Origin of the sequence: Microbacterium sp. KKR3/1 (assembly GCF_021272365.1) — a bacterium.
Classification (GTDB): Bacteria; Actinomycetota; Actinomycetes; order Actinomycetales; family Microbacteriaceae; genus Microbacterium; species Microbacterium aurugineum.
The window spans coordinates 2,161,853-2,276,211 of the sequence record NZ_JAJSDW010000001.1; the positions used below are offsets into that span (position 1 = coordinate 2,161,853).

103 protein-coding genes (1 of these 103 cut by a window edge) are annotated in these 114,359 nt (G+C 68.4%); 48 read left to right on the top strand and 55 right to left on the bottom strand.

The genetic code is table 11. The features are described 5' to 3' along the window. Positions 1 to 33: 33 nt before the first annotated feature. Positions 34 to 2,550, top strand: coding sequence for a LuxR C-terminal-related transcriptional regulator (locus tag LVJ59_RS10320; RefSeq protein WP_232762940.1), 2,517 nt, complete (start codon positions 34 to 36; stop codon positions 2,548 to 2,550). Between the two features lie 58 nt (positions 2,551 to 2,608). Here the strand turns inward: LVJ59_RS10320 and LVJ59_RS10325 are convergent, their stop codons facing one another. After that, positions 2,609 to 7,807: an isopeptide-forming domain-containing fimbrial protein gene (locus LVJ59_RS10325; protein WP_232762941.1), complete on the bottom strand. Its 5,199-nt coding sequence runs from the start codon at positions 7,805 to 7,807 to the stop codon at positions 2,609 to 2,611. A gap of 247 nt (positions 7,808 to 8,054) precedes the next feature. On the opposite strand from LVJ59_RS10325, the gene LVJ59_RS10330 reads away from it, so the two are divergent. The 5 genes from LVJ59_RS10330 to LVJ59_RS10350 all read left to right on the top strand — a co-directional run bounded on the left by LVJ59_RS10330 (position 8,055) and on the right by LVJ59_RS10350 (position 11,234). Continuing rightward, positions 8,055 to 8,816: a LysM domain-containing protein gene (locus tag LVJ59_RS10330; RefSeq protein WP_232762942.1), complete on the top strand. Its 762-nt coding sequence runs from the start codon at positions 8,055 to 8,057 to the stop codon at positions 8,814 to 8,816. 171 nt (positions 8,817 to 8,987) lie between these two features. Next, positions 8,988 to 9,323, top strand: coding sequence for a PadR family transcriptional regulator (locus tag LVJ59_RS10335; protein ID WP_232762943.1), 336 nt, complete (start codon positions 8,988 to 8,990; stop codon positions 9,321 to 9,323). A 2-nt stretch (positions 9,324 to 9,325) separates the two neighbouring features. Continuing rightward, on the top strand, positions 9,326 to 9,697 hold the full coding sequence (locus tag LVJ59_RS10340; RefSeq protein WP_153243303.1) for a DUF1048 domain-containing protein: 372 nt from the start codon (positions 9,326 to 9,328) through the stop codon (positions 9,695 to 9,697). Continuing rightward, positions 9,694 to 10,470 carry an ABC transporter ATP-binding protein gene (locus LVJ59_RS10345; RefSeq protein WP_232762944.1) on the top strand — a complete coding sequence of 259 codons (777 nt, stop codon included), beginning with the start codon at positions 9,694 to 9,696 and terminating at the stop codon, positions 10,468 to 10,470. Before LVJ59_RS10340 ends, LVJ59_RS10345 begins: the two co-directional genes overlap by 4 nt. Beyond that, positions 10,467 to 11,234: an ABC transporter permease gene (locus tag LVJ59_RS10350; RefSeq protein WP_232762945.1), complete on the top strand. Its 768-nt coding sequence runs from the start codon at positions 10,467 to 10,469 to the stop codon at positions 11,232 to 11,234. Before LVJ59_RS10345 ends, LVJ59_RS10350 begins: the two co-directional genes overlap by 4 nt. 137 nt (positions 11,235 to 11,371) lie before the next feature. On the opposite strand, the gene LVJ59_RS10355 is transcribed toward LVJ59_RS10350, so the two are convergent. From LVJ59_RS10355 to LVJ59_RS10405, 11 genes are all read right to left on the bottom strand, one after another. Then, positions 11,372 to 12,580: an ABC transporter permease gene (locus LVJ59_RS10355; protein ID WP_232762946.1), complete on the bottom strand. Its 1,209-nt coding sequence runs from the start codon at positions 12,578 to 12,580 to the stop codon at positions 11,372 to 11,374. Next, a complete protein-coding gene (locus tag LVJ59_RS10360; protein ID WP_232762947.1) occupies positions 12,577 to 13,287 on the bottom strand; it encodes an ABC transporter ATP-binding protein in 711 nt (236 codons plus the stop codon). Before LVJ59_RS10360 ends, LVJ59_RS10355 begins: the two co-directional genes overlap by 4 nt. Then, positions 13,284 to 14,339: an efflux RND transporter periplasmic adaptor subunit gene (locus LVJ59_RS10365; protein ID WP_232762948.1), complete on the bottom strand. Its 1,056-nt coding sequence runs from the start codon at positions 14,337 to 14,339 to the stop codon at positions 13,284 to 13,286. The genes LVJ59_RS10360 and LVJ59_RS10365 overlap by 4 nt, the downstream gene beginning before the upstream one ends. After that, complete coding sequence (locus LVJ59_RS10370; protein ID WP_232762949.1) at positions 14,336 to 15,088, bottom strand: hypothetical protein; 753 nt, start codon at positions 15,086 to 15,088, stop codon at positions 14,336 to 14,338. The genes LVJ59_RS10365 and LVJ59_RS10370 overlap by 4 nt, the downstream gene beginning before the upstream one ends. An 86-nt stretch (positions 15,089 to 15,174) precedes the next feature. Next, positions 15,175 to 16,069 (bottom strand): IS5 family transposase gene (locus tag LVJ59_RS10375; RefSeq protein ID WP_156145918.1). Its coding sequence is split into 2 segments (ribosomal slippage): positions 15,175 to 15,717 and positions 15,719 to 16,069, totalling 894 coding nucleotides; the frame shifts between segments, so codons are not numbered across the junction. 46 nt (positions 16,070 to 16,115) lie between these two features. Beyond that, positions 16,116 to 16,970, bottom strand: a complete 855-nt coding sequence (locus LVJ59_RS10380) for an ABC transporter ATP-binding protein (protein WP_232762950.1) — start codon at positions 16,968 to 16,970, stop codon at positions 16,116 to 16,118. Beyond that, positions 16,967 to 17,761: an ABC transporter ATP-binding protein gene (locus tag LVJ59_RS10385; RefSeq protein ID WP_232762951.1), complete on the bottom strand. Its 795-nt coding sequence runs from the start codon at positions 17,759 to 17,761 to the stop codon at positions 16,967 to 16,969. Before LVJ59_RS10385 ends, LVJ59_RS10380 begins: the two co-directional genes overlap by 4 nt. A gap of 3 nt (positions 17,762 to 17,764) precedes the next feature. After that, positions 17,765 to 18,613: an ABC transporter permease gene (locus tag LVJ59_RS10390; RefSeq protein WP_232762952.1), complete on the bottom strand. Its 849-nt coding sequence runs from the start codon at positions 18,611 to 18,613 to the stop codon at positions 17,765 to 17,767. After that, positions 18,610 to 19,563: an ABC transporter permease gene (locus tag LVJ59_RS10395; protein ID WP_232762953.1), complete on the bottom strand. Its 954-nt coding sequence runs from the start codon at positions 19,561 to 19,563 to the stop codon at positions 18,610 to 18,612. The genes LVJ59_RS10390 and LVJ59_RS10395 overlap by 4 nt, the downstream gene beginning before the upstream one ends. A 2-nt stretch (positions 19,564 to 19,565) precedes the next feature. After that, complete coding sequence (locus tag LVJ59_RS10400) at positions 19,566 to 21,212, bottom strand: ABC transporter substrate-binding protein (protein WP_153243300.1); 1,647 nt, start codon at positions 21,210 to 21,212, stop codon at positions 19,566 to 19,568. Positions 21,213 to 21,241: 29 nt separating this feature from the next. Beyond that, positions 21,242 to 22,405, bottom strand: a complete 1,164-nt coding sequence (locus LVJ59_RS10405; protein ID WP_232762954.1) for a C45 family peptidase — start codon at positions 22,403 to 22,405, stop codon at positions 21,242 to 21,244. 103 nt (positions 22,406 to 22,508) lie between these two features. Here LVJ59_RS10405 and LVJ59_RS10410 point away from each other — a divergent pair, with 103 nt between their 5' ends. Next, on the top strand, positions 22,509 to 23,396 hold the full coding sequence (locus tag LVJ59_RS10410) for a MurR/RpiR family transcriptional regulator (protein WP_153244674.1): 888 nt from the start codon (positions 22,509 to 22,511) through the stop codon (positions 23,394 to 23,396). A 113-nt stretch (positions 23,397 to 23,509) separates the two neighbouring features. On the opposite strand, the gene LVJ59_RS10415 is transcribed toward LVJ59_RS10410, so the two are convergent. From LVJ59_RS10415 to LVJ59_RS10430, 4 genes are all read right to left on the bottom strand, one after another. Beyond that, on the bottom strand, positions 23,510 to 24,415 hold the full coding sequence (locus LVJ59_RS10415) for a glycine betaine ABC transporter substrate-binding protein (protein ID WP_232762955.1): 906 nt from the start codon (positions 24,413 to 24,415) through the stop codon (positions 23,510 to 23,512). Positions 24,416 to 24,466: 51 nt separating this feature from the next. Beyond that, positions 24,467 to 25,465: a proline/glycine betaine ABC transporter permease gene (locus LVJ59_RS10420; RefSeq protein ID WP_232762956.1), complete on the bottom strand. Its 999-nt coding sequence runs from the start codon at positions 25,463 to 25,465 to the stop codon at positions 24,467 to 24,469. After that, the gene (locus LVJ59_RS10425; protein WP_232762957.1) at positions 25,465 to 26,766 is read right to left on the bottom strand and encodes a glycine betaine/L-proline ABC transporter ATP-binding protein; all 1,302 of its coding nucleotides are present in this window, start codon (positions 26,764 to 26,766) and stop codon (positions 25,465 to 25,467) included. Before LVJ59_RS10425 ends, LVJ59_RS10420 begins: the two co-directional genes overlap by 1 nt. Positions 26,767 to 27,119: 353 nt before the next feature. Next, positions 27,120 to 28,319, bottom strand: coding sequence for a class I SAM-dependent methyltransferase (locus LVJ59_RS10430; RefSeq protein ID WP_232762958.1), 1,200 nt, complete (start codon positions 28,317 to 28,319; stop codon positions 27,120 to 27,122). Between the two features lie 104 nt (positions 28,320 to 28,423). Here LVJ59_RS10430 and LVJ59_RS10435 point away from each other — a divergent pair, with 104 nt between their 5' ends. The 4 genes from LVJ59_RS10435 (at position 28,424) to LVJ59_RS10450 (ending at position 31,668) form a co-directional block, all read left to right on the top strand. Then, entirely contained in the window at positions 28,424 to 28,813 is a 390-nt protein-coding gene (locus LVJ59_RS10435; RefSeq protein ID WP_047523878.1) for a GntR family transcriptional regulator, read from the top strand. Next, a complete protein-coding gene (locus LVJ59_RS10440; RefSeq protein ID WP_232762959.1) occupies positions 28,810 to 29,724 on the top strand; it encodes an ABC transporter ATP-binding protein in 915 nt (304 codons plus the stop codon). The genes LVJ59_RS10435 and LVJ59_RS10440 overlap by 4 nt, the downstream gene beginning before the upstream one ends. Next, positions 29,724 to 30,410 (top strand): hypothetical protein, encoded by a 687-nt coding sequence (locus LVJ59_RS10445; RefSeq protein ID WP_232762960.1) that lies wholly within the window; start codon positions 29,724 to 29,726, stop codon positions 30,408 to 30,410. The genes LVJ59_RS10440 and LVJ59_RS10445 overlap by 1 nt, the downstream gene beginning before the upstream one ends. Before the next feature lie 148 nt (positions 30,411 to 30,558). Further along, positions 30,559 to 31,668, top strand: coding sequence for an aromatic acid exporter family protein (locus tag LVJ59_RS10450; RefSeq protein WP_232762961.1), 1,110 nt, complete (start codon positions 30,559 to 30,561; stop codon positions 31,666 to 31,668). A 5-nt stretch (positions 31,669 to 31,673) separates the two neighbouring features. On the opposite strand, the gene LVJ59_RS10455 is transcribed toward LVJ59_RS10450, so the two are convergent. Next, on the bottom strand, positions 31,674 to 32,267 hold the full coding sequence (locus LVJ59_RS10455; RefSeq protein ID WP_131492866.1) for a helix-turn-helix domain-containing protein: 594 nt from the start codon (positions 32,265 to 32,267) through the stop codon (positions 31,674 to 31,676). Between the two features lie 74 nt (positions 32,268 to 32,341). Here LVJ59_RS10455 and LVJ59_RS10460 point away from each other — a divergent pair, with 74 nt between their 5' ends. Beyond that, positions 32,342 to 33,631 (top strand): MFS transporter, encoded by a 1,290-nt coding sequence (locus LVJ59_RS10460; protein WP_232762962.1) that lies wholly within the window; start codon positions 32,342 to 32,344, stop codon positions 33,629 to 33,631. Positions 33,632 to 33,676: 45 nt separating this feature from the next. On the opposite strand, the gene LVJ59_RS10465 is transcribed toward LVJ59_RS10460, so the two are convergent. After that, positions 33,677 to 33,895, bottom strand: coding sequence for an SCO4848 family membrane protein (locus tag LVJ59_RS10465; RefSeq protein ID WP_131492870.1), 219 nt, complete (start codon positions 33,893 to 33,895; stop codon positions 33,677 to 33,679). A gap of 66 nt (positions 33,896 to 33,961) precedes the next feature. Between LVJ59_RS10465 and LVJ59_RS10470 the strand changes: the two genes are divergently transcribed. From LVJ59_RS10470 to LVJ59_RS10485, 4 genes are all read left to right on the top strand, one after another. Continuing rightward, positions 33,962 to 34,642, top strand: a complete 681-nt coding sequence (locus tag LVJ59_RS10470; protein ID WP_232762963.1) for an RNA polymerase sigma factor — start codon at positions 33,962 to 33,964, stop codon at positions 34,640 to 34,642. Further along, on the top strand, positions 34,639 to 35,094 hold the full coding sequence (locus tag LVJ59_RS10475) for a hypothetical protein (RefSeq protein ID WP_232762964.1): 456 nt from the start codon (positions 34,639 to 34,641) through the stop codon (positions 35,092 to 35,094). The genes LVJ59_RS10470 and LVJ59_RS10475 overlap by 4 nt, the downstream gene beginning before the upstream one ends. A 56-nt stretch (positions 35,095 to 35,150) precedes the next feature. Next, positions 35,151 to 36,719: a S8/S53 family peptidase gene (locus LVJ59_RS10480; RefSeq protein WP_232762965.1), complete on the top strand. Its 1,569-nt coding sequence runs from the start codon at positions 35,151 to 35,153 to the stop codon at positions 36,717 to 36,719. A 227-nt stretch (positions 36,720 to 36,946) separates the two neighbouring features. Further along, complete coding sequence (locus tag LVJ59_RS10485) at positions 36,947 to 39,397, top strand: CHAT domain-containing protein (RefSeq protein ID WP_232762966.1); 2,451 nt, start codon at positions 36,947 to 36,949, stop codon at positions 39,395 to 39,397. Between the two features lie 247 nt (positions 39,398 to 39,644). Here LVJ59_RS10485 and LVJ59_RS10490 read toward each other — a convergent pair whose 3' ends face one another. Genes LVJ59_RS10490 through LVJ59_RS10510 form a run of 5 tightly spaced genes read right to left on the bottom strand, consistent with a single transcriptional unit; the run spans position 39,645 to position 44,123 of the window. Further along, entirely contained in the window at positions 39,645 to 40,421 is a 777-nt protein-coding gene (locus LVJ59_RS10490; RefSeq protein WP_232762967.1) for a DeoR/GlpR family DNA-binding transcription regulator, read from the bottom strand. After that, the gene (locus LVJ59_RS10495; RefSeq protein WP_232762968.1) at positions 40,421 to 41,275 is read right to left on the bottom strand and encodes a class II fructose-bisphosphate aldolase; all 855 of its coding nucleotides are present in this window, start codon (positions 41,273 to 41,275) and stop codon (positions 40,421 to 40,423) included. Before LVJ59_RS10495 ends, LVJ59_RS10490 begins: the two co-directional genes overlap by 1 nt. Beyond that, positions 41,272 to 42,216, bottom strand: coding sequence for a 1-phosphofructokinase family hexose kinase (locus tag LVJ59_RS10500; RefSeq protein ID WP_232762969.1), 945 nt, complete (start codon positions 42,214 to 42,216; stop codon positions 41,272 to 41,274). Before LVJ59_RS10500 ends, LVJ59_RS10495 begins: the two co-directional genes overlap by 4 nt. Continuing rightward, a complete protein-coding gene (locus LVJ59_RS10505; RefSeq protein WP_232762970.1) occupies positions 42,213 to 43,205 on the bottom strand; it encodes an ROK family protein in 993 nt (330 codons plus the stop codon). The genes LVJ59_RS10500 and LVJ59_RS10505 overlap by 4 nt, the downstream gene beginning before the upstream one ends. Positions 43,206 to 43,226: 21 nt before the next feature. Beyond that, positions 43,227 to 44,123, bottom strand: coding sequence for a sugar isomerase (locus LVJ59_RS10510; RefSeq protein ID WP_232762971.1), 897 nt, complete (start codon positions 44,121 to 44,123; stop codon positions 43,227 to 43,229). 322 nt (positions 44,124 to 44,445) lie between these two features. Between LVJ59_RS10510 and LVJ59_RS10515 the strand changes: the two genes are divergently transcribed. The 4 genes from LVJ59_RS10515 to LVJ59_RS10530 all read left to right on the top strand — a co-directional run bounded on the left by LVJ59_RS10515 (position 44,446) and on the right by LVJ59_RS10530 (position 48,097). Then, the gene (locus LVJ59_RS10515) at positions 44,446 to 45,690 is read left to right on the top strand and encodes an extracellular solute-binding protein (protein WP_047521759.1); all 1,245 of its coding nucleotides are present in this window, start codon (positions 44,446 to 44,448) and stop codon (positions 45,688 to 45,690) included. Between the two features lie 31 nt (positions 45,691 to 45,721). After that, the gene (locus LVJ59_RS10520) at positions 45,722 to 46,693 is read left to right on the top strand and encodes a carbohydrate ABC transporter permease (RefSeq protein ID WP_232762972.1); all 972 of its coding nucleotides are present in this window, start codon (positions 45,722 to 45,724) and stop codon (positions 46,691 to 46,693) included. Positions 46,694 to 46,695: 2 nt separating this feature from the next. Continuing rightward, the gene (locus LVJ59_RS10525; protein WP_194239318.1) at positions 46,696 to 47,616 is read left to right on the top strand and encodes a carbohydrate ABC transporter permease; all 921 of its coding nucleotides are present in this window, start codon (positions 46,696 to 46,698) and stop codon (positions 47,614 to 47,616) included. Between the two features lie 277 nt (positions 47,617 to 47,893). Next, positions 47,894 to 48,097 (top strand): hypothetical protein, encoded by a 204-nt coding sequence (locus LVJ59_RS10530; RefSeq protein ID WP_232762973.1) that lies wholly within the window; start codon positions 47,894 to 47,896, stop codon positions 48,095 to 48,097. A gap of 13 nt (positions 48,098 to 48,110) precedes the next feature. Here the strand turns inward: LVJ59_RS10530 and LVJ59_RS10535 are convergent, their stop codons facing one another. Both LVJ59_RS10535 and LVJ59_RS10540 read right to left on the bottom strand, forming a co-directional pair. Continuing rightward, on the bottom strand, positions 48,111 to 49,277 hold the full coding sequence (locus tag LVJ59_RS10535) for an ROK family protein (protein ID WP_232762974.1): 1,167 nt from the start codon (positions 49,275 to 49,277) through the stop codon (positions 48,111 to 48,113). Positions 49,278 to 49,440: 163 nt separating this feature from the next. Continuing rightward, positions 49,441 to 49,740: a chorismate mutase gene (locus LVJ59_RS10540; RefSeq protein WP_047521753.1), complete on the bottom strand. Its 300-nt coding sequence runs from the start codon at positions 49,738 to 49,740 to the stop codon at positions 49,441 to 49,443. Between the two features lie 62 nt (positions 49,741 to 49,802). Here LVJ59_RS10540 and LVJ59_RS10545 point away from each other — a divergent pair, with 62 nt between their 5' ends. Beyond that, positions 49,803 to 51,023, top strand: coding sequence for an AI-2E family transporter (locus LVJ59_RS10545; RefSeq protein WP_232762975.1), 1,221 nt, complete (start codon positions 49,803 to 49,805; stop codon positions 51,021 to 51,023). A 60-nt stretch (positions 51,024 to 51,083) separates the two neighbouring features. On the opposite strand, the gene LVJ59_RS10550 is transcribed toward LVJ59_RS10545, so the two are convergent. The 13 genes from LVJ59_RS10550 to LVJ59_RS10610 form a co-directional block, all read right to left on the bottom strand. Beyond that, positions 51,084 to 51,998 carry an ABC transporter substrate-binding protein gene (locus LVJ59_RS10550; RefSeq protein ID WP_232762976.1) on the bottom strand — a complete coding sequence of 305 codons (915 nt, stop codon included), beginning with the start codon at positions 51,996 to 51,998 and terminating at the stop codon, positions 51,084 to 51,086. Between the two features lie 65 nt (positions 51,999 to 52,063). Further along, positions 52,064 to 52,789, bottom strand: a complete 726-nt coding sequence (locus LVJ59_RS10555) for an ABC transporter permease (protein ID WP_134352645.1) — start codon at positions 52,787 to 52,789, stop codon at positions 52,064 to 52,066. Beyond that, the gene (locus LVJ59_RS10560; protein WP_232762977.1) at positions 52,786 to 53,469 is read right to left on the bottom strand and encodes an ABC transporter permease; all 684 of its coding nucleotides are present in this window, start codon (positions 53,467 to 53,469) and stop codon (positions 52,786 to 52,788) included. Before LVJ59_RS10560 ends, LVJ59_RS10555 begins: the two co-directional genes overlap by 4 nt. After that, positions 53,466 to 54,338, bottom strand: coding sequence for an ABC transporter ATP-binding protein (locus LVJ59_RS10565; RefSeq protein ID WP_047521744.1), 873 nt, complete (start codon positions 54,336 to 54,338; stop codon positions 53,466 to 53,468). The genes LVJ59_RS10560 and LVJ59_RS10565 overlap by 4 nt, the downstream gene beginning before the upstream one ends. Before the next feature lie 60 nt (positions 54,339 to 54,398). After that, a complete protein-coding gene (locus LVJ59_RS10570; protein ID WP_046748074.1) occupies positions 54,399 to 54,701 on the bottom strand; it encodes a DUF427 domain-containing protein in 303 nt (100 codons plus the stop codon). 148 nt (positions 54,702 to 54,849) lie between these two features. Then, a complete protein-coding gene (locus tag LVJ59_RS10575; protein ID WP_232762978.1) occupies positions 54,850 to 56,286 on the bottom strand; it encodes an NAD(P)/FAD-dependent oxidoreductase in 1,437 nt (478 codons plus the stop codon). A gap of 115 nt (positions 56,287 to 56,401) precedes the next feature. After that, positions 56,402 to 56,983: a biotin transporter BioY gene (locus LVJ59_RS10580; RefSeq protein ID WP_232762979.1), complete on the bottom strand. Its 582-nt coding sequence runs from the start codon at positions 56,981 to 56,983 to the stop codon at positions 56,402 to 56,404. A 179-nt stretch (positions 56,984 to 57,162) separates the two neighbouring features. Then, entirely contained in the window at positions 57,163 to 58,563 is a 1,401-nt protein-coding gene (locus tag LVJ59_RS10585; RefSeq protein WP_232762980.1) for an MFS transporter, read from the bottom strand. 80 nt (positions 58,564 to 58,643) lie between these two features. Continuing rightward, a complete protein-coding gene (locus LVJ59_RS10590) occupies positions 58,644 to 59,753 on the bottom strand; it encodes a beta-propeller fold lactonase family protein (RefSeq protein ID WP_232762981.1) in 1,110 nt (369 codons plus the stop codon). Between the two features lie 11 nt (positions 59,754 to 59,764). Continuing rightward, positions 59,765 to 61,051, bottom strand: a complete 1,287-nt coding sequence (locus LVJ59_RS10595; protein WP_232762982.1) for an adenylosuccinate synthase — start codon at positions 61,049 to 61,051, stop codon at positions 59,765 to 59,767. Positions 61,052 to 61,342: 291 nt separating this feature from the next. Continuing rightward, positions 61,343 to 63,736, bottom strand: a complete 2,394-nt coding sequence (locus LVJ59_RS10600) for an FG-GAP-like repeat-containing protein (RefSeq protein ID WP_232762983.1) — start codon at positions 63,734 to 63,736, stop codon at positions 61,343 to 61,345. Positions 63,737 to 63,849: 113 nt separating this feature from the next. After that, a complete protein-coding gene (locus LVJ59_RS10605) occupies positions 63,850 to 64,992 on the bottom strand; it encodes a hypothetical protein (protein ID WP_232762984.1) in 1,143 nt (380 codons plus the stop codon). Between the two features lie 6 nt (positions 64,993 to 64,998). Beyond that, positions 64,999 to 69,009 carry a hypothetical protein gene (locus tag LVJ59_RS10610; protein WP_232762985.1) on the bottom strand — a complete coding sequence of 1,337 codons (4,011 nt, stop codon included), beginning with the start codon at positions 69,007 to 69,009 and terminating at the stop codon, positions 64,999 to 65,001. Between the two features lie 416 nt (positions 69,010 to 69,425). Between LVJ59_RS10610 and LVJ59_RS10615 the strand changes: the two genes are divergently transcribed. Together LVJ59_RS10615 and LVJ59_RS10620 are read left to right on the top strand one after the other, a co-directional pair. Continuing rightward, complete coding sequence (locus LVJ59_RS10615; RefSeq protein WP_232762986.1) at positions 69,426 to 70,358, top strand: DMT family transporter; 933 nt, start codon at positions 69,426 to 69,428, stop codon at positions 70,356 to 70,358. Between the two features lie 49 nt (positions 70,359 to 70,407). Further along, positions 70,408 to 71,109 (top strand): Pr6Pr family membrane protein, encoded by a 702-nt coding sequence (locus LVJ59_RS10620; protein WP_232762987.1) that lies wholly within the window; start codon positions 70,408 to 70,410, stop codon positions 71,107 to 71,109. A gap of 66 nt (positions 71,110 to 71,175) precedes the next feature. On the opposite strand, the gene LVJ59_RS10625 is transcribed toward LVJ59_RS10620, so the two are convergent. Then, positions 71,176 to 72,600, bottom strand: a complete 1,425-nt coding sequence (locus LVJ59_RS10625) for an NAD(P)/FAD-dependent oxidoreductase (RefSeq protein WP_308191505.1) — start codon at positions 72,598 to 72,600, stop codon at positions 71,176 to 71,178. A 308-nt stretch (positions 72,601 to 72,908) separates the two neighbouring features. Between LVJ59_RS10625 and LVJ59_RS10630 the strand changes: the two genes are divergently transcribed. The 7 genes from LVJ59_RS10630 to LVJ59_RS10660 are packed head-to-tail and all read left to right on the top strand — an operon-like array spanning position 72,909 to position 79,290. Beyond that, entirely contained in the window at positions 72,909 to 74,054 is a 1,146-nt protein-coding gene (locus LVJ59_RS10630) for an AAA family ATPase (RefSeq protein ID WP_232762988.1), read from the top strand. 7 nt (positions 74,055 to 74,061) lie between these two features. Next, positions 74,062 to 74,949: a DUF58 domain-containing protein gene (locus tag LVJ59_RS10635; protein WP_232762989.1), complete on the top strand. Its 888-nt coding sequence runs from the start codon at positions 74,062 to 74,064 to the stop codon at positions 74,947 to 74,949. Next, entirely contained in the window at positions 74,936 to 75,427 is a 492-nt protein-coding gene (locus tag LVJ59_RS10640) for a hypothetical protein (protein WP_232762990.1), read from the top strand. The genes LVJ59_RS10635 and LVJ59_RS10640 overlap by 14 nt, the downstream gene beginning before the upstream one ends. Then, positions 75,418 to 76,404 (top strand): VWA domain-containing protein, encoded by a 987-nt coding sequence (locus tag LVJ59_RS10645; RefSeq protein WP_232762991.1) that lies wholly within the window; start codon positions 75,418 to 75,420, stop codon positions 76,402 to 76,404. Before LVJ59_RS10640 ends, LVJ59_RS10645 begins: the two co-directional genes overlap by 10 nt. Further along, positions 76,401 to 77,453 (top strand): VWA domain-containing protein, encoded by a 1,053-nt coding sequence (locus tag LVJ59_RS10650; protein ID WP_232762992.1) that lies wholly within the window; start codon positions 76,401 to 76,403, stop codon positions 77,451 to 77,453. Before LVJ59_RS10645 ends, LVJ59_RS10650 begins: the two co-directional genes overlap by 4 nt. A gap of 2 nt (positions 77,454 to 77,455) precedes the next feature. Beyond that, positions 77,456 to 78,193: a hypothetical protein gene (locus tag LVJ59_RS10655; protein ID WP_232763177.1), complete on the top strand. Its 738-nt coding sequence runs from the start codon at positions 77,456 to 77,458 to the stop codon at positions 78,191 to 78,193. Beyond that, the gene (locus LVJ59_RS10660; protein ID WP_232762993.1) at positions 78,193 to 79,290 is read left to right on the top strand and encodes a hypothetical protein; all 1,098 of its coding nucleotides are present in this window, start codon (positions 78,193 to 78,195) and stop codon (positions 79,288 to 79,290) included. Before LVJ59_RS10655 ends, LVJ59_RS10660 begins: the two co-directional genes overlap by 1 nt. Before the next feature lie 16 nt (positions 79,291 to 79,306). Here LVJ59_RS10660 and LVJ59_RS10665 read toward each other — a convergent pair whose 3' ends face one another. Both LVJ59_RS10665 and LVJ59_RS10670 read right to left on the bottom strand, forming a co-directional pair. Further along, a complete protein-coding gene (locus LVJ59_RS10665; RefSeq protein WP_232762994.1) occupies positions 79,307 to 80,302 on the bottom strand; it encodes a hypothetical protein in 996 nt (331 codons plus the stop codon). A gap of 132 nt (positions 80,303 to 80,434) precedes the next feature. Next, positions 80,435 to 81,406, bottom strand: coding sequence for an alpha/beta hydrolase (locus LVJ59_RS10670; protein WP_232762995.1), 972 nt, complete (start codon positions 81,404 to 81,406; stop codon positions 80,435 to 80,437). Positions 81,407 to 81,610: 204 nt separating this feature from the next. Between LVJ59_RS10670 and LVJ59_RS10675 the strand changes: the two genes are divergently transcribed. Next, on the top strand, positions 81,611 to 82,018 hold the full coding sequence (locus tag LVJ59_RS10675; protein WP_153243276.1) for a pyridoxamine 5'-phosphate oxidase family protein: 408 nt from the start codon (positions 81,611 to 81,613) through the stop codon (positions 82,016 to 82,018). A gap of 31 nt (positions 82,019 to 82,049) precedes the next feature. Here the strand turns inward: LVJ59_RS10675 and LVJ59_RS10680 are convergent, their stop codons facing one another. Next, the gene (locus tag LVJ59_RS10680) at positions 82,050 to 82,757 is read right to left on the bottom strand and encodes a hypothetical protein (protein WP_232762996.1); all 708 of its coding nucleotides are present in this window, start codon (positions 82,755 to 82,757) and stop codon (positions 82,050 to 82,052) included. A gap of 174 nt (positions 82,758 to 82,931) precedes the next feature. Next, positions 82,932 to 83,417 (bottom strand): hypothetical protein, encoded by a 486-nt coding sequence (locus tag LVJ59_RS10685; protein ID WP_232762997.1) that lies wholly within the window; start codon positions 83,415 to 83,417, stop codon positions 82,932 to 82,934. An 84-nt stretch (positions 83,418 to 83,501) separates the two neighbouring features. Between LVJ59_RS10685 and LVJ59_RS10690 the strand changes: the two genes are divergently transcribed. The 8 genes from LVJ59_RS10690 (at position 83,502) to LVJ59_RS10725 (ending at position 92,977) form a co-directional block, all read left to right on the top strand. Then, on the top strand, positions 83,502 to 83,732 hold the full coding sequence (locus tag LVJ59_RS10690) for an AbrB/MazE/SpoVT family DNA-binding domain-containing protein (RefSeq protein ID WP_226533466.1): 231 nt from the start codon (positions 83,502 to 83,504) through the stop codon (positions 83,730 to 83,732). Beyond that, a complete protein-coding gene (locus tag LVJ59_RS10695; protein ID WP_232762998.1) occupies positions 83,716 to 84,132 on the top strand; it encodes a PIN domain-containing protein in 417 nt (138 codons plus the stop codon). The genes LVJ59_RS10690 and LVJ59_RS10695 overlap by 17 nt, the downstream gene beginning before the upstream one ends. Positions 84,133 to 84,195: 63 nt before the next feature. Then, positions 84,196 to 85,641: an argininosuccinate synthase gene (gene argG / locus LVJ59_RS10700; RefSeq protein ID WP_232762999.1), complete on the top strand. Its 1,446-nt coding sequence runs from the start codon at positions 84,196 to 84,198 to the stop codon at positions 85,639 to 85,641. Between the two features lie 421 nt (positions 85,642 to 86,062). Then, a complete protein-coding gene (locus tag LVJ59_RS10705) occupies positions 86,063 to 86,698 on the top strand; it encodes a TetR/AcrR family transcriptional regulator (protein WP_232763000.1) in 636 nt (211 codons plus the stop codon). Then, complete coding sequence (locus tag LVJ59_RS10710) at positions 86,695 to 87,537, top strand: hypothetical protein (RefSeq protein WP_232763001.1); 843 nt, start codon at positions 86,695 to 86,697, stop codon at positions 87,535 to 87,537. The genes LVJ59_RS10705 and LVJ59_RS10710 overlap by 4 nt, the downstream gene beginning before the upstream one ends. After that, positions 87,534 to 89,369, top strand: a complete 1,836-nt coding sequence (locus tag LVJ59_RS10715; RefSeq protein WP_232763002.1) for a YhgE/Pip domain-containing protein — start codon at positions 87,534 to 87,536, stop codon at positions 89,367 to 89,369. Before LVJ59_RS10710 ends, LVJ59_RS10715 begins: the two co-directional genes overlap by 4 nt. Before the next feature lie 135 nt (positions 89,370 to 89,504). Next, entirely contained in the window at positions 89,505 to 92,156 is a 2,652-nt protein-coding gene (locus tag LVJ59_RS10720) for a penicillin acylase family protein (protein ID WP_232763003.1), read from the top strand. 59 nt (positions 92,157 to 92,215) lie between these two features. Continuing rightward, positions 92,216 to 92,977, top strand: a complete 762-nt coding sequence (locus LVJ59_RS10725) for an alpha/beta fold hydrolase (protein ID WP_134352617.1) — start codon at positions 92,216 to 92,218, stop codon at positions 92,975 to 92,977. An 82-nt stretch (positions 92,978 to 93,059) separates the two neighbouring features. Here the strand turns inward: LVJ59_RS10725 and LVJ59_RS10730 are convergent, their stop codons facing one another. The 7 genes from LVJ59_RS10730 to LVJ59_RS10760 all read right to left on the bottom strand — a co-directional run bounded on the left by LVJ59_RS10730 (position 93,060) and on the right by LVJ59_RS10760 (position 100,541). Continuing rightward, complete coding sequence (locus LVJ59_RS10730) at positions 93,060 to 93,941, bottom strand: endonuclease domain-containing protein (protein ID WP_232763004.1); 882 nt, start codon at positions 93,939 to 93,941, stop codon at positions 93,060 to 93,062. A 275-nt stretch (positions 93,942 to 94,216) separates the two neighbouring features. Then, positions 94,217 to 94,606 carry a monovalent cation/H(+) antiporter subunit G gene (gene mnhG, locus LVJ59_RS10735; protein WP_134352615.1) on the bottom strand — a complete coding sequence of 130 codons (390 nt, stop codon included), beginning with the start codon at positions 94,604 to 94,606 and terminating at the stop codon, positions 94,217 to 94,219. Continuing rightward, on the bottom strand, positions 94,603 to 94,872 hold the full coding sequence (locus LVJ59_RS10740; protein ID WP_047523448.1) for a monovalent cation/H+ antiporter complex subunit F: 270 nt from the start codon (positions 94,870 to 94,872) through the stop codon (positions 94,603 to 94,605). Before LVJ59_RS10740 ends, mnhG begins: the two co-directional genes overlap by 4 nt. Further along, on the bottom strand, positions 94,869 to 95,456 hold the full coding sequence (locus tag LVJ59_RS10745; protein ID WP_232763005.1) for a Na+/H+ antiporter subunit E: 588 nt from the start codon (positions 95,454 to 95,456) through the stop codon (positions 94,869 to 94,871). The genes LVJ59_RS10740 and LVJ59_RS10745 overlap by 4 nt, the downstream gene beginning before the upstream one ends. After that, positions 95,456 to 97,006 carry a Na+/H+ antiporter subunit D gene (locus tag LVJ59_RS10750; protein WP_047523454.1) on the bottom strand — a complete coding sequence of 517 codons (1,551 nt, stop codon included), beginning with the start codon at positions 97,004 to 97,006 and terminating at the stop codon, positions 95,456 to 95,458. Before LVJ59_RS10750 ends, LVJ59_RS10745 begins: the two co-directional genes overlap by 1 nt. Further along, positions 97,003 to 97,572, bottom strand: coding sequence for a Na(+)/H(+) antiporter subunit C (locus LVJ59_RS10755; RefSeq protein ID WP_052193689.1), 570 nt, complete (start codon positions 97,570 to 97,572; stop codon positions 97,003 to 97,005). Before LVJ59_RS10755 ends, LVJ59_RS10750 begins: the two co-directional genes overlap by 4 nt. Continuing rightward, complete coding sequence (locus LVJ59_RS10760) at positions 97,572 to 100,541, bottom strand: Na+/H+ antiporter subunit A (RefSeq protein ID WP_232763006.1); 2,970 nt, start codon at positions 100,539 to 100,541, stop codon at positions 97,572 to 97,574. Before LVJ59_RS10760 ends, LVJ59_RS10755 begins: the two co-directional genes overlap by 1 nt. Positions 100,542 to 100,661: 120 nt before the next feature. Between LVJ59_RS10760 and LVJ59_RS10765 the strand changes: the two genes are divergently transcribed. Beyond that, a complete protein-coding gene (locus LVJ59_RS10765) occupies positions 100,662 to 102,158 on the top strand; it encodes a hypothetical protein (protein ID WP_232763007.1) in 1,497 nt (498 codons plus the stop codon). 16 nt (positions 102,159 to 102,174) lie between these two features. On the opposite strand, the gene LVJ59_RS10770 is transcribed toward LVJ59_RS10765, so the two are convergent. After that, a complete protein-coding gene (locus LVJ59_RS10770) occupies positions 102,175 to 103,236 on the bottom strand; it encodes a LacI family DNA-binding transcriptional regulator (RefSeq protein ID WP_232763008.1) in 1,062 nt (353 codons plus the stop codon). Between the two features lie 60 nt (positions 103,237 to 103,296). Between LVJ59_RS10770 and LVJ59_RS10775 the strand changes: the two genes are divergently transcribed. Beyond that, complete coding sequence (locus LVJ59_RS10775; protein WP_047523467.1) at positions 103,297 to 104,535, top strand: MFS transporter; 1,239 nt, start codon at positions 103,297 to 103,299, stop codon at positions 104,533 to 104,535. Between the two features lie 3 nt (positions 104,536 to 104,538). On the opposite strand, the gene LVJ59_RS10780 is transcribed toward LVJ59_RS10775, so the two are convergent. Next, positions 104,539 to 105,195, bottom strand: coding sequence for a response regulator transcription factor (locus LVJ59_RS10780; RefSeq protein ID WP_232763009.1), 657 nt, complete (start codon positions 105,193 to 105,195; stop codon positions 104,539 to 104,541). After that, the gene (locus LVJ59_RS10785) at positions 105,192 to 106,388 is read right to left on the bottom strand and encodes a sensor histidine kinase (protein ID WP_232763010.1); all 1,197 of its coding nucleotides are present in this window, start codon (positions 106,386 to 106,388) and stop codon (positions 105,192 to 105,194) included. The genes LVJ59_RS10780 and LVJ59_RS10785 overlap by 4 nt, the downstream gene beginning before the upstream one ends. Positions 106,389 to 106,503: 115 nt before the next feature. Here LVJ59_RS10785 and LVJ59_RS10790 point away from each other — a divergent pair, with 115 nt between their 5' ends. Together LVJ59_RS10790 and nucS are read left to right on the top strand one after the other, a co-directional pair. Next, on the top strand, positions 106,504 to 107,328 hold the full coding sequence (locus tag LVJ59_RS10790; protein ID WP_232763011.1) for a GAP family protein: 825 nt from the start codon (positions 106,504 to 106,506) through the stop codon (positions 107,326 to 107,328). Between the two features lie 73 nt (positions 107,329 to 107,401). Next, entirely contained in the window at positions 107,402 to 108,097 is a 696-nt protein-coding gene (gene nucS / locus LVJ59_RS10795) for an endonuclease NucS (RefSeq protein WP_047522024.1), read from the top strand. An 11-nt stretch (positions 108,098 to 108,108) separates the two neighbouring features. Here the strand turns inward: nucS and LVJ59_RS10800 are convergent, their stop codons facing one another. Then, on the bottom strand, positions 108,109 to 108,324 hold the full coding sequence (locus LVJ59_RS10800; protein ID WP_047522027.1) for a hypothetical protein: 216 nt from the start codon (positions 108,322 to 108,324) through the stop codon (positions 108,109 to 108,111). Positions 108,325 to 108,468: 144 nt separating this feature from the next. Between LVJ59_RS10800 and LVJ59_RS10805 the strand changes: the two genes are divergently transcribed. Beyond that, positions 108,469 to 109,137, top strand: a complete 669-nt coding sequence (locus tag LVJ59_RS10805) for an HAD hydrolase-like protein (protein ID WP_232763012.1) — start codon at positions 108,469 to 108,471, stop codon at positions 109,135 to 109,137. Between the two features lie 133 nt (positions 109,138 to 109,270). Here the strand turns inward: LVJ59_RS10805 and LVJ59_RS10810 are convergent, their stop codons facing one another. Further along, positions 109,271 to 109,477 carry a cold-shock protein gene (locus LVJ59_RS10810; RefSeq protein WP_017203899.1) on the bottom strand — a complete coding sequence of 69 codons (207 nt, stop codon included), beginning with the start codon at positions 109,475 to 109,477 and terminating at the stop codon, positions 109,271 to 109,273. A gap of 596 nt (positions 109,478 to 110,073) precedes the next feature. Here LVJ59_RS10810 and LVJ59_RS10815 point away from each other — a divergent pair. The 4 genes in view from LVJ59_RS10815 to LVJ59_RS10830 are tightly spaced (at most 32 nt apart) and all read left to right on the top strand, a layout consistent with a single transcriptional unit that may run on beyond the window. Then, positions 110,074 to 110,898, top strand: a complete 825-nt coding sequence (locus LVJ59_RS10815) for a shikimate 5-dehydrogenase (protein WP_308191506.1) — start codon at positions 110,074 to 110,076, stop codon at positions 110,896 to 110,898. A gap of 32 nt (positions 110,899 to 110,930) precedes the next feature. Next, positions 110,931 to 112,769, top strand: coding sequence for a substrate-binding and VWA domain-containing protein (locus LVJ59_RS10820; RefSeq protein WP_232763013.1), 1,839 nt, complete (start codon positions 110,931 to 110,933; stop codon positions 112,767 to 112,769). A gap of 7 nt (positions 112,770 to 112,776) precedes the next feature. Then, a complete protein-coding gene (locus tag LVJ59_RS10825; protein ID WP_232763014.1) occupies positions 112,777 to 113,790 on the top strand; it encodes a hypothetical protein in 1,014 nt (337 codons plus the stop codon). Between the two features lie 7 nt (positions 113,791 to 113,797). Continuing rightward, positions 113,798 to 114,359: the 5' portion of an aspartate/glutamate racemase family protein gene (locus LVJ59_RS10830; protein WP_232763015.1), read on the top strand. Its footprint extends 143 nt past the window's final position; the window shows 562 of its 705 coding nt (coding positions 1–562); it begins with the start codon at positions 113,798 to 113,800; the stop codon falls past the right edge of the window.

Genomic DNA, 114,359 nt, shown 5'->3' on the forward strand with positions numbered 1-114,359 from the left:
ATATCGTAGAGGCGGGGACCTGGGGAGGTTGGGGTGTCGGCATTTGTCGCGCAGGGGGATGGACATGTACCGCGAGTATCGGCGCACGCGATCAGTAGGCCGCGGCTGACCGCCGCACTCGAGACCGACACACCTCTGACACTCATCCGCTCCGCGTCCGGGTCGGGCAAGACGACCGCCCTCGTGGAGTGGGCGTCCGCCACCGCATCGCGCGTGGTCTGGATCACGGCCTCGCCCGCCATCGCGCCCAGCGCTGCGCTCGCCCGCGCTCTGCTGCGAGCCCTGCCGCACGCGGACGTCGCACACGACCTCGCGGAGGATGGATGGCCTGCCGTGACCTCGCGCCTGCGCCACGCGGAAGGTCCTCTGGTCGTGGTACTCGACGACGCGGCACCCGTGGACCGCGAAGGCGTGTTCGCCCTGTGCCGCGCCATCGCCACCACCCCGCGGACGCGGCTGATCGTCGCCACCAATCGCCCCAGCCCCTTCGACAGCGAGGGTCTGGATCTCGTGATCGACACGAAGGTCATCGCGCCGTCGGACCTCATGTTCGACACCGAGGAGATCTCTCGCGCGCTCGGGGTCGATGACGACATGGCCGGCGAGATCCGGGAGGCGACCGCGGGCTTCCCCGCGCTCATCCGTGCCCTCGTGCTGCGCGGGGCCGGAACGGACACCGAGTCGCTTCGCGCCGCGAACACCGTGATCGAGGACTATCTGCAGGACCGGCTCGCCGAGTGCGGATTCTCCCCGCAGGCGTTGCAGGGGCTGCTGCGGATCAGCGTGACCGACTCGGTGGACCTGCCCCTGGCCGTGGCGCTCACGCGCGACCCCGACATCGCGAAGGCGCTCGACCAGGCCGAGACGTTCGGCTTCGGCCGCTGGACCGGCGACGGCGGCTGCACGTTCACCCTCACACCGCTCACACGCGGCATGCTGCGCCGTGAGCTGCGCCGATCCTTCCCCGGCGAAGTCGCGCACCTCCGACGCCTCGCGGCAGAAGGGGCGATTCGCCGCGACATGCCCCTCGAAGGGCTGCGACTCGCCCTGGAGGACGACGATCTACGGCTCGCGAAACACGTCACGATGTCCGGGTGGAACCGCCTGCTCCACCGCGATCGGCGCGCGGTCGCGGAGCTGCTCGCCGACGTCCCTGTGGCACGACTCAAGCAGGAGCCGCTCGTGGCCATGCTGCTGGGGATGAGCCTCAAACCCAGCAGGCTCCGACGCCAGCGGGGGCTCCAACTGCTGCGTATGGCGGTGGCTGCGGCGAACTCCCGTCGGCCCACCCTGTCAGCCACCGAGCGGATTTTCATCTGGGCGGCGGAGAGCGCCTCCCTGCGTGCCATCGGGCGGCCGGAGCCTGCCGCCCAGGTCGCCGCGCGGGCACTGGCGCTGTTCCAGGAGACACCGGAATCGCAATGGCAGCAGTACGCCCGCGATGTGCCGCTCATGTGCACGCACATCGGCATCTCCCTGTACTACGGCGGACAGCTGGACGAAGCCATCGAGGTCTGGGAGCAGGCCACGGCGCTCGCCGCGGCGCACGGGAGCACGAACGGCTTCCACGGCATCTGCCTCCTCGCGGGTGTCCACGCCCTGAACGGCGACCTGCCCGAAGCGCGGCACTACTTCTCCCTCGTGCGCGACGGCGAGTGGGACCCGGAGCTCCTGGACAGCTACCAGAGCACGTTCTACCGGATCGCCGGTGCGATGCTCGCAGTGGAGGACGGCGACCTCCCGGCGGCGAAGCAGCACATCCGCTTCTTCGAGCCGTACCGAGCGACGAGCGAGCACTGGACGACGATGGCCTCCGTGGAGGCGTGGATCGCCCTGCACGAAGGAGACGCAGCAGGGGGCCTGGAGCGCCTCGAGTCATTCGCGCGCCTCCGAGGGAGGGAGGCGAGTGCCGCGCACGTGCGCCACGCGCTCTCCCGGCCGCGGGTGCTGCTGCACCTCGCCCTCGGTGACGTCGGCACGGCGAAGAGCATCGTCCAGCGCGATGCCGGGTCCGATCGTTTCGGCACCGTCGTCAAGCGGGCACGTCTGGCTCTCATCGACGGCGCGGCCGCTGACGTGGTCCGACTCCTGGGACAGACCCGCCTGCGTCCCTCCACGGCCCGAGAACGCGCCGAAGCGCTGGCGGTGCACAGCGCCGCTCTGCGCCGGGTGTCCCCGGCCGCCGCGCAGCCGTCGAGCGCGACGTTGAGCGCGCAGCTCGCGGACCGCGGCCTCACCACTCCGCTCGTGCTTCTGGGCGCGGAGGACTTCGGTGCGGTCCGCGCCGACCTCGATCCGACCGGTCTCGCCACCTTCCCCCGGCGATCCGCTCTGCCGTCCTTCGCGAGCCGCCCCCGTTTGACCCCCCGTGAGCAGGTGGTGCTGCACGCGCTGACGTCCGGTGCACCGCTGCCGGCGATCGCCGCTGAGCTGCGCGTCTCGCAGAACACCCTCAAGACCCAGCTCCGCAGCATCTACCGCAAGCTCGACGCCGGCAATCGCTCCGAGGCGTTGGAGCAGGCGGCCCGTCACGGCCTCCTGCCCGACTGAGCACACGCCGAAGGCCCCGCCCGTCGCATCACGACGGACGGGGCCTTCCCGACGAGCGTCAGGCCTGCGAGCGGCGTCGGCGCACGATCAGCAGCACGGCACCGCCGAACAGCAGAGCGATCGCCAGAGCCAGCACCCACGGGGCCAGGATTCCGCCGGTGAGCGCGAGCGGCGTCAGCACCGGGTTATCGGTCGAACTCGTCGGCGGCGTGATCGTCTCACCGCCGGGAGGAGTGGCCGTCCCCACAGCCACGTTGTGCAGCTTCGCGCCTGCCGCGTCGGCGTGCACGATCACGGAGTACGTGATCGTGATGCTCTCTCCCTGGGCGAGGCTGCCGCTCCAGCGCAGCTGGTTCCCGTCCACCGCGGGAGCCGCCACCGCGCGGTCACCCACGACGGCGGTCGCACCGGGTCGGAGGTCGGCATGCCGCAGCACTCCGGAGAGGTCATCCGTGATGACGACGTCATCCAGCCCGGTCTCTCCCGTGTTGGTGCCGACGAGCCGGTAGGTGACCACGCTTCCCGCGGCCACGGCCTTCTCCGAACCGGGATCGGCCGTCTTGACGAACGTGAATCCCGGAGTACCGACCGGGTTCTCGGTCGTCACCGGAGGCGGCGTGAGCTCCCCACCGCCGGGCGGGGTGGCGGTCCCCGCGACCGTGTTCGCGATCCTCGCACCACCTGCGTCGCCGTTCACGGTCACCGAGTACGTGATGGTGACGCGCTGACCGACGGCGAGCGCGCCCGACCAGGTGAGCTCGTCACCGTCCACGACCGGAGCGGGCGCGGATCCCTCGATCACGGTCGCCGTGGCGTCGTCGTTGTAGACGGCGTGGGCGAGGACGTCCGAGAGGTCGTCGCTGATGCTCACCGGCGCCAGCGCGGTCTCTCCGGTGTTCACGCCGGTCACCGTGTAGGTGATGACGCTGCCGGGATCGACGCGGGTTCCCGACGCGGGGTCGGCCGACTTGCGGAGCTCGAAGCCGGGCTCGTTGACCGGGTGCTCCGTCGTGGCGGGCGGCGTCTCGATCGGCGGCACACCGCCGGGCGGGGTCGCCGATCCCGAAGCCGAGTTCTCGAGGATCGCTCCCCCGGCATCCGCCTGCACGGTCACGGAATACGTGATCGTGACGGTCTCGCCGACCTGGAGGGCTCCCGTCCACGACAGGCTGTCGCCGGAGACCACCGGGGCGGTCGAGGCGGTCGTGCCGATCAGGGCGGCCGCGTCGTCGTTGTAGTTGGCGTGGGCGAGGACGCCGGAGAGGTCATCCACGATCGCGACCGGATCGAGGACCGTCTCACCGGTGTTCACGCCGGTCACCGTGTAGGTGATGACGCTGCCGGGGTCGACCGCCGTGCCCGCCACCGGGTCGGCGCTCTTCGACACCGAGAATCCGGGGACGTTCACGGCGTTCGTCGTGGTGCCGGGCGGCGGGGTGATGACGGACCCTCCGGGCGGGGTCGCCGTCGCGCTCGCGCTGTTCTCGAGCACGGATCCGACGCCCTCGGGGCCGACCGTCACCGAGTACGTGATGACGACGGTCTGACCGACGGCGAGCGCACCGGACCAGTCGAGCTCCGCGCCGTCGACCGTCACCGCGCCGGCGGGCAGACCGCCGATCACGGCCACAGCGTCCTCGTTGTACGAGGCGTACGGCAGCACCTTCGAGAGGTCGTCCGTGATCTCGACCGGGTCGAGCACCGTCTGACCGGTGTTGACGGCCGTCAACGTGTAGGTGAGCACATCACCGGGATCCACGGCCGTGCCCGCAGCCGGGTCGACGGTCTTGGCGAAGGTGAAGCCGGGCTCGTTGACCGGGTGCTCCGTCGTCGCCGGTGGCGGCGTGATCGGCGTGCCCGGCGTGGTGGGGCTGTCCGGGTCGCTCGGGTCCGTCGGGATGAGTGGCGTCGCCGTGCCCGTGGCCGTGTTCGCGATCGTCTCACCCCCGGCGGTCGGGTCGACCGTCACGGAATAGGTGATGACGACGTTCTGACCGGGGAGCAGCACGCCGCTCCAGTCGAGGGCGTCGTCCACCACGCTGACGTCGCCGCGGGTGGCCGTCACGTCGTCGTTGTACGAGGCATGAGCGAGCGCGCCGCGCAGGTCATCGGCGATCGAGGCAGGGTCGAGCACGGTGTCACCCGTGTTCGTGCCCGTGACGGTGTAGGTGATCACGCTGCCGGGATCGACACGCGTCCCCGATGCGGGGTCGGCGGACTTCGCGACCGTGAAGCCGGGGCTGGCGACCGGGTGCTCCGTCGTCGACGGCGGCGTGGTGACCGGGGTACCGGGCGTGGTGGGGCTGTCCGGGTCGGTCGGGTCCACCGGGATGAGCGGGGTCCCCTCACCCGTGACGGTGTTGCGCAGCAGCACGCCGGTCGCGTCGGCGTCGACCGTCACCGTGTAGGTGATGTCGACCCTGGCGCCGGGAGCGAGCGCCCCGGTCCAGGTGAGCGTCGTGCCGTCGAGCTCGACGGCTCCGGTCGATGCGCTCGCGTCGCCGCCGTACTGAGCGTGGGCGAGCACGGCGGACAGGTCGTCGACGATGGACGCGGGGTCGAGCGTCGTGTTACCCGTGTTGACACCGGAGATCGTGTACGTGATCGTGTCGCCCGCGCGCACGGCGGTGTCGGAGACGGGGTCCGCGGACTTCGTCACCTCGAGGCCGGTCTCGACGACCGGGTGGTTCGTCTCCGCGGGCGGCGGGACGATCGGGGTCCCCGGGGTCGTGGGACCGTCGGGGTCGGCCGGGTCGACCGGGATCCGCGGTGTGGCCGTGCCACTGGCGACGTTGTTCAGCAGCGCCTTCTGGACTCCGGCATCGATGGTCACCGAGTAGCGGATGGTGACAGACTCGCCGCGGGGCACATCGCCCGTCCAGGTGAGCGTGTCGCCGCTGACGGTGACGGAGCCGCGGTCGGCGGTCACGTCGTCGTTGTAGCCGGCGTCATCGAGCACACCCGACAGGTCGTCGACGATCCGGGCCGGATCGAGGTCGGTGTCACCCGTGTTGGTTCCGGTGATCGTGTAGGTCACGGTGTCGCCGGCCGAGACGGCGGTGCCCGAGGCGGGGTCGGCGGACTTGCTGATCGTGAATCCCGAACCGATCACCGGGTGCTCGGTGGTGACCGTGGGCGGGACGATGGGTTCGCCCGGCACCTGCGGTCCGTCGGGGTCACTCGGGTCCGGAGTCGTGGGCGTCGCGGTGCCGCTGACGGTGTTCTTCAGGATCTCACCCGAGGTGTCGGCCTCCACGGTCACGGAGTACGTGATCGTCACGGTCTGTCCGGGCTGGAGAGTGCCGGTCCAGGCGAGGTCGTCGCCCGTGATGGTCGCTGCGCCCGCGGCGACGGGTGCGCCGTCGATCTCGGTGGCGACGTCTGAGTTGTAGGCGGCGTGTGCGAACACGGCCGACAGGTCGTCGGAGAGGGAGGCCGGACTCAGCACCGTGGCACCGGTGTTGGTGCCGGTCACCGTGTATTCGATGGTCTGCCCCGGCTCCACGACGGTGCCGGCAGCGGGGCTGGAGCTCTTGGCGACGGTGTAGCCCGCTACGGGGTGCTCGGTCGCGACCGCGGGAGGATCGACCGGGGGCAAGCCGCCGGGAGGGGTGCCGGAGGCGGTGACGCTGTTGGCGATCCGCTCTCCTTCGACATCGGCGTCAACGATCACCGAATACGTGATGGTGAGCACCTGACCGGGCTCGAGCGCGCCGGTCCAGGCGAGGTCGTCACCGGTGATGGTTGCGGCGCCGGATGCGACGGGGGAGCCGTCGAGCTCCGTGGCGACGTCTCCCTGGTACTCGGCGAACGCGAGCACGCCGGACAGGTCGTCGCTCACGCGGACGGGGTCGAGGAGCGTGTTGCCCGTGTTCTCCGCCTCGACGGTGTACGTGATGCGCTGACCCGCCTGCACGGCGACACCGTCGGCCGGGTCGGAGGTCTTGCGCAGCGCCAGGTCGGGTGCGAGACGTACGTTCGTGAACGTGCACGTGACGTCGGTGCCGAGCGCACCGGCGGGCTGGACGACGCTGCCGTCTGCGGTCACGGCGACCGGAGACGTGGAGCCGTCGGATTCGACCTGCACGCAGTCGAGCGATTCGGCGTACCGGGTGCTGTCCGTGGTTCCGGATGCGGACTCGGAGAGGCGGAAGGTGTCGCCCTGGTTGGTGAACACCGGTCCGGCGTAGTCCGGCTGCAGCCCCGTGGCCTCTCCGCGGGTGGTGGCGTCCGTCTGCGCGACCTGATAGCCGGCCGGCGACTGCACACGCAGGGCGAACTGGTCGGTGGCGGCGTGACGCCCCTCGGGGAGGTCCTTCTTCAGCGTGAGGGTGTTCGGGAAGGTGCAGCTGGCCATGTCGGTCGGCCCGAAGGTTCCGATCGAGGTGGTGTTGACGGTCACGCCGCGGGGGAGGTCGACCTCGATGATGCGGTTTCCGCCTCCGGAGACCGACACGAAGATGTGGCCGAGGTTTCCGAACGCGATGCCGTTGCCCTGCACGCCGTCGCCCATGTTGTGGACCTGCTTGGCCTCGATGGTCGCGGTGCTCGGCACGAGCGAGGTGGGAAGGTCGGACGAGTAGATGACATTGTCGGCCACGAGCACGAGCTGGCCCGAGGCGCTGAAGGCCATGTCGCCGTTGGCGCCGAACGCGCTGCTGCCGGCGGTGGGGCGGAGCGTGCCGACCTGCACGTAGGCCTGCGGAGTGACGCTCTCGTTCCAGGCGTAGAGGTTGATGGCGCCGCTGGCGGTACCGCTGGCGAAGTAGTAGACACCGGTCACCGGGTGGACGGCACCTCGGAGCACGGAGGAGTTGAGCGTGAACGTGGTGCGGCTCGTGGAGTCGGTCACGCGGTCATGCTTGGCCAGCACCTTGGATCCGGCCGCATTGGTGACCGTGTAGGCGTAGCGGCCGCTGGAGGAGATGCCGAGGGCATTGTTGGAGTGGTCGACGCCGAGGGTGGTGGAACCGAGCGTGCCGCCGTTTCCCGGGGTGCCGCCCTGCTCGTCCACAATGAACTCGCGCACCTCTGTCGTGCTCTGCACGTACACGGCGCCCGGCGTGCAGAGGAACGGGTCAGCCGCGATCGCGGGAGCCGCCGTGACCGTGCCTCCGATGAAAACCATCGACGAGGCGACCAGCGCCGTGCTCAGGGCGCCTCCGATCAGCTTCTTCGCACGGCCCCGCCAGCGGCTGTGCCGCTCGGACGGAAGGCCATCGGCTGTGTGGTCCTTGCGGGCAACACGAAACCCCATGACAGACTCCCCATTCATCGCTTCCCCGGTGCGCGTTCGCACACGGAAACCCCCGCCCCCTCAGGCGACCGCCGAGCACCATCCAGACATGGCGAACTCGGCTCGGGCCATCCGCCAGACTGCCCGGCCCGCGACAACCGCTCCGGCCGATCCCGGAGAATTCACCCCGCCTTTTCACCCCGCGCACGGCATGCTCCCTCCGCACGGGCTCTCGCGTCCCGGTGGGGAGGGATGCCATGCTGTCGGGATGCAGCGCACCACCAAGATCACGACCGCGGTCGTCGTCGTCGCCATCGCGGGGTTGGTCGCCGTAGCGGCTCCCGCCGTGATCGGCGCCGCGCCGGCTGTCGTCGACGCGGGCTCGTGGGTGTCGGAGCGCTTCGCCGCCGAGCCTTCCACGGCCCCGACGAGTCGCGCGGAGAAGACCGAGCAGGGCGGACTCGTCGACCTGGGCGACGGCATCAGCGTTCCCGCCGGTGGTCCCGGTGACTGCACCACCAACGCGCTCATCAACATCTACCGGGACGACGGCTCTCCGATGCACGCCAAGCTCCTGGGCGAGCTCGTCGAGATGGGCGCGTCGGAGCTGGCGAGCGGACCCGTCACGCTGGATGCGGCCGGCAAGATCTTCTCCTACGAGGTGCAGGCCGGCGACAGCCTCATCGCGATCGGCGAGCGATTCTGCGTCGACTACGTCACGGTCTCCAGCTTCAACCACGTGCGCGGCAACGAGCCGATCAGCCCGGGCGACACCCTCTACCTGCGCCCGGATCCGACGCTTCCGTTCGTCGACATCTACGGGCCGTACAACGCCGAGCCCGGCTCCTCCACCATCCCCTACTACGACGGCGTGGCGGCGTTCTCGACCGCTGTCGCCACGGCAGATCTGGGTGCCGCCCGGTGGCTCTGGAAGCGCCTCGAGAAGGACATGCACCCGGAGACCGCAGCCGTGATCACCCAGGCGTTGAGCGACGACGATCTTCCGCTGCTCCGCCGCCTGTTCCCGTAGCAGCGGGATTCCGCGCCGCCGTTCGGCGAGCCCTCGTTTCCGCGCGCCCGGAAACCCTCAGGAAACTTCTCGGAAGATCCTGGTATTCGGTGTTGCTAAGTACCGGTACTCGGTGTTACTTTGTACCGGTACCCAGCAACACTGAGTACCGAGAGAGGAAGGGAGGACCTGATGGGCAAGCAGATGACCGAGATGCTCAAGGGCACTCTGGAGGGCATCGTTCTGGCGCTCCTCGCCGAGCAGCCGGCCTACGGATACGAGATCACGACCCGCATCCGGGACCACGGGTTCACCGACATCGCCGAGGGCACGATCTACGCACTCCTGGTGCGCATCGAGCAGAAGAAGCTCGTCGACGTCGAGAAGGTCCCGAGCGAGAAGGGGCCGCCCCGCAAGGTGTACTCCCTGAACGCGCAGGGCCGTCAGGAGCTCGGGGAGTTCTGGAAGACCTGGGACTTCCTCCGCACGCACATCGAACGACTGAACAACACGAACGAGGAGAACTGATCATGGCCGCGAAGTGGATCGAAGCGCTCACCGGATCGCTCGAGCAGAAGAAGCAGTACAAGCAGGCCAAGGCCCGCATCGACGCCCTCCCCTCGCCGTACCGCGAGGTGGCGAACGCCCAGTACCGGTACTACCTCTACTACGGCGGCATCACCGACGGAGACACCATCGTCACCATGTTCCTCGACCTCGCGGACCTGTGGGAGCGCGCTGCCATCGACGGCACCCCCGTCAGCGCGATCGTGGGCGACGACCCCGTCGAGTACGCCGAGGAGTATGCCCGCGCCTACGGCGGCACCCAGTGGATCGACAAGGAGCGCGCGCGCCTCATCAAGGCGTTCGACGACGCGAGGAAGAAGGAGAACGAGTCATGACGAACGCCGCCATCTCGGTACGCGGTATCGAGAAGTCCTACAAGGATCTGCATGTCCTGCGCGGGGTCGACTTCGAGGTCGAGAAGGGCAGCATCTTCGCCCTCCTCGGCTCGAACGGCGCCGGCAAGACCACGATGGTGCGTGTCCTCTCCACCCTGCTGAAGGCGGATACCGGAATGGCGACCGTGCAGGGTATCGACGTGGCCGCGAACCCGGTCGGCGTCCGGGAGCGCATCAGCCTCACCGGACAGTTCGCCGCCGTCGACGAGATCCTCACCGGACGCGAGAACCTGGTGCTGGTCGCGAAGCTGCGGCATCTGCCCGACCCCGGGAAGGTCGCCGACGATCTGCTGGCGACCTTCCGCCTGACGGATGCCGGCAACCGCAAGGTCGGCACCTACTCGGGCGGCATGCGTCGCCGGCTCGACATCGCGATGAGCCTGGTCGGGCACCCCGAGGTCATCTACCTCGACGAACCGACCACCGGACTCGACCCCGAAGCCCGCATCGAGGTGTGGGACGTGGTCAAGGAGCTCGCGAACACCGGCACCACCGTACTCCTGACCACGCAGTACCTCGATGAGGCGGAGCAACTGGCCGACCGCATCGCGATCCTGCACGAGGGCCGCATCATCGCGAACGACACCCTCGCCGGGCTGAAGCGCCTGCTGCCGGCCGCGAAGGTCGAGTACGTCGAGAAGCAGCCCACCCTCGAGGAGATCTTCCTCACCCTCATCGGCCCCTCGTCCACGCAGAAGGAGGACGCAGCATGACCATGCACTTCACCGCCGACACGGCGACGCTCACCGGCCGCTCCATGCGGCACATCTTCCGTAGTCCCGACACCATCATCACCACGGCGGTCACCCCGATCGCCCTGATGCTGCTGTTCGTGTACGTCTTCGGCGGCGCGCTCCAGCAGAGCACCGGCACCGAGAACTACGTGAACTACCTGCTCCCCGGCATCCTGCTCATCGCGATCGCCTCGGGGATCGCTTACACCGCGTTCCGGCTCTTCACCGACATGCAGAGCGGGATCTTCGAGCGCTTCCACTCCATGCCGATCGCCCGGTCGAGTGTGCTGTGGGCGCACGTGCTCACCTCACTGACCGCGAATGCGATCACCCTGGCGATCATCTTCGGCGTCGGATTCGTGATGGGCTTCCGCACCGGGGCGAGCTTCTGGGCCTGGCTCGCCGTCATCAGCATCCTGATGCTGTTCACCCTGGCGCTCACCTGGCTCGCCATCATCGCGGGCCTGAACGCCAAGACGGTCGACGGGGCGAGCGCGTTCTCGTACCCGCTGATCTTCCTCCCGTTCATCAGCTCGGCCTTCGTCCCGACCGACACCATGCCGGCACCGGTGCAGTGGTTCGCCGAGAATCAGCCGGTCACCTCGATCGTCAACACCATCCAGGCGCTGTTCGCCGAGCAGCCCGTCGGCAACGACATCTGGGTCGCCCTCGCCTGGTGCGTCGGCATCCTCGTGGTCGCCTACGTGTTCGCGATCATCTCCTACCGGAAGAAGGTCAGCTGATCTTCTCCCCGATCTGGCCCCGCACCAGATGAAGGAGATCTCTTGATTCGAAGGCCCCTCAGAACCCCTGAGTCCTTCAGATCAAGAGATCTCCTTCATCTGCGTGTGGGCGTCGGCCGGAGCAGACCTCGGCGTGCTCAGACCGTGCGCAGCGCCGTGGTGGGCGACAGTCGCGCGGCACTGATCGCGGGGTACAGCCCCGCGATCACGCCGACTACCAGCGCCACGACCGGACCACCGACCAGCACGACCACGGGGATCGTCACCGCCTGGCCCTGGATCGTGGCGTAGGCGAAGACCCCGAGCGCCCCGCACACCGCCCCGGCGATGCCCCCCAGGCCGCCGAGCACGATCGCCTCCGCCACGAACTGACCCGCGATCTGCCCCGAACGAGCGCCGAGCGCCCGCCGGAGTCCGATCTCGCCGCGCCGCTCCAGCACCGCCACCACCATGGTGTTCGCGATGCCGATCCCTCCGACCAGCAGAGCGATCGCCGCGAGACCGACCGCGAGGCCGGACAGCGAATCATCCGCGGTGTCCCGCGCCCCGGCGAGCTCGCCGAGTCCGGTCACCTGCACATACGGGGAGGACGGGTTCGCGGCGCGACCGATCGCCTCGCGGACCTTCTCGCCCGTACCGCCGTCGGCCATGCGCACATAGATCGACGCGATGGTGTCGTCACCCTCCGCCGACACATGCTCCGCCGCCCAATGGTCGCCGAGGAATGCGCTCGCATCGATCGACTCGGCGAGGCCGGCCGAATCGAGTATCCCGATCACCGTGTACCACTGCTCCCCGATCCACACCCGCACGCCCGGCTCCGTGATGCCCATGCGTGCGGCTGCCGCCGATCCGAGCACGGTCACCGGCAGCGAGCGGTCGGTCTCGTCGAACCACGACCCCTTCGCCACCGATCCCTCCACCGACGACAGGAAGTCGGGACCCGCGGCATACGCGGCCAATCCGTTGCCATGGCTCTTCGGGATGAGGTCGTTGCGGTACACACCGATGCCGTCCGGCACCTTCTCGAGAACCCCGACCTGCTCGACGCCGCTCACCCGCTCGATCATCCCGGCCGCGGTCTCGGGAAGCGCCACCGGCTTGTTGTCGGGCCCGTACCCCGGCTGCACCACGATCATGTTGGCGCCGAGCGCGTCGAGCTTGGCCAACAGCTCCGCCTGGTTCGAGGCGGCGATACCGGTGATGGCGGTGAGCGCCGCGATACCGACAGCGACCCCGAGCGCCGACAACGCCGTGCGCATCTTGCGACTGCGAGGACCGATGAGAGCCGTGCGGATGCTGTCCGCGACGCTGAGCCGGGGCATCCGCTCTCCCGTGCGCCTCATGCCGCGACCTCGTCCTGTTCCCGCCTACCGGTATCGCTCATGATCCGCCCGTCGTTGATTCTGACCTGTCGTTGCGTGCGCTCGGCGATGTGCGGGTCGTGCGTGATGATCACGACCGCTGTGCCGGAGTCTGCGATCGATGTGAGCAGTTCGAGGATGTGCTCGCCCGTGCTCGAGTCGAGCGCGCCGGTCGGCTCGTCGGCGAACAGCACCGACGGCTCCCCGACGATCGCGCGGGCGATCGCCACGCGCTGCTGTTCTCCTCCGGACAGCTGACCGGGTCGGTGCCTCATGCGCGCACCGAGGCCGACCCGCTCGAGCGCAGCCGCGGCCCGCACCGTGCGCTCCGCCGAGGGCACCCCCGAGTACAGGAGCCCGAGCGCGACGTTGTCGACCGCGCTCAGCGCGGGCAGCAGGAAGAACTGCTGAAACACGAAACCGATGCGGCGAGCGCGCAGAGCTGCACGCTCGTGCTCGGCGAGCCACGCGACATCCGTCCCGTCGATCAGCACGGTGCCACTGGTGGGGTCGTCGAGCGTTCCCATGATCGAGAGCATCGTGCTCTTCCCCGATCCGGATGCGCCGACGACGGCCACCAGCTCGCCGCTCTCGATCGCGAGGCTCATGCCGTGCAGCACGCGCAGCGGGGGGTTGCCGGGATACTCCTTGATCACCTCGACGAGTTCGACGACGGTATCGGGCGTCATTGCGCCACCACCACGGCATCACCGGCGGCGAGATCCCCGCCGACCACCTGCACCCGGGTGTCGGCGATCAGTCCGACCTCCACCGAGACACGTTCGACCTTGCCGCCCTTGCGCAGCACGTCGACCGCGTAGCCGCCGTCGGTCGTCGCCACGAGCGCGGTGACGGGAACGACGAGTGCGTCCTTCACCTCGGAGGTCGCGAACACGACCTTGACGGCGCGCAGACCGATGCCCTCCGCGACGGCGGGATCCTCGAATTCGATGTTCGCGGTGGCCGGGGTGGTCTCGCCCTCTTTGCCGGTCGGTTGGCCGCCAGGATCGACGGCGGCCACCGTCGCGGGGACCTCGGTGCCGTCCGGAAGGATCACGGTCACCGGCGTCGCCGGCAGGATCTCGCGCGCCTGGGCTTCGGTGAGCGTGGCCACCACGCGCAGGGTCGTGCTCGTATACGTGAGCGGGCTGGTCGCTGCAGGATCACCGAGCTTTCCCGTCACGGAGTCGACGCGCACCGAGGCGGCGGTGATCGCGACGACATCACCCAGCTTCACGACGCCGTCCTTGGTCACGCCGAGCGACTTCTGCCACGCCTTGACGTTGGCTTCGGTGACCCGCGTGAACTCGTCGTCCACGGTCATGTCCTTGCCGAAGCCGAGATCGGCGAGCGCCTGCTCGAGCTGTCGCACGTCGGGTCCGTTCTCGACGCCGACGCCGAGATCGCGCCAGAACGGACGGTCACCGCGCATCGCGATCACCGGCTTGCCGTCGACCTCGTAGATCGACTGACCCGCTTCGATCACGTCGCCCGCCGCCGGGAGCCGCGTGATGGTGCCCCCGCGACCGGGCAGAGCGGTGGAGGAGCCGTAGCTCAGGCTGCCGTTGAGTCTGAGGTCGGAAGTCAGCGTGGTGAGCTCGGCCTTGGTCGTCACCGGCTTGTCGTCGTCCTTCGGCGTCTCGGCCACGGAGCTCCACGGCTGCAGCACCGCCAGGGTCACCGCGGCAGCCACGAGCAACGCCCCCACGGGCACGAGCACCTTCGTCAGCCGCCGGCTCATTCCTCGCCTCCGGACGGCAGCGTGGTCGCCGCCATGAAGCCGCCTTCGAAGTACTCGTTCATCAGGGCGAACCAGTCGAAGTCGACGGATTCGATGCTCTCGGGCGTGAACATCGGCGGCATCTCGCCGGTCTTCTCCGCGCACGCCTCGAGGAGGGTGCGCGCCTCGTCTTCCGTGATCCCGACCGGCATTTCGAGCATGCCGTCGGCGTCGGGATCCGCGAAGGCAGCGAAGCCGTTGTCCCTGGCGCACGCGGCGAACGCGAGCCCGGACTCGATGAGATCCTCGGGCGAGATCATCTGCGTCTGCGCGCCATCGGCCCCCGACATGTCGGGCTCAGGCTGTGCGAACTCGGGAACCTCCTCCTCGCACTTCTCCCACGCGGCCCGCTGCCCCCCCTCCGGGTATCCCGAGGCGGCTGTCGCGGCGAGCCACATGCCGTCCTCATCTGAGACGATCGTGGTGATCGCCATCTCCTCGCCGCCCATCGTGGCGGTGCTGTCGCTCAGCGTTCCCATCCCGCCGTCGCCGGCAGCGTCCGGCATAAGCAGGCCGACCTGGCCGCCGTCGACGATCTTCGCCGTCTGGCCCTCATCGGTGAGGCAGGTCACGAACCGGGCAGCGGCCGCATCGTTGGCGCCCTCCTTCGTCTTGTCATCCCCGGACGGGGCGCTGCATGCAGAGAGCGCGAAGAGCGCGATGACAGCGGGCATCACCACCATGGAACGGTGTGCTTTCGAATCGAACATGACATTTCCTTTCTCGCGGTCGCAGCTCATCCACGACGTGCAGTCAGTTCTACGGAGGCGATGGTTTGCTATCGGTATGACGGCACCTAGGGCGTGTCTGACAAAGGTTTGGTCCATGCGATGACGGTGTTGAGGACGACGGCGGCGCGGTAGATAACGGCGAGTTTGTCGTAGCGGGTGGCGAGGCCTCGCCATTGCTTGATGCGGCAGTAGCCGCGCTCGATGACGTTCCGGTTCCGGTAGTCGGCGGCGTCGAGACCGACGGGTCTGCCGCCGCGTGAGCCGCGACGTTTGCGGTGTCCTTTCTGATCGTCGGGCTCGGGAATCACGGCTTTGATGCCTCGGCCTCGAAGGTGAGAACGGATCGCGCGGGATGAGTACGCTTTTTCGCCCCGCACCGCGTCCGGACGGGTGCGGGGCCGGCCCGTTTCGCGCCCGACCCGCAGATGTCCCATCAGCGGCAGGAACATCGGAGAGTCCCCGGCCTGCCCTGGCGTGACCAGAGTGACCAGAGGCAGCCCATTGCCATCGACGAGCTGATGGATCTTCGTCGACAGGCCACCCCTGGAGCGGCCGATGCCGTGATCAGGCGGCTCGACCTGCAGATTCTTGTAACTCGATCCTGCCCCCTGTGAGGCGGGTGATGCTCGTTGCGTGCTGATGCGCACGAGCAATCGTGGAGTCCACCGACAGCGACCAATCAATCAGGCCCGCCGCGTCTGCTGCTGCCGTGATCATCGCCGCTACCCGATCCCACGTCCCGTCGAACGCCATCCGCCGATGCCACGTCCACACCGTCTGCCACGGCCCGAACACCGGCGGCAGATCCCGCCATGCGAGGCCAGTCCGGTACCGGTAGACGATGCCCTCGACCATCGTCCGCGCATCCGAGAACTTCCGACCCGGACGCCCCGTCGGACGTGGCAGCATCGGCTCGATCAGCGACCACTGAGCATCCGAAAGCATCCGAAAACGAGACATGCTTTCAGGCTCGCAGCCAGCCACCCGAACCTTTGTCAGACACGCCCTAGCCCGATTCGCCCCCGCCCACGACCTCCATGCGCTGCGTGAACGTCATCCGGTCGCGAACGACCCGCTCCGGATCCCACCCCGGGCCGGGCGTCGAAGCGATGAGGAGCTGCGAATAGGGGTGCTCGGGACGGGTCAGAACCCGCTCGGTGTCCCCCTGTTCGACGACCGTGCCACGGAAGAGCACGAGAACCCGGGAGCAGAGTTCGCGGACGACGGCGAGATCGTGACTGACGAACAGGTAGCTCACCCTCGACTCGCGCTGGATCTCGGCGAGGAGTTCGAGTACTTGAGCCTGCACGGAGACATCGAGTGCGGATACGGCCTCGTCGAGGACGACGAGACGAGGAGAGACCGCGAGTGCCCGCGCGATCGCAACGCGCTGTCGCTGACCGCCCGAAAGCTCGTGGGGCTTCGCGTCGGCATGCCGTTCGGTGAGTCGCACTCGATCCAGCAGCTCCGCGATCGTACGGTCGGCATGCGGACCCGCTGCCTCCTCTCGCAGCCTCAGAGTCCGCCGCAGGGTCTGCCGCACGGTCAGTCGGCGATCCAACGACCCGTTCGGGTCCTGGAACACCATCTGCACTGCGCGAGCTCTCGCCAGGCGCTCAGCCCTGCCGCGCGGCCTGCGGAGGCGATCGACACCGTCGATCACCGCTGACCCCGCGTCGGCGCGCTCCAGACCGACGAGAATCCGGGCGATCGTCGACTTGCCCGAGCCCGATTCACCGACGAGACCGAGCGCCTCACCTGCGTCGATGGCGAAACTCACGTTGTTGACAGCGACGACGCGCTCTGTTCCCGGACCCATCCGAAACGCCCGGTACAGATCGGAGACTTCCACCAGACTCATGACGCCTCCTTCGTGTCGAGCACGGGGGCAGCTTCGATCAGCGAGAGTGTGTACGGGTGGACCGCATCCGCGAAGAGCCCGGGTTTCGTCAGCGTCTCCACGATCTCACCCTGCCGAAGGACATGGATCCGATCGCAGATCGCGCCCGCGAGTGCCAGGTCGTGGGTGATGAAGAGCATCCCGAGACCACGTTCACGGATCTGCCGCTGGAAGATGGCGACGATCTCGGCTTGCGTCGTCACGTCGAGCGCGCTCGTCGCCTCGTCGGCGAGAAGGAGCGCAGGATCGGTGCTCAGCGCCGATGCGATGACGACGCGCTGAAGCATGCCGCCCGAGAGCTCGTGCGGAAACTGCCGCATGCGCCGCTCCGGGTGAGTCAGCCCCACCGCGGCCAGGAGCTGGATGATGTGCGCCTCCGCACGGCTTCGCTGCCACCCGTGGACACGGACGAGTCGTTCGGAGAGCGAATCCCCGATGCGCCGCACGGGGTTGAGTGCGGAACGCGGGTCCTGCTGCACAAGCGAGACGGATGCGGAGCGCACCCGTCGTCGGGTCCTTTCGTCGGCGGCCACCATCTGTGTTCCATCGATCCGGATACTCCCCGCGATCGTCGCTTCCTCGCCATAGAGGGCGAGGGCCGCGCGCACCGTCGTCGACTTGCCCGAGCCCGACTCACCCACGAGCCCGACGAGTTCGCCGCGGTCCACACTCAGGGTGATGCCGGTGAGGATCTTCACCGCGTCTTCACCGTGCCCGAAGGCGAGATCAAGGTCCTGAATTTCGAGGAGCATCACTCATCCCTTCGCAAGAAGTCGGTCGGCCACACGCACCCCGGCGACGTTCACCGCGATGACGACGAGGGCGATGGCAGCACCGGGCACCAGCGTCGGGAGGAACTCTCCCTGGATGATGCCGGGTTGCCCCTCCTGCACCATCAGGCCCCATTCGGAACTCGGAGGCTGCGCGCCGAACCCGAGGAAACTCAACGTCGCAAGGCTCATGAGAGCTTCCCCGAAGAGCACGACCAGGTATCCGACGAGCGGAGGAAGCAGGTTCGGGATGACTCCGCGCAGGCAGATCGTCAAGCCGCCGAGCCCCTGAACCCGGTAGGCGTCGATGTAGGGACGCGTCATCTCGCTCAACGCAAGGCTGCGCGTGTACTTCGCGATCACCGGTGCATAGGCGAGCGCGAGTGCAACGATCGCTGTTGCGGGACCCTTGCCGAACACGGCGATGACGAGCACGACGAAGAGCAGGCCGGGGAACGCGAACATCACGTCGGTCACGCGGGCCAGGACGGTATCGATCCACCCCCCTCGCCACGCCGCCAGCACGCCGATCGCCACACCGAGGATCGTGGCGAGCACGAGCAGCACCACCGGGCCCACCAGCGTCTCTCCTGCACCGATGAGCAACCGGGAGAAGAGGTCGCGTCCGAGTTGGTCCGTGCCGAGCAGGTGCTGTGCGCTCGGACCTTCCCAGATCGCCGCGAAGTCGACACTGTCGGCCTCGTAGGGGGCGAGGAGGGGGGCGAAGGCGGCTGCGACGGCGATGAGGGCGAGGAAGCCGCAGGAGATCCAGAACCCGAGGTCGGATCCGGACCGCCGGCGTCTGCGAACCCGCGGGAGCAGGATCGAGGTCATGCGGACACCGCCCTTCGTCCGATTCGGGGGTCGAGCACGGGCAGGAGCAGGTCGACGATCGTCGTGACGATCATGTAGGCGACGACCATGAAGAGGAGCACCGCTTGCACCACCGGGAAGTCATGCGTGTTGATCGCATCGACGAGGAGCGAGCCGACGCCGGATATCCCGAACACCGTCTCGACTGCGACCGTTCCGGCGATCATGCTCGCGATGACGAGCGCGATCATGGTGATGATCGGCCCCCAGGCTGCGCGCAAGACGTGATCACGCACGACATACCGCTCGCGCAGCCCCGAAGCGCGGGCAGCCTCGACGTGCTCGGAAGAGAACTGCTCGATCATCGATTGGCGCGTGACACGACTCACGATCGCGAGCGCGGTGACGGCGAGGGTAAGTGCAGGAAGAGTGAGCGCGTACACGCGATCGAATCCCGCCGTGCCTGCGCCGGCGACCGGGAACCACCGCAGCTGCACGGCGAAGAGCGCGACGAAGGCAATGCCCAACACGAAGGAGGGGATGCTCGCGGCGAGGGTCGTCGCTCCGGTGATAGCGGTATCGACCGCCTTCCCCCGGCGCACGGCGGCCATGACACCGAGACCGATGCCGATCACTGTGAGCAGGATGGCTGCGTACGCGACGAGCGACAGGGTGATGGGCACCCTCGCGGCGAGGAGAGCACTCACCGGCTGGTGGTACTGGAAAGACTGGCCGAAGTCGCCGGTGAGGACTCCCGAGGCCCAGTGCCCGTACTGAACGAGCATCGGCTCGTCGAGGTGGTACTGGGCCCGGACGCTCGCGATCCGCTCCGGGGTCAGGTTCTCAGGGTTGCCGATGAGGAACGTGACCGGATCACCCGGCGCGGCGTACATCGCAGCGAAGATGATGAAGGAGGCGATCACCAGCGTGAAGACCATGCCGGCGAGCTTGCGGAACGCGAGCGCCACCACGACTACCCCTTCGTGCTGCCGAGGTCGACGGCCCACGGGTAGTAGATGAAGGCCGCAGAGGCCGGTACGCCGGTGACGTCGTTCGACATGATGAGCGTCGACGGCGTCGCCACGACCGGGATCCACACGGCATGCTCCACCCAGCGCTTCTGCAACTCGATCGTGATCGCGGCGCGCTCGACGTCGTCCGTCGCCGCGTAGCCTTCATCGACCAGCGCATCGTATTCCGGGTCGGCGAAGACGCCGAAGTTCACGCTCGCATCGGATGCGCCGTTCTTGTAGAAGCCGAGCGGGTCGTTCTTCGAGATGTAGTACTCATCGGGCCACAAGTCCGCCTGACCCCGCAATTCGGGGTCGGAGTAGAAGTCGCCGTACTGCACCTGGGGGATCACCGTGATCTCCGCCTCCAGCCCGATGGACTGCGCGGCGGACACGAGCGCGTTCGCGATGACGTTGTGCGTCGACGACCCGTTGGACGCGACGACGATCGGGGCGGACGGGACGCCTGCCTCGGAGATCAGGTCTTCGGCGGCGGCGAGGTCGGCATCGCTCGGCTTCGCGGGCGCTCCTTCGAGTGCGTCGTACGCCTGCTCGAAGGTATCGACCTGGTATCCCCAGGCCCCCGATCCGACCGGCGTCTTCCACGGCTGGGCGAGACCGCCGAATGCGGCAGCGGCCACCCCGGTGCGATCGAGAGCGAGCGAGAGCGCCTGACGGACGCGCTCATCCGTCAGCGCGCCACGATCTGTCGTCTCGAGCACCCAGGCGTTCGTCGAGGGCCCTTGATAGACGGAGACGTCTGCGCTCTCGATGAAGCTCCTCGCGGCACCTGCGTTCTCCAGGAAGGACCCCTGGGCTTCGCCCGTCGTGACCGAGTTTGCGATCGCAGTCTCATCGGCCCAGCGGAAGACGATCTCGTTCGTGAGAGCGTCGACGTCTGAGTTCCAGTAGTCGGCGAACTTGGTGATGGTGAGCTGCGACCCCGCATCCCACGAGGTCACCTCGTACGGTCCACTGCAGGCGGAAGCGGAACCGGGGCTGCCGAAGTCCTCCCCTTCGGCTTCGATCACACGCGGGTTCCAGACGATGCCACCGTCGCCCGCCATCGCCTGGAGGAGGATGGCGTCCGGCTGCGACGTCGTGACGGTGATCTGGTCATCGCCGGTCTGTTCGATCGCGACCACGTTCCGGTACTCGTCGGATTCGGCAGCACCCTCAGCGGAATGTCGCTGCATGCTCCACAAGACGTCGGCGGTGCTCACGGGGCTTCCGTCATGGAACAGCGCGTCCTGCCTGATGGTGAAGACGAGATGGGTGTCATCGGTCCACTGCGCGTCTGATGCCAGCCCCTGCCCGAGGGTGAGGTCAGGTTGCACCTGCATGAGCCGATCGCAGACATTCGCGAGGACCGTGTCGTCGGCGGTGGTGGCGTCGATGTCGGCGTCGAGCGTCGTCGGCTCTCCTCCGAGCATCCAGGTCACGGTATCGAGTGAGCCGGCAGCGGCAGGTGTCGTCGCGCCGAACGGGACGTCGAAGGCGGTGTCGCCGCCACCGTCGTCGTCCGAGCTCGAGCTGCAACCGGCCAGGACGAACGCCGACGCTGTGATCGCGCCGATCATCAACGTGATGGGGTGATGCTGCTTCTTCATTGAACGCTATCTCCTCGTGTTTCAGTCTGTCAGTGGGTGGGGTCGTAGAGATTCCAAGGCAGCACCTCGTACTCGGTCTCGCACGGGAACCCGTTCGCGACGCGGTACTCGCCGGTCGTCAGATCGACGCAGCTCGAGAGGAGCGTCGACCACTGCTTCACCGGAGGACTGTCAGGGTGCGGATGTGTACAGACCCCTTCGGGGAAACCGATGTGATCCGACATCGCCTCGCGGACGAATGCGTAGCTCTCCTCGGGTGACTCCGCCATCGCCACCCTGGCGAGTCCCGCCTCGACACGCGGCAGACGTAGCAGCGAATCCGCGGATACCGGAAGGTAGGACCCGGCGAGCTGCGGGGGCACGGATGCTTGGAAGTGGTTGGTGTGGGCGATCACACCGCGTTCGGGATAGATCCAATCCACACCGCTCGGCGTGGTCTCGAGATCGATGCCGAATCCGCTGCGGTCGGCGAGCAGGGCGTTGCTCGCGATATGGGGCCGCGTCTTGACGAGCGTCCTGAGTGCGCTCGCGATATCGCCCTGGTCGAGGACGAGTCGACGGATCAAGGTCTGCGGCACTCCGACCACCTTGCCGAAACTTCCACCGAGACCATTGGCATTGAGCGAGATCCCCGCGGAGTTGGCTCCGTGGCGGCCCACCTGCCCGGCCTCGACCTGCATGATCACCGTGGGAAGCGGATCCTGCACGACGCGGACGATGAGGGTCGTACCCGCTGTACGCGTGCGCCAATCCCAGTTCTGTCCGACGAGGGTGTGCCCCGTGCCGCTGCCCTCCCCGGTCAGGAAGAAGGATGTGCACCCGTCGACCGCATCACGTTCATCGTCGTCGGCCCGTGCCGCCGCGGTCACACCTTTCGCGGGACTCTGGTGGTCGTAGACGAACTCCCCACGCACGTTCAATGCAAGGATCTCGGCGAAGGAGACGCCCGCTCCCTCGGCGATCCCGCGCATCTCCTCGATCAGATGCGGGGCGATCTGCTCGCTGATCGGAAGCCACTGCGAGACGGACGCCGTGATCTCAGCCCAGCTCATCCCCGTCTGCTGGGTCAACGCTTCCCTGTAGTACTCCAGCGACCCTGCGATGAGGTCAGCCGCGGCGTCCCCGTAGAGGCGCCCACGTTCGCGCGGCGCTCCACTGATCTCGATCATGCGGATCGGCGTCGTAGCCGGCATGGGACCTCCCTGTCTGCTGAGTCTGTTGCGGAAAGTCGATGCACCCGGGATGATTGAAACATCCGTTACGGATGATGCGCCTCTCGAACAGAATGATACAGCAATGGAACCGTTTGTAACAAGTGATACAGATAATCCCGCGCTCTCCGGTCTCCGAGCGCGCATCGCCCGGACATGGAACGACCTCTCGAAGTCCGAACGAGCCGTCTGCCGCGTTCTGTCATCGACCTCCGCCGAGCACATCCTCTACGCGAGCGCCGCCGAGCTCGGCACCCAGAGCGGCACCTCGAACGCCTCGGTCGTCCGCACCCTGCAGAAGCTCGGGTACTCGGGCCTCTCGCACTTGAAACAGGAGGTCGCGGCCCCCTTCTCCAGCAGCGTCTCCCCCGAGGTACGGCTCAAGACGCGCATCGAGCACATCGGGCAGGATCTCGCCCGCATCCAGCAGGAAACCTGGGACGAGGCCGCATCACTCATCGAACTCGCCCGCACATCGAACGACGACGACGCGTACTCCGCGGCGATCACGCTGCTCATGCGCGCCGAGAGCATCTACTGCTACGGCCTCGGCGCCTCCGGCATCGCCGCCGAGAATCTCGCACTGCGCCTGCGGCGTACGGGGCTCACCACGCGGCGGCTCAGCACGGACGGCTTCCGCCTCGCCGATGAGGTCATGAACCTCGGGGCGAAGGACATCCTCGTCATCTTCGCGCCAGGGCGGGTGACCCGTGACATCGACGTGCTCCTGGATCACGCGCAGTTGATGGGCGCCGGCGTCATCCTCGTGACCGACGAACTCCATGACCGGCTCTCGTCACGCGTCGATACGATCCTGACCGCACCGCACACCCCGACGGGACTGACGTCTGAGAGCCTTTCGGCCATTCTGATCTCGGACGTGCTGGTGCAGGGCATCTCTGCCGTCGCGCCAGACGCGGCATTGCGCTCCTCGCAGCTGCTCAACGATGTTCGGGCCCGCTTGGGCTACTGACTCCCGCCCCCGAACGCAGAAGCTCCCGTCGCACTCCCGCCGCCCGGCGGACCGGAACGACAGAGAGTGCGACGGGAGCGAACCCTTGACGGGGGTGTGCGACCCGGATCAGGTCAGCTGGTGACGGTCCAGTCGAACTCGTCGCCGTACTCCTTCAGCCACGCGTCGACGGCGTCGGCTTCCTTGCCCTCGCCGTACTCGTTGACCACGAGGTCTTCGAGCGCGCCGTACTGGGCGTCGTCGAGCTTGATCTTCCCGATCAGCTCCGCAGCCTCGGGGAACTCCTCGGCGAAGCCCTTGGTACCGAGGAAGTGCAGGCCCTCGGCCTCGCCCATGGCACCCATCGGGTCTTCGAGGTCCTTCATGCCGAAGGCGTCGTTGGCCCAGAAGGGACGCCACAGCGTGACGACGAGGTCTTCCTGCTTGTCGGTCGCGGTCTTCAGCTCGGTGAGCATCGCGGCGGTCGACGAGGTGACGAGCTGGTACTCGCCGTCGAGGCCGTACTCGGGGATCATCTTCTCAGTCTGGGCGGTGAGGCCCGCACCCGGCTCGATGCCGATGATCTTGCCGTCGAACTCGGCACCCTTGCCCTTGAGGTCCTCGATCGAGTTCAGCTCGGAGTACTCCGGCACCGCGATCGTGAGCTTGGCGTTGTCGTAGTACGTGCCGATGTCCTCGATGTCGTCGCCGTACTCCTCCATGTAAGAGGCGTGCGTCAGCTCGGGCCAGGCCGAGGGGTACATGTCGACGTCGCCCTGGGCGAGTCCGGTGTAGAGCGGTCCGGCTTCGGTCAGCGTCTTCATCTCGACCGTGTAGCCGATCTTCTCGAGCTGGTCCTGCAGCAGGTATGCGGTGCTCAGACCGTCGGTCCACGAGGGCAGGAAGCCCAGCGTGATGGTGCCCTTGTCGTCGGCGTTGCTGTCGCCGCCCGTGCCGCCTGCACCGTCGCCGCTGCAACCCGCGAGGGTGAGCGAAGCGGCGATGCCGACTGCGGTGATTGCAAGGATCTTCTTCTTCATGTGATTTCTCTCTCTCAGTTCCGTATGGGTGTTGTTCCGTAGGGGTGAAGCTCAGTGCACGCCGCCGCCGATGGGTGCCCGACGCGGCGACGCCTTGGCGCGCTCCGCCTCGTTCGCCGCATCCTGCTGGTCGACGTCCTTCTCCGGGGCGGATGCTGTTCCGCTCCCACCGCCGTTCGGCTTGCGGAGCCGCTCGATCATGCTGAGCAGCGAGGAGCGGTTCTCGCCGGGTGCCCCCAGCGCCGCCGTGACGCGGTCGAGGAAGACCGCGATCAGCACGACGCCGAGACCGGCCTCGACGCCCTTCGGGATGTTGATCGTCGAGATCGCCTCGACAACCATCTTCCCGAGTCCGTCCGCGCCCGCCATTCCGGCGATGACCGCCATCGACAGGGCGAGCATGATGACCTGGTTGACGCCGGCCATGATGGTCGGCATCGCGAGCGGGAGCTGGATGCCGCGCAGGATCTGCCCCGGCTTCGCACCGAACGCCTGTCCGGCCTCGACGGTCTCGGAGTCGACCCCGCGGATGCCGAGCTCGGTCAGACGCACGCCCGGAGGCAGCGCGAAGATCACGGTGGCCACGAGGCCGGGCACCACGCCGATGCCGAAGAACACGATCGCGGGGATCAGGTACACGAACGCCGGCATGGTCTGCATAAAGTCGAGCACGGGCTTGAGCACCGCACGCACGGTGGCGTTTCGTGCCGACCAGATGCCGAGCGGCACGGCGATCAGCACGGCGATCACGGCCGCGACGAGCACGAGCGCGAGGGTCTGCATCGCGGGAACCCAGAGGTCCATCCCGACGATCAGTCCGAACGACACGATCGTGCCGAGCGCGAGCTGCCAGGACCGCACGATCCACGCGATGAGCGCGGCGATCGCGATGATGACCGGGAAGCTCGGCGTGAGGAGGATGGTCGTCAACCCGTCGACGAGGAACCTCATCACGAACGAGATCGCGTCGAGCAGTCCGTCGAGGTTGTCCTTGATCCAGTCGACACCGGATTCGATCCAGGTCCCGATGGGAATGCGGAATCCGTCCATCAGCGCACCTCCTCCGTCGTCGGGGCATCCGCCGGTTCAGCGGTCCACCCGTCATCGAGCACCGCATCGATCTCGGCCTGCGGCATGGGGATCATCGGGAGGGTGATCTCCTCGGTCGCGCCGGGTCCGGGGCCGAGGGCTGCGAGCAGCGTCACGCGGGGGATCACGCCGACGAGTCGACCTTCGGCATCCGTCACCGCGAGCGGCAACGGGGATTCGACGGCGGGCACGAACAGGTTCATCAGCACGTCATCCTCGTGCACGCTCTGCGGCACGGGCTTGACGATCGAGTCGAGGGTGGTCGCGCCCTGGCGGACGAGCTTGACCGCGTCACGGTCGGTCACGACGCCGACGAGCTGCCGGTCGCGGCCCACCACGTAGGTCGCCGACATGTACGCATCGCGCATCTGACGCAGGGCCGTGCGAGGGCCTGCGGTGTGCGGCACGACGGGGCGCGGACGCTCCATCACGTTGGCCGCAGTGAGAACGCGGGCACGGTCCACGTCCTGCACGAACTGCTCGACGTAGTCGTTCGCCGGGTCCATGAGGATGTCCTCGGGCGTACCGATCTGCACGATGCGACCGTCGCGCATCACGGCGATCCGGTCCCCGAGGAACATGGCCTCGTTCAGGTCGTGGGTGATGAACACGATCGTCTTCTGGAGTTTCTGCTGCAGTTCGAGCAGCTGCTCCTGCATCTCGCGGCGGATCAGCGGGTCGAGCGCGCTGAACGCCTCATCCATCAGCAGGATGTCGCTGTCGGCGGAGAGCGCGCGGGCGATGCCGACGCGCTGCTGCATTCCACCGGACAGCTCGGAGGGAAGCTTGTCGCCCTGGCCCTCGAGACCGACCAGGGCGAGGATCTCCTCCGCCTTGGCCAAGCGCTCGGCCTTGGGCGTGCCCTTGAGCTCGAGAGGGTAGGCGACGTTCGCCGCGACCGTGCGGTGCGGCAGCAGGGCGAAGTGCTGGAAGACCATCGAGATGCGGTCGCGACGGATCTCGCGAAGCTTCGAGGCCGGGATTCCGGTGATCGGGTCGCCGTTCACCGTGACGGAGCCGTCGGTCACATCATGCAGGCCGTTGAGCATGCGGATGATGGTGGACTTGCCCGATCCGGACAGGCCCATGATGACGAAGATCTCCCCGCGGTTGACGGTGAAGCTGGCGTCGATGACTGCTGCGGTGCCGGCGTCGGTCACGGCGGCTCGGCTCTCACCAGCCTTCAGGCGACGGACGGCGGTGTTCGGATTCTTACCGAAAACCTTGTATAGATTGCGCGCTTCGAGAGCGATTTCGGACACGTTTCCCCTGCGGCTCGCCTTCGGGTGGCTGAGCCTGCTTCGGTTACGTCCGGGTGATGCTCTCGAGGCCGTTCGACATGTCTGCTGTGGCGGCACAGACGGTGGATTTCGGATCCACCGCGATAGAGCATCGACCGTACGCCCACGCCTCTTCGCAGCACAGCTCATCGAAAGAAGGACGTGATCGCGGACTGGTCTTCGGGCCGTCAGGCCCACGTTCCAACGTAACGAAATGGCCGATCAGGGGCAAATCCCGGCAGTGTGACCACGTTCTTTTTCTTCCGCTGACCGGGGGATTGCACAGGTATCCAACGATCGCATAACGGGCATTCGTCGAGGGTCGAAACGCGCGCTCAGCGGCCCTGGACGCTGCGGGTCACGGTGAACTTCGGGGTGCGTCGGAGCTGTTCGGTGGCGCCGATCAGACGCGTCAGTTCGGCGCGGTATCCGAGGGAGGAGTTGTAGACCGTGAAGAGCTCGCCACCCGGTCGGAGCACGCGGGCCGCGGCGTCGAAGAGGCGGGTGGCGGCGCCCGTGTGGATGCTCGTGCCGAGGTGGAAGGGCGGGTTCAGCAGGACGATGTCGAACGAGCCGTCCGGCAGCTCGGACCCTGCGTCGTCATGCATGACCGTGACGCGGTCGGCCACCCCGTTCGCGGACGCCGTCGCTCGCGCAGATGCCACGGCTGCGGCCGAGCGGTCGGTCGCGGTCACCCGCGCCTCCGGATGTGCGAGGGCGAACGAGACGCCGAGCGCGCCGGTACCGCAACCGAGATCGAGCACGCGTGGCCCCTCCGTCGCGTTCACAACTCCGGAAGAATCCTCGCCGCCCACCCCGATCGGGCCGTTTCGGGTCTGATTCCCGCCATCTTTGAGGAGTTGTGAACCACCCAGACCGAGCACTTCGCACAGCACCCGCGTGCCGATGTCGAGACGAGCGCCCGCGAACGCGCCACCGTGGGCGACCAGGGTCAGCCCATCGTGCTGGGCCGTCACGGGGAACGGCGGATCCGCGGGGACGGCAAGGGGTCCCGACGCGTCGATCAACCGGGACTTCCGCTCGGCGCGCTGCGCCTGCACGTGCGCGAAACTCCGCCCCAGCACCTCGTTCTGGGTGAGCGTCATGTGCTTCACCCGGCCGCCGGCCACGAGGACCACGTCGGGCGCGCCCCAGCGTGCGACGGCATCCGCGATCTCCTCGAGCTCCGCCAGTGATTTCGGGAGCTGCAGCACCACGAGACGAGCACCGTCGAGCAGCGCGGGCTCGAGCTCGTGCGAGACGAACCCCGTGATCCCAAGCTCGTCGGCGTTCCGCTGCAGTGCGCGGCGCCCCGTCGCGAGGTCCTGGTGGACCCGGACACCGTCGAGTCCGGCGTCCGTGAGCGCCAGGGTGATCGCACCGAAGCCGTCACCGATGACCACGGTCTCGGACCCCGGAGCACCGAAGGCGCGCGCCCGGTCGACGAGCAGCTCATCCGTGGCATCGTGCGCCTGGAGGTTGTCCGCCTCGACATCGGGCCAGCGGCGCAGGCGGCTGTAAGGGAACTCCGGCACCAGCCCACTGTACGCGCGGACGAGGTCGGCGAAGGGGTTGACATCAGTCGAGGTTCTATGGTTGCTTAGTCTAGTAAGTAACCCACTAACCACGCGGAGGACTCGTGATCGAAGAAGGCAAGCCGCTCTTCCTCCAGATCGCCGAGCAGATCGAGGACTCGATCGTCGACGGCTCGCTCGCCGAAGAGGCGCAGGCCCCTTCCACGAACGAGCTGGCCGCGTTCTACCGGATCAACCCCGCCACCGCAGCCAAGGGAGTCGCCATGCTCACCGACAAGGGAGTGCTCTACAAGCGCCGAGGCATCGGCATGTTCGTCGCCGAAGGCGCCAGGGACCTGCTCCTCGGCGAGCGCCGCGCCGCCTTCGCCGACCGCTACATCGACCCGCTCCTCGCCGAAGCCCGCACGCTCGGGCTCGGCGCCGAAGACCTCGCGGACCTGCTCCGGCAGCGCGCCGCACACACCACCGACGCAGAAGGGAAGACCCCCGCATGACCACCGTCATCGAGGTGCAGAACCTCAGCAAGCGCTACAAGGAGAAGCGAGCACTCGACAATGTGTCGCTCGCGATCGAGGGAGGCGCGATCTACGGTCTGCTGGGCCGGAACGGCGCCGGCAAGACGACCCTCATGTCGATCCTCACGGCGCAGAACTTCGAGTCCTCCGGTACCGTCAAGGTGTTCGGCGAGCACCCCTACGAGAACGCGCACGTGCTCAGCCGCATCTGCTTCGTGCGCGAGAGCCAGAAGTACCCGGACGACGCCTATCCGAAGCACGCTTTCAAAGCCGCGAGCCTGTTCTTCCCGAACTGGGACCAGGCGCTCGCCGATGAGCTCATCGACGAGTTCCAACTCCCGATGAAGCAGACGATCAAGAAGCTCTCCCGCGGTCAGCTCTCGGCCGTCGGGGTCATCATCGGACTCGCCTCGCGCGCCGAGATCACCTTCTTCGACGAGCCCTACCTCGGCCTCGACGCCGTCGCCCGGCAGATCTTCTACGACCGTCTGGTCGAGGACTACGCCGAGCACCCGCGCACCGTCATCCTCTCGTCCCACTTGATCGATGAGGTGTCCAACCTGATCGAGAAGGTGATCGTGATCGACAACGGTCAGATCCTCCTCCACGAAGACACGGATGCCGTGCGCGACCGCGCCGTGACCGTCGTGGGCGATGCCGCGAAGGTCGACGCCTGGGTCGGCGACCGCGAAGTTCTGCACCGCGAGGCGCTGGGCCGCGTGGCCTCCGTCACCGTCCTCGGCACAGTGTCGGCCGAGGAGCGCGCGGAGATCACGGCCTCCGGACTCGACCTCGCCCCGGTCTCACTGCAGCAGCTGATCGTGCGTCTCACCCAGAAGGCCGAGGCCGGCTCCCCGAGATCGGCCACCACGAAAGAGGAGGTGCGCTGATGCGACGCACGCTCAACGTCATCCGCCTGCAGATGATCAATCGACAGACCTTCATCTGGGTCCCACTGATCATCCTCGCCGGAGCAACCCTGATCTCGGTGCTGATCTATGCGATGATCCCGGGCGATTCCCCCAAGTACGGCGGCGGCGGTCAGGCACCCCTCTGGTACTTCTTCGCCATCGGCCTCTCGGCCATGACGCTCACCTTCCCGTTCTCCCAGGCGATGAGCATCACGCGTCGTGAGTTCTTCTTCGGCACGATGCTGACGGCGGTCCTCGCCAGCACCTTCATGGGCGTCCTTTTCCTGATCGGCGGGGGCATCGAGGTCGCCACGAACGGCTACGGTGTGAACGGTTGGGTGTTCTATCTCCCGTGGCTGTGGGAGGCAGGCCCGCTCGGAGCGTTCGTCGTCTACTTCGCCCTCGCACTGTTCTTCTTCGTGGTCGGGTTCACGGGAGCCACGATCTACAAGAGCTGGGGCCTGATGGTACTGACGATCGTGTGGATCACGCTGGCGCTCGTACTCGTCGGCCTGGTCTACCTCGTGACCCGGCTCGAGCTGTGGGGTCAGGTCGGGGCAAGGATCGGCGACCTCGGAGCCGTCGGCCTCGCGCTCTGGGGCCTCGTGGCCACCGTGGTTTTGATGGGCGTCTCGTTCCTCGCCTTCCGGAGGGCGATCCCCTAGCGAGCCACCCGCCGTCGACGCCGATCGCCCTCCTCGGGCGGTCGGCGTCTTCGCGCGCTACCGGCACGTGCCCGTCGACGCAAGCCTGTCGCGGGCACGACGTCGACCGCATACTGTCGCGGTGTCCGCCGTCCGAGGAGAAGATGCCGTGACCCTGAGCCGACCCCGACTCCCCGCGCGACGCGTCGGAATCGCCCGCGCCCTGCACGAAGCGGTCCGTCCGGCGCGGCTGCTGCTGGTGGCCAAGACCGCCCTCGCAGTGGCACTCGCGTGGCTGATCGCTCCGCACATGCCCGGAGTCACGCAGGAGTATCCGTACTACGCACCCCTCGGCGCGCTCGTGAGCATGTACCCCACCCTGATGGGATCCGCGAGGTCGAGCCTGCAGACGCTCCTGGGCCTCGCCACCGGGATCGGACTCGCCACCGTGGTCGTGCTGACCGTCGGACCCAACTGGTGGACGATCCCCCTCGTCGTCGCCGTCGGGGTGCTGCTCTCGGGCACGGGCTGGTTCGGGGTCGGACGCGAGTACGTGCCGATGGCGGCGCTCTTCGTGCTGATCATCGGCGGGCAGAACGCCGACGACTACTCGCTCGGGTACCTGACGCAGACCGCGGTCGGAGTGGTGATCGGGCTGGTCGTGAACGTGGCGATCGCCCCGGCGCCTCTCACCGTGGCCGCGGCGGGGCAGCTGGCGGCGTTCCGGGAGCAGTTGGCGACGCACCTGCACGACATCGGCTCGGCGGTCTCCACGTCGTGGCCTCCCGAGAACGAGCAGTGGGCGGAGGACGCGGAGTCGCTCGCCGACACCTCGGCCGAGCTCCGGGCAGCGCTGGCGGAGGCCGAGGAGAGCAGGCGGGGCAACCCCCGCGCGCGCGGGCATCGCACCCGCGTCCAGGCCAGCTATGCGGAGCTCGCCGCGCTCGATCGCATCGCCCACTTGATCCGCGACATCGCCGACGGGATCGCCGACACCATCTGGGACCGACCCGCGGGCATCACCCTCGACGCCGCACTGCCCGAGCCTCTCTCCGCCGCCTGCCATGCGGTGGCGGACGTGATCGCGCGGGGCGATGCGTCATCGAGTGAGGATCACCGCGCACGTGAGGACGCGGCACGGGCGATCCGTATCCTCCTGGAAGTCATCGACGAACGCACGGTCGATGTGCGTCGCACGATGGGGCCGGGGGTGCTCACCACGATGCACCTGCGTCGCATCCTGATCCTGAGCGGCACTCCCCGCACGGAGCCGGCGTAGCCGCGTCAGATGGAGTCGTCGGCGGCGATCAGATCCAGCTGCCAGTAGCGGCCGTCCGGATCACTGCTGTCGTGCGCCTCGCCCGCCGCGTCCAGCACCTTGCCGAAGCTCGCCATGGCTTCCTCGAACTCGGCCTGGGTCAAGCGGATGGTGCGCTGCGTGAAGGAGGCGTGCACTTCGGTGGTGCGTCCGGCGACGTACTCGGGCGTCCACGCCATGACGCGTCGCACCAGATCCTGGTGGTCTTCGACCAGGGCGGCGACGACCGCGAGCCGAAGCTCGTCGTCGGCGACCGGGCTCTCCGGGCCGCCGACATTGAGCGCGCCGTTGCGCCCCGTCCACACCCGATCCCGCCGATCGCGGGCCTTGTCAGGCGCCTCCTCGATCAGACCTGCCTCGAAGAGCGCGCGCAGGTGGAAGCTGGCGCTGTTGGCGGGCACTCCGAGTTCGGCGGCGATGTCGGCGGCACGGAGGAAGTCGCGCCGCGAGAAGAGGCGGATCATCTGGCGCCGAAGCGGATGCGAGTAGGCCTTGAGCATGGCCGTCGTCATCCAGACCGGATCTTCGCTCGTGCCCTTCTTCGCGCCGTCCTCCGTCATGTGCCGATCCTACCCGCGCCGTAAATTGCGCAATGATACTTGCGCAATTGTTCTTGCGCATCTAGTCTCGACGCATGACCACCCGGACCGCGCCGCACCGCCTATGGCGGAACACCCGGTATCTCACCTGGCTCGTGAGCGACACGAGCAAGGGCCTCGCCGCCGCACTCTTCGGCTTCGCGATCCCGCTGCTGGCCCTGATCGTCACGAACGACCCCGCCCAGGCAGGCATCATCGGTGGCGCGGGCATGATCGCGCGTCTGCTGATGACGCTCGCCGGCGGCGTGCTCGCCGATCGACACCGGCGCATCGCCCTGATGCTCCTCGGCTCCGTGATCGGCATCGTGCTCGCGGGCGGCTTCACCCTCCTCGCCCTCGGAGACGCCCTGACCTTCGGCTCGCTCCTCGTGATCGACGTCCTGCTGGCCGCACGCAGCGGTCTGTTCGACGTCGCCGGCGAGAGCGCGATCAAGGAGATCGTGCCCGACGAGGCGATGGGACGCGCCCAGGCCGCGAACCAGGGACGGGATGCGGCCCTCCAGCTCGCGGGCGGCCCCCTCGGCGGTCTGCTCCTGGGCGTCGGCGGATGGCTCGTCGGCGTGGCGATGACCCTGTGCCACGCGATCGCCGCTCTGACCGCCTGGGTGCTCGGACGCCAGGCCCGCCGCGCCGGGGTGGTCGACGAGGGTGCCGCGCAAGACGACTCCGCCGCCCCCGCCGCGAGGAAGCCGAACGCGTGGGCCGAGCTGCGCGAGGGGTTCCGGTGGCTGTTCTCCCGCCCCGACCTCCGCGGGGTGCTGTTGATCACCACGATCATCAACCTCGGCTTCAACGCCGCGATCACGACCGTCATCTACGCACTCCAGCAGGAGGGCTACCCGGAGTTCGTGATCGGCACGCTCTCCGCGTCGATCGGCGCGGTGATGCTCGTCGGCGCCGCCTGCGCACCGATGCTCGTGCCCCGCATCCGGGCCGGAGCGCTCACGATCGCGGGACTCGCCGTGGTCGCGGGAGGTGCGGTCGCGCTGTCGACAGTCGCCGAGCCGTGGGCCATCGCGCTCGTGCTGGGCGCATCCGTCCTGCTGCTCCCCTCCCTCAACGCCGCGATGCTGGGCTACTTCATGGTCGCGACCCCGAGCGCGCTCCTCGGTCGCGCCAACAGCGCCGCCGGCGTGCTCGCGATGGGCGCCATGCCGCTCGCGCCTCTGGTCGCGGGATTCGGGCTCGCCTGGATCGGACGCGAGGGGACGCTGCTGATCTGCGCCGCGCTGTGCCTGGTGTCCGTGATCCTCGCGGTCGGCAACCGCGCACTGCGGGCCCTGCCAGTCGAATCGGGCTGGGCGACGCACGCCGAGCAGTTCTAATCCGCCTGACTCCTTCGCGAATCGGAGCGCCGGACGCCGGAGCGTCTAGAGCGCGCCGGCGAGAGCCGCGATGCCGGCGATCACCGAGGCGAGGGCGAGCGCGAGGGCGATCGCGATGAGGACGACGTGCACCGTGAGGAACGGCGTGGCCTTGCCGTTCTCGTCCCGCGCCCGCGGATCCTTGGCGACCCGCTTGTAGAACTGCGGCCAGACGACGGCGTTGAAGGCGGCGTTGAGGAAGAGCAGAACGGCGAGGAGGGTCACCCCTCAACGCTATCCGGATCCGCCGCGGCCGCCGACCGGGGCGAAGCGAGGTTTTTGGACTCGGACATGTATCAGAAAGCCCTTGCCGTGCTCCTGGTAGGTGTGATCACAATGGGCTTCATGATCGACGGTGCACCCGGCGCTGCGCTCGATCCTGCCTCGGACGACGGGCTCTCCCGATGGGAGCGCGCCGCGAACCTGTTCGATGCATGGCGCGAGGGCAGCAGTCGCGCCATGGACGAGCTCGTACATCTCATGACACCCGTGCTGTGGCACGTGGTGCGGGCGTACGGGCTCGAACGCACGCTCGCGGAAGACGTCGTGCAGACGACCTGGCTGCAGCTGGTGCGCGGGCATGAATCGATCAGCGACCCCCGCGCCGTCTCCGCCTGGCTGACCACCACCGCCCGGCGCGAAGCCTGGAAGGTCGCGAAAGCGCACGGACGCGTCGACGCCACCGACACCGACGACCTCGACACCCTCCTTCCCGAGCAGGCGTCTGCCGAAGAGCACGCGGCGCGCGGCGATGAGAACCGTCGGCTCTGGTCGGCCGTGCGCCGACTCAACGAGCGCTGTCAGAAGCTGCTGCGCGTGATCGCCTTCGAAGACCGCCCCGACTACGCCCGGATCGCCGGCGACCTCGCCATGCCCATCGGCAGCATCGGCCCCACGCGGAACCGGTGCCTGGCCAAGCTGCGCGCCCTGCTGGACGCGCCACCGGCGGCGCAGACAGGGGGACTCGCATGACCGAGCACGAGGACGCCCAGATGTTCGCCCGACTCCGCACGCTGTGGAGCGAGGTCGATCCGATGCCGGCGGGACTGATCGACCGCATGGTCGCGGCGGTCGCCGCCGACGGCCTGAACCGCGAATACGCGCTGCTCACCCTGGTCGAAGGGGAGCTCGGCGCGGTGCGCGGCGAGGCCGATGCGCTGACCCTGCAGTTCAGCGACGGCTCGACGAGCATCCTGCTGCACGTCACACGGACGGCGTCCGGTCGGCGCCGCGTCGACGGGTGGGTCGACACCGCAGCGGCGGAGATCGTGCTGACCCAGGGTGAGCGGACCCGATCGACCGCGCCCGAGGAGACGGGGCGCTTCGTGTTCGACGAGGTGCCGCCCGGGCTCACGCGCGTGCGGCTGACGACCCAGATCGGGGACGAGACGCGTACGCTCGCGACCCCGCGGTTCGAGCTGTGACCGCGGGCACCGCCCGTCGATGATGCCGCGGGGAGACCCGCACCGAGAGGATGACGATGGAGCAGCCCAAGGGATGGACCTGGCAGGACCGCGCAGAGGGATCGATCCGCCGGGGCACGGCACTCGATCCGAGCACGGAGCCGGTGGACGGGATCCGCGCCTATCCGACGGCCTACCTGCCAGAGCGACTGCTGATCACCCGCGTGCTCGGCGAAGATGAGGCCTACGACCGCGAGGTGCGCACTCTGCGTGACGCGGCGGACACCTTCGGCTGGCAGCTCGAGATCGAGGACGGCAGCCGCTCGGCGGTCGACGGCGAACTGGTTCCGGGCGTTCCCGGCTTCCTGCGCGCACGACTGCGGACTCCCGACGAACCGGTCCGCGGCGAATCACCCGTGGCGCCCGACGCCTGGCGGGTGCTCCAGCGCGCCCGACGCATGTCCCGCTCGACGATGCCGCGCACCAGCCTCGACCACGTGGTGTCGATCGACCCGGTCGGGCTCAATCCGTTCACCCGCACCAACCCCTTCACTCGGACGAATCCGTTCACACGGACCAACCCGATCCGGGGCGCAGGAGCGGCCGGCGGCAGCGACGACTACCTCGAGCCGGGACGAGGGGCACGACAGCCGGTGACCTGGCTGGGCCCGGCGCCCGTGCGCGGTGCCTCCCCGAAACGCGGGCGTCGACCCGTGGTCGCGGTGCTCGACACCGGATGCGGAGAGCATGCCTGGCTTCCCGCCGACATCGTCACCCGCACGATCGACCTCGACGGTGTGCCGGTGGGACTCACGGACGATGCCGACCCGGAACGCTACCCCGACCTCTACGGGCAGCTCGACGGCGAGATCGACGCGGTGGCAGGGCACGGCACCTTCATCGCGGGACTCGTGCGACAGACCGCGCCGGACGCCGACATCCTGTCGATCCGCGTGGCCGGTGCTCTCGGCGTGATCGACGAGAGCACCCTGCTGGAGACGATCGCGCAGGTCGTCACGCTCCTCAGCCGCCACCGCGCCGACCCGAAGACCGGCTTCCCGATCGACGTCCTCAACCTCTCGCTCAGCTACTACCACGAGACACCGACCGACGGCCTGTTCAGCCTCACCCTGTTCCAGCTGCTCGCCAAAGCCCGGGAACTCGGCTGCGTGGTCGTCTGCTCGGCGGGCAACGACGCGATCGACCGCCCCTCCTTCCCCGCGTCGCTCTGGCCCTGGCCGGGCGCGGACAACGGCATCCCCTCGGACCGGAACGCACCGCTCGTGTCAGTCGGGGCGCTGAATCCTTCCGCACAATCGGTGGCGCTGTTCTCGAACATCGGGCCGTGGGTGCAGGCCTATGCGCCCGGTGCCGCCGTGGTCAGCACCTCACCCGCGTTCGTCGGCGGCACCCAGGCAGTGTCCCGCGCGGATGTCGATGGCCTTCGCCGGGAGACGATCGACCCGGACGACTACCGGGGCGGGTTCGCGGTGTGGAGCGGGACCTCGTTCTCGGCACCGTACGTCGCGGGGCGCATCGCCGCACAGCTGGGCACCGTACCGATCGGGGGCGTCACGCCGGGCGTCGCCGCGAAGGCGGTCGCCGCCGTCCTGAAGTCCCTCCCAACTCCCGTCGACCCGCACTGACGTGCCCCGGGCCGCCCGCACCGCCCGCGCCGCCCGCACCGCCCGCGCCGCCTCGCACCGCCTCGCACCGCCTCGCGGTACGGATGGCGGGGCGATTCACGGATGGCAGGGCGACACGCCGTCGCACGTCCGACATCCGTCCGTTCTCCCGACATCCGTCACTGAGGTGCGGCCGGCTCTCCCGACATCCGTAGCGGGACGGCCCTACGGCAGGGCATTCTGGAGCGATGCCCCTGTCCGCGATCGAGCTGCACCGACGTGGCGTCGAGGCGGCGAACGCGAGGAGGTTCACACAGGCGCGGCGCGCGCTCGACACCGCCTCGGCGCGCACCGACGACCCCGACCTGCGCGCACGGATCGACGGCACGGTGGCGTACGTCCTCGCCCAGAAGGGGCAGCCCGCGGCGGCTGAGCAGCTGTGCCGGAACGCCCTGGGGCGCTCCGGGCTCCGCCCCGAGACGATCGCGGTGCTCAGCGGTCAACTCGGCACGCTCCTCATGCACGGCGGCCGACTCGCGGAGGCGGAGGCCATGCTCACCCGCGCGATCGACACGTTGACGGCGATCGGCGACGAGACGACCGAGCTCGCGAACTGCCTGCTGAACCGCTCCGTCGTGCGGATGCAGCAGCGCGAGCTGGAGACGTGCGTCGAGGACCTGCGTCGCGCCGTCGCGGTGTACGAGGCGAACGACGACGAGGGCCCGCTCGCCGAAGCGCGGCACAACCTCGGCTATGCGGCGCTCCTCGGAGGCGACCTCGTCACCGCCCTCACGCAGATGACCCGTTCGCGCCCGAAACTCGCGGCGATCAGCGACCTCGCTGCGGCGATCAGCGACCTGGATCGTGCCGAGGTGCTCCGCGATGCGGGGCTCACCACCGAGGCGGAGGCGCTGCTCGCCCAGGTCGCCGCCGCGTTCGGGGCGCAGCGGATGAGGCAGGCCAGAGGCGAAGCCGAGTTCCATCTCGCCCGCTCGCTCCTTCGCCACGACCCCGCTGCCGCGGAGCGGGCGGCCCGGACCGCGGCGCGGCGCTTCACCGCGCTCGCGAACCACGGATGGGCGGCCCGCGCCGACGCCGTGCGGTTGGAAGCAGGGCAGCGCGCCCACCCGCAACGCGCGATCGATGCGGACGAGTTCGACCGCGTCGCGAAGGCTCTCGACCGTGCAGGATTCCGCACCGAGGCGACCGGTCTGCGGCTGAGTGCCCGCCGAGACGGCCGCGGGCGCCTGCCCCGGCTCGACGAGAACGCTCCGACCCCGCTCCGCCTTCGCGCCCAGGAAGTGCGGGCTGCGCGCGCCACCTCGGCCGGACGCGACCGGGAGGCGCTGCGTGCTGCCGCGGCCGGACTCGACCTCCTCACCACCTGGCAGCAGTCTTTCGGTGCGCTCGACCTGCAGGCGTCGGTGGCCATGCACGGCAGTGACCTGATGTTCGCGGGGCTCTCCGCCGCGGCGAGACTGAAAGAACCGGAGACCCTGTTCGAGTGGTCGGAACGCGCACGACACCTCAGCCAGCAGGTCGCACCGGTCCGGCCTCCGCATGACGAATCCCTCGCCGTCGATCTGGCGGAACTGCGGATGCTGCGCGCCGAGCTCGCCGGCGCCGACTGGACCAGGGATGCCAGGGTGCGGGCCCTGCGCGACCGGGTGCGAGAACGCCAGTGGACCATGACCGGGTCCGGCGGCACCCGCGAACGACTCGACCTCACGGAGGCGACAGCGCGACTCGCTCCCGGCACCACGGTGCTCTCCTACGTGTTCACGGGTTCCACCCTGCACGGCATCGTCGTGACGTCTTCGGGAGCCACGGTCGTCGACCTGGCCTGGACACGCGTGGAGGCGGCACTCGACGGTCTCCGCGCCGACCTCGACATGGCCGCGCTCACTCGTGGCGGGCTGATGGGGGCGGTGACGGAGCGGGCGCTCGCCTCCCGCCTGGCACTCCTCGATGCGGAGGTGCTCGCTCCCCTGCTTCGGGCAGCGCCCCCCGCGGATCGGCTGGCGATCACCGTTCCGGGCGCCCTCGCCGGGGTGCCGTGGGCGATGCTGCCCGGCATGATCGGCGTACCGTTCACGCTCGCCACGTCGGTGTCGCGCCTGCTGGGCGGACCCGAACGTGGCGACTCTCCTCCGCGGTCGATCGGTTTCGCCGCCGGGCCCCGGGTCGCTCGGGCAGGAGATGAGGTGTCGCGGGCAGCGGCAGCCTGGCGCGGCGCTGACCGGACGCCGGACATCCTGGAAGGAACGGAGGCGACCGTCGCGGCTGTGACCGAACTCGCGGCGCGCACCGACGTGCTGCACATCGCGGCGCACGGCCGGCACGCGGTGGACAACCCCCTGTTCTCGGGCTTCGAGCTCGTCGACGGCACCCTCTTCGGCTACGACGTCGACCTGATCCCACGCGTCCCCGCGACGGTGATCCTGTCGGCGTGCGAACTCGGCCGCTCCTCGGTGCGCTGGGGCGAGGAAGCGTTGGGCATGACCCGCGTCTGGCTGCACGCGGGTGCCGACTGCGTCATCGCCGCGCCCGTCGCGGTCCCGGATGACGTCGCCGCAGAACTGCTGAGCGCCGTGCACACCGAGCTCTCCGCCGGCGCGGCTCCCGCCGACGCGCTCACGCGGGCTGCCCTCGACACCGGCCACACCGCGCCCTTCCAGTGCCACGGCGATGGATTCTGACCTTTTTCTCCAATCGGTGTATCAGAACGGACGCCGCGTGCTCCTGTTCTTCGGAAGGTGCCATGCGAAGGGCCTCGAAGGGAGAGGCGCGAGGGAGGCGCAGTCGGATCTGGGGAATCATGCGCGCTGGGGAGCGTGAAACACGACACGGACACCATCTGCTCGAGGATGACGCGGCACACCGCCGCGACACCCTCAAGGGGCCTCGACGATCTGGGGACGTCGGGGCCCTCAGGGTGTCCGGGGTTCAGGCGACCAGCACCGCGTACCCGGCGGCACGCAGGCCGGCGAGCGCCTCGGCATCGGCCCCCGCGTCTGTGATGACGGTCGGGAAGAGGTCGACGCCGCCGACGCTCGAGAAGGCCTCCACACCGAGCTTGCTGGCGTCGGTCACCACGACCGCGCGGCGAGCACGCTCGGCCATCATCCGGTTCACCGCGGCCTCACGCTCGTCCTGCGTGGTCGCACCGGCGGCCGCGTCCATCCCGTTCACGCCGATGAACGCGATGTCGAGGCGCACCCCGCGGAGGAGCTGCTCGACGAACGGCCCGACGAGTTCGTAGCTGCGCGAATGGATGACTCCGCCGGTCACGACCACCTTGATGTCGGGCCGCGTGGCGAGCTGGGCGGCGATGTTCACGGCGTTCGTCACGACCGTGATGCCGCCGTTCCCCGACAGGTCGTCGCGGGCGGCGAGCGCGGCGGCGATGGCCGTCGTGGTCGTGCCGCCCGAGAGCCCGACCACCATGCCGGGCGCGACGAGACCGGCCGCGACCTGCGCGATGCTGGCCTTCTCGTGCGTGCGCAGATGGCTCTTGTACCGGATGGGCAGCTCGTAGGCGACGGTCTGCGCCACGGCACCGCCGTGCGTACGGGTGAGCAGACGCTGCTCGGCGAGAGTGTCGAGGTCGCGCCGGGTCGTGGCCGACGACGCGCCGAACCGTTCCACGAGCTCGTCGACCGTGACCTCTCCGCTCGCGGCGAGGAGATCGAGGATCGCGTTCAGCCGGGCAGCGCGTTTCATCAGGACACCGCGCCGATGGGTTGCAGCGCGAACAGCCGGAGCATCCGCGCAGCCTCCTCCGCGAGTGCGTCGCGCGCGGGGGCGAGGTACTTGCGCGAGTCGACCAGCCGCTCATCCGCCCCGAGCTTCTCGCGCACCGCGCGGGTGAAGAACCCGTTGAGGTGCGTCGAGACGTTGATCTTGGTCATCCCCGCACGCACGGCTTCGGCGATCACGGCATCCGCGACTCCGGACGATCCGTGCAGGACCAGGGGAACGGACAGCGCCTCATGCAGGCGACCGATCAGTTCGAGGTCCAGCGAGGCCGTGCGATCGGTCATCGCGTGCGAGGATCCCACCGCCACCGCGAGCGCATCCACCCCGGTCGCGGCGACGAAGGCCCGCGCCTCGTCGGGGTCGGTGCGCACACCCGGCGCATGGGCACCGTCCTTGCCGCCCACCTCGCCGAGCTCGCCTTCAACGTACACACCGGCCGCATGAGCGCGAGCGGCGACGGCGGCGGTGAGCGCCACGTTGTCGTCGTAGGGCAGCGCACCGCCGTCGAACATGACCGACCCGAAGCCGAGCGCGATGGCTTCGTCGACCAGCTCAGGCCGCTCGGCATGGTCGAGGTGCACCGCCACGGGGGTCTCGGCGCGCCGTGCTACGGCGAGCGTGGCCAGTGCGATGGGCTCGAGCCCGCCGTGGTAGTCGGCGCAGTTCTGCGAGATCTGCAGGATGACGGGCAGCTGAGCGAGCGCGGCGGCGCGCACCAACCCCTCGGCCGTCTCGAGGTGGATCACGTTGAAGGCGCCGATGCCGGTCCCGGCGGCAGCTGCCGCAGAGACGAGGTCGCGAGCGGAGACGAGGGTCACGAAGGGTCCTTCCGGAACGAAGCGGGGTCGGGATACGAGAGGAGGAGCTGCTGTTCGAGCTCGGTCCAGCGGGGCGAGATGTCCCCGGCGAGGGGTGTCAGCACCGCGGCCGCGGACCACGCGGTGGCCCGGCGCAGGATCTGCTCGGGATCGCGCATACCTTCGGCATACAGCACGGCGCAGGCGGCGACACCCGCGTCACCGGCTCCGGTCGGGTTACCGGTGAGGGGTTCGTCGAGGCGCGCGTGCACGAGCGCGGATGCCGTGACGGCGAGCATCCCCTCCGCGCCGAGCGAGAGCAGCACGAGCTCGGTGCCGTGGGCGATCAGCGACCGCGCACCCGCCACCGGATCCGTGATGCCGGTTGCCTCGACGAGTTCTGCCGCGTTGGGCTTGAGCACGGTGGCACCGGCGTCCGCCGCCCGGAGGAGCGCGGGACCGGACGTGTCGACGATGACCGGCACACCGGCGTCTCTCCCTACCGCGATGAGCATGGGGAGCAGGGAATCCGGGGCGCCGGGTGGCACACTCCCGGAGACGACGAGCACCCGTGTTCCGGGGAGCCGCTCGACGACTTCGGCGAGCAGGGCGGCCCACTCGGGGTCGGTCGGGTTGCTGCCGCGCTCGTTGATGATCGTGGTGTCGCCGAGCGACTCGTCGACCACGGCGATGCTGCGTCGGGTCTCTGCGACGACGGGCACCAGGGCGTGCGGAACGCCGCTGCCGCGGAGTTCGGCCGCGAACTCCTGACCGACCCGGCCGCCCGTCGTGGTGATCGCGAGGACGTCCGCCCCCTCGGCGTGGGCCACGCGTGCGACGTTGAGCCCCTTGCCTCCCGCTCGAGCCGCACCCGCGTCTGCACGGTGCGTGCCGCCTTCGATGAGGCGGTCGACCCGCCAGGTGAGGTCGAGAGCGGGGTTCGGGGTGACGGTCAGGATCACGTGAGCTCCCTGGCACGCAGGCCGGCGCCGAGTAGACCGGCGTTCCCGGAGAGCTCGGCGGGCACGAGGACGGGAAGGCGGTGGAAGCTGAGGCGTGCAGCCAGGCGTGTGCGCAGCTCGTCGAAGAGGGCACCGCCGGCGCGCGAGAGCCCGCCGCCGATGACCACGGCCTCGGGAGCGACCACGGCGGTGAGCTGTGCGAGCGACATCGTCAGCGCATCGAGGGCGGAATCCCAGATCTCCGCGGCGACCTCGTCTCCGGCCGCGGCTCGGGCGATCACATCCTTCGCGCCGTCGGGGGTGACGCCGGTCGCCTCACGGTAGCGTCGGGCGATCGCCCCGGCGGAGGCGACGGCTTCCAGACATCCCCGCGCTCCGCAGGCGCAGATCGGGCCGTCGGCGATCGGCGAGTGGCCGATCTCCCCCGCGTACCCGCCGGCCGTGTGGGGGATCCCGCCGATCAGCAGCGCCCCGGCGATCCCCGTGCCGATCACGAGCACGACCGCGTCGGCGTAGTCGCGGGCACCGCCGAGGCGTCGCTCCGCCCAGCTCGCCGCGCGGACGTCATGGTCGAACCCCACCGGCAGACCGAGGCGTTCGGCAGCGAGGTCACGCAAGGGGGAGTCGTGCCAGCCGAGGTTGCTCGCGAACACCCCGAGCCCCGCTTCCGCATCGACGATTCCCGGAACGACGAGCCCCACCGCTTGGGGCACCACGTCGGGATGCGCGGCACGGAGCTCGTCCGCGAGCACCTCGAGACGTTCGAGCAGCACCTGGGTGCGGTCGCCGTCCGCGATCGGCGTGGGCGTACGACGGAGTCCGAGGGCGGAGCCATTCGCATCGAACAGCGCCGACTTGATGTCAGTGCCGCCGACGTCGAACGCCAGCACCGGCGCCCCCGCGCCGAGCGTCCGCACGGCCGCGAGCGCCTCGCCGGTGGCGTCGCGCACGACGTCGGGAACGGCGTCGGCCCCGTCAGCTCGGGTCATGGTCGGCTCCGGCGGCGTGCGTCATGCATCCAGGATGACGGATCGCGTGAGGTTGCGGGGCTGATCGGGGTCGAGCCCCCGCGCGACGGCACGGTCGAGAGCCGTGCGGTGCAGGCGCACGAGGTCGGCGAGCGGGTCGATCCCCCGCTGCTCGAACCGGGCGCCGGTGGCCTCCACCTGAGCGGAGAGCCCTTCCGGGGCCGTGCCGAACTGCCACGTCACGCGTCCGGGCGCCGCGATCGCGATCGGGCCGTGCCGGTAGTCCATCGACGGGTACGCCTCGGTCCACGACTGCGACGACTCGCGCAGCTTGAGAGCGGCCTCATGCGCGAGACCGATTGTCCATCCCCGCCCGAGAAACGTGTACTGCTCCGCGTCGCGCAGCTCGTCGTCGCCGGGCTCGGCCAGCACGGCGGTCGCGTCGGCGATCGCTCCGGTGAGGTCTTCACCGAGCGAGGCGCGGAACAGCGCGAGCGCCGTCGTCGCGAAGCGCGTCTGCACCACAGACTGCTCGTCCGCGAACGGGAGCAGGACCGCCTCGTCGACGAGGGAGACGAGAGGGGAGGTCGGGTCGCCGATCACGCCGATCGTCGGGATGCGCCGCTTGATGCGCTCGACGAGCTCGAGCACCTCGGTGGTCGTGCCGGAGCGGGTGAGGGCGACGACCGCGTCGTAGCCGCGATCGATGAAGGCCTCCGAAGCGGCGAACGCATCGGTCTCGCCCTGTCCGGCGGTCTCGCGGAGAGCGGCGTACGACTGCGCCATGAACCACGACGTGCCGCAGCCGACGACCGCGACGCGCGCACCGGCGGCGGGAAGCAGGCCCTGCCCGGCCTTCAGGTCTGCCGCCGTGGCCCAGGTCTGCGGCTGGGAGTGGAGCTCTTCGCGCATGTGCGCGCCGGGCAGTGATGCAGTCATCGGGGTGCCTTTCTGGCGAGAAGTTGCGTACTTGTGATTGTTTGAGGCTTGATCCGATCATAGTATGGCGCAAAGGGACATCAACTCCAGGTTCTGCTTGATTTGTTTGTTCCCTTGACAAATAATCGGAAAAGTTCCAACGCCTCGACGTCGATCCCATCGATGCCGAGAACCCCGAGCCCCGGCTTGAACGATCGCGATGCCATCCGGCGAAGCGGTCACCACGCACTGTCGCGTGATGTGCTTGCGACTGTGCACCACACCCCCTCCCGAAGCGGCCTGCCGCCAGGGAAGGACTCTCACAGTGAGGAATGCAATACACATGAAGAAGTCACTGCGGTTCGGCGCCGCCGCCATTGCGGCCGTCGCCACGCTCTCGCTCGCTTCGTGCGGGTTCGGCGGATCGTCTGGAGACAGCGGAGGCGGAGACGGTTCGACCACTCTCGACCTCCTCGTCCCGAGCTACTCCGACGGCACCAAGGCGAACTGGGAGACGGTGATCGACGGGTTCGAGAAGGCCAACCCCGACATCAAGGTCAAGCTCGAGGTGCAGTCGTGGGACAACCTCGAGAAGGTCGTCTCCACCAAGATCCAGGCCGGCGAGGCGCCGGACATCTACAACGGCGGTCCGTTCGCCGGGTTCGTCGGCGACGAGCTGCTCTACCCCGTGAAGGACGTCGTCTCGGAGGAGACCTACTCCGACTTCCAGGACTCGTTCCTGAAGAACGCCGAGGTCGACGGCACCGCGTACGCTCTGCCGCTGATCGCATCCGCCCGCGCCCTGTTCGTCAACAACGCCCTGCTCGACCAGGCCGGTGTCGAGGCTCCGACCGACTGGGACTCGCTGCTGGATGCCGCGACCAAGGTGTCCGCGCTCGGCGGCGGCGTCGCCGGTTACGGGATGCCGCTCGGGTCCGAAGAGGCACAGGCCGAGGCGGCCGTGTGGCTGTGGGGCGGCGGCGGATCGTTCGGCGATGCGTCCGAGATCACGATCGACACCCCGGAGAACCTCGTGGGTGCCGAGCAGATCAAGAAGATGATCGATGCCGGCGCGACGCAGGCCGACCCCGGCTCGACGCAGCGTTCGCCGCTGATGGACATCTTCATCCAGGGCAAGATCGGCATGCAGGTCGGCCTCCCGCCGACGGTCGGCCAGATCGCCGAGGGCAACCCCGACCTGGACTACTCCATCGTCCCGATCCCGACGAAGGACGGCTCGCCGTTCACGCTCGGCGTCATGGACCAGCTGATGGCGTTCCAGAACGACGATGACAAGAAGGAAGCGATCACCAAGTTCTTCGACTACTACTACTCGGCCGACGTGTACGTGCCGTGGGTGCAGGCCGAGGGCTTCCTCCCCGTCACCAAGTCCGGTGCCGAGCAGCTCTCCGGCGAGGAGGCTCTCAAGCCGTTCCTCGACGTGCTGCCCGACGCCCAGTTCTACCCGTCGACCAACCCGAAGTGGTCCGCCGCCGACGGTGCGTTCAAGTCGCTGTTCGGCCAGCTTCAGACGAAGCCGGCACAGGACGTGCTGACCGAGATCCAGGCGCAGGTCGACGCGGGCTGAGCCCGCTGACAGGAGAGGTTCGGGTACCCGAATGAGCCAGAAGACAGAGTCCTCGAACCTCGCGGGGGCGGCTACCGGCCGCCCCCGCACCCGGAAGACCCCGGATGCCCTTCGCGGCAGGCCGGGTGGAAAGGACCTTCTCCAGGCGCTGCCCTGGATCGCCCCCGCACTGCTGCTCATCATCGGCGTGGTGTTCTTCCCCGCCGGGGTGATGTTCTTCAACTCGACGCGCGACATCTCCCTGTCCGGCCTCGACAAGGGGTCCGTCGGCTTCGACAACTTCGTCACCGTCTTCACGTTCGCCGAGTTCTGGCCGATCTTCTTCCGCACGATCGTCTGGGTCGTCTCGGTCGTGCTGTTCACGGTCGTCATCTCGCTCGGACTCGCGCAGATCCTGAACAAGGCCTTCCCCGGACGCCAGCTCGTGCGCATGGCCGTCATCGTCCCGTGGGCGGCCTCGGTCGTCATGACGACGATGGTGTTCTACTACAGCCTCGAGCCGTACTTCGGCATCTTCAACAAGTTCCTCTACGACATCGGGCTCTCCGACGATGCCGTCGGATACGGGTGGACGAAGAACCCCGCGACGGCGTTCGCCTGGTCGATCGTGATCGCGATCTTCGTGTCGCTGCCGTTCACGACCTACACGATCCTCGCCGGCCTGCAATCCGTCCCGGCCGACGCGATCGAGGCGGCGAAGATGGACGGAGCCGGCCCCACCCGCACCTACTGGTCGATCGTCCTGCCGCAGCTGCGCAGCGCTCTCGCGGTCGCCGTCCTGATCAACATCATCAACGTGTTCAACTCGCTGCCGATCCTGAAGGTGATGACCGGCTCGATCCCCGGTTACGGCGCCGACACGATCATGACGCTCATCTTCAAGTACATCGAACTGCAGAAGAAGGTCGACGTCGCCAGCGCGCTCTCCGTCGTCGCCTTCCTCATCGTCATCATGATCGTCGCGGCCTACGTGAAGATCGTCAAGCCCATGAAGGAGGTCTGATCATGACCGTGACCGAGACCGCCCTCGTGACCACCGCCGGCTCCTCGCCCGCACCCCGCATTCCCGGCCGCAAACGCCGCTACACCGAAGACCAGGTCACGCTGCCCCGTGTCATCCTCCGCACCGTGGCCGGGTTCCTCGTGCTCGCGATCTTCGTGCTGCCGTACCTGATCATGTTCTTCGGCTCGGTGAAGACGAAGCCGCAGATCCGCTCCGTCGACCCCACGTATCTGCCGACGGAGTGGCACTGGGAGAACTACATCACCATGTGGTCCACCCCCGAGACGCCGCTGCCGTACAACCTGATCTCGACGATCATCATCGCCGTGTTCGCGACGCTGCTCGTGCTGCTGGTCGCCCTGCCTGCCGCGTACTACACCGCCCGGTTCAAGTTCCCCGGCCGCATGGTGTTCCTGTTCCTGGTCATCATCACCCAGATGCTCCAGCCCGCGGTGCTCACCTCGGGCCTGTTCCGGCAGTTCACGACCCTCGGGCTCGGCGACACCTGGGCCGCCATGATCTTCATCAACGCCGCCTTCAACCTCTCGTTCGCGGTGTGGATCATGCACTCCTTCTTCGCCGGCATCCCCAAAGAGGTCGACGAAGCCGCCCAGATCGACGGCGCCGGACGCTTCACCGTGCTCTTCAAGATCAACCTGCCGCTCGTGTGGCCGGGCATCGTCACGGCCATCGTGTTCACGTTCGTCGCCTGCTGGAACGAATTCGCGGCCTCGCTCGTGATCCTCTCGACCGACAAGAACCAGCCGCTCTCCGTCGCGCTCACCAAGTTCGTCGGTCAGTACGAGACCAGCTGGCAGTACGTGTTCGGAGTCTCGATCGTCGCGATCCTTCCCGTGGTCATCCTGTTCATGCTCATCGAGAAGCGACTCGTCGGCGGCCTCACCGCCGGCAGCGTGAAGTAGGAGCCCCGGCGAAGCGGTCCCGTCCGGAGCGGTCCCGTCCGGAGCGGTCCCGTCGCGAAGGACGCCCCCGCGAAGGACTCCCGTCCGGAAGGGTCCTCCCGGAATGAAGGAGTTCTCACGTTATGAAGGAGTGCATGTGGAACCCGCTCCTTCATTCCGTGGGAACTCCTTCACAACGAGAGGGACAACCACGACAACAGGAACATCGGTGGTGAAGGCACTGATGAGCTTGACGCCCTTGAGCGCGCGGGGCCCCTCATCAGAGGACAATGGGGACATGAGTCCTCTCGGACGGATCGGTCAGGTCGTCGCGACCACATCACTCGGCGCCATCGGAGCCATCCATCTGCTGTGGGCCTCCGGCGCGTCCTGGCCGGCGTCGAGCCGGAAGCGGCTGGCGCGACAGGTCATCGGCAGCGATGGGATGCCTTCAGCCGGCGCCGCGATCGTCCTCGCGGTGCGGGGAGACCGACGACGCTGACGTCGAGGGGCGTTCAGCGGCTCGATGCGGATGCGGCGCGCAGCTGCTCCGGGTTCCAGCGCACGCCGAGCGCCGACGTGAGCGCGGCCTGAGCGGCGCCGGCCGCGAGCGACACCCGAGGATCCGCGTAGCGGACCGGGACCTGCGCCGTGCCTCGGGAGGGGTACTCCGTCTCGCGGCGGACCCGGTCGAGGAAGCGCGGCCCGAGCTCGGTCGCTGGCCCGCCGATCACGACCTCGGTCGGGTCGAGCAGGGCGCTGATGAGCTTGACGGCCCTCGCGAGCGCACGGGCCCCCTCGTCGAGATGGCGCTCGTCCGCGCGGGCGGCGAGAGCACGGATCTCGGATGCGTCCATCGCATCGGTGAACTCGTCCCCGATCATCGCGCCCAAGGCTGCCGCGGACTCGAGACAGCCGCGCTGTCCGCACCGGCAGACACGCGCCGCCTCACCGAAGACGACTTGCACGTGCCCGATCTCGCCGGCGCGATCGCGTGGACCGGGCGCGAGTTCGCCGTTCAGGGTCACCGCGGCGCCCACGCCGCCGCCGAGGTGGATGAAGAGCCGGTATCCGGACGGGGATTCCTCCATCCCGGCTTCGGCGATGGCCTCGGCGTCGACGTCGTTGACGAGCAGCACGGGCGCCCCCAGCACGCGCTCGAACCTCTCGGCGAGGGGCACGTCCTCCCACTTGAGCTGCACGCTCTCGAGCACCGAGCGCCCGTCCGTCGTGCCGGGGAGCTGGATCCCCGCAGCGAGCACCCGCGGTCCGAACTCGGCGGCCACCGCGGCCACGGCGTCGTCGAGTGCGCGGTCACGGGTCTCGGGAGTGTAGTCCGCGCGACGGACGTCGACCTCGGTACCGTCGAGCGCCACGAGGGCGATGTATGCGTGCAGGGGTTGGATCACCAGGACGAGGATCAGGTGGTGACTCGCATCGACGCTCAGCGTGGTCGCCCGCTTGCCACCGGTGCTCGCGGCCTGCTCCCCTTCGACGATCAGTCGGTTCTCGATGAGCTCGGCGACGAGGGATGACGCCGTGGCTGCGGTCAGACCCGTCGCTCTCGCGATCCCCGCGCGCGTCTGGCTGCCCGGGTTGCGGAAGACGAGTTGCAGCGCGCGCCGGAGGTTCGCGCGCCGCACCGACGCTTGGGTGTCCAGGCCCTCATCCGTGCTCAGCATGTGCGTCCGTTCCGGAGCTCGCCCGTGGCGAGCGGTTGACAGATCGTGGCGTGATCCGTAGTCTCTCCGTAAGTTTATTCATTGAACTTAGTTGGTCGATGAATCTCACAAAAGCTCCGGACGGGCGAGTGCTGCACACACCGTCGCCCGTCCGGCACCTCTCTCAGCGGCTCTCCGCCGCTTCCGTGTGATGGCGGATGACCTCCGCCACCACGAAGTTGAACCACTTCTCCGCGAACTCGGGGTCGAGATGCGCCTCCTCTGCGAGAGCGCGCAGACGGGCGACCTGCTGCTCCTCCCGATTCGGGTCGGACGCCGGCATCTCGTGCTCCGCTTTCAGCTGCCCCACCTGCTGGGTCGCACGGAAGCGTTCGGCCAGCATGAAGATGAGTGCGGCGTCGATGTTGTCGATGGTGGCGCGAAGTCGGAGCAGTTCGGCCTTCGGGTCCTCGGCGGCGGTCATGCCCCTACTCTAGAGCCGTCGAACACCCGGATTCCGACCCGTGGCACCGCTATCGTGAGCACATGAGCAACGAAGAGTCGCCGGCGCCCACTCCCCTCGATGACGCCGCGCCCGCCCGGAAAGCACCGCGCACCGACGCCGCAGCCGCGAGCGCCGACTCTCCCACCGCAGAGCCCGCCGCGACCGGCGCAGCGCGCCCCGTGGTCATCGAGCCGATGACGCCGAGTCGGTCGTTCTGGACGCGCATCGACCGTCCGTTCGTGTTCGGCTTCCTCGTGACGCTCGGCGGACTCGGCGCGCTGGTGATCGGCCTCGCCCTGACGAGCCTGTCCACCGTGCTCATCTACATCGCGCTCGCCCTGTTCGGCGCGCTCGGACTCGACCCGGCCGTCCGGTTCCTCGAGCGTCGCGGCCTCTCCCGCTCGATCTCCGTCGTCATCACGATCCTCGCGCTCATCCTCGTGTTCGCCGTCGTGCTGTGGATGATCATCCCGATCGTCGTCGAGCAGATCGCGAGCTTCGTCCGTTCCGTCCCCGGGATGATCCAGGACTTCACCCGCAGCGACATCTACGCCACGCTCGACGCGCAGTTCGGCGATCAGTTCCAGGATCTGGTCGCCGAGGTCCAGAAGTTCCTGACCGACTTCGGCAACCTCGCGACGATCGGCGGCGGTGCTCTCGCGGTCGGGGCGTCGATCGCGACAGGCATCTCGGGCGCCATCGTCGTCCTCGTGCTCACGCTCTACTTCCTCGCGACCCTGCCCGCCATGAAGCAGGGCCTGCTGCGTCTGGCACCGGCCCGCGACCGCGCTCGTGCGAGCGACATCACCGAACAGATCACGGACTCGGTGGGCGGCTACGTGATGGGGATGGTGGTGCTGGCCTTCTGCAACGCGATACTCGCCCTGACCCTCTACTCCATCCTGGGTCTGCCCTTCCCGCCACTGATGGCGGCGATCGCCTTCTGTGTCACCCTGATCCCGCTGGTCGGATCGGTGCTGTTCTGGATCATCGGCACCGGGCTCGCGCTCTTCACCAACCCGATCGCGGCGCTGATCTTCGCAGCGATCTACCTCATCTACATGCAGATCGAGGCCTACGTGCTGACGCCGCGAGTGATGAACCGCGCGGTCGCGGTCCCGGGGTCGCTGGTCGTGATCGGCGCCCTCGCCGGTGGCACGCTGCTCGGCCTCCTCGGGGCACTCGTGGCCGTGCCCGTCACCGCTTCGATCCTCATCATCATCAAGCAGGTGCTGGTGCCGAAGCAGGATGCCCGCATCTGACGCTCGTGCGACGACGAAGCGCCCGGACCCCTGAGGGTACGGGCGCTTCTGTCATCCGACTCAGATGAGGTCGTTGTCGGTCAGCCAGGCCTTGGCGATGTCCTTCGCCGACTTCTGGTCGACCGTGCTCTGCACGTTCAGCCCGACGAGCTCTTCGGCAGTGAGCTTCGCGCTGATCGCGTTGATCACGTCGGCGACCTCGTCGGCGACGTCGCTCGAGACGATCGGCACGACGTTCGAGGCCAGGATGATGTTCTCCGGGTCTTCGAGCGCGACGATGTCCTCGGTCTGGAACGCGGGGTCGGCCGAGTAGATGTCCGCGACCTGGATCTCGCCGGCCAGCAACGACTCCAGCGTGGTCGGGCCGGTCGCCGAGAACGCCAGGTCGACGCCGTAGATGTCCTTGGCGGCCGCGGGCCCGTACGGGCGCTGCTCAAACTCCGGTGCCGCACCGATCGTGACCGGCGTGGTCACCTTCGAGAGGTCACCGATCGAGGTGAGACCGTTCTCCTCGGCGAAGCTCTTGAGCACCGTGTAGGTGTCCTGGTCGGAGGCCTCTGCATAGTCGAGCGCGGTCAGGCTGTCGGGCAGCGCGTCCTGCAGCGCGGCGTAGACGTCTTCCGGGCTGGTGGCCGTCGCGCTGTCATCGAGGTACTCGAGCAGGTTGCCCGTGTACTCCGGGAACACGTCGATCGCGCCGGACTCGACGTCGGGCATGTAGGCGTCGCGCTGTCCGATGTTGAACTCGCGCTTGACGTCGAAGTCGGCGCCTTCGAGCGCTTGTGCGTAGATCTCGGCGATGATCTCGTTCGAGTAGTAGGCCTGGGAGCCGACGACGATCGTGTCGCCGCCGGAGCCCGCGTCATCGGTCGGGGCGTCGAGCGGGTTGCTGTTCGCGCAGCCACCGAGGACGAGCACCGCGGCGAGCGCGGCGCCACCGGCGAGGGCGAGTCGTGACTTACGTGCTGTGAACATGGGGAGTTCCTCTTCTCTGGGACAACGGGATGGGTGCTGTGGGACGGTGAGCGGCTATGAACGTGTCAGGCGGTGGCCGGCGCGGGTGAGGCTGCCGCGGTACGCGACCGGCGGGTCGTGGTCGGCGCTCGCACCCCGGCGGGGACGGCGGCGTGCTGGAGGAGGGCGAAGATCAGGTCGACCGCCAGCGCGAGGATGGCGACGAGGATCGCACCGCCGAGCACCTGGTCGAACTTGCGCAGGGGGATGCCCTGGATGATCGGCCAGCCGAGACCACCGAGGTTCACGTAGGCGGCGATCGTGACCGTGGCGATCACCTGCAGGAGGGCTGCGCGGATGCCACCGACCAGGAGGGGCAGCCCGAGGCGTACCTCGACCTTCCAGAACACCTGCCACTCGGTCATCCCCATCGCGCGCGCCGAGTCGAGCACACGGCGGTCGATGGCCTCGAGCCCGGTGTAGGCGCCCGCGAGGAGCGAGGGGATGGCCAGCAGCACGAACGTGATGATCGCGGCTTCGGGGATGCGGAGCACACCGAGCAGCAGCACGAGCAGCACGAGGAGTCCGAAGGACGGGATCGCTCGGGCCGCGCCGGAAACAGCGACGGCGATCTCGCGGCCGCGGCCGGTGTGGCCGATGAGCCATCCGATCGGCACCGCGATGATGGCAGCGATCAGCACCGAGATCAGCGTGTAGTACATGTGCTGGCCGAACAGGATCGGCAGCGAGTACGGCCCCTCCCACCGGTCGGGGGAGAAGAGCCAGGCGATGGCGTCGGTGAACACGTTCATGCGGCGGTCCTCAGCGTGGCCGCCTGTCGTGCGGCTGACGGTGTCTTGGCGGCGCGCGTCCACGGCATCAGCGCGCGGCCGAGGAGCAGGAGCAGCAGGTCGATCACCAGGGCGATCACCACGACCGCGATGACGCCGGCGAACACCTCCGCGAGGATGCGGCGCTGCAGGCCGTTCTCGAACAGGTAGCCGAGGTTCGTCACACCCACCAGGATGCCGACGGTGGCGAGGGAGATCGTGCTGACGGCCGCCACACGCAGCCCGGCGAGCACGACGGGTCCGGCGAGCGGGAAGTCGACGGTCCAGAACCGGCGGAACCCGCCGTAGCCCATCGCGGTGGCCGACTGCCGGATGGCGGGATCAACCGAGTCGAGGCCGTCGGAGACCGCGCGCACCAGGATCGCGACCGCGTAGATGGTGAGACCGATGATGAGGTTGATCGGGCTGCGAGCCGGATACCCGGCGACGGACGGCAGCAGGATCAGCAACGCGAGTGACGGGATCGTGTAGAGAAGACCGGTGAGGACGATGACCGGCCCTTTCACCAGTTGATAGCGCCAGGCGACCCACCCGAGCGGCACCGACAGCACGAAGCCGAGCACGATCGCGATCGCGCTCTGCTGCAGGTGGATGGCGGTCAGCTCGAGGATGAGGCCGACGTTGTCGACGATCCAGTTCACGGAGCGCCCTTCGTCACGCTCTCCTCGCTCAGGAGCGCGTCGCTGACAGCATCGGGCACGTCGACGATCGAGCCCTGGGTGCGCCCCTCCGAGTCGACCACCACGGTGCCCCGCGGCGTCTGCTTGAGGTGCAGGGCGCGGCGACCGCGATCCGCGCCGATGAACGCCGAGACGAAGTCGTCCGCCGGGTTCTCGATGATCTCGCTCGGACTGCCGACCTGCACGATGCGCGCGCCCTTGTCGAGGATGACGACCTGATCGCCGAGCAGGAACGCCTCGTCGATGTCGTGCGTGACGAAGACGACGGTCTTGTCGAGCTCGCTCTGCAGGCGCAGGGTCTCCTGTTGCAGGTCGGCCCGCACGATGGGGTCGACCGCGCCGAAGGGCTCGTCCATGAGCAGGATGTTCGGGTCGGCGGCGAGTCCGCGGGCGACACCCACACGCTGCTGTTGGCCGCCGGAGAGCTGACTCGGGTAGCGCTCGGCGAGCGCCTGGTCGAGGCCGACCGTGTCGAGCAGGTCGCGCGCCCGCTGGTGGGCCGCAGCCCGCTTCACCCCGGTCAGCCGGAGCACCGTGGCCACGTTGTCGATGACCGTGAAGTGCGGCATGAGCCCGGAGTTCTGCATGACGTAGCCGATGCGTCGGCGCAGAGCCACCGGGTCGCCTTCAAGCACGCTCTCCCCGTCGATCTCGACGTCGCCGGAGGTGGGCTCGACCATGCGGTTGATCATGCGGAGCAGGGTGGTCTTGCCACAGCCGGACGAGCCGACGAACACGGTGGTCTTGCGTGACGGCAGCACGAGGCTGAAGTCATCGACGGCGAGTGCACCGCCGGGGAACCGTTTGGTGACGTTGCGGAACTCGATCATGGGCTGGTCTCCAGTCGGTCGATCGATGTGCGAGCGGACGAGTCTTGGCTCTTCTGGTGGCTACGGGCCGACCTCGACGCGCGGATCGAACGCCACGAATCCGGAGAAGTCCTTGCCGACACGATCGAAGGCCGACGGATAAGGAGTCGGATACGACCAGGCGTAGTCGGTGTGCAGCTCGCCGTCGGTCTGCACGGAGTAGTACTGAGCCGCGCCCTTCCAGGGACAGGTGTAGGGCGTGGGGCTCTCGACGAGCACCCCGGGTGTGATGGATGCGGGCGGGAAGTACCAGTTCCCTTCGATGCGGGCGAGATCGCTCTCGTCGGCCTCGGCGATGACGGTTCCTGCGAGTACAGCCTTCATGGTCCTGCCTCCTCGGATGTGTGTTCGAGCGTATAAGACGGTGGGGACATCGGGCTCGAGGGTTGCGCGCGGGCCGTCAATGTGAGAAACAATCCCGAATCTGTTCGGTATGCCCGTGAAAACGGATTGCCCGCCGCGATGGTCGGGGTCAGGCGGAATCGCGCCCGTAGCCCTCCAGGAGTCGCAACCAGATCTCGCTGACGGTCGGGTACGACGGCACCGCATGCCAGAGACGGGCGATCGGCACCTCGCCGACGATCGCCACGGTGGCGGCGTGCACGAGTTCCGCCACCTCGGGGCCGACGAACGTCGCACCGATCACGACATCGCGGTCGGTGTCGATCACGAGTCGCGCCTGCCCCTCGAAACCGTCTTCGTAGAGGCTCGCCCCCGCGATCCACCCGAGGTCGTAGTCGATCGCCTTCACGGTGATTCCTGCCTCGACCGCGTGCGCCTCGGTCAGACCGACGGAGCCGACCTCGGGGATCGAGAAGGTGACCTGCGGGACCGCCGCCTGATCCGCCGTCGCGACGTGACGACCCCACGGAGCGTCATCCACGTCGACGCCCTGGGCGCGGGCGACGATCACGTCACCCGCTGCCCTCGCCTGGTACTTGCCTTGGTGGGTGAGGAGCACGCGCCCGTTCACGTCTCCGACTGCGTACAGCCAGTCGGATCCGGGGACCCGGAGCGTATCGTCCGTCTCGATCCAGTGGCCGGGCTTCAGGCCCACGACCTCAAGACCGATGTCTCCGCTGCGCGGCGAACGCCCCGTTGCGGCGAGCACCTCCGTCGCGACGATCTCCTCGCCGCCGTCGAGGGTGACGGTCACGCCGTCGGCGCCGCGGTGCACGGATGCCGTGCCCGTGTCGGTGCGCACGTCGACGCCGAGTTCCTTGAGACCAGCCGCGACCCGCTCTCCGGCGAAGGGCTCCATCCCCCCGAGCAGACCGCTGCGGGCGATGACGGTGACCTTCGAGCCGAGTGCCGCGTATGCCGTGGCCATCTCGACCGCGACCACGCCTCCGCCGATCACGGCCAGGCTCTCCGGCAGCTCCTCGGCACTGGTCGCCTCTCGACTCGTCCAGGGTGCGGACTCACGGAGCCCGTCGATGGGCGGGATGACGGCGTCCGATCCGGTGCTGATGGCCACCGCATGCCGGGCGCGGAGCACGCGCGTCGCCCCGTCGGCATCCGTCACGGTCACCTCCCGCTCGCCCGTCAGCCGACCGTACCCGCGCGCCAGATCGATCCCGGCGGAGTCGAGCCACTTCACCTGCCCGTCATCGGACCAGTTGCTGGTGAAGGAGTCGCGCCTTTCGAAGACCGCCCGCACATCGAGCTTCCCGGTCACCGCCTGCGAGGCGCCCGCCACGTGCTGCGCTGCCCGCAACGCCTGCGCCGACCGCAGCAGCGCCTTCGACGGCATGCACGCCCAGTAGGAACACTCACCTCCGACGAGCTCGCTCTCGACGATGATCGCGGTGAGTCCGCCCTGCACGGCGCGGTCGGCGACGTTCTCGCCCACCGGACCTCCGCCCAGCACGATCAGGTCGTATTCGTCGGTCTTCTGCGCTGCGTTCATGCCTGGCACCTCTCCGTCGGCCGGTTCCGTCGCCCAGTCTCGCTCAAGACCAACGCCGAGTCACGGGTGAGTTGTTCCCTCCGGCGTGGCGCGGGAGGGTGCGGCGGTCAGGCAGTCAGGCGGTCACGAGCTCCCGACCCCGGCGGGAGTCGGCGAACGCGCGGGGATATGCCCGGCGCAGGGTGACGACGATCAGCGTGGCCGCGGTCACCTTGATGAGGTCGCCCGGGAGGAAGGCCAGGCTCGACAGAGCGGTGAGGTCGAGCGGAACTCCGGTCACGAGCGCCTGGACCGGGATGCCGAACGCGTAGACGACGAACACGCCGCCGACCAGAGCAGCCACCGCGCACCGCCACCAGGTGAACCGTCCGGTGCGCATGAGCAGCCCGATCACCACGACGCCCGCGATCCAGCCGATCAGGTAGCCCACGGTCGGTCCGACGAAGACACCCAGGCCCCCGCGTCCACCCGCGAGCACGGGGAGTCCAACCGCGGCAAGCGCCAGCACGAGGGCGATCGACCAGGGCGCGACGCGCGGACCGAGCACAAGACCCGCGAGCATGACGCCGAGCGTCTGCCCGGTGATGGGCACGCCGCCGGGGAGCGGCACGACAACCGTTCCCAGCACGATGATGAGGGCGGCGAACACGGCCACCCGACCGAGGGTCGCACTGGAGTCACGGGTCGATGCGGTCATCGCTCATCCTTCCTGAACAGTGTTCACCTGAACACCGTTCATCAGAGTACGGATGTCGCTACCCCCGCGCAAATCACCACCCCGGAGTCACCAACACGACCTTCCCGCGCTGACGCCGGTGCGCGATGGCGTCATGTGCGCCCGCAGGATCCTCCAGCGGGTAGTCGTCACGTCCCGGCTCATGCCTCCCCCTGCTCCCGCGATTCGTCTTCGGCGGATTCGACACGGACCCTCGGGGAGAGGACCGCCGCCGCGAAGGCCACGACCGCAGCCAGCACGAACACGCCGAGGAACGGATCCGCGCCCGCGAGCGCGGTGAACAGTGTCCCTGTGACGGCCAGGGCCAGCGCGCTGCCGAACGAGTCGGCGACCGTCATCGCACCGCTGTTGAAGCCCTGATTCTCCGGCGTGGACATCGCGAGCGTGAGGGCACTGGTGCGCGGACTCATCAACCCCATCCCCATACCCGCGATGACCCAGGCGAGCGCAATCAGCAGAGCATCTCCTCGGAAGCCGGCAATCGCGACGGTCAGCACGATGCCGGCGAACACGAGGCCCGTCCCGAGCCGCACGGCCGTCACGCTCGACAAGCGCGCGCCCAGCCGCCCCTGGACGGTCGCGGCGAGAGACCACGCGAGCGCACCGCCGGTCAGCGCGAGTCCTGCCAGAGTCGGCGACAGTTCGTACCGATCGGTGAGTAGGTAGGGCAGGTAGACCTGCGCACCGAAGAACGCGGCGGCCGCGACCCCGCGGACGAGGATGACGGACGGCAGCCCTCGGCGCGCCCGAAACGTCCCGCGCGGGACCAGCGGCCGCACCGCGATGAGGGCGACCGCGATAGCAACGACGGCGAGAGCAGAGCCGAACCCAGGGATGTCGCCGACCAGATTCAGCGCGAGCACAGCAACGGCCGCGAGCACCGACCATCCGAGTCGCCCGAACGCCCAGGGAGTCGTCGCATCGCCGTGGTTCGCGAGCCCGCGAAGTGCGGGCACGACCATCAGCAGCGCCACCAGCACCAGGATGACCACGCCGAGGAAGACCCAGTGCCAGCTCCAGAGTTCGGTCACGGCACCCGCGACCGTCGGGCCGATCAGTGAGGGGATGACCCAGGCCGCGGCGAAGCCGGCGAAGATCGCCGGATGCAGCTCGTGCGGGTAGACGCGGGCGACCACCACGTACAGGGCCACCATCAACCCTCCGCTGCCGAGGCCCTGGGCGAACCTCCCCGCGACGAGGATCTCCATGCTCGGCGCGAGGCCGGCGATCAGCAGTCCGACGATGAACAGGGCGACCGCGGTGTACAACGGAACGACCGGTCCGCGACGATCCGCCCAATTCCCGGCGAGCACCATGCCGATGACCCCGGTGGCGAGAGGTCCGGCGAAAGCGAGCGCGTACAGCCGTTCTCCGCCGAGATCGGCGCTCACGGTCGGCATCACCGTGGTGACCGCCAGGGATTCGAACGCGCCGAGGAACACGAGCGCACAGGCGCCGATCGTGATCCAGACGTAGTCGCGGCTCAAGATGCGGGGTGCGGCCGCGCCCGGCGTCGACACCTGCTCGGTCTTCGAGGTCATGATGATGACCGTAGAACCTCAAGTGAGGTTGAGGTCAAGCGCCGGATCGCCCGGCTCATGCGTCGGCGGTCGGTGTCGTCTCAGCGCACCGGCAAGAAGTGCGTCGGCGTCGGAACCTGCGCCTCATGGCGGATGCCGAGGGGCGCGCCCGTGCGCTCATCGAGGTCGAGCAGGATGATGGTATCGGAGCGCTGCCCCGCGACCAGCAACTTGCCCTCGTGCACCAGGTGGTGGCGCGGCCAGTCGACCCCCGCGTCGGCGAGCGCCACGGATTCCAGGGCCTCACCCCCGCCGCGCACGCGCAGCGCCGCGATCGTGTTGCTTCCGCGCAGGGCCGTGTAGAGGAAGTGTCCGTCGCGGCTGCGGGCGAGTTCGGCGGGGAAGTCTGTGCCCACCTGGGCGATCGGACTCGACAGCGTCGACGACACGACGCTCCACGTGCGGTCGGACGCCTCGGCGAGCGTGAACACCTCGCACGAGTACTCGGTCACCACGTGCAGGTGCCCGCTGGGGTGCAGCACCATGTGCCGCGGCCCGGTGCCGAGTGGCAGCACGACCTCGTGGTCGAGTACGAGCCCGCTGCCGACTTGCCGCCAGAACCGCACGAGGTCGAACCCGAGGTCGGTCGTGGCGATGCGCCCGTCGGGAAGGAACACGGCGGCATGCGCGTGCGAGACACGGTCACCGCCCACCCCGTACGGGTCGACCGCGGCGACGCCGTCACCGAGAGGCGTCGCCGCCGGTGCATCGGGATCCGTGTCGTCCCCGAACAGTGCCGCGCGGAGTTCCGCGGCCGCATCCGGCCGTGCGGGCACGATCCGCCCGTCCGCATCGAGGCCGAGCCGCACCACGCGGCCGTCGCCGTAGCAACTGGCGACCAGAGCAGAGCCGTCCGCAGCGACCGCGACGTGACACACGTACTGGCCCACCGCCGCCGGTGCATCCATCGGGGAGAGGGGGCCGTCCCCCCTACGCACGAACGCCTGCACCGCGGAGTCGCCCTCGAGCGCCGCGTAGACGACGTCGAGCGTCGGATGCTGCGCCAGCCACGACGGCGAAGGGGCCTCTGCGACCACGCCCCGGTACGCGAGCGTGGTCGCCTCCCGGCCTGCATCCCCCGCGAGCAGACCGATGCCGTCGGCAGAACCGTCCATGCCGGGGCCGTAGCCGCCGAGCCAGAATCGCGTCACGACAGGCCGGATCAGTCGAGCAGGTCGTGGCGGACGATGACCTGGTCGCGCTCGGGGCCGACACCGATCACCGAGATGCGGGTGTTGCTCATCTTCTCGAGCGCCAGCACGTAGTCCTGTGCGTTCTGCGGCAGGTCCTCGAAAGTGCGGGCGACGGAGATGTCCTCATTCCAACCCGGGAAGTACTCCAGGATCGGCTTCGCGTGGTGGAAGTCGGTCTGGTTGACGGGCACCTCGTCGAAACGCTCGCCATCGACGTCGTAGGCGACGCACACCGGGATCTTGTCGAGTCCGGTCAGGATGTCGAGCTTGGTGAGCACGAGGTCGGTGATGCCGTTGATTCGCGTCGCGTACCGGGTGATGGGTGCGTCGTACCAGCCGACCCGACGCGGACGCCCGGTGGTGGTGCCGAACTCGAAGCCCTGCTTGCGCAGCCAGTCGCCCTGCTCGTCGAAGAGCTCTGTGGGGAAGGGGCCCGATCCGACGCGGGTCGTGTACGCCTTGACGATACCGACGATGCGGTCGAGCGCACCGGGACCGACGCCCGCACCCGTCGCGGCTCCGCCGGCGGTCGCCGACGACGAGGTCACGAACGGATAGGTGCCGTGGTCGATGTCGAGCATCGTCGCCTGACCGCCTTCGAACACGACGACTTCGCCACGATCGAGGGCCTCCGCGATCAGGTAGCCCGTGTCGGCGACAAGGGGGCGCAGGCGGTCGGCGTACGACAGCAGATCATCGACGACCTCGTCGGCGGTGATCGCGCGACGGTTGAAGATCTTCACCAGCAGGTGGTTCTTCTGATCCAGAGCGCCTTCGACCTTCTGGCGCAGGATGTTCTCGTCGAAGATGTCCTGCACACGGATACCGACGCGGTTGATCTTGTCGGCGTAGGCCGGACCGATGCCTCGACCGGTGGTGCCGATCATCCGCTTGCCGAGGAAACGCTCAGTGACCTTGTCGAGCGTGCGGTGGTACTGCGTGATGATGTGCGCGTTGGCGCTGACCTTGAGACGCGAGACGTCGATGCCCCGGGCGGCGAGCGCCTCCAGCTCGAAGAACAGGACCTCGAGGTCGACGACGACGCCGTTGCCGATCACGGGAGTCACGCCCGGCGAGAGGATGCCGGAGGGCAGCAGGTGCAGCGCGTACTTCTCGTCTCCCACGACGACGGTGTGCCCGGCGTTGTTACCGCCGTTGAACTTCACCACCCAGTCGGTGCGCTCACCGAGCAGATCGGTGGCCTTGCCCTTTCCTTCGTCGCCCCACTGCACGCCGACGATAACGATTCCTGGCATGGGTAACCCCCTGGCTTTCGCCGGGTTTGCACCGGCCGATGAGCTGGCCCTCTTCGGGCCGTCCCATCCTATCGGGAGCCTCTCCCACGCCCCTTCGCCCCGAGTCGCCCTCCGGAGTTCCGGTCTCCGGGGTTCGCTTCCCGGGGTTCCGGTCGCGATATGACAGCGCCGTTGGCGTTTAGAGCTGTCATATCGCGACCGGAGCAGGAGGGTCCGCCATGAGCGGGGCCCTCCTGCTCCGCGCCGGCCTTCAGACTGTGGGCCTGAACGGAAGAGCGCGCGAGCGCGAGGTCAGCTGAACAACCGAAGCGAGTTCCATCCGTTGCCTACGCGCGTGGAGGCCCCGAACCCGGAGAGGCCGTGCCCGGGATATACGTACAACCCGCCGTCGCTTCTCCGACCGAACAGATCGGCCTTGCCGTCGGCGCCGAAGTCGACACCGCCGGTGATCCCCGTGATGCTGTTCCATCCGCTGCCGACCACCGGGCCACCTGTCAGATTCACGTTGTTGCCGGGGTAGATGCGAAGCGCTCCGGTCGTGGTGGTGGCGAGGATGTCCCCCTTGCCGTCTCCGGTCCAGTCGCCGGCGAGGACTCGAGACACCCCACTCCAATCGTGTCCGATCTTCATCTTGGCTCCGAACGTGCCGTTCCCGTTGCCCGGGTAGGCGTACAGGTGACCGTCGGACTCACGAGCGACGAGGTCGGCCCTCTTGTCACCGTTGAAGTCGATTCCGCCTGTGATCAGACCCTTCGTGTCCCAACCGCGAGCTGCCAACGCTTTGGTCGGGAAACCCAGCGCTCCGTCACCCTGGTGGTACCAGAGCGTGCCATCGGTGTTGACGACCATCATGTCGCCCTTACCATCACCGTTGTAGTCACCGTGGATGAGGGTCTTGGCAGACGCCCAGCCTGCACTGACGGACGTCTGAGTCGTCCACCCACCGCCACCGTTGCCGTGGTAGATGTTGAGCGTGTTCGACGTAGTAATTCCGATCACATCGGCCTTGCCATCGCTGTTCAGATCGAACGAGGGCTTGGCAGGAGTCAGCGGCTCACCGTGGTACTCGAAGTGGTTGTGCGTGCAGTCCTCTTCGGTCTGCGCCCAGCCGTTCGGCACCGTGAGCGCCGGACGGCACGCAACCTGACCGATGCCTGCCGGAGCAGGGAGCGCGTCGAACATCGCCGTGATCAGTGCCCGGTCCTCGTCCGTGTCGCCGGTGGCCGTGACACCGTTGACGACACTGATGTCGACGGCGTGGCCGCCGCTGTTCTTCGCGTGATAGCTCGTGGCCGACGGCGTCGCCGTGGTGCAGTACTCGTTGAGCGACGAGATCGTGATCGAGAAGTTCTGATCGACCACGACCTTCTTCAGCGCACCGAGGATCACGGGGTCGATCGTGCAGTCGCGAACCTGTCCGCTGATCAGGTGTCCGCGCTTGAATCCGTCGGCATAGGCCTGGATCTGAGCGAGCGCTTCGGTTCCGCTCACGCGTCCGGAGTCCACGATCTGCTGCGCCAATGCCTGATCTGCAGCGGCGACCGGAGTCGTGTCGAGCCCCTTCTGGATCGTGCGCGCCACCCAGCCGGCGATGACATCAGAACGGGTCGCGACCGTCGAGGCCGTCCCCGCGGGAACACCCGAGCCGTAGCAGCCGGTCTGAGTGGACTGGGATGCGACCGCGACAAGCGTGTCGGTTCCGTCGATGTTGCGGACCCCGGGAGCGCCACCGTCACCGAGGCAGAGCGAAGCGCCGGTTGCCGCGGTGGTCAGAGTCGTCGCTTCGATTGTCGTCACCGGGTACGTGTTCGTGTGGGACGCAAGCGGGACCCAGACGGACTCGGTGCGACCGAAGCCGGTGAAAGCGACGTCCTGCCCGGCCGCCGGAGCGGTTGTGGCGACCGGCATGGGGGTGATGTCGTCGACCGGGCTCTCCAGCTTCGCCAGCACCGCGTCCTGGCCGTTGCCGGCCGGCTCGAGGCGGGTGATCTTCACACCCAGCTCACCGCTACCGCTCGCGACCTTGTCGTTCGCGACGTCCGGACCGAACAGCGCCCGCGCCGGAGCGGGCGGCGCATCTGCGGCGACCGTGGCCGGGTCAGTGGCGAAACAGCTCGCCGCCGTCAACACCCACGACCGATCCACCAACGTCCCCGTGCAGGAGCCCAGGTCGGTGCGGATCTTCGCGATCGCGGTTCGCGGATGCGTGGCCGTCGTCGCCGGCTCATCCACCGCCGGGTCAGCCTTCACCTCGATCACCACGATCGTCGACTGACCGGTGAAGTTCTCGTCGACAGTCGCTCGCCCACCCGCCGGAACCTCGGCCACCTCCTCGGGTTCACCTGCGACCGAGTACGTCACGTCCATCGGTTGCGCGCCGGCCTTGACACCGAACGACGCTGCGATCTCGAGATTCAGAACGGCCGGTCGGAAGGCGACCTCGAAGCACACCTTCGCCGTCTTGCCCGACTTCTCGAACTCGACCTCGACCTGCCCGGTGCCCCGCGCGCAGGTCGCCACCCGCAACCCGCCGTTGCCATCCTTCAGAACGATGCCAGCTGCGGTGCCAACGGACGCTCCGTCCGGATACGCTCCCGACTCCACGAGATACCCCGGAACATCATCAGCGACTGCCGAGGCCACCGGGGCCGAGACGAGCAACGCCGACACCAACGCCGCCGCCATCACGCCAGCCGCAGCGCGGCCTCGACGGGGAGATTTCAACGAAAACATGCAATACCTTTCATGACATCGGAGGAACGAATAGAGCCCGCTCAGAGCTCGCGATCAAGGGCGAATCAGCCAACCTTGACGACCGGGTTGGCAGACCGGAGCGCGGACGGCATCGTCCTGGCTGTAGCTGTCGACTGTCGGTGGTTGTCCGGATCGTTCTGCTCAGGAACAAAATCGGCTGGGACCCAGGAACCCTGCTCGGACCAGGACGCACTGATGTTCGTAGGCGGCAGGGAGGATCGGTACAGAAGCCCGCCAGGAACCGCGCACTGTTCGCCCGCCGTAAGGTGCGGCTGAACGAGCTCTGCATAGTCAGGCGAAAACCAACTCAACCAGGGAGGGCTTTGTGGAAGCCCCGGCCATTCCCCCCATTGCGGTAGAGCCTGCGAAGGCGAGAACTGCGAAGAATTGACCTCCGCGAAAGCGAAGAAACTCTTCGATCGCTGCGCGAGATCGACGAAGAAGTTCTCGAGCGCACTCGCGAACTGAGGCTTACTAAGCTCCGAAGCAGCGAACACCAGTTTCACGAAGTGCAGCTCGGCTATGAACTCATCCGACCATGCGTCGATGAAGCCGGAGATCAGAGGCCGCTTACCCCGGAAAACCAATCTTCTTCGTGCACATTCATCGCGGTACAGCCGATCGACCCCGTCCACGCCTTCCCGCGCGAACTTCTCACGGAGTGGTTCACTCAGTCCGAAGCTCACCGGCAGAGCTGCGGGCAAAACTGTTTCCGCCGACTCCACATACTGAGACGCCAGCGAACGGCTGTGCTCGTCGAACCGCCGATACCACTGGACATGGAGATAGCGCTCTGGCTCTTTCGGAACTCTTGGATCGGCGGCACGTGCGGAAGAGCGGCCCGCGTCGGCCTGGAGATCGACTGACACCCCAGCGACAGCCGATGCCAGACGGGCCGCCGAAGCCAGTGCATGATCGATATGCGGTTGCTCGGCCCTTTCCACGACGATGAGGTATCGATAGCGCAGGTCGCTGCGGAGGCCGCTCGGGAGCTCATCTGGATCATCATCGGCGACGTCGTAGGGTCCCTCGATCATGAAGCAGTACTCGCCTGACGGTTCGTGCACGACACGGATAACTGACTCATCGTCGGAACTGCCTTCGAGCGCGAGCCCCCCCTTCGTGATCGCCTCGCACCCCGGCAGTGGTAGAGCTGCTCTTCCATACACTTCGATGTCGTATGACATATCGGCCTACTTGCACCATTCGTCGATCACGTTGCCCGACAAGGGACCGCCGTTCTCGGTCGGCAGATACTGAATGAACACCGTGATACCCGGCCGCTTCTCGCAAAGCTTCGACAGGAGGCTGGACGCAATTCGATTGAGGCTGTTTCCCTTCTCGTCGACGCCGTTGTCTCTCATAACCAGACCGAGCTCGACCGTCTTGTCGTCCTCCGTGATCTTCGCCAACTCCTTCGGCTCCATGTCCTTGATGGCGTCGAGCTTCTTGCTGGCCATCTGCTCGGCGTAAGCGATGTAATCGTCCCATTGCTTCGAGTCCTTGACGACGCTGACGTTCTTGACGTCAGCGATCATCGATACCCCGGGAGTCTCGGTGAAGCTCGTCCAGTCCGTGAGGAGATCAGGCTTGCGGTATTGCGCTGAACCGGTCAGGGAATCGATCTTGTTGACCGGCGAGCCCGGCATTATCCCGACCTGTCCCTCTCCCCATTGCCCCAGCTTCTGCGCGCTGAAGGACGGTCGCGGCGGATCTCCCGGCTTGGGCTCGGGAAGCGACTTGATGGCGTCCGCCGTCGGATTGACCTTGAGAAGACCCGCCGTGCTGCAGGAACCCGCGGGCGGCCGCACGATCGCTGGCACTGGGCCTGAGACGCCGATGGCGGCGCCACCACCCAGACTGCACGCCTGTCCCGCAAGATCGTCGACCTTGGTCTTGTTCTTCTTGAGAAGACTGACCGCGTCGCCGACCTTGTTGACGAAGCCGACGACCTTGTCGGCGAGCTTCATGATCAGCGGGATCGACTCCACCAGCTTGGCGAGCTTGCCCCAGGGCGCGAACCCGATGAGCGCCATGAAACATGCACCGATGTCGCCCTTGGTGACGCAGTCCATGATGTCGGTCACACCGATGAGGTCGAGAAGGACCTTGCCGCCTTCTTGAATGATGAAGTTCAGCAGAGCATCCGGCTGACTCAGCGCGTGCGCCTCCTTCAGCCGCTGCACTTCGGCATCGCCACCGAGTGCGTATGCCGCATCGATCTGCGCCTGAGTGAGCTCGCCCTCCTTGCCCGCAGGCGGCGGGAAGTTGTCCGCCCCGTCTTCCGCGCGCTGCTTCGACGCGGCGATCTCGCGAGCATCTGTCGCGGCCTTCGCGGCCGCTTCAGCGTCGAGCCCGGCGTCCGTCGCCGAGGCCGCCGCGCGACTCGCCGCTTCGTTGGCCCGTGCTGCAGCAGCGCTGGCCGACTGTGCCGACGACGTGGCTTGGGCGGCGAACCCGTTGGCCTTCTGCGCGTCTGCGGTTGCGGCCGTCAGCGCCTGATGCGCGCGGTGCGACGACTGACGTGCTTCGTTCTCCGAGGCGGTCGCCTGGTTGGCCGAAGTCGCCGCCTTCGCCGCCCAGCCCTGCGCCTGCTGCGCGTACTGTCGAGCCAACTCGGCACTGTCCTGCGCCTCCTGTGCGGCCTGTCGCGCCGTCGCGGCGGCCTTCTCCGCGAGAGCGGCTGCCTCGCGAGCAGCCGCAGCCTGCTGGTCGGCCAGGTGCAGCATGCTCTGCATCTGAGCGACGTGAGCGGCGGTGTCGTTGTCCCGCTTGGCAGCCTCGTACTGACCTTGCTCCAGGAACTTCTTCAGCGAAGCCCGAGAGCCCTCGAGGGCGATGTTCGCGGCTGCCTTCACCTCGGGACCGCCCGTCGAGCTGAGCGCGAAAGCGGCCGCTCGCTGATCGATCTCGAGCGCGTCGTACTGCCCCTCAGCGATGAACTTCGCGAGCACAGTGGGATCATCGGCATCCAGCGCGCGGTTCGCCTCGCGCTGCATCGCCGGCCCTCCGTCGGTGGCGAGCACGAATGCGATCTGACGGTTCTCGAGATCGCGGATCTCAGGAAGCCGCTCGTTGAGGAACTCAGCGACGTACTCTTCACCGTTCTCGAGGACGTCATAGGCCTCGCTCTGCAGCATCGTGTTGTCGCCGTCGTACAGGAGAGCCTTCGCCTCATCCCACTGGTCCTGCTCGAGGGCGACGCTGTACCCGTCCTTGAAGAACTCGACCACGGCCTCATCGTTTCCGACGACCGCCTGCTCCGCCGCTGCCGCGACCCACGGGGTTCCCGACGTGATGAGGGCGAGCATGGCCGAGCGCGCTTCCGGCAGCAGCTCCTGCAGGTTCGCGTCCGCGGCGGTGATCTTCTTCAGGAAGGCGCTGCTCTCCGCGACAGCGGCGGCGCCCTCTTTCTTGGCCTCGTCCTCGAGCTCTTTCGCTTCAGCTTCTTCGGCGGCGGCGATCTCCGCCTGCGCAAGCCCGAACTCCTCTTCCGCGGCGAGACGCTCCGCGTCAGCCTTCCGCGCCAACTCGAAGATGGTCTTCGCCAACTCGACATCGTTCGTCGCGGCGTCGGCAGCGTCAGCCGCCTTTTCCGAGGAGGCCGTGGCTCGAGCCGCCGCGCCTTGCGCGACACCGGCCTGAGCAGCCGCGGTATCGGCCTCGATCGCCGCTGCCTTCGCGTTGTCCGCTGCGCGACCGGCCGCATCACGGGCCTGCTGCGCGACCGCCGATGTCTCGGCGGCAAGGCGGTCCGTCCGCGCCGTGGCGGATGCGGCGCGGTTCTTTGCCGCATTCGCCTCCGCTGCAGCCGCCCGCGCTTGCGCGGCAGCCGCCGACGACACTCCCGACGCCTGGGATGCCTCGGTCGCATACCCGGCCGCTTCGCCGGAGTAGCCGGCCGCAGCTCCCGCCGCCTTTGCCGCACGGTTCGCCGCGTTCGTCGCCGTCTCCGCTTCTGCCGCCGCACGCTTGGCCTTGGTCGCCTTGTCCGCGGCGTCGCGCGCCTTCTCCGCCTCGGCCCGCGCCGCTGCGGCCATGCCGGCTTGGCCCGCAGCGTTCGCCGCCGCACCATCGGCACTCGCGGCCGCACGGTTCGCGCGGGCAGCCGCGGAGGCTGCCGTCCCTGCCGCGCTCATCGAGGCGTTCATGGCCTGATGGGCTGCGGCTGCGGCCTGCACGGCGAGATCGGCCGCATCGGCCGCCTGTCGAGCCAACGCGGCCGCCCGCGTCGCCGCAGCACTGGCCTTCTCGGCGTTGCCCTGCGCGGCTGCGGCCTGCTGAGCCGCCCGTTGGGTGGCCTCCTTCGCAAGCTTGGCCGCGAGGACAGCCTGCGCGGAGGCGTTGTCGGCGTTGCGACGCTCTTCCTGAGCGACCAGGTTCGCGGCGATCACCTGGCTCGTCAGCTGAGCGATGGTCGCGGCTTCGGCGTCACGCGCACCGGCGACGAACTGCCCATAACGCAAGAAGTCGGCGACGGCCTGCGTATCGTCCGACCCATCCGGCAACGTCGCGTCCAGTGCGGCCTCCGCCGCCGCGACGACGCTCGGCGACCCCGTGGTGGCGAGCACATATGCCGCTGCCCGGTTGTCAATGATCTTGGCGTCGTACTGGCCGATCAGCAAGAACTGCGACACCGCGCTGGAGTCCTCCGAGTCCAACGCCTTGTTCGCCTCGCGCTGCACCGTCGGCGTTCCCGTGTCCGCCAGCACGAACGCCGCCGAGCGGTCGTCGACCTCCCAGGCGTCCTTCCATCCCTCCGTGACGAACGCTCGAAGCTGGTCGGGGTCGTTCGCCGTGAGCACGGACTCCGCCTGCTGGCGGACAGCACGTCCACCCGCAAGGCTCAGGCGCAGCGCGATGAGGCGATAGTCCTGGGCGATGGCCTCATGCTGCCCCGTGGTGATGAAAGCCTCGATACTCTCCCCGCCTTTGAACAGTGCCTCCCGCGCGGCCGCCTGGACCGCGGGCCCCCCATCGGTGAACTGCGTGACCACTCCGGCCGCGTCCGTCGACGGGGTGAAAAGCCCTGCTGGCGCGGACACCTGCGTGCGCACGGCCGCGGCCGCAGTCGCTGCAGACGCTTCGAGCGGCTGGAAGAGCCCAACGGAGACGACGACCGTCATCAGCATGGCGGCGCAGGCGAACGGGAGTCGCCGCACCGGTGCGAAACGCAGGCGTCGACGGTGAGATCTGGTCTTCATCGCAGGACTCTTCTCCAGGGGTCACGAGGTATCGAACCGCGTGGAGATCGCAGTCGTTCGGCGACGGATCCCTGGAACGAATTGCGGCGCGTGCGCGCACGAGCACATCGGAAGGCACGCAAACCACGACTTCGAAACAGGACCGTCACGCTTCGACCGTGGGCTTGCGGCGGTACTCGTTCCGGACTCTATCCGTCAGCTGTGAGTCCTGTCTGTCCCCCGAATGTCCGACTTGACGCTGGGCACTTCGTGTGGCGTGCGTGCTTTATGCGACATATGACTGCACCCCGCGTCCGTGCGCGCAACGCGACGCGAGACGCAGGACGGGGCGATAGCCCTCGGATCGTCCGAAATACGACGGATCATGTCGCTCCGGCGGCTCGTCCGGTGTCGGAAGCCCCTGCCAGGATCGAAGGATGTCACGAGCAGCATCCGGCGAGCCCGGTATCCGCACGAACGCCGAGGCGCCGAAGAGTCAGGGCGCGCTCGTGCTCGTCGCCGCGCTGGTCACGGTGGTGCTGTGGGCCTCGGCGTTCATCGGCATCCGTGGTGCGGGCCCTCACTACGACCCGGGCGCTCTGGCGCTGCTGCGGATGGCGGTCGGCACCGTGGTGCTGACGATCATCGCCGTGCGGCACGGGATCCGCATCCCCGCCCGTCGCCACTGGCTCCTCGTGGCGGTGTGGGGCATCGGCTGGTTCTGCGTGTACAACCTGGCCCTCAACAGCGCTGAGTTGACACTCGATGCGGGGACGGCCGCGATGGTGGTGAACCTCGCACCGCTCATGGTCGTCGTCTTCAGCGGACTCTTCCTCCGCGAGGGCTTCCCGAAGCCCCTCATCATCGGCGCCCCGATCGCGTTCCTCGGGGTCGTGCTGATCGGCATGAACTCCTCCACCAGGGCCGGCCCCGACATCACCGGTCTGTTGCTCGCCCTCCTCGCAGCCGTCATGTATGCCGGGTGCACGCTCGTGCAGAAGCGCCTGCTCACCTCCGGCGTCGATCCGACCACCCTGACCTGGCTCGGTGCAGGCGTCGGCACCGTCGCGCTACTGCCCTGGGTCGGCAACCTCATCGACTCCCTGCAGACCGCACCGCTGGACGCGACGCTGTGGGTCGTCTACCTCGGCATCTTCCCCACGGCGATCGCCTTCACCACCTGGGCCTACGTCCTGCAGCGCAGCACCGCCGGACAGACCTCCGCCACCACCTACGTCGTGCCGGCGATCGCGATCCTGATGTCGTGGGCGATCCTCGGCGAGGTGCCGACGCCGCTGATGTTCCTCGGTGGAGCGCTCTGCCTGCTCGGCGTCCTCATCACGCGACTGCGGTGGCGTCGACGCACCTGATGCCGGGAACCGCCGGGGCGAGTGACTACAGTTGCGACCGGGAGGCGAAATGACGACCTGGTGGGCCTACGCACGACTCGCGGCTTCTGTTCTCGCGGTGGCTGCCATCGTCGCCCAACTGGTGCAGACGCTCGAGATCGCCATGCTCTCGGAGACCGAGTGGGGTTCTCACCTCCCCACGGTGATCGTGAACTTCTTCAGCTTCTTCACGATCCTCTCCAACGTCCTCGCAGCCGTCGCGCTCGTCATCGGGGGCCTCTGGGGCATCCTCAACCGGAAGACCACGAGCCCCGAACCGCGCTGGCTCGCTCTGATCCTGGTCTGCGCGAGCACCTACGCCATCGTCACAGGGATCGTCTACAACACGCTGCTCCGCGGGATCGAGCTGCCACAAGGGGCGACGGTCCCCTGGTCCAACGAGGTGCTGCACGTGATCGTGCCGCTGATCATGCTCCTCGATCTGCTCTTCGCGCCACGACGCCGCGCGCTGGGCTGGAGCGCCGTGGGGGCCGCCGCCGTCTTCCCCCTCGTGTGGGTCGCGTACACGATGATCCGCGCGGACCTGGTGATCTCGCCGGCGACCGGGCAACCGTACTGGTACCCGTATCCCTTCCTGAACCCGCACACCGTCCCGGGCGGCTACCTCGGGGTCTCTGCCTACATCGTCGGCATCGCGATCGCGATCATCGCCGTGGCCGCCGGCGTCGTCTGGATCGGCAGGCGCCGCGGCACCACCCCGATCGGCTCCTGACCTGCCTCTGACGCCTCCGCCCCTCGCACCCGGAGTGGGCGGAGGGGCGAAGGCGTCAACAGAGGCTCAGGTGGTGGCGAGCGCCTCACGATCGTCGTCGCGGGGCTGACCCTCGATGATCCGCGCCGTCTCGGTGGCATCCGGGTCCACGTCGAGGTAGCGCTCGAGCGAGTCGTCGAGCTCTTCCAGCCACGGCGTGTGATGCACGACCGCGAGGGTGCCGGTCATGACCGACTCGTACGTACGGTCGCGGTAGCCCATGATGTCTTCCTTCTTGTCGCGCTTCCACGCGAGGAAGATCTCGACCACCCGGTCGATGTCGAACTCCGGGTAGTCCGTGAGCTGCAGCAGATCGCGGATGTAGTCCGCCTGGAAGCGGATCTCCGCCGCGGCCGAATCGATCTGCCCGAAGCGCGTGCGCCACTCGGCGATCGATGCCGCCCGCTCCTGCTCGTCAGGCAGGGACAGACGACCGAGGATCAGGTCACGCACGTACCAGGCCTGCGCATCGAACATGTTGAACGTGAACCACTGGTCCTGCGCGCCGAGGTAGGCCAGGCGCGGATTGCCCTGCCAGAGTACTCCGCGGTACAGCCCATCGGGGTACACGTTGTTCGGCGAGGAGAGGGCGAGGTCGTCCGGCAGAAACGGGTACTTGTGCAGGTAGCCGGTGCAGAGGATGACCGCGTCGACCTGCTTCGAGGTGCCATCAGCGAAGAACGCGGTGCTGCCCTCGAAGCGTTCGAGGACCGGCCGCTCCTCGATGCCCTCGGGCCAGTCGTACCCCATCGGCGCGGAGCGGAAGCTCGCCGTCACCGAACGGGCCCCCATCTTGAACGCCTGGCTGCCGATGTCCTCCGCGGAGTAGCTCGCACCGATCACCAGCACATCCTTGTCTTCGAAGGCCTCGGCGCCTCGGAAGTCATGGGCATGGCTGATGTACCCCGGGAACGTCTCGATACCGGGGAACTCCGGCACGTTCGGGAAGGAGAAGTGTCCGCTCGCGACGATCACGCGGTCGAACTCCTCCACGGACGATTCGCCGGAGGGCAGGTGCTCGCTGGTGAGGGTGAAGACCTCGCGCTCGTCGTCGAACTCCACCCAGCGGACCACGGTCTGGAAGCGGATCAGGTCGCGCACGTCGGTCTTCTCCAGGCGACCGGCGATGTAGTCCCACAGCACCGGGCGCGGCGGGTAGGAGGAGATCGGGCGACCGAAGTGCTCGTCGAAGCTGTAGTCCGCGAACTCCAGCGCCTCCTTCGGGCCGTTCGACCACAGGTTGCGGTACATGCTCGAATGCACCGGCTCGCCGAATTCGTCCAGTCCGGTGCGCCAGGTGAAGTTCCACTGCCCGCCCCAGTCGGCCTGCTTCTCGAAGCAGACCAGCTCGGGGATGTCGGCTCCCGCACGGGCGGCGGACTCGAAGGCCCTCAGCTGCGCCATCCCCGAGGGCCCGGCTCCGATGATCGCTACTCGTTCTCTACTCGTCACGTATTGTCCTCATACTCTTCAGTCATGTATCGGCACGGCCGCTTCCGAGCGAGGAACAGTTCTGTCCCGGTGGGAGCGGAAAAGCTCGACCTGCCCGGAAAGCGGCTGCTCTTCGACGTTAGCAGTGTCGGCCACCGGCACCCGGGGGTCGCGCCTGCCCGCCACCTGCAGGATCCTCGGACGGATGCATGACCTGGGCCCGTCGGGTCGTCCTGCATCCGTCATCCGGTCATGCAAGTGCACACAGCGATTACGCTGGTGCGCGGGGGATGGCCGCGACGCGCGTCCCTGAACGAGGGAGCCTACAGATGACCGAGTCCTCCACGCCCGACCCGCGGACGATCGCCGCACCGCCGCCTCCGCCCGCCCCCGCGCAGGCCCCCGCACCGCCGGCACCGGCCCCCGTACCTGCCGCACCTGCCGCACCCGCCGCACCCGCCGCACCTGCCGCACCCGCAGCGACGAAGGCCGCGCCGACCGACGCCGAGCTCAGCAGAGCCGCCGAGGTGCTGCGGATCATCTCCGCCTCCTACTCCGCCAAGATGGTCGGCCAGGATCGGCTGCGCACGAGCCTCCTCGTCTCCCTCATCGCCGGCGGTCACATCCTGCTGGAGAGCGTTCCCGGCCTGGCAAAGACCACGGCCGCCAGCACTCTCGCCGACACCGTGAAAGCGCAGTTCAAGCGCATCCAGTGCACGCCCGACCTGCTCCCCAGCGACATCACCGGCAACCAGATCTACGACGCGGCGACGGGCTCTTTCCGCACCGTGCTCGGTCCGGTGCACGCGAACTTCGTGCTGCTCGACGAGATCAACCGCGCCAGCGCCAAGACCCAGAGCGCCATGCTCGAGGCGATGCAGGAGCACCAGACGACCATCGGCGGCGAGGTCCACCACCTGCCGAAGCCGTTCCTCGTGATCGCGACGCAGAACCCGATCGAGCAGGAGGGCACCTACGAGCTGCCCGAGGCGCAGATGGACCGCTTCCTGCTCAAGGAGATCGTCGAGTACCCGAGCCCCGCCGAAGAGCTCGAGGTCCTCAGCCGCATCGACTCCGGTGTGCTCGACCCCGACCGCCACGTGAGCAGCACGGTCAGCCTCGACGACGTGCACCTGCTGCAGGACGTCGCGAGCCGCATCTACGTCGACCCCGCGATCCGGAACTACATCGTGTCCATCGCCTACGTCACCAGGAACCCGGCGCCGTACATCGGCGAGGAGCGCGCGCGCTTCATCAAGTACGGCGCGAGCCCCCGGGCGAGCATCGCGTTCCTGCAGGCTTCGCGGGCACTGGCTCTACTCAAGGGGCGCGCGCACGTGCTGCCCGAAGACATCCGGGAGCTGCGGCACCTCGTGCTCCGCCACCGCGTGCTCCTGACGTTCGAGGCCGACGCCGAGGGCATCCGCAGCGAGGAGATCATCGACCAGATCTTCGCGTCGGTCCCCACTCCCTGACCCGTTCATGGCCAGCCTGATCACGCAGGTGAAGAGCAAGCTCTTCATCCACTCGACGCGCAAGTCGCTGCACGCGCTGGACGGCGCCTACGCGTCGCTGCTGCACGGGCGGAGCCTCGACTTCGAAGACCTGCGCAAGTACGAGTACGGCGATCAGGTGCGCGACATCGACTGGCGGGCGACCGCGCGGCTGGGCACTCCCCTGGTCAAGCGCTCGCGCGCCACACGGATGCACACCGTGTTGTTCGCCGTCGACACCGGCCGCTCGATGTCGGCCCTCGCCGCCGACGAACGCTCGAAGAAGGAGCTGGCGATCCTCGCCACGGGGATGCTCGGCGTGCTGACGCTGCGCCACGGCGACGATTTCACCACGGTCTACGGCGACTCCGCGAAGGTGCGTCGACTCGCGCCGGGCCGCAGCGAGGGGGCACTCGAACATGCCCTGCGCACGATCGACCACGCGATCAACGAGAGCTCCGCACCGAGCGACCGCGATGCCCTGCTGTCCTTCATCACGCGCACGATCTCGCGCCGGATGATCGTGGTCGTCGTCACAGACGAGGCCCCCGTGACGAGCGAGACCGAACGGATGCTGCGGCGCCTGCGCGTGCAGCACGACGTCCTGTGGCTCACCGTGCGCGACGCCGACCCCGTGCTCGACCACGCGACCGGGCGCATCCGCAGCGACGTGGACAGCCGCTGGCAGGTGCCGGACTTCGTGCAGGGCGACCGTGGCATCGTGCGAGAGCTGACCGCGCAGCGCGACGCCGACGCCGCGCACCTCGCCGAGCTCCTCACGCGGATGGAGATCAGCCACGCCTCTCTGGACGGACAGGACGACGCCGTCACGCAGCTCCTGCAGCTGCTGAATCGGAGGTCGAATGCCCGGCTCTGACGAGCTCTACCCGCCCGCACAATACGGCTGGGGATGGATGCTGCTCGCGATCGGCATCCTGCTCCTGCTGATCGCGGGGGCCTGGCTCCTGATCCTCCTCACCCGCCCACGGCGTACCCTGTCGGTCGGCGAGCAGAATCCCGGACAGGCACCGCTGATCGTCGATGTGCTCTCGCAACTGCGCACCGAGTACCTGACGCGCATCCAGCAGATCGAGACCGACTACCGCGAGCGCCGCCTCTCCCCGCGGCAGGCGAATCTCGAGCTCAGCCGCGTCGTGCGGACGTTCGTCAACGAGTACAGCGGCTTGGAGGCTCCCGTCCTCGCGCTCGATGACCTCGTGGCACGGGGCGTCCATCCCGCGCTCATCGATGCGATGGGCAGGCACTACTACCCGAGTATCTTCCGGCAGGGACCGGCGATCGATCCGGTCGCCGGTGCCGAGGCCGCCCGGACGGTGGTGCGCTCATGGCACTAGCGAATCCCTGGGTGCTTTTCGCCGCCGCGGCGGTCGTGCTGATCGCGGTGGCGATCGGCCTCGTCCTCGGTCTGCGCCGGAGCAGCCGTGGTCGCGCGGCGGACACGGCCCGGATCGCCCGCGCCGAACGGCTCCGCACGCTTCCCACCTTCCGTCAGGCGCTGGCGCGGCGGGCGGTGGCCCTCTCGGGCATCCTCGCCCTGGGCGCGGTCACGGCGCTCGTGGCGGGGGTGGTGTCCGCCCGACCGATGTCGGCGCAGACCGTCCAACCGGTCAACACGAGCCGCGACATCATGCTGTGCCTCGATGTCTCCGGATCCATGACCGAGGTCGACGTCGAAGTGCTGACCGTGTTCGACGAGCTGCTGGACGGCTTCGAAGGTGAGCGGATCGGACTGACGATCTTCAACAGCTCACCGGTGCAGATCTTCCCGCTCACCGACGACTACGACTTCATCCGCGAGCACCTCGAGAGCATGACCCGGAGCTTCGACTACGGCGACCAGGTCCCGGAGCACTGGCTCGGCACACTCAACGGCGACGGCGCCTCGCTGATCGGCGACGGCCTCGCCGCCTGCACGATGGGCTTCGACCACCCGGACGACGACCGCTCGCGCTCGGTGATCTTCGCCACCGACAACGAGATCAACGGCGCCTCGATCGTCACGCTCGACGAGGCGGCTGCCTACGCGGCGTCGAAGGGCGTACGCGTGTTCGCCCTGAACCCGGTGCAGGGCAAGGACGCGGCGGTGAGCGCGGAGCTCACCGCCGCCGCCGAAGCCACCGGTGGCGCCGCATTCGGCCTGCGCGACACGACGACCGTCTCGGACATCGTCAGCCAGGTGCAGGAGCAGGAGGCCACCGAGCTGAGGGGAGAGGCGCAGGTGGTCTGGACCGACACCCCGGACCTCTGGATCGCTCTGCTCTCGATCTGCCTCCTCGCCTTCGTCGTGGTGCTGTGGAGGGTGCGACTGTGATCTTCCATCCCGTACTCGCTCCGTTGCTGATCGCCCTGATCTGCCTCCCGATCATCGTCCTGGTCGTGTGGATCCTGGTGCGACCGGCGAAGGCGACGGCCGCTGCCTCGTCCGCGCCGGGCTCCCTCGCCGGACACCGCGCCCTGTGGGCCATGCGCCTGGTGCTAGTGCTCGCCTGCGTCGTGATGCTGCTGCGCCCCGGCATCCCGGGCGGCGCCACCCAGACGCTCGCGACCGACACCGACATCGTGCTCGTCGTCGACACCACGGCGAGCATCGTCGCCGAGGACTGGGGCGACGGGGAACCTCGACTCGACGGCATCCGCGACGACGTGCGCGCGCTGGTCGAGGAGTATCCGGGCGCGCGCTTCGCCCTGATCACCTCGGACGCCGCCGCCGAGTTGCGGATGCCCCTCACCACCGACACGACGGCTCTCCTGGGCTCGCTGGACGTGCTGCGCCCCGAGGTCACCAGCCAGTCGCGCGGGAGTTCGATCGGCATCGCCACGCCGCTGCTCGCGGAGACACTCACCTCGGCGGCCCAATCCTCACCCGACCGGTCGCGGATGGTCTTCTACTTCGGTGACGGCGAGCAGACCGTCGACACCCCGCCGGAGTCGTTCAGCGCGAGCGAGAAGTACACCGATGCGGGCGGCGTCTTCGGCTACGGCACGGCCGAGGGCGGACCGATGCGCATCACCACGGGCGATCTCTCGGACAGCGGGACCGGCTATATCCAATACCAGGGGTCCGACGCCCTGTCCGTGATCGACGAAGGGAACCTGGAGAGGATCGCCGACCAGCTCGGGGTGGACTACCAGCTTCGGACCGCGGACGCCGAACCGGTGCTGCCCGAGGCGCCGTCGACGACGACCGACTACGCCGAGTCCGGAGAGGTCGGCAACGCCATCGAGCTGTACTGGGTCGCGGCGCTCGTCATCCTCCTCATCCTCGGCGTCGAGCTCGCGCGCGCCACGATGCTGATCGCACAGCTGCGGCGACTGCGCGCGCCCCGGGAATCCCCCCGGCAACCGGGAGGCACCTCGTGACGATGACGAACGATGCCGCCGCCGCGCTCCTGCGGTCGAATCGGCGACGCCGCCGCGTCCGTCGATGGGTCGCCATCGGCACCCTTCCGCTCACTCTCGCCGCGCTGTTCTTCGTGGGCAAGCTGCTGAGCATGTACGCGTTCGCGCACCAGGCGATCACCGCCTACGTGGTCGACGACTTCGCGGGCTCGGAGGCGGCGGCGCGCGGACAGAGCTTCCTCAACTGGTTCGAGCCGTACAAGGCCCCCTTCAACATCGGCACGGCGCTCGGAGCGGCCGAACAGTTGCCGCAGGCGAGGGCGGAGCTCGAAGAGGCGCTCCGCCTGGCCACCGGGCTCGAAGTGTGCGGGGTGCGGATCAACCTGGCTCTCGTCGTCGAGCGCATGGGCGACGCCGCACGCGCCGGCGGCGATGGCGCGACCGCGGCCCAGCTCTACGGTGAAGCCCTGACGATCACCGCCGAGACGCCGGAGGAGTGTCACAGCGAGGAGGCTCAGGAGCAGTCGTCCGATCCTCAGCGCGACATGTCCGACACGCTCGACAGCACCGAGGACCGCCTGAAGCAGAAGCAGCAGGAGCAGGATCAGCAGCAGCCCCCGCCTCCGCAGCCGAACGAGGACGAACAGCCGTCCGAGGACAAGCTGCAGGATCTTCAGGACAAGCTCGAGCAGGGCACCCAGGAGCGCGACCAGCAGCTGGGCGAGGATCCCGGCGGGTCGGGAACGGACAAGCCGTGGTGATGGATCACGAGAAGCAGAGGGCTCGCTACCTCGCGGGGACCGAAGGCGCGCCCCCGGTTCCCCCGCCCGGCGGTTACCGCGGCGCACGCCGCGAGGCCTTCGTGCCCTCCCCCCCTGCCGCGGTCTCCGTCTCCGTCGAAGAGGAGCCGAAGAAGCCCGCCAACGCTCTCGGGTGGACGGCCCTCACCGTGGCGGTCCTGTTCGCCCTGACGCTCCTGGGCACACTGCTGGCCGGCAGCACCGACATCCTCTACAGCGTCACGATGGTGACCGCTCAGCTCGTCGTGGTCGCCACGGTCATCGCCGCTCTGCTCTCACCGCGGGGACGCCTGCTGGGGGCGATCGCCCTGGTCGTCACGATCCTGTTCAACGTCGCCACCGTCGGCGGCATGAGCGCCCTGCAGACGTCGGCCTCCGGCAACTACGAGGGCATGAAGTCCGCCGAGCAGAAGCATGCGGAGGCGTATCCCGGGATCAAGGGCACGGATCCGCAGCAGACGCTCGCACAGCAGTCCCTGGAAGACGTGCGCGCACAGTCGGAGTCGCTCTTCGCCGACATCCGTGCGCGGCTCACCGACGAGTTCGGGTACACCTGGGTCGCGGTGGGCGACGAAGACCTGCGGCCGGAGCGCAACGGCTACGGCGGGGAGTCGATGCTGGTCGAATACACCTCGCAGGGCTGGGCCACCGAGCAGCCGATCCAGGACGACGATCGCAAGCACGCGGTGATGGCCGTCATCAACGAGGTGGTCATCGAACACGGGCTGTGGGAGCTGTACTCGTTCAACGACCCCGCCATCTCCGGCATCGACCCGGGGATGATCACGAAGCTGTACGGCAGCGACGACCCCCGCTCGCAGCACACGTGGGAGTACTACACCGAGAACTACCCGGATCCGCTGCGCTTCTACGCCGACATCCACGACCTCTCGAACGATCAGGACGGCGGATTCCTCGCGGCACGCGAGGCGCAGCAGGCCCGCACCGGGGAGCCGCTCGAGGGCCTTCAGCTGTTCGTGCTCGCGAGTGGGGTGCTCAGCGACGCCGATCGCGAGGAGTTCGAGACACGGCTGCAGGACTACCCGGGCTACGAGTAGTCAAGGCGCAGGATCGTCAGGCGCTGAGGGTCAGCAGCATCCGGGCGAGCACGTAGCGGGCGTGTCCGCGGGAGGTCCGCGGGTCGTAGCCAAGAATCACCACGAGCGCCGCCATCCGCTCCTGCACGCTGGAGTGGTGTCTTCCCAGGCGCACCGCCGCCGCCCGCACGCTCTGCTCCTCGATGACGGCGTCGAGCAGTTCCCGGCTTCGGTCGTCGAGCGCGGCGAGCGCGGCCGCATCCGGGTGGAGGGGGCCGGCGTCCGCGGCCTCCGCGACGAGCAGGAGCCCTCCGAGGTCGGCGGCATCGACGACCGGTTCCGCGGGATCGGTGAGCCGGACCGCCACCAGAGCGGAAGACCACGATCGCGGAAGCTGCTCTCCCGTGCCGGCGACTCCGAGGCCCAGCCGCAGCTCCGCACCGTCGGGCCAGGCGTCCCGCGCCTCGGTGGAGGCATCCAGGATCGTCGCCCGCGTGAGTCCGTGCCGGGTGGCGACCACGGCGGACGGATGCTGCGGCAGGGGTGCCGGGTCAGGAGGAGAGGCGACCATCCGCAGCGTCTCGTCGGTGAGACGAAGGCGCGGCAGTGCGGCGGCCCTCTCGTCGGCACCGGCGTAGGAGCTGATCGCCAGTTCGACGGCGCTCTCCGGTCCCACCGCGCGACGTGCCCGGATGATGCCGAGCGCGAGGCTGAGCCGTTCCAGGATCATCGCGTCGTTGGTGTGGGGATCGCCGTCGCGCTCGATCCAGGCGACGGCGTCCGGGCCGCTCTCCCGGATGAGCCAGGTGGGCGACGGCTCGATGGGGTCGATGCGCACCCCGTCCGCGCGCACGCGCACGATCTGCCGGCCATCGCGGTGTCCCGCGGTCGCGCCGCTGAGCACCGCGGCACCCCGCAGCATGCTCTCGACGCCGACGGAACGGGCCACGAGGGCGTCGAAGTACGTGACGACCTTGAGCGTCTCGCTGGCATCCGGGTCGAGGGCGGTGAGCCGCCCCAGCAGGTCTTGCATGTCGGGCTCCATCGCGCGGGGATTCCACCCTACGGGGTCGACGTGCCGTGCTCCCGTCGCACTTTCTGCCGCTCCGAGGGCCGGAAACGGGCAGGGAGTGCGACGGGAGGGGTCCGGGCACGGAATCCGGACTCAGGAGAGCAGGCGGTTCACCCAGCTGTCGCGGGCCGCGAGCATGGCCTGCGCGACGGCGGCGTGCGGCGCGAACATGTCGAAGCCGTGGAACCCTCCGGCCCAGACGTGCAGTTCGGCCTGGACGCCGGCTTCCCACAGCTTCGTGGCGTACGCGACGTCCTCGTCGCGGAACACCTCGGCGCTGCCGCAGTCGATGAACGCGGGCGGGAGGCCGGAGAGGTCGGTGGCGCGGGCGGGTGCCGCATAGATCGACACGTCGTCCGTGCCCTTGCGGTCGCCGAGGAGCGCCGACCATCCGGTGACGTTCGAACCGCGGTCCCAGACGCCGATCCCATCGATCTGATGCGTCGACACCGACGCATCACGATCGTCGAGCATCGGGTAGATCAGCAGCTGACCGATCAGCTCAGGACCCTTCCGGTCACGGGCGAGGAGGGCGGTGCCCGCCGCCAGCCCGCCCCCGGCGCTGCCGCCGCCGATCAGCAGCCGCGACGTGTCGATGCCGAGCTCGTCGGCGTGCTCCGCGGTCCACCGCAGCCCCGCGTAGCAGTCCTCGACGGGATAGGGGTCGGGGAACTCCGGAGCGAGTCGGTATTCGACCGTGACGATGACTCCGTTGAATCGCTCCGCCCAGTCGAGGAATCCGACCACGCCGAGCCAGCGGTTGCCGATGATCATGCCGCCGCCGTGCGTGTGGAAGAACCCGGGGCCGGTGCCCGTGCGTCCTTCCTTCTCGATCACGGAGACGACGATCTCATCGCCCTCGTGTCCGGCGATCGTGACGTCCCGCCGCGTGAAGCCCCGCTCCGCGAGCGCCGCGAAGATCTCCTCATCCCCGCTCACGGGCGACTGCCGGAGCAGCGGGATCATCTCGGGCGTCAGCGTGGGCGGCAGCTGGTCGCCGACGAGGGCGAGCGCGGCTTCGAGCTCGGGATCGAAGGGCGGTCGTGCCAGGGTCGTGTCCGTCATCAGAACTCCTTTGTCCTCGGCCGCCGTCGCGGCGGCGTCTCGCCAGACTCGCGCACGCGACACCCGAGGATAACCCGCCACCCGAGGCCGATCCGACGCATTCCGTCCGCCGAGTGGCGGGTGCCTCCCGGCCCCGGTGGAGGTGTCCCTTGAACACGCTTCCCGCCGTGGATAGCCTGGCGCCACAGGGAAAGGAAGGCGCGGATGATCCGAGTACTCGATGAACAGCAATCCGCCGAGTTGCTGCGCACCACCACGATCGGCCGCATAGGCTTCGTGCACGACGGCCGCGTGCAGATCCTGCCCGTGAACTACGTCGTCTCCGGCCACGACCTGCTCCTCCGCACCGCGCCCGAGGGACTGCTGGCCGAGCTGACGCACGAGCCGGCGGACGTCTCGTTCGAGGTGGACTATCACGACCCCCTCGGCAGCACCGCCTGGAGCGTCCTGATGCACGGACCGCTGTCCCGGGTGCCCGAGGAGAAGGCGGCCGGCGCCGGGGCTCGCGTGACCCCGTGGGCCGGGAGCGAACGGGACCTCCCCCTGGCGTTCCACATCGAGCACATCACGGGGCGCATCGTCCGTCGAGACCAGGAGCACGGAGAGACCTGATCGCCGGCGGCGGGGTGTTCGCCGCGCGTCGTCAGCTCGCCAGGGCCAGCCCTGCGGCGAGCGCGAACCCCAGCACGGTCGCGAGGCCCGTGGACTCCTTCGCCTTCGACTGCGCCTCGGGGATCATCGAATCCACGAGCATCACCAACAGCGCACCGGCCGCGAAGCCGCTCGCCGCCGAGCGGAAGTCATCCCCGGTCAGGCTCGCCAGCCCGAATCCGGCAACCGTCGCGAGCGCACAGATCACGGCGACGCCCGCCCACAGCAGGAGCACCCGGGACCTCGCCATCCCGCCCTCGAGCAGGTCGGCGGCCGAGCCGATCGATTCGGGAAGGTTCGACACCAGGATGGCGACCACGAGCGCGATGCTGACCGGCTCCCCCGAGGCGAGGCCGATCCCGAGCACGAGCTGCTCCGGGATGCCGTCGAGCAGCGCTCCGACCGCGAGCTGGCCGCCGCCCGCCTCGGCCTTGGTCTTCGCGGCACGGGCGTCGAGGATGCGATCGGCGACGTAGTAGCTGATCGCTCCAGCCGCGACTCCGATCACCAGGGGGATGGGGCCGGCGAGATCCAGCCCCTCCTCCCAGAGCTCGAACGCGATCGACGCCATCAGCGCGCCCGCGCCGAAGCCTAGGACGATACCGAGCCACCGCGGCGGCCACTTCCGGAGCAGCGCGAGCACCGCGCCGATGAACAGCGGTGCCGCCGCGACCGCACCCCACAGGATTGCTCCACCCATGTCCGCCATGTCCGACCTCCGTCGGCCCACTCTTGCACCTCCGGGGGCCTCCCCGCCGCTCCGACTTCGGCCAAAACGGAGACGTGTCGTGTGTCCGTCGGCGGGTCGCGCCTCGACACGCCGCCCCGCGCCCGCCACTCCTCCGTTTTCGCCTCCAGAGTCCGAGGACGTCGCTCAGTCGGAGTAGTTCGCGTTCGGGGTGACGAACGTCGCGGTGTATTCCTCGGTGCACGGAGTCAGGACGTACACCTTTCCCCAGCCCCCGCCCATGAGCAACGGATCGTCCTGCTGGAAGCGCGTGTGCCGCTCGCCCGCCTCGATGATGACCCCGCCTGCATCGTCCGTCCGCCACCTCGCCTTCCCCGCGACCGGGATCACGTCTCCGTCGAGACACACGCGCCCGTCGTCGAGCGTCCGCTCCTCCGACCCCAGCATCAGCGCCGACACGTCAGCGACGCCGTCTTCATGGAGAGTGAAGCCGGTGTGTTCCGGGGCCTCTTCGAAGCCGTGATACGTCGCGGGGAAAGTCAGATGTGCACCCATGTCCTGCCGCGCGAGCGTCGATCCGCGGAAGCTCTGAAACGCCACGACGAGAAGCACTGCGAGGATCACGCCTCCTGCGACGAACCACCACAGTCCACGGAACCGCGCTCTCTGCATGCGAGCACTGTATCGACGCTGCCTGCGCGTCCGCCGCCGATATGAAGCACTCGGTTGCCACCATTTGAATGGTACGGTCATGGCATGAGAGCAACCATGGACAAGGCAGGGCGGATAGTGATCCCGGCCGCGCTCCGTGAGCGCGTGGGATTGATCCCCGGCCCGGTCGATCTCCTCCTCGACGGCAACGGCATCCGGATCGAGATCGACGCTCCGGACAACCTCATCGAGAAGGATGGCCGTCTCATCATCACAGGCGGCCCGACACTCACCGTGGACGAGGTCCGGGAGCTCCGACTTGCCGATCAGCGCTGATCTCCTCCTCGACACCAGTGCCGCGATCGCGCTGGTCCATGACCGGAACCCGGCACACGAACGGATGCTCGAACTCACCCACGGTCGCGTCATCGGGCTCGCCGGGCACGCGGCCGTCGAGACGTACTCGGTGCTGACGCGCCTGCCGGGCGCCGCCCGCGTCAGTCCCGGTCGCGCGCAGGAGATCATCGACCGGTCGTTCCCCGCCTCCGCACCGCTTTCGCCGACGACGGCGGCGGCCGCGACCACCACCTTCGCCGAGGCGGGCATCGCAGGGGGCTCGGTGTACGACGGACTCGTGGGCCTGGCCGCACGGGATGCGGCCGTCCCACTACTCACGTGCGACCGTCGCGCCCTGGGCACGTATGCCGCGCTCCGGGTGGAGGTCCTCCTCGCCTGAGGGCGGCATCCCCACCGTCATGCGGGACAGGGCGACACGCCGCCCGCGGATAGACTGGGAGCCATGTCCAAGGTCCTCCAGTCCCTGCCCGTCGGCGAGCGCGTCGGCATCGCCTTCTCCGGAGGACTCGACACCTCCGTCGCCGTCGCGTGGATGCGCGAGAAGGGCGCCGTGCCCTTCACGTACACGGGCGACCTCGGCCAGTACGACGAAGACGACATCGAATCGATCCCCGGCCGCGCGCTGGAGTACGGCGCGGAGGCCTCGCGCCTGATCGACTGCAAGACCGCCCTGGTCGAAGAGGGCTTCGTCGCCCTCTCCTGCGGCGCGTTCCACATCCGCTCCGGCGGCAAGACCTACTTCAACACGACGCCCCTCGGTCGCGCGGTCACCGGCACCATGCTGGTGCGCGCGATGAAGGAGGACGGCGTCGACATCTGGGGTGACGGCTCGACCTACAAGGGCAACGACATCGAGCGGTTCTACCGCTACGGCCTGCTCGCCAACCCGCGTCTGCGCATCTACAAGCCGTGGCTCGACGCCGACTTCGTCACCGAACTGGGCGGTCGCAAGGAGATGAGCGACTGGCTCGTCGCGCGCGACTTCCCTTACCGCGACTCCGCCGAGAAGGCCTACTCGACCGACGCCAACATCTGGGGCGCGACGCACGAGGCGAAGACGCTCGAGCACCTGGACGTCTCGCTCGAGACCGTCGACCCGATCATGGGCGTGAAGTTCTGGGACCCCTCCGTCGCGATCGAGACCGAAGACGTCACCGTCACCTTCGAGTCCGGTCGTCCGGTCGCGATCAACGGCGTCGAGTACAGCGACCCGGTCGCCCTCGTCATGGAGGCGAACACCATCGGCGGACGCCACGGCCTCGGCATGAGCGACCAGATCGAGAACCGCATCATCGAGGCCAAGTCCCGCGGCATCTACGAGGCCCCGGGCATGTCGCTACTGTTCATCGCCTACGAGCGCCTGGTCAACGGCATCCTGAACGAAGACACGCTCGCCACCTACCACGAGCAGGGCCGCCGCCTCGGTCGCCTCATGTACGAGGGCCGCTGGTTGGAGCCGCAGTCGCTCATGCTGCGCGAGTCGATCCAGCGCTGGGTCGGCCTCACCATCTCGGGCACCGTGACGATCCGTCTGCGCCGCGGAGACGACTGGACCATCGTCGACACCGTCTCCCCGAACCTCTCCTACGGTCCGGAGAAGCTGTCGATGGAGCGGGTCGGCGATGCCGCATTCGGACCGGTCGACCGCATCGGCCAGCTCACCATGCGCAACCTCGACATCGCCGATTCGCGCGCACGTCTGGAGCAGTACGCGGGACTCGGCCTCGTGGGGGGCGCGACCGGCGAGCTCGTGGGTCGCGTGACGGCCGGCGAGTCGAGCGAGATCACCGAGTCGGTCCACGGATCGATCTCCGAGGCCGATGAGACCCTGGCGGATGCCGTCGACTCCGCCTCCGAGGGTGCGGCCTTCGACTCCGGCACCGACTGATCCCGGGCGCCTGAGCCCGGGCCCCTGCCTCGGGCGCCTGCCTCGGACGCCTGACTCGGACTCCACCTGACGCGGAGCCCAGCACGCACGCGGGGCTGCGCCTCACGCGGGGCTGCGCCTCACTCGGGGCTGCGCCTCACACGGGTTTGCCTCGCACCTGCATGATCCGGCGACGGATGCATGACCGGTCCATCCGGATCGCTCATGCATCCGGGGAACAGTCATGCATGTGGGACGAGCCATACCTGCCGGACCGAGCCATACCTGCCGGACGAGCCATACCTGCCGGACCGAGCCATACCTGCCGGACCGAGCCATCCCCGCGGGGCCGAGCTATGCCCGCGGGGCGGGGATCCTGAGAGCCGACTTCGAATCCAACCCCTATCTTGCACACTACTGTGCATGATCGTATCCTGGACCGATGACAACTCGTGCACCCCGTCGCGACGCCGTCGAGAATCGCGCCGTCATCCTCGCCGCCGCACGCTCGACCCTGGCGGTCGACCCGTATGCCTCGATCGATGTCATCGCACGCAACGCGGGCCTCTCCCGTCGCACGCTCTACGGGCACTTCGACGATCGCGACGCCCTGATCCGCCAGCTCATCTCGACCGGAGCACAACGATTCAATGCGATCGCCGCGTCGATCGATGACGAGGATGCCCGGATCACCCTCGCCCGCCTCGCCGCACGGCTCTGGCACGAGGCGGCGCACGTGCACCTCGCTGCGGCACTCGCGCTCGATGAGACGCATGTGGAACACACCGCGGCGGCACTCGCACCCCTGCGTCGCACCGTCGCCGACCTCGTGCGCCGCGGCCAGGAGGACGGGAGCTTCCGCACGGACCTCGCCGCGCCCACGCTCGCACGCTTGATCGAGGAGATGGCCCGCACCGTCGTCTCGCGCACGGATGCCACCAGCTCCGACGCGGCCGACGTCGCCGTGCGCACCGTGCTGAGCGTCGCCGGGCTCTCCTGGCGTGAGATCGATGACCTCCTCACCGCTCACCCCGACATCGACGCCACCGCACCCGCAGATCGGACGGCCCGCGCATGAAGATCGCCCTGCAGGACGTGAGCAAAGGACGCGGCGGTCAGGCCCTTCCCGCGACGTCGTTGGAATTCCACACCGGTGCCGTGCGCTTCGCCCTCGCCGAGACCGAACAGCGCCCGACCGTTCTCGGACTGATCGCGAGCGGCCGCATGCGCCCCGACACCGGACGGGTGAGCATCGACGGTACAGCCGACCCGAAGGCGCTGCGCCGGCACCTCGCGCTGGTCGATGCCCCGGATGTCAGCGATCCGCACCCCGACATCACGCTCGCCGGCGTCGTGGGCGAAGAGCTCATGTTCGCCGGCGTCGGCGCCACACCACTGCACGCACGGCGCTGGCTCGCCCGGTTGGGGTTCGGTGAGCTCGCCTCGGTCCCGATCGGGAACATCGATCCCGCCGCCCGCATACGCATCCTGTGCGAACTCGCCGTGCTCCGCGAAGGCGTCGAAGGGCTGGTCCTCGTCTCCCCCGACCGGCACGGCGGACGTCCGGACGGCTGGTGGCGCATCGCCGGGGAGTTCGCCGACCGTGGCTACGCGATGCTCGTGATCGTCGGCGGCTCGGCAGCGGTCGCTCTGGAGCGGATGCACGAGTTCGAGGCGATCAACGCCTCCGGCCCCGTCCAGCCACTTCCCACACCCACACCCGACCCCGAACCCGAGCCCGAACCAGAACCAGAACTGGTGGCCGACACGCCAGAGGTCGGACCGGACGGGGCAGAAGGTCCTGCATTTGGCGTGTCGGCGGACGCCACGAACCTTGACGCGGACGCCACGAACCATGACGCGGACACCCCGCTTCCCCTGCGCGAGGACCCCACAGAGAACGGAGGTGGGCGATGAAGGTTCCCGCCATGATCGCCGCCGAGCTGCGGCGACTGACTGCGAGCAGGATGGGGATCCTCGCCCTGGTCGCGCTGATCTGCGTGCCGATCCTCTACGGCGGCCTCTACCTTTGGGCGAACCAGGACCCGTATGCCAAGTTCCCCGAGGTTCCCGTCGCTCTGGTCGTCGACGACGCCGGTGCGCCCGCCCCCGCCAGCGGCACCGAGCCGGCGACCGGCGAAGACGTGAACTACGGCGAGGATGTGGCCGAGAACCTCCTCGAGGGCAACGCTTTCGACTGGCAGCGGATGACGGCGGACGACGCCTCCGAGGCACTGCGGACGGGTGCCGTCGACTTCACCGTGACCATTCCGGCGGACTTCTCCACCGCACTGACCTCCGCCGCCGGCACGGACCCCCACCAAGCACGGATCGTCCTCGAGACCAACGACGCGAACAACTATCTCGCCTCATCGATGGGTACCCAGGCCGTCGAGAAGATCCGCAGCTCGGTGGCTGAGATGGTCGGGAGCCAGGCGGCCGAGCGACTGCTCACCGGCCTCAGTGACGTGCGCGACAACCTCGTCACCGCGACGGAGGGGGCCACGCAGCTCGCGGACGGCGCGGGGACGGCCGCGACGGGGAGCTCCACGCTCGCAGACGGCACCGCCAAACTCGCGGACGGCACCGCTCAACTCGCGGCAGGAGCGCAGACACTCGCGAGCGGCGCACAGCAGGTCAGCGCGGGGAACCGCCAGTTGGCGGACGTCGCCGACCGTGCCGGCGCGGCAGTCCAGCAGGCGACCAACGCCCTCCCGCAGGTGCGCACCGACATCGCGAACGCCCTGACGGAGCGGGGTCTCACCCCGGAGGAGATCGACCAGGTCCTGGCCACGCTCGACCCGCTGGGCTCCCGCCTGGAGGAGGGCAACGCGCAGGTGCAGAGCGCGGTCGGCAAAGTCGACCAGCTCGCCGACGGCGCCGCATCCCTGGCGTCCGGTGCCGCCGATCTCGCATCGGGGGCCGGCACGGTCGCGACCGGAGCTTCGGCCGCGAACACCGGCGCGGTCCAACTGCGGGACGGGCTCGCGACGCTCGCATCCGGAACGACGGAGCTGCGCGACGGGCTGTCCGCCGGCGTCGACGCGATCCCGTCCTCCACACCGGAGCTGCGGACACTGCAGGCCGACACGATCGCCGACCCCGTGAAGGTGTCGAGCGACAAGGTCGCGTCCGCGGAGGACTACGGCGCCGGCCTCGCACCGTTCTTCGCCGCGCTCTCGGCCTGGATCGGCATCTACGCACTGTTCCTTATCGTGAAGCCGATCTCTCGGCGCGCGATCACCGCCCTGCACTCGCCCATCCGCATCACGCTGGCCGGGTGGCTGACCCCCGCGATGCTGGGCGCCGTGCAGATGGTCGGGCTCATGGGCATCCTGGCGATCACCCTCGGCTTCACCTTCGACCACCCGCTCGGCACCCTCGGCGTGATGATGTTCGCCTCGGCCACCTTCGCGGCGATCATCCTCGCGCTCAATGTCTGGCTCGGGTCGGTCGGGCAGTTCCTCGGCCTGGTGCTGATGGTGCTGCAGCTGGTCACCGCGGGAGGGACGTTCCCCTGGCAGACGCTGCCCGGCCCCCTCGCCGCCCTCCATCACGTCCTCCCCCTGGGCTACGTGGTCGACGCGATGAGGCAGCTCATGTACGGCGGAGACTACGCACGCGCCGGGTGGGATCTGGTGGTCCTCGGAGCCTGGCTCGCCGGTGCGCTGCTGCTGGCGATGATCGGGGTGACGCGCATGACCCATCGGCGCACCCTGCGCGACCTGCAACCGAGCTTGATCGGCTGACGATCCCGGGCGTTCGTCGCGGGACACGCCGTGACGAGCGCCCGGCCGGATATGATGCGAAGGCGCGACCCTGATACGCGCACTGGGGCTCGATGGGACTGAGTTCCACATGTCTACCCGAAAGAGTTCTCGACGATGACGACCGATTCACAGGCATCCGCCGCACCCGCACGCCCCTCCCTGGGAGTCCGGATCGGACGCATCGCGTTCCTGGTGGTGGCCGCTGTCGTCGTGGTCGCCGTGGCCGCGGCGTTCTTCGTGACCTGGACAATCCAACGCTCCTTCCCGCAGACGGCCGGCACACTGGAGCTCGATGGGCTCCAGGCCGAGGTCACGGTGCAGCGAGACGCCCGCGGCATCCCGACGATCACGGCGGACTCCACCGACGACCTCTTCTATGCCCAGGGCTTCGTGCACGCCCAGGACCGGTTCTTCGAGATGGACTTCCGTCGCCACGTGACCGCGGGTCGAGTCGCGGAGATGTTCGGTGAGTCGCAGGCCGCGACCGATGCGTTCCTGCGCACCCTCGGCTGGCGCGACGTCGCCGAGGCCGAGGTCGAGGCGATGGACGACATCACGCGCGGCTACTACGAGGCCTACGCCGACGGGGTCAACGCCTACCTCGCTTCCCGCTCCGGAGCGGAGCTGTCGCTTGAATATGCAGTTCTCGGCATACAGAACCCGGACTACGTACCCGAGCCGTGGGAGCCCGCCGACTCGGTCGCCTGGCTCAAGGCGATGGCCTGGGACCTCCGGGGCAACATCGAGAACGAGACCGAGCGCTCGCTCCTCGCCGCCGAGTCGAGCGAGGCCGACGAGACGACCACCGAGACCGGCGACCTGCTCGCGCAGCTCTACCCCGACTATCCGTTCGACGAGAATCCGGTGATCGTCCCGAAGATCTCCACGGTGCCGACTCTCGACACCGGCGCAGAGCCCGCCGCCTACACGCTCCCCGAGACCGAGGACCAGATCCAGCAGGCGACCACGACGATCGAGTGGACCGAGACGTCGAGCGTCATCGAGGCGGCGAGCGAACTCGTCGGCGATGTGGGCGAGGGGATCGGCTCGAACTCCTGGGTGGTCTCCGGCGACCTCACCGAGAGCGGTGCACCGCTGCTGGCGAATGACCCGCACCTCGGCGCCTCCCTCCCTTCGGTCTGGTACCAGGTGCAGCTCACCTGCTCGACCGTGGACGACGACTGCCCGTTCGACGTCAGCGGCTTCTCGTTCTCGGGATTGCCCGGCATCGTGATCGGGCACAACAGCCAGGTCGCCTGGGGCTTCACCAACCTCACGACCGATGTGACCGACCTCTACGTCGAGCGCGTCGTCGGCGACGAGTACTGGCGCGACGGGAAGCTGGTCCCGCTCGAGCAGCGCACCGAGACGATCAAGGTCGCCGGCTCCGACGACATCGAGTTGACGATCCGCTCGACCGTGCACGGGCCGATCATCTCGGGGCTCACCGACGACTTCACAGCGATCGCCGACGACCCAGCACCCGCCCTCGACGCCGGTGGTGCCACCACTCCCGCGCCCGGCGCAGAGGACGACGCCGAGTACGCGGTCAGCCTGCGCTGGACCGCCCTCGACCCGGGCACGACAGCGACCGCGATCTTCGCCCTGGGCACTGCGCAGGACTTCGAGGACTTCCGCTACGCCGCATCCCTCTTCGACGTGCCGGCCCAGAACCTGATCTACGCCGACACCGAGGGCAACATCGGCTACCAGACGCCCGGCCGACTCCCGATCCGGGGCGCCGGCGACGGGTGGATGCCACAGCCGGGATGGGACAGCAGCTACGACTGGACCGGGTACATCCCGTTCGAGGAACTGCCGGTGTCGTACAACCCCAGCTCGGGGTACATCGTGACCGCGAACAACGCGATCGTTGCGGATGACTACTCCTACTTCCTCTCCCGCGACTGGGACTACGGGTACCGGGCGGCGCGCATCGCGCACCTGATCGAACGACGCGCGGCGGCCGCTCCGCTGACCGCCCAGGACATGCGCGACATCCAGATGGACAACGAGATGTGGATCGGCAAGCACCTCGTGACCGTGATGGGCGACGTCAAGGTGAGCGGAGCCGGACCGAAGGACGCCGTGGAACTGCTGACCACGTGGGACGCCCAGAACTCGGCATCCTCCGCCGCGGCCGCCTATGCCAACGTGCTCTGGTCGAACCTCGTGCAGAACATCTTCGCCGAACGTGAACAGCCGCTCCCCATCGACGGGCAGGGCAGGCTCTTCATGGTGGTGGCCGACTTGTTCGAGGACCCGTCCGACCCGCTGTGGACCAACGCGGCGCTCGGCGTCGACGGGATGGATTCCATGCTGAAGCTCTCGGCGGAACAGGCCTACGAGGAGCTCGCCGCGCTGCAGGGTGAAGACGTCCTGCGGTGGAACTGGGGCGACCTCCACGCGATCACCCTCACGAGCGACACTCTCGGTTCCTCCGGCATCGCGCCGATCGAAGCGCTCTTCAACCGGGGCCCGTTCCCCGTGGGCGGCGGAGCGTCCGTGGTGAACGCGACCGGATGGGCGCTCGGCGTCTCGTACGCGACGACGACGGTGCCCTCGATGCGCATGGTCGTCGACCTCTCGGATTTCGATGCGTCGACCTGGAACCACCTCACCGGGGCGTCCGGCCACGCCTTCCACGCGAACTACACCGACCAGACCGAGGACTGGGCTGCCGGCGTGCAGACGCCGTGGGCCTTCACGGAGAAGGCCGTCGCGGCGGCGACCGTCGACACCCTGGTGCTGACCCCGGCCGGCTGAACGGTCGCGAGCGGCGGCGCCGGAAGCGGCGCCACAGGGTGCTCGGCTAGCGTGGGTGGGTGCCATCCAGTTACCTCGCCCCGAAGGGCACTCCCGCCACGCTCCTGGAGTTCGAGCACGGGGGTGCGACGCTCATCGCAGAGACGTTCGGGGAAGGCCCCCACACCTATCTGCTCCTGCACGGCATCGGCATGGGACGCAGCGTCTACCTCGACATCGTGCAACGGCTCGAGGGGCGCGTGATCGCACTCGACCTCCCCGGATTCGGTGAGGCGCCCGAACCGACGCGCACCCTCACCATGGAGCGGCACGCCGACCTGGTCGCGGCCTATCTGACGCACGTGGGGGCGAGTCCGGTCATCGTGATCGGCCACTCGATGGGAAGTCAGATCGCGGCCGAGCTCGCCGCGCGGCATCCCTCCCTGGTCGAAGGCGTAGTGCTGGCCGGCCCCACGGTGAACAAGGCGGCGCGCAACGTCGGTGCCCAAGCGCGGTACCTGCTGCTCGACCTGATCGGCGAACGCCCGTTGGTGCTCTGGCGCGGGGCGAGGGAGTACCTGCGCGGAGGCCCTCACCTGATCCGGAAGATGCGCGCGACCATCGTGCACGAGCCCGAAGACGCGTTCGTCCGCATCAAGTGCCCCGTGCTCGTGCTCCGCGGTGAGAGCGACCCGCTGGCGCCGCTGAGCTGGTGCCGCGAAATCCTCGACGCCATCCCCGGGGCCGCCCTCGAAGTCATCCCCGACCACGGTCACGGCACCCTGATCAGTGACTCCGAGCCCGCGGCCCGGCTGATCCACGAGTTCGCTGCCCGCATCTGACCCCTCACCGACCGTCGGCGTTCACAACTCCTCAAGATCGGCGTGCCGGCCGCGTCCAAACCCTGCGCAGGGAGGATTCACCTCACTTCTTGAGGAGTTGTGCACGCGAAGCGTTCCGGAAGTGCGGGCCCAGACTCTGCACGACCGCATCAACCGCCTCGCGCAGAGCGGAATCTCTGCGCAAGATGTCTGAGGCGAGGGGACGGATGGTGATGTACCCCTTCGTCGCGGCAGCCAGATCGCGCCGACGATCGTCGACCTGTTTCTCCCAGCCCTCGTGGAACTCCCTGCTGTCGCACTCGATGATGAGCCACCCCTCGACGAGGAAATCCACTCGCCCCACTCCGTCGATCGCCACCTGGGTCTCGTAGGCGATTCCCAGCGTCCGCAGGATGAGCCTCATGAACGTCTCCGGCCCCGACTCCGCTGACGAGTCGACGAGAGTGAGCAGGATCCTGAAGCGCACCGGCAACCGCTCGAAAACACGCGCGACCTCCTCCCCCGTCATCAGACCGTGGTGCAGGATGCTGTCGAGTGTGGCGACGGCAGCCCGTGGGTGCTGACAGCGGACCGCTTGCATCAGTGCATCGCCGAGAGATGCCGCATGCAACGGTTCGGGATCGCCGGACCATGTGTTCCAGTGGAGCAGTGTGTGCTTCGACCGAGGGGGCCTCACTCGAGAGGATCCCGGTCGCACATGCACGTGCAGCACCCCTCGCAGATGGACGAAGACTCCGATCTCGACGAGAAGGGAGACACACGACAGACGACCGCCGATCCGCACGGCCTCAGCCACCTCGGCAGACACCGGTTCGATCGCGTACCGGTCTCTGCGGAGTCGCCGAAGTCGACCACCCTCGACGGCGCGAAGGATGTCGCGCGACGTCATTCCCGATGCCACCAGGTCGGCGCGCGAGAAGACGGTCACGGCGTAGAACCGAGCAGTGCGTTGACGGACGGTCATAGGTCGCATCCGGGAAGCTTGGCGGACCGGCGCGTCGAGCGGGGCAGACTGCGCGGAATGGGGATGGTTTTCCCCGATGCGGTCCCTGGGGAGGAACAGTCAGGTGCCGATGACACCCACCCCGCCGTTCACAACTCCTCAAGAACATGCAGATTCGGCAGGAAGAGCCACGAATCCAAACCTTCCGAGCTCGGATCTAGGGAGTTGTGAACACTCGATGGCTCTGCCCGGCCGGCGCTGCACCTGCGCTGCACCGGCGCGACACCCGGGGGAGGTCAGCCGGCGGCGGGCGGTGTCTGCTTCGACTCGGCGAGCTCGTCCACGACGAGGCCCCGCTGCTCGATGGTTCCGTTGCGATAGGCCTGCCGCCCGACCATGTGCGCCGAGAGCGGAGCGGTCGCGAACTGCATCAGCACGATCGGCGCGATGAGCACGAGACCGACCAGGATGCCGCCGATCGACCGCTGCGACAGGGCGATGGCGATGCAGATGAGCAGGAGCCCGAGGACCTGCGGCTTGGTGGCCGCGTGCAGACGGGAGGGCACATCCCGGAAGTGCAGCAGTCCGACCGCCGCCGACAGGCACAGCACGGCACCGAGCAGGATGAGCACCAGGACCGCCACGTCGATGACGGCATCCGGGATCATGAGACCGAGCACGTTCATGGTGTCGTGTTGTCCCTTCTCGCGACGAACCGGGCCACCGCGATCGACCCGAACACTCCGATGGCCGCGATGATGAGGAGGACGGGGATGTTCCGGGTGTGACCGTTGATCGCCATCTCCGCACCGATCACGCACATCACCTCGGTGAGGAGCACGTCGGAGGCGACAGCGCGGTCGAGGATCGACGGTCCGCGCACGATGCGGATCAGAGCGAGGATCGCGGCGATGCCGAAGACGACCATGATCAGCAGGAGCAGAATGTTCATCGGACACCGCCCTTCGCTCCGAGCCCGGCCCGTTCGTCGGCCTTGAGTGCACGGTACTGCGCGGGGTCGCCGAGCGCACGCACGATCCTGCGCTCCCACCGGAGCACCCCGGCGCGCTGCTTCTCCACGTCGTCGGTCGTCCGGACGCCGATCACGTGCAGGTACAGGATGCGACGGTCGCGATCGGTCTCGACGACAAGCGAACCGGGGATCAGTGAGGACACCACGGCGACGTGCGTCATCACCAGGTCGTCGGCGTAGCGCAGGGGCACCGCGACGATGGCTGTGCCCGGCTGGCGGCGGAAGTCGAACACCTGCACCGTGACCGAGAGCGCTCCGTTGAGCACGGCGAAGAGGAACTGCACGACGAAGAGCGCCGCGTACCAGAGGTTGACTCGACCGGAGAGGGCGACGGTGGGCAGCCGGAAGACGCGGGTGACGAAGATCGCGACGATCAGTCCGGTGAGGAAGGACAGCACGGTGAACTGCGCCCACAACAGCATCCAGAGCACGACGAGCCACGCCAGGAAGGGCAGCTGCACCCGGATGTCGCGCCAGAGATGACGTCGGGTCTCGCGCTCCATCAGCCCACCTCCTCTTCCAGCTGCACCAGGCTCACCGGCTGCAGCAAGGCGGCACCGATACGGTCGCACAGGGCGTAGAGGGGACCGGCGAAGACGGTGAGGGCGAGGGTGACCGCGACCATCCCCCCGGTCGCGACCGTCATGATCTTCGGGATGCGACGACGCTCCTGCTGCTCGTCGGCGGCCGGGGCATTGCCGAGGTAGGAGATGCGACCCTCGGTCTCGGTGGAGTCCTCCTCCTCACGCCAGAACGCGAGGTTCCAGGCACGCATGAGGGCGTACAGCGTGAGCAGCGAGGTGATGATGCCACCGAAGATCAGCACGAGCATGAGCGGGGTGCCGACGGAGGCCGCCGCCTCGAACAGTGCGAACTTGCCGATGAACCCCGAGAACGGTGGCAGGCCACCGAGGTTGATCGCGGGCACGAAGTACAGCACGGCGATCACGGGGGCGACCTTGAGGAGTCCCTTGACCCGCAGGATCGATGTGCTGCCCGCTCGACGTTCCACAAGGCCGACCGCGAGGAACAGGGTCGTCTGCACGACGATGTGGTGGACGATGTAGTACACCGTCGCACCGATCGCGGCCGGCGTCGCGATCGCGAGACCGAAGATCATGTAGCCGACATGGCTGACGAGGGTGAAAGACAGGATTCGTTTGAGCTCCGCCTGCGCGACCGCACCGAGCACCCCGACGATCATGGTGGCGAGCGCGATGATGAGCAGCAGGGTGTCGATGCTGTTCGAGGCGAAGAGCTGCGTCTCGGTGCGGATCAGCGCGTACACGCCGACCTTGGTCAACAGGCCTGCGAACACCGCGGTGACCGGGGCGGGCGCGGTCGGGTAGGAGTCCGGCAGCCAGAAGGACACCGGGAAGATGGCCGCCTTGATGCCGAATGCCACGACCAGCATCAGGTGCAGCACCAGCTGGGTCTCCTGCGGGAGCTCCGACATCCGCTCGGCGATCTGCGCCATGTTGACCGTGCCGAGCGCACCGTAGATCATCGCGATCGACGCCAGGAACAGGATCGACGACACCAGCGAGACGACGATGTAGACCGCGCCGGTGCGGATCCGGGACTCGGTGCTGCCGAGGGTGATCAGGACGTACGAGGCGACGAGCAGGATCTCGAAGCCGACGTAGAGGTTGAAGAGGTCGCCGGCGATGAAGGCGTTGAAGATACCGGCGGCCAGGATCAGGTAGGACGGGTTGAAGATCGAGATCGGTGTCTCGTCGGTGCCGTCGGCCGCACCCTGGCCGACCGAGAAGAGCAGGACCGCGACCAGCACGATGCTCGAGATCAGCACCAGAAGCGCGGCGAGCCGGTCGACGTAGAGCACGATGCCGAATGGGACGGGCCAGCCGCCGACGGACACCGCGAGCGGCTCACCTCCGTCGACCACCACGAGGAGGATCGCGGCGATCACCGAGACCGCGGCGAGCGTCGCGACGGTGACGACGACCTGGAGCCGCGGGTTCCGGCCGAAGACGAGCGTGACCGCGGCTCCCAGGAGCGGCAGGGCGACGAGGAGCGGGACGAGGGCGGTCATGGCTTGCCCTCCTCGTTCTGTCCGTGGTCGTGACGTTCGTCATGGTCTGCGTCGCCACCCCAATCGGTGGGCGCATCGAAGGGTGCGTCGTCATGGATGGCGGAGTGATCGCGCATGTGCAGCACCGTGATCGGCGACGTCTGCACCCCGACGAAGTCCGTGGTGGCCTCGTCGTCGTCGGTCTCGGACTCGTCGTCCATGAGGTCTTCGTCGGCGTCGGTGCGCTCGCGGAGCGCGATGTCGGCCTCGTCGTCCTCGACGGTGTCGGCTTGGCCGAGCTGCCAGGAGCGGTAGATGAGGGCGAGGAGGAAGGCGGAGACCGCGAACGTGATCACGATGGCGGTGAGGGTGAGCGCCTGCGGGAGCGGGTCGCTCATCTCGCCTTCGGTACCGAAGAACGGAGCGTTGCCCGGCACTCCCATCACGATCAGGAGCAGCAGGTTGGTCGCGTTGCCGAGCAGCAGGAAGCCGATCAGCACGCGGGTCAGGCTGCGCTCCAGCATCGCGTACACGCCGCAGGCGAAGAGCACGGCCATGATGATGATCAGGGTGAGGGAGACATCCATCAGCGGCTCCTCCCCTCACGGGAGAGGAAGCCTTCGGGGCCCGGTGTGGACCGGAGGGCAGCCTGCCGATCGACCTCGGCGCCGAGGCTGCGCAGGACGTCGAGGACCAGACCGATCACGACCAGGTAAACGCCCACGTCGAAGATGGTCGAGGTGACGAACTCCATGTGCCCGATGCCGGGGATCTCCCATTCCCAGAAGGTGCTGGTCAGCGGTGCGAGGCCGAAGAAGAGCGGCACGACCGCGGTGCCGACGGCGAGGATCAACCCGGTGCCCAGGAGTCGCCCGGCGTCGGTGGGCGCCGCGGCGCCGAGCTCCCACCGGCCACCGGCGATATATCGCATGACCAAAGCCATACCGGCGACGAGCCCTCCGGCGAAGCCTCCGCCCGGAAGGTTGTGCCCGGAGAACAGCAGGAAGATCGAGACCACGATGATCGTGTGGAACAGGATTCGGACGATCACTTCGAGCAGGATCGAGCGGTTCTCGGGCTTCATCCTCTGTCCGCCGACGAGCCAGGCACGCGGGCTGCTCTCGTTCTCGGAGGTCTGGAAGCGGATGCCCTCGGTGGTCTCGACGAGCGGGCGGCTGCGGGCGGCCTTGCGGGTGGCTCGCGGCAGATTCTTCGTGCCCGCCAGAAGGTCGGCCCGGTGCGTGACGAACACCAGGGAAGCCACACCCGTCGCGGCCAGCACGAGCACCGAGAGCTCGCCCATCGTGTCCCAGCCGCGCAGGTCGACCAGCGCCACATTGACCACGTTCTTGCCGTGGCCGATCTCGTAGGCGATCTCGGGGAAGATCTCCGAGATCGGGTCGGCGATCCGGGACTGGGTCGCCACGACGGCGATGAAGGCCATCGTGACGCCGACGCCGATCGCGAGCAGCGCGCGCGGAACCCGGCCGACGGAGGCGTTGTGCTCGCCCATCCGCGCGGGGAGGCGACGGAGCACGAGTGCGAACGTGACCATCGTGACGGTCTCGATGAGGATCTGCGTGAGAGCGAGATCCGGGGCACCGCTCGTGGCGAAGAGGACCACCATCCCCAGGCCGGTGACCGACACCAGGACCACTCCCGTGTAGCGCTTCTGCGCACGGACGGCGAAGACTCCGGCGATCGCCATGATCGGCGCCACGACGATCTGGGCGGGGGTGTGCCATGCCGACAGGTTGTAGCGATCGATGTCACTCGCGATGAGCGCTGTCACTTCTGCGGAGACGAACACCACGAAGATGGTGCCGACGTACACCGGCAGGGAGCCTCGCTGGGTGAGCGTGGTGCTCAGGACCGACAGGCGGTCAACGCCGCGCATGACGAGGTAGTACACGTCCGCCGCCGTGAAGCGCAGCAGGCGGGCCTTGCGATCCCACCCGGTCTTGCGGCTGAGCAGGAAGAGCCCGATGCCGAGCAGGATCGAGAGGATCGAGATGCCCAGTGCAGGTTCGAAGCCGTGCCAGAGGGCGAGATGCCCCGGACCCTCGACGGCTTCTCCGGCGTGGTCGAGCCCGGGGCTCGCGGTGAGCGCGTACCCCTGCAGGGCGACGTCGAGCGCAGGGGCGCCGATTCCCGCGGCGAGGGTGACACCGGCGAGGATGATCGGTGCCGACAGGAATCCCACCGGAGGGTCGGGCCAGGCGGTGTCCGGGAGCTGCTGTCCCTGCTCATCACGCTTCTTCCAGAAGGCCCCCCAGAGGAAGCGGGCCCCATATGCCGCAGTCAGCATGGAACCGAGGACCACCCCGATGAGCGCGACCAGACCCCACGGGGATCCTCCCAGCGCATCGTCGAGAAGAGCGGTGAGGGTCGATTCCTTCGCGACGAAACCGATGGTCGGAGCGATGCCGACCATCGAGGCGATGGAGATGAATGCCGCCGTCGCCATGACGGGAGCCTGGCGTCCGACACCGGAGAGCTCGGTGATGTCTCGCGTGGAGAGCTGACGGTCGATGACGCCGACGATCAGGAACAGGGCCGACTTGAACAGCGCGTGACCGATGACCAGGGCGAGGCCCGCGAGTGCCGCGGCCTGGGTGCCGTAGCCGACGACCACCGCGAAGAAGCCGAGCTGGCTGACCGTGCCGAACGCGAGGATGCGCTTGAGGTCGGTCTCACGCAGCGCCTGGATGCCGCCGATCAGCATCGTCAGGATGCCGAGGGTTATGACGATGGGGCGCCACGGCGCGCTGAACGCGAAGATCGGGGCGAACCGGGCGATCAGATAGATACCTGCCTTCACCATCGCCGCCGCGTGCAGATAGGCGCTGACGGGAGTGGGCGCGGCCATCGCGCCGGGAAGCCAGAAGTGGAACGGGAACAGCGCCGACTTGCTGATCGCTCCGACCAGCAGCATGACGATCGCGGCATCCACGATCGGTCCGGACGGCGCGATCTCGAGGATCTCGCGGATGCTCGAAGTGCCGGTGTCGACGACCAGCAGCACGACCCCGACGAACATCACGAGTCCGCCGAGCGTGGTCACGAGGAGTGCCTGGAGCGCTGCGCGTCGGCTGGCGGCACGGCGTCGGTAGTGACCGATGAGGAGGTAGGAGAGGATGCTCGTCAGTTCCCAGAACATGACCAGCATCACGAGGTCGTCGGTAAGGACGAGACCGTACATCGCGCCGGCGAAACCGAGCAGCACCCCGGCGAACTGACCGATGCCCGCCGCGTCGTCGTGGAAGTACCACCGGCAGTAGAGCAGCACGAGGGCGCCGACCCCCGTGACGATGAGCGTGAGCACCCAGCCGAGCACGTCCATGTTCATGGACAGGTTGAGGCCGAGTTGCGGGATCCAGGCGACCGACTCGAACGGAACCGGACCGTCGAGGACCTGTGGCGTCATCACCAGCGCATGCACGAAAGCGGCAGCCGGGACGAGGGCCGCGATCGCGAACGCCTGAGCTCCGAGCCAGCGCACCAGAACGGGCATCAACAGCGACCCGAGGAGGAACACGGCGAGGAGCGTCAGCATATACGCGGCTCCCTCGGGGGTCGTCGGCCCCACAGCTCTCGCGGGGGTCTCGCGTCCAGTTTACCGGCGCGAGGCGCACCTCGCGCTTCTCGCGCTGCACGAACGTGCAAGAGTGGTCGCATGCGGGCGTGGGTGCGGGAGCTGGCCGGTGGGGTCGGAGCCCTCGGGCTGGCACTGATCACCGCCGCGCAGGTCGCTGCGTCCGCGCGTTCCGAGTTGCTGTTCCGTGACGCGGATTCCTTGGTCGTGGCGATGTTCGCACGGTCCGTCCTCTCCGGGCAGCCGATGGACTGGGCGATGTCGAGCGTGCTGTTCCTCCCCGAGACCGCGGTGTTCGCCGGCCTCGACACGGTCCTGCCGTTCGAGGTGGACGGTCTGTTGGCCGTGAGCGCCGTGGTGAACCTGCTCGCCCTGTACGGAGCCGTTCGCGTCGTCGCCGGCCGTCGGTCCGAGCGATCGGCGCCCGTCACGTGGTCGTTGCTGAGCGTCGCCGCCTTCTCCGTGCTCGCCATGACCGCAGTATCGGCGTCTCGGGATGCGCTCGAGCTCGCGTCCTTGACGTTGACGACGACCTACTACGCCGCGACCGTCGTCGCCGTCGTGCTCTCGGTCGGACTGGCCCGGCGGGTGCTGGACCGGGGCGCGGGCGGCGCCGTCCCGCTGATCGCGCTCGGCGCCACAGCCCTCGTGTCGACCCTGTCGAATCCTCTCTACGCGGTGTGGGCGACGGGACCGATCACCCTGCTGCTCGCCTTCTTCCTGATCCGAACGACGCAGCGGGCCCGGATCGGCGTGGTGATGGCCGTGCTTCTCGCCGGGACGATACTCGGATTCCTCGGACGCATTCCATTGGCGGCATGGATCGCCAACACCGGTGCCGGCTACGTGCAGCCCGAGCGGTGGTCCGAGTCTCTGCAGTACTACGGCGCGCTGCTGATCGGCCGGCTGTCGACCCCCGGCGGGATCATCGCCGGGCTGCTCGTCCTCGCACTCCTCGTGCTCGCCGGCTTCCGCACGGCACGGGCCTCAGACGACGGCACCCGCTTCGTCGCCACGATCGCCTGGCTCATGCCGATCCTCGTCGCGGTCGGGGCGATCGCGGTCGGCACCCATGCGGCCCGCTACCTGCAACCCCTCGCCTTCGCACCCGTGCTCGCGCTCGTCGCATCGCCTCGCATCGTGCGGCTGCCGGTGCGGGTCCGCCCGATCCTCGCGGCCGCGTCCGTCACGCTGCTGGTCGCGGGCGGCGCGGCAAGCGTCCCTCGGCTCTCCGCCGCCGCTCAGGTCACCGACCCCGACCTGGCCTGCGTGACCGAGTGGATCGACGCGTCCGGCCGCACCGGCGCCGGGCAGTTCTGGACCGTCCGCCTGCCGAAACTGCATCTGCGGGATCCCGCCCGACTCGTCCAGGTGGATCACGAACTGCGGGGCTACGCCTGGCTCGTGAACCGGCACGACTTCGACGTCGGCGAGGTGACGTTCCTGCTGGAGGACGCGCAGACCGTCCCGTGGAGCCTGCCGCTCCCGGCCGTCCCCGATGAAGTGGTCGACTGCGGCCGCTATCGCATCCTCGATTTCGGCGAGACCGCTCTCCCGCTCGGACCGCAGCGCAGTTGATCCGCACCGTGCCCGGTCAGCGCGAGGCGGGGCCTGTCGTGGTGCCGGCGTGGAAACGGCAGGTGAGATGCTGCGTGATGCCGGGTTCGCCCCGGAGCATGCGTGCGATCTGCTCCCCCGCTGCCCGCCCCTTCTCGACAGCCGGCTGCACGCTGGTCGTGAGGCTGAGGTCTCCGAGACCGTCGAGCGCGATGCCGTCGAATCCGGCGACGGAGAGGTCCTCCGGCACGCGGAGTCCCGCCTCCTCCGCGGCGCGGATCACCCCCACCGCGAGCAGATCGCTCTGCGCGAGCACGGCTGTCGGCCGGGTGGCGGGATCGGCGAGGAGCATCCTTCCCACCAGCACCCCTTCGTCAATGAGGCTTCCGGCGGCGGATATCGCGAGGGCGTCGGGGAAGATCTCTCGCGTCCCGGCGAGCCGATGGATCGTGACATCGACGGTGGCGTTCGCGAGCCGCTCGGGAGTGATCGCCGTCCGTTCGCGCTCGGTGTCGAGGGGAAGCGTGACCAGGGCGACGTCGCGGTGGCCGAGATCCCACACATGGCGCGCGATGTCGGCGGAAGCTGCCGCGTTGTCCAGAGTGATGCGCGGGATCGACTCCCCCGCGTCTCCCTCGATCACGACGACGGGGAGGCCTCGCCCGACGACGATCTCGAGTGAGGATCTCGTGCGTGCCGAACAGCCGATCAGCACGACCGCATCCACCGGCGCACCGGCGATACCCGCACCCTCTTCCCCCGGCTCGTCGCGCATCAGCAGGATCCCCGCACTGAGTTCGGCCAGCCCGTCGGTGAGTCCGTCCATCAAGGCGGTCGTGACCGGGTCGAGGAAGGCCGCGCGGAGGTGACCTTCGAGCACGACCGCGACGATGCCGCTGCGTCCTCGCCGCAGGGATGCCGCTCGCGGGTCGGGGCCGGCGTACCCGAGGTCGGCCGCGGCGGCGAGGACCCGCTCCCGAGTCGCGGGGGCCACCTTCGCCTTGCCGCTGAAGACGACCGAGGCGGTGGAGGTCGCCACACCCGCCTCGCGCGCGACGTCAGCGATCGTGGGCCGACGTGGCGTCTCCTGACTGCTCATACTTCGAGGATAGCTCCCTTCGTTTCCGAATTGTCGAATCGATTCGATAGGCTGTGCGGCATGGATTCAGCCCTCACCCGATCGCAGTTCGTCCGCTGGCGTGCCGCGATCTTCGCCATCTTCCTGGCGAGCGGCCTCTCGATCGCGACCTGGGCGTCGCGCGTGCCCGGGATCAAGCAGGCACTTGATCTCGACAACGCGCAGGTCGGCCTGATCCTGCTCGGCATGGGCATCGCGTCGATCGTCGGCATCTCGACCGGCCCTGCCGTGATGGCACGCACCGGAGCGCGACGGGGGATGCTCCTGACGATGCTGACGTTCGCCACCGGCATCGTGCTCGTCGGGTTGGGCGCGAACGTCTTCGGCTCCGTCACGGTGGTCCTGATCGGCATGGCGCTGTTCGGCTTCGGCAACGGCTCGGTCGACGTGATGATGAACGTCGAGGCGACGGCGATCGAGCAGCAGATGAGGCGCACGATCCTTCCCGTGTTCCACGCCTTCTTCAGTTTCGGCACGGTCATCGGCGCGGCGATCGGCGCGCTGGCGGCCCAGCTCAGGATCGACGTCGCCACTCATGCCACCGTCATCGGCGTACTGATCGCCGTGATCGCGGTGGTCTGCTTCTTCCAGGTGCCGTCGCGAGAGGCAGCTCTCGACCCGACGGATCACGAGAAGCCGCCGTTCCGCGCACGCATGCACACCGCGTTGGAGGCATGGCGCGAGCCTCGGACTTACCTGCTCGGCATGGTGATGCTCGGGATGTCTTTCGCCGAGGGAGGCGCGAACGACTGGATCGCGCTGGGCACCGAACAGGGGCACGGTTTCGCGGAGGGCACGGGGGCGGTATCCCTCGCGGTGTTCTCGATCGGGATGACGACGGTGCGGCTGTTCGGCGGGCCGCTGGTCGACCGCTTCGGTCGCGTCCTGGTGCTGCGCATCCTCGCCGTCGCTGCGGCGTCCGGCATCCTGCTGTTCATCCTCGCGCCGACCTTCCCTCTCGTGCTCGTCGGTGCGGCGCTGTGGGGGGTCGGCGCATCGCTCGGCTTCCCCCTGGGCATGTCCGCGGCCGCAGACGATCCGGCCAAGGCCGCGGCTCGGGTGAGCGCCGCCGCCACGATCGGCTACGTCGCCTTCCTCGGCGGCCCGCCCGTCCTCGGGGTCATCAGCGAGCACATCGGTCTGCTCAACACGCTGTTCATCCTGGTCGGGCTGGTCGTGCTGTCGGGGCTGTTCTCCGGAGCCGCCCGTCCACTCCGCGAAGACGAGAAGACACCGGTGGCGCGCACGGAGCAGGGCTGAGGCTCAGCCCTCGCGCCCACGCACCAGAGCGGCCGCGTGGGAACGGCTGCGCGCGCCGAGTTTCGTGAGCACGTTGGACACATGCGTCTTGACGGTGGGCACCGAGATGCGCAGTCGCGCCGCGAGCTGAGCGTTCGACCACCCCTGGAGGATGCCGTCGAGCACCTCCTGCTCGCGCACGGTGAGGTCGTCCTGCGCCCGCCTGCCCGGCGCCTGCGTCCCCGGTGCCGGGTGATCGGTGCTCCGGACGACCGCGGCGAGCGCTCGTCTGGTCACCCGCGGATCCAGCGCCCCCTCCCCCGCAGCCACCGAGCGCACCGCCTGGACGAGGGTCGGCGCATCGACCGTCTTGAGGAGGAAGCCCACGGCGCCGGCACGGATCGCCCCGAACACGAGCTCGTCCTCATCGAAGCTCGTCAGCACGAGGACGTCTCCGAAACCGCGCTCGACGATCTCCCGGGTCGCGGAGATCCCGTCGCGACCCGGCATCCGCAGATCCATGAGCACCACGTCGGGTCGCAGTGCAGCCGCGTTCCGGACGGCCACGTCACCGTCCGCCGCTTCCCCGACCACGGTGATGCCTTGCGCCTCGAGCATGATGCGCAGACCGGCTCTGATCGCCCCGTGGTCGTCGGCCAGCAGCACCGTGGGGGCCGTCACGCCCGCACCTCGACCGGGATGCGGCCTTCGACGGACCATCCGTCCGCGACCCGGCCGGCCGAGAATTCACCGCCCAGTGCCCCGACACGTTCCCGCAGCAGTTGCAGTCCCCATCCCTCGTCGCCGTGCGCGGCTGCCGCACTGGCGACCCCTCCTCGCGAGTGCACCCCGACGCGGACCCCGGCGTCGTCCCCCTCGATCGTGATGTCGACCTCGGCACCACTCGCGTGCCGGATGCAGTTCGTGAGGGCTTCGCGCACGATGCGGACAACGGCCTGCTCGGGGCCGGCACCGAGGTCGGGGAGCTCGCCGGCGGTGAAGCGGATGAGGAGACCCGTCCGCTCCGCCTCCCGCACGATGCCCGCCAGGTCGGACCAGCGCGGTGTCGGGGTGAGACTCCCGTTTCCGCGACGCAGGACCGAGATCATGGACCGCAGGGCGCCGTGGGCGTCGAGACCTGCATCGCGGACGGCCCGCAGCGCATCCCGGTCCGTCGTGCGGTCGGGCTCCATCGACAGCGCGGCCTCGGCACGGATCGCCATCGCCATGACGTGGCCGGCCACCACGTCGTGCAGCTCCCGCGCCATGGTCTCCCGTTCGCGCTGCACGGCCTCGACGCGGTCCCTCCCCGCGGCGGCGGCGGCCTCTTCCGCGCGCTGGCGGTGCAGCTCCGCGAGCTCATGGGCTTGGGACACGGCGACGGCCCACCAGTAGTCCGTGCCGAAGATCGCGCCGAACTGCACGCCGATGAGGAAGGCGACGGGGAATCGCACGTCGGTGAAGAGCCAGGCAGCCAGGAAGAGGAGGATCGTCGACGCCCCCAGCAGCCCGAGCAGTACGCGGCGCCCGTGCGGTCCGGCGAGGAACGCCGCCGTCCACAGCACGTCCAGCAGCACGACGAGCGTGCCGAGGCCGCCGACGGTGAGCAGATCGATGACGAAGAGCAGCGTCACCAGGACGAGCACCGTCGTCGGCATCCGCCTCTTGGCCAGCGCGAGCGCGCATGCCGGCAGCGCGAGCACCAGAGACCACCAGGGTGAGAACGGCTCGGGGAGAATCGAGAACGGCCCCCAGATACCGCGGAACCCGAGCGCGGCCATCACGATCGCGAGAAGGGCCATGCCGACCGGATCGGCCCACCAGCGGTGACGGCGATACCAGGCGCCGAATCCGCCGTCGACCTGCTCATGCATGCCCTCATGCAACCACGGTGCGCGTGCCGGCGCATCCGACGAAGGGATGAGGAGGGCGGCGAGAACGGTACTTTCGCCCGATCCGTCACGGCTGTGTATCGGCGAGCGTGAAGCCATGGAACTCTTCGGCGGGCTGCCGCTCCCCCTTTCCCTCGCGCTCCTGGCGCTGATCGACGGGTTGAGTGTCGGCACTCTCCTCATCCCGGTCTTCCTCCTCCTGCATCCGGGACGAATCCGTGCCGGTCGCATCCTCCTCTACCTCGCCACGATCGCCACGTTCTATCTGCTCGTGGGGCTCCTGTTCCTCTGGGGATTGGTGAACCTCGTCGACGTGGCTTCCGCCTTCCTCGCGTCTCCGACCGGGCTCATCATCCGTCTCCTCGTGGGAGGCGGGCTCCTGATCACGGCGTTCGTGATGCCGACGGGCGAGAAGACGGCGAAGAGCGGGTCCACCGAGACGATCGCTCGGCCGAGCGTGCCCGCCGCACAGGAGGAGGCCGGCGGCCGGTCGCCGATGACACCCGACACACCCACCACGACGACGACGGCGGGCACCCGCCCCGGACGCATCACGCGGTGGCGGGAGCGTCTGCTCGATCCGCGCACCCGGGGGACCGCGGTGATGGCGGTGGCGATCGCCGCGGGTGTCGTGGAGATCGCCACGATGCTCCCCTACATCGTCGCGATGACGATGCTCGCGGATGCCGGGATCGGCACCCCGCTGCGTGTGATGTCGCTCGTCGGATACTGCGCTCTGATGATCCTGCCCGCGATCATCCTGCTCCTCCTCCGCCTCGTCGCCGCGCCTCTGGTGCAACGACCGCTCGAGCGCTTCGCCGCGTGGATGCAGCGCACCGGCGCCGAGAACACCGCCTGGATCATCGGCATCGTCGGATTCCTGATCGCGCGTTCCGCCGCCACCGAGCTCGGACTCTTCTAAGCCATCGGCTCGTTCCCGGCCGCCGCGGTCGACGCTGCGACGAGGCACCTTCCCGACGAAGTAGGCTCGACGGGTGCGTCTCGTCATCGCCCGCTGCTCGGTCGACTACACCGGTCGGCTCAATGCCCATCTCCCGCTCGCCACGCGTCTGCTCGTGCACAAGGGAGACGGGAGTCTGCTCGTGCATTCCGACGGCGGAAGCTACAAGCCGCTGAACTGGATGAGCCCGCCGTGCTCGCTGTCGAGCGAGGTTCCCGGCGAGGAAGAAGCGAGTGCCGGCGTCGTCGAGGTGTGGCGCGTGACGCACAAGAAGACCGGTGACGCACTGCGCGTGCAGATCTACGAGATCATCCACGACACGTCCCACGAGCTGGGCGTCGATCCCGGACTGCAGAAGGACGGCGTCGAGGCCGACCTGCAGCGGCTCCTCGCCGAACAGGTCGAACGCATCTCGGAGGGCGCGACGCTGGTGCGCCGCGAGTACCCCACGGCGATAGGACCGGTCGACCTTCTGGTGCGGGACGCCGACGGGGCGGCGATCGCCGTCGAGATCAAGCGACGCGGCGACATCGACGGCGTGGAGCAGCTGACCCGCTACCTCGAGCTGCTGGGCCGCGACCCCCACCTCTCCCCCGTCCAGGGTGTCTTCGCCGCGCAGGAGATCAAACCCCAAGCCCGTGTTCTCGCCGAAGACCGGGGCATCCGCTGCCTGGTGCTCGACTACGACGACATGAAGGGCATCGAGTCGGGCATCCCCCGCCTGTTCTGAGTCGTCCCCTTTCAGCGCGCGGCGATGAGCCGCGGCGTCGGTCCTTCCAGCCGCGCGATGGCGATCTTCACCTCGAAGACCTCCTGCTCGATGCGTGTGAACCTCGCGTCCACTGCCGCGAACCGCGCGTCCATGCGACTGATCATCCAGCCGAATCCGCTGACGGTGGCCACCAGAGTCGTCGCCCCGGTCGCCAAGATCGTGATGATCTCCATCGACACGTACATGCCCCCATTCTTACCGGTGAAACCGCCGTGGTCACGACCTTATATGGAGACATTTCGTGTTCATATAAGGTGTGCATAAGGTCCTTAGGTGCACACCTGTGCAGGAAGCACGGTCATCCTCTCGCGGCACCCTAGGCTGGGAGCATGTCCCACTCCCCCTACTCCTGCGTATTGTGGGACGTCGACGGCACCATCGTCGATGCCTCCGTCGGCATCCTCCGTCGGCTCAACACCGCGCTCACGCACTTCGGCCACCCCGCGCCGACACGCGAGGAGCTGGTGCACTGGATCGGGCCTCCGATGTTCCAGTCGTTCCAGGACCAGGCCGGGATGACCCCGGAGCAGTCCGCCGAAGCAGTCGCCTTCTACCGCACACTCGGCAAGGCAGACGGGTACACGACCGACGTCGCGACCTACCCGGGAGTGACCGAGCTCATCAACGAGCTCCATGCCGCGGGCGTCCCCCAGGCGACGGCGAGCTCCAAACCCGAGAACCAGGTGGACGCACTCGTCGACCATTTCGGCCTCCGCCCGGCATTCCTGACCACCGTCGGCGCGACGCCGGATGAGGCGACCCTCGCATCGAAGACCGACATCGTCGCCGAGGCGCTGCGTCGCCTGCGCGACCTGGGCGCCGACACCTCGAATCCGGTTCTCGTCGGCGACCGGCACCACGACGTCGAGGGAGGCGCGGCCAACGGCGTGCCGGTGATCTTCGTCGAGTGGGGCTTCAGCGACCCCCACGAAGGAGACGACGCCGCGTTCCGCGTCAGCTCCGTCCCCGAACTGCGCACGCTGCTGATCGGCAGCTGACCGCGAGCCGGCGGTCAGCGGGCACGTCGCTCATCGTGCCCGTGCGACCTCATCGCCCGGCAGAAGCACAGAACTCCCCGACGGAGTGCGCTCGTGACGCGCTCCGTTCGGGGAGTTCTGTGTCTCGCCCGTCTCAGACGGGGCGAATGTTCTCTGCCTGCAGGCCCTTGGGGCCCTGCGCCACATCGAACTCGACTCGCTGGTTCTCTTCGAGAGACCGGTAGCCGGATGACTGGATGGCGGAGTAGTGCGCGAAGACGTCAGCGCCTCCGTCGTCGGGGGAGATGAAGCCGAAGCCCTTCTCCGAGTTGAACCACTTGACCGTGCCCTGGGTGCTCATGTACTGCCTGTTCTGCTGGGTAAAAAGCCGACGCAGGGATGCCCCGACACCGCTAACGCTAGTGGAGGAGGCCCGGAGAGGAATAGCCGCGGCAAGAAGGTAATCCAAATGTTGCATGAGCGGCACACGGCCGTGATCCGGCAGGCGGGCGCGTGAGCGGGGGGCATGGACGCCGCCCGGGAAATGGTGTGGCCCTCACCGCGGGGGGAGCGATGAGGGCCGAAGACGACCGGAGGGTGCGTCAGAAACAGCCTAGCTCCTTTTCGGAGGCCTTGTCCCCCTTTTGGGGGACAAATCCGAAAATCGGTGAGGACGACGATAGCGGCCCCCTCGAGTAGCCCATTGGGGACTGAACTACTCGAGAGGGCCCAATCGCATGCACGGATCGTCTTGGCCCTGGGGTGGCTCTTCCGTCTCCTGGGGAGAGACGGGGACGATCAATCCCCGTGTGCATGCACCTTCACCATAGGGGAGGAGGCGCGATCCCGCCATGGACGCCACCCCGGTGAGCTCGAACACGGCCGGAGTGCGGATCCCGCGCGGATCATGGGTTCAGGGCGGAGTTGGCGCGAACAGCACGCGAGTAACCTGAAGCGGTGACGCTGCTCAACAAGGACATGACACTGTGCATCTCGCTGTCGGCGCGGCCGAGCAACAACGGGACACGGTTCCACAACCACCTCTACGAAGCGCTCGGGCTGAACTGGATCTACAAGGCCTTCGCGCCGACCGACCTCGCGCAGGCCATCGCCGGGGTGCGGGGACTCGGTATCCGCGGCTGTGCGATCTCGATGCCCTATAAAGAAGACGTCATCGCGCTGGTCGACCGGATGGACCCCTCCGCCACGGCGATCGACTCCGTCAACACCATCGTCAACGACGAGGGCGTGCTCACGGCGCACAACACCGACTACACGGCGATCGCGCAGTTGATCGCCCGCAACGAGCTCGATCCCGCCGCGTCGGTCCTGCTCCGCGGTTCGGGAGGCATGGCCAAGGCGACCGCGGCGGCTTTCCGCGATGCCGGGTTCGGCGAGGTCACGATCGTCGCCAGGAACGAGACGAACGGACGCGGACTCGCGGCGTCGTACGGCTTCGACTGGCGTGCGGACGTCGCGGACGCGACCGCCGACATCCTGGTCAACGTCACGCCGATCGGGATGACCGGCGGACCGGACGAGCACGCGCTGGCGTTCTCCGACACGACCGTCGCGACGGCTTCCGTCGTGTTCGACGTCGTCGCGCTCCCGGCGGAGACGCCCCTGATCACGGCGGGACGAGCGGCGGGAGCGACGGTGATCACGGGTGCGGAAGTGGCTACCCTGCAGGCGCTCGAGCAGTTCGTCCTGTACACCGGCATCCGCCCGACCGCGGCGCAGGTGCAGGCCGCGGAGGAGTTCATGCGCGCGGGGACGGCGTGATCGCCGCGACGATACCTGGGTAGCCTAGGCGCATGAGCGCGCCTCGCACCGTACGAAGAGACTTCCCCCGACGGACGACCGCCGCCCTGGCCACGGCAGCGGTCATCACCCTGACGCTGGCAGCCTGCACGGGCGGGGAAGCGACGCCGACGCCCGACGGGAGTCAAGGATTCCCCGATGACGGGTGCACGCACATCGCCATCGCGACGTCGTCGGAGAAGGTCAACATGCTCGACGAGCTCGCGACCGCCTTCAAGGACTCACCGGAGCACGAGGCGCTCGACACATGCGCCACGGTGCGCCCGACGAACGTGTCGTCCGGAAACGCCGCGCGCTACCTCACCTCGGGCGAGGACTGGCCGAGCGACGACCGCGCCCTGTGGCCGACGCTGTGGTCGCCGGCGTCGACCGTCTGGACCGATCGCGTGAGCGCTGCCGCCTCGGCGAACCTCGTCGGCTCGCCGGCATCGTTCACGCGCACGCCGGTCGTGTTCGGGATGCCCGAGCCGATGGCCAAGGCCCTCGGCTGGCCGGACGAGCCGATCAGCATCACCGACCTCGAAGGCCTGTGCCAGGACCCCGACGGGTGGGGGAGCGTCGGAAAAGACATCTGGGGCGCGTTCAAGATCTCGAAGACGAACCCGAACACCTCGACCACCGGACTCTCGACCATCCTGATGCAGTCCTATGAGGCATCGGGCAAGGCGGAGGGGCTCACGTCGTCAGACGTCGACGCCGCCGCCGACTTCTCGCGCGTCTTCGAGGAGTGCGTGATCCACTACGGCGACACCACGGGAAACGTGCTCTCGACCCTGTACGACGAGACACAGAACGGCGCCAACGGCTCCGCATACGTGTCGGCCGTGGCGCTGGAGGAGACGTCCCTGCTCAACTACAACAAGGGCAACCCCGACTCCCACACCGTCCAGCCGGGCGAGACGCTGACCCCGCCGAAGACGAAGCTCGTCGCCGTCTACCCGTCCGGGGGCTCGATGTGGTCCGACAATCCCGTCACCGTGCTCGGTGCCGACTGGGTGACAGCGGAGCAGCGCACCGCGGGTGAGGCCTTCGCCGCCTTCCTGCAGACCACGGCGGCTCAGGAGATCCTCCCCGAGTACGGCTTCCGCCCGCTCGACGAGTCGGTCCCGCTGGGCGACCTGTTCACCGCCAACTTCGGGGTCGACCCGGCACAGCCCCGCGTGACGCTGCCCAAGCCCGAGGTCGACGTGATCTCGACCGCGATCGACCAGTGGACACAGGTGCGAAAGCCCTCGTCGGTGTTGGAGCTCATCGACATCTCGGGCTCGATGGACGAGCCGATCGGCGACGGACGCTCGCGCCTCGACGGTGCGATCCAGGGCGCGCAGACGACCCTCGACCACTTCCGCTCGACCGATGAGGTCGGGGTCTGGGCCTTCACGACGGATGTCGACTCCCCAGAGGGCGAGGGCATCCAGGTGCTGCGCCGTGTCACGCCGCTGGGCGCCGACGGCGAGAAGCTCGACTCCTCGCTCGATGACCTCCGGTACGCGCAGCGCAACGGGACGCCCCTGTACGACGCCGTCCTCACGGCGTACGAGGCCATGAGCGAGCGGGCAGAACCCGGACGCATCAACGCGATCGTCGTCCTGTCCGACGGCGAGGACACCGACTCCTCCACGTCCCTCGACTCGCTGATCGCGAAGATCGGCAAGAGCACGAAGGAGGGGGGCACCGACGCACCGGTGCGCATCTTCCCGATCGCCTACGGCTCCGGTGCCGACACCTCGGCCCTGCAGCGCATCGCCGACGCCACCGGAGGGCAGATGTTCGACGCCTCCGACGCCGAACGCATCGACCTCGTCTTCGCTTCCGTGATCAACAACTTCTGAGGTGGGCATGATCAGCACCACGACATCCGGTTCCGGCTGGATCGATGACGCGATCGCTGGTCTCGGCGCGGGTGACGTGTACGTATCGCCGGATGTCTCCGACAGCTCCGGGCTGACCGAAGCGCTGACGGGAGTCGTGCCCTCCGACGGATCGGTCGCGGTCGTGGTGCTGCCGAAGGACGCCGGCATCGACAGCCCGTACAGCACCTACATCCTCGAGAAGCTCGTCGGTGCGACCGATCAGCCGACCGTGGTGCTCGCCATCGGAGACGACCTCCAGGCCGCCTCGACGGCGATCGAGAGCGAGCAGGCCCTGTTCATCGCGAACACGAACGAGACGGCCGCAGACGGCGACACGCAGACCGCGCTGATCGAGACCGTGCAGCAGATCGTCGATGAGACGCCGTCCTCGCCAGGAGCGGCTACCGGCGGGGGAGGAGCGGACTGGCTGCTCCCCGTGATCATGGGCGGCGCCGTGCTCGTGGCCGCCGCGGGGACGGCGATCGGGGTGCTCGCCCGGCGACGTCGCAAGCCCGAACCCGTGGCGACGGCGGATCCCGTGCCTCCCGGCATCCGACTTCGGGTGAATCGTCTGCGCGAACTCCGCAGCGACTACGCGGATCTGCCGAACTCCCCGACCGCTGCGGAGACGGCACGCGGCATCGATACCCTCGCCTCGCACGTCGAGCAACTCTTCGTCCGCCTCGACGCCAAGGCGGAGGCCGACCAGATCGTGCTCGCGGAAGCCGAGTACTCCGACAAGCTCGCACGCCTCGTCGCGGCGCTGGAACCCGACTACCTGCTCGATCTGCTGACGCGACCCGACCTCTGGGATGCCCCGGACGAGCGCATCGGCGAAGTGCGCGAGGCACTGACGGGGGTGACCACGCAGATCGTCGACAACATCAAGCAGGTCAACGCCCGCACGGGTCTGCGCTTCCAAGTGTCGTTGGATTCCCTCATCGGGCGCTCGGAGTTGCGCGACTGGGAACGGCAGTTCCGGCAGAGCTCGGGGGAGTGAGGGCGAGATGAAGACCATCGGAGTGCTCGGAGGAATGAGCTGGGAGTCGTCGCTCGAGTGGTATCGGCTCGCGAACGAGCGCGTGCACGGACTGCTCGGCGGTCATCACTCGGCGCGCATCCTGCTGGACTCGCTCGACTTCGCCGTGATCGAGGAGATGCAGGCGCGGGATGACTGGGATGCGTCGGGTGCCCTGCTCGCCGATCGCGCACGCGCGCTCGAGGGCGCCGGCGCCGAGGTACTGGTGCTGTGCACGAACACGATGCACCTCGTCGCGGATCGGATCCAGAAGGCGGTGACCATTCCCTTCCTCCACATCGCCGATGTCACCGCCGAGGCGATCGCCGCCTCCGGGATGCAGACGGTCGGGCTGCTCGGTACGGCGTTCACGATGGAGCGTCCGTTCTACGCCGAGCGCCTCGCGACCCACGGCATCCGCACCATCGTGCCGGAGGAGGACGACCGGGCGGCCGTGCACTCCGTCATCTACGACGAGCTCGTCCACGGCGTGATCCGCGAGGAATCGCGCCGACGCTACGTCGAGGTGATCGAGCGTCTGGTGTCGCGGG

Bases quoted from the DNA above. Each gene is read 5' to 3' on its own strand.
- LVJ59_RS10325 (WP_232762941.1), bottom strand. From the start codon at position 7,807: ATGGGGTTTCGTGTTGCCCGCAAGGACCACACAGCCGATGGCCTTCCG.
- LVJ59_RS10330 (WP_232762942.1), top strand. From the start codon at position 8,055: ATGCAGCGCACCACCAAGATCACGACCGCGGTCGTCGTCGTCGCCATC.
- LVJ59_RS10335 (WP_232762943.1), top strand. From the start codon at position 8,988: ATGGGCAAGCAGATGACCGAGATGCTCAAGGGCACTCTGGAGGGCATC.
- LVJ59_RS10340 (WP_153243303.1), top strand. From the start codon at position 9,326: ATGGCCGCGAAGTGGATCGAAGCGCTCACCGGATCGCTCGAGCAGAAG.
- LVJ59_RS10345 (WP_232762944.1), top strand. From the start codon at position 9,694: ATGACGAACGCCGCCATCTCGGTACGCGGTATCGAGAAGTCCTACAAG.
- LVJ59_RS10350 (WP_232762945.1), top strand. From the start codon at position 10,467: ATGACCATGCACTTCACCGCCGACACGGCGACGCTCACCGGCCGCTCC.
- LVJ59_RS10355 (WP_232762946.1), bottom strand. From the start codon at position 12,580: ATGAGGCGCACGGGAGAGCGGATGCCCCGGCTCAGCGTCGCGGACAGC.
- LVJ59_RS10360 (WP_232762947.1), bottom strand. From the start codon at position 13,287: ATGACGCCCGATACCGTCGTCGAACTCGTCGAGGTGATCAAGGAGTAT.
- LVJ59_RS10365 (WP_232762948.1), bottom strand. From the start codon at position 14,339: ATGAGCCGGCGGCTGACGAAGGTGCTCGTGCCCGTGGGGGCGTTGCTC.
- LVJ59_RS10370 (WP_232762949.1), bottom strand. From the start codon at position 15,088: ATGTTCGATTCGAAAGCACACCGTTCCATGGTGGTGATGCCCGCTGTC.
- LVJ59_RS10380 (WP_232762950.1), bottom strand. From the start codon at position 16,970: ATGAGTCTGGTGGAAGTCTCCGATCTGTACCGGGCGTTTCGGATGGGT.
- LVJ59_RS10385 (WP_232762951.1), bottom strand. From the start codon at position 17,761: ATGCTCCTCGAAATTCAGGACCTTGATCTCGCCTTCGGGCACGGTGAA.
- LVJ59_RS10390 (WP_232762952.1), bottom strand. From the start codon at position 18,613: ATGACCTCGATCCTGCTCCCGCGGGTTCGCAGACGCCGGCGGTCCGGA.
- LVJ59_RS10400 (WP_153243300.1), bottom strand. From the start codon at position 21,212: ATGAAGAAGCAGCATCACCCCATCACGTTGATGATCGGCGCGATCACA.
- LVJ59_RS10405 (WP_232762954.1), bottom strand. From the start codon at position 22,405: ATGCCGGCTACGACGCCGATCCGCATGATCGAGATCAGTGGAGCGCCG.
- LVJ59_RS10410 (WP_153244674.1), top strand. From the start codon at position 22,509: ATGGAACCGTTTGTAACAAGTGATACAGATAATCCCGCGCTCTCCGGT.
- LVJ59_RS10415 (WP_232762955.1), bottom strand. From the start codon at position 24,415: ATGAAGAAGAAGATCCTTGCAATCACCGCAGTCGGCATCGCCGCTTCG.
- LVJ59_RS10420 (WP_232762956.1), bottom strand. From the start codon at position 25,465: ATGGACGGATTCCGCATTCCCATCGGGACCTGGATCGAATCCGGTGTC.
- LVJ59_RS10440 (WP_232762959.1), top strand. From the start codon at position 28,810: ATGACCACCGTCATCGAGGTGCAGAACCTCAGCAAGCGCTACAAGGAG.
- LVJ59_RS10445 (WP_232762960.1), top strand. From the start codon at position 29,724: ATGCGACGCACGCTCAACGTCATCCGCCTGCAGATGATCAATCGACAG.
- LVJ59_RS10455 (WP_131492866.1), bottom strand. From the start codon at position 32,267: ATGACGGAGGACGGCGCGAAGAAGGGCACGAGCGAAGATCCGGTCTGG.
- LVJ59_RS10460 (WP_232762962.1), top strand. From the start codon at position 32,342: ATGACCACCCGGACCGCGCCGCACCGCCTATGGCGGAACACCCGGTAT.
- LVJ59_RS10470 (WP_232762963.1), top strand. From the start codon at position 33,962: ATGTATCAGAAAGCCCTTGCCGTGCTCCTGGTAGGTGTGATCACAATG.
- LVJ59_RS10475 (WP_232762964.1), top strand. From the start codon at position 34,639: ATGACCGAGCACGAGGACGCCCAGATGTTCGCCCGACTCCGCACGCTG.
- LVJ59_RS10480 (WP_232762965.1), top strand. From the start codon at position 35,151: ATGGAGCAGCCCAAGGGATGGACCTGGCAGGACCGCGCAGAGGGATCG.
- LVJ59_RS10485 (WP_232762966.1), top strand. From the start codon at position 36,947: ATGCCCCTGTCCGCGATCGAGCTGCACCGACGTGGCGTCGAGGCGGCG.
- LVJ59_RS10490 (WP_232762967.1), bottom strand. From the start codon at position 40,421: ATGAAACGCGCTGCCCGGCTGAACGCGATCCTCGATCTCCTCGCCGCG.
- LVJ59_RS10505 (WP_232762970.1), bottom strand. From the start codon at position 43,205: ATGACCCGAGCTGACGGGGCCGACGCCGTTCCCGACGTCGTGCGCGAC.
- LVJ59_RS10510 (WP_232762971.1), bottom strand. From the start codon at position 44,123: ATGACTGCATCACTGCCCGGCGCGCACATGCGCGAAGAGCTCCACTCC.
- LVJ59_RS10515 (WP_047521759.1), top strand. From the start codon at position 44,446: ATGAAGAAGTCACTGCGGTTCGGCGCCGCCGCCATTGCGGCCGTCGCC.
- LVJ59_RS10520 (WP_232762972.1), top strand. From the start codon at position 45,722: ATGAGCCAGAAGACAGAGTCCTCGAACCTCGCGGGGGCGGCTACCGGC.
- LVJ59_RS10525 (WP_194239318.1), top strand. From the start codon at position 46,696: ATGACCGTGACCGAGACCGCCCTCGTGACCACCGCCGGCTCCTCGCCC.
- LVJ59_RS10530 (WP_232762973.1), top strand. From the start codon at position 47,894: ATGAGTCCTCTCGGACGGATCGGTCAGGTCGTCGCGACCACATCACTC.
- LVJ59_RS10535 (WP_232762974.1), bottom strand. From the start codon at position 49,277: ATGCTGAGCACGGATGAGGGCCTGGACACCCAAGCGTCGGTGCGGCGC.
- LVJ59_RS10540 (WP_047521753.1), bottom strand. From the start codon at position 49,740: ATGACCGCCGCCGAGGACCCGAAGGCCGAACTGCTCCGACTTCGCGCC.
- LVJ59_RS10545 (WP_232762975.1), top strand. From the start codon at position 49,803: ATGAGCAACGAAGAGTCGCCGGCGCCCACTCCCCTCGATGACGCCGCG.
- LVJ59_RS10550 (WP_232762976.1), bottom strand. From the start codon at position 51,998: ATGTTCACAGCACGTAAGTCACGACTCGCCCTCGCCGGTGGCGCCGCG.
- LVJ59_RS10555 (WP_134352645.1), bottom strand. From the start codon at position 52,789: ATGAACGTGTTCACCGACGCCATCGCCTGGCTCTTCTCCCCCGACCGG.
- LVJ59_RS10565 (WP_047521744.1), bottom strand. From the start codon at position 54,338: ATGATCGAGTTCCGCAACGTCACCAAACGGTTCCCCGGCGGTGCACTC.
- LVJ59_RS10570 (WP_046748074.1), bottom strand. From the start codon at position 54,701: ATGAAGGCTGTACTCGCAGGAACCGTCATCGCCGAGGCCGACGAGAGC.
- LVJ59_RS10575 (WP_232762978.1), bottom strand. From the start codon at position 56,286: ATGAACGCAGCGCAGAAGACCGACGAATACGACCTGATCGTGCTGGGC.
- LVJ59_RS10580 (WP_232762979.1), bottom strand. From the start codon at position 56,983: ATGACCGCATCGACCCGTGACTCCAGTGCGACCCTCGGTCGGGTGGCC.
- LVJ59_RS10585 (WP_232762980.1), bottom strand. From the start codon at position 58,563: ATGACCTCGAAGACCGAGCAGGTGTCGACGCCGGGCGCGGCCGCACCC.
- LVJ59_RS10595 (WP_232762982.1), bottom strand. From the start codon at position 61,051: ATGCCAGGAATCGTTATCGTCGGCGTGCAGTGGGGCGACGAAGGAAAG.
- LVJ59_RS10600 (WP_232762983.1), bottom strand. From the start codon at position 63,736: ATGGCGGCGGCGTTGGTGTCGGCGTTGCTCGTCTCGGCCCCGGTGGCC.
- LVJ59_RS10605 (WP_232762984.1), bottom strand. From the start codon at position 64,992: ATGTCATACGACATCGAAGTGTATGGAAGAGCAGCTCTACCACTGCCG.
- LVJ59_RS10610 (WP_232762985.1), bottom strand. From the start codon at position 69,009: ATGAAGACCAGATCTCACCGTCGACGCCTGCGTTTCGCACCGGTGCGG.
- LVJ59_RS10615 (WP_232762986.1), top strand. From the start codon at position 69,426: ATGTCACGAGCAGCATCCGGCGAGCCCGGTATCCGCACGAACGCCGAG.
- LVJ59_RS10620 (WP_232762987.1), top strand. From the start codon at position 70,408: ATGACGACCTGGTGGGCCTACGCACGACTCGCGGCTTCTGTTCTCGCG.
- LVJ59_RS10630 (WP_232762988.1), top strand. From the start codon at position 72,909: ATGACCGAGTCCTCCACGCCCGACCCGCGGACGATCGCCGCACCGCCG.
- LVJ59_RS10635 (WP_232762989.1), top strand. From the start codon at position 74,062: ATGGCCAGCCTGATCACGCAGGTGAAGAGCAAGCTCTTCATCCACTCG.
- LVJ59_RS10640 (WP_232762990.1), top strand. From the start codon at position 74,936: ATGCCCGGCTCTGACGAGCTCTACCCGCCCGCACAATACGGCTGGGGA.
- LVJ59_RS10645 (WP_232762991.1), top strand. From the start codon at position 75,418: ATGGCACTAGCGAATCCCTGGGTGCTTTTCGCCGCCGCGGCGGTCGTG.
- LVJ59_RS10655 (WP_232763177.1), top strand. From the start codon at position 77,456: ATGACGAACGATGCCGCCGCCGCGCTCCTGCGGTCGAATCGGCGACGC.
- LVJ59_RS10660 (WP_232762993.1), top strand. From the start codon at position 78,193: ATGGATCACGAGAAGCAGAGGGCTCGCTACCTCGCGGGGACCGAAGGC.
- LVJ59_RS10665 (WP_232762994.1), bottom strand. From the start codon at position 80,302: ATGCAAGACCTGCTGGGGCGGCTCACCGCCCTCGACCCGGATGCCAGC.
- LVJ59_RS10670 (WP_232762995.1), bottom strand. From the start codon at position 81,406: ATGACGGACACGACCCTGGCACGACCGCCCTTCGATCCCGAGCTCGAA.
- LVJ59_RS10675 (WP_153243276.1), top strand. From the start codon at position 81,611: ATGATCCGAGTACTCGATGAACAGCAATCCGCCGAGTTGCTGCGCACC.
- LVJ59_RS10680 (WP_232762996.1), bottom strand. From the start codon at position 82,757: ATGGGTGGAGCAATCCTGTGGGGTGCGGTCGCGGCGGCACCGCTGTTC.
- LVJ59_RS10685 (WP_232762997.1), bottom strand. From the start codon at position 83,417: ATGCAGAGAGCGCGGTTCCGTGGACTGTGGTGGTTCGTCGCAGGAGGC.
- LVJ59_RS10690 (WP_226533466.1), top strand. From the start codon at position 83,502: ATGAGAGCAACCATGGACAAGGCAGGGCGGATAGTGATCCCGGCCGCG.
- argG (WP_232762999.1), top strand. From the start codon at position 84,196: ATGTCCAAGGTCCTCCAGTCCCTGCCCGTCGGCGAGCGCGTCGGCATC.
- LVJ59_RS10705 (WP_232763000.1), top strand. From the start codon at position 86,063: ATGACAACTCGTGCACCCCGTCGCGACGCCGTCGAGAATCGCGCCGTC.
- LVJ59_RS10710 (WP_232763001.1), top strand. From the start codon at position 86,695: ATGAAGATCGCCCTGCAGGACGTGAGCAAAGGACGCGGCGGTCAGGCC.
- LVJ59_RS10715 (WP_232763002.1), top strand. From the start codon at position 87,534: ATGAAGGTTCCCGCCATGATCGCCGCCGAGCTGCGGCGACTGACTGCG.
- LVJ59_RS10720 (WP_232763003.1), top strand. From the start codon at position 89,505: ATGACGACCGATTCACAGGCATCCGCCGCACCCGCACGCCCCTCCCTG.
- LVJ59_RS10730 (WP_232763004.1), bottom strand. From the start codon at position 93,941: ATGACCGTCCGTCAACGCACTGCTCGGTTCTACGCCGTGACCGTCTTC.
- mnhG (WP_134352615.1), bottom strand. From the start codon at position 94,606: ATGAACGTGCTCGGTCTCATGATCCCGGATGCCGTCATCGACGTGGCG.
- LVJ59_RS10740 (WP_047523448.1), bottom strand. From the start codon at position 94,872: ATGAACATTCTGCTCCTGCTGATCATGGTCGTCTTCGGCATCGCCGCG.
- LVJ59_RS10745 (WP_232763005.1), bottom strand. From the start codon at position 95,456: ATGGAGCGCGAGACCCGACGTCATCTCTGGCGCGACATCCGGGTGCAG.
- LVJ59_RS10750 (WP_047523454.1), bottom strand. From the start codon at position 97,006: ATGACCGCCCTCGTCCCGCTCCTCGTCGCCCTGCCGCTCCTGGGAGCC.
- LVJ59_RS10755 (WP_052193689.1), bottom strand. From the start codon at position 97,572: ATGGATGTCTCCCTCACCCTGATCATCATCATGGCCGTGCTCTTCGCC.
- LVJ59_RS10760 (WP_232763006.1), bottom strand. From the start codon at position 100,541: ATGCTGACGCTCCTCGCCGTGTTCCTCCTCGGGTCGCTGTTGATGCCC.
- LVJ59_RS10765 (WP_232763007.1), top strand. From the start codon at position 100,662: ATGCGGGCGTGGGTGCGGGAGCTGGCCGGTGGGGTCGGAGCCCTCGGG.
- LVJ59_RS10770 (WP_232763008.1), bottom strand. From the start codon at position 103,236: ATGAGCAGTCAGGAGACGCCACGTCGGCCCACGATCGCTGACGTCGCG.
- LVJ59_RS10775 (WP_047523467.1), top strand. From the start codon at position 103,297: ATGGATTCAGCCCTCACCCGATCGCAGTTCGTCCGCTGGCGTGCCGCG.
- LVJ59_RS10785 (WP_232763010.1), bottom strand. From the start codon at position 106,388: ATGCATGAGCAGGTCGACGGCGGATTCGGCGCCTGGTATCGCCGTCAC.
- LVJ59_RS10790 (WP_232763011.1), top strand. From the start codon at position 106,504: ATGGAACTCTTCGGCGGGCTGCCGCTCCCCCTTTCCCTCGCGCTCCTG.
- LVJ59_RS10800 (WP_047522027.1), bottom strand. From the start codon at position 108,324: ATGTACGTGTCGATGGAGATCATCACGATCTTGGCGACCGGGGCGACG.
- LVJ59_RS10805 (WP_232763012.1), top strand. From the start codon at position 108,469: ATGTCCCACTCCCCCTACTCCTGCGTATTGTGGGACGTCGACGGCACC.
- LVJ59_RS10810 (WP_017203899.1), bottom strand. From the start codon at position 109,477: ATGAGCACCCAGGGCACGGTCAAGTGGTTCAACTCGGAGAAGGGCTTC.
- LVJ59_RS10820 (WP_232763013.1), top strand. From the start codon at position 110,931: ATGAGCGCGCCTCGCACCGTACGAAGAGACTTCCCCCGACGGACGACC.
- LVJ59_RS10825 (WP_232763014.1), top strand. From the start codon at position 112,777: ATGATCAGCACCACGACATCCGGTTCCGGCTGGATCGATGACGCGATC.